Annotated in this window: 83 protein-coding genes and 1 pseudogene (1 of these 84 only partly in view); 44 read left to right on the top strand and 40 right to left on the bottom strand. The window is 68.6% G+C overall.

The annotated features are described in order from the left end of the window. From flaF to AX750_RS05030, 4 genes are all read right to left on the bottom strand, one after another. Positions 1 to 200 carry the 5' portion of a flagellar biosynthesis regulator FlaF gene (flaF, locus tag AX750_RS05015; RefSeq protein WP_066723994.1) on the bottom strand. Its footprint begins 148 nt before the window's first position, so the window shows 200 of its 348 coding nt (coding positions 1-200); it begins with the start codon at positions 198 to 200; its stop codon lies off the left edge, out of view. Between the two features lie 129 nt (positions 201 to 329). Next, the gene (locus tag AX750_RS05020) at positions 330 to 1,382 is read right to left on the bottom strand and encodes a flagellar hook-associated family protein (protein ID WP_066723992.1); all 1,053 of its coding nucleotides are present in this window, start codon (positions 1,380 to 1,382) and stop codon (positions 330 to 332) included. Between the two features lie 5 nt (positions 1,383 to 1,387). Beyond that, the gene (gene flgK, locus AX750_RS05025; protein WP_066723990.1) at positions 1,388 to 2,869 is read right to left on the bottom strand and encodes a flagellar hook-associated protein FlgK; all 1,482 of its coding nucleotides are present in this window, start codon (positions 2,867 to 2,869) and stop codon (positions 1,388 to 1,390) included. A 31-nt stretch (positions 2,870 to 2,900) separates the two neighbouring features. Further along, positions 2,901 to 4,157, bottom strand: coding sequence for a flagellar hook protein FlgE (locus AX750_RS05030; protein WP_066723987.1), 1,257 nt, complete (start codon positions 4,155 to 4,157; stop codon positions 2,901 to 2,903). Between the two features lie 421 nt (positions 4,158 to 4,578). On the opposite strand from AX750_RS05030, the gene AX750_RS05035 reads away from it, so the two are divergent. The 12 genes from AX750_RS05035 to AX750_RS05090 all read left to right on the top strand — a co-directional run bounded on the left by AX750_RS05035 (position 4,579) and on the right by AX750_RS05090 (position 12,239). Continuing rightward, positions 4,579 to 5,253: a response regulator transcription factor gene (locus AX750_RS05035; RefSeq protein ID WP_066723985.1), complete on the top strand. Its 675-nt coding sequence runs from the start codon at positions 4,579 to 4,581 to the stop codon at positions 5,251 to 5,253. 149 nt (positions 5,254 to 5,402) lie between these two features. Continuing rightward, positions 5,403 to 5,783, top strand: coding sequence for a flagellar basal body rod protein FlgB (gene flgB, locus AX750_RS05040; protein ID WP_066723983.1), 381 nt, complete (start codon positions 5,403 to 5,405; stop codon positions 5,781 to 5,783). Positions 5,784 to 5,838: 55 nt separating this feature from the next. Beyond that, positions 5,839 to 6,258, top strand: coding sequence for a flagellar basal body rod protein FlgC (gene flgC / locus AX750_RS05045; protein WP_066723981.1), 420 nt, complete (start codon positions 5,839 to 5,841; stop codon positions 6,256 to 6,258). After that, positions 6,258 to 6,596 (top strand): flagellar hook-basal body complex protein FliE, encoded by a 339-nt coding sequence (locus AX750_RS05050; RefSeq protein WP_066723978.1) that lies wholly within the window; start codon positions 6,258 to 6,260, stop codon positions 6,594 to 6,596. The genes flgC and AX750_RS05050 overlap by 1 nt, the downstream gene beginning before the upstream one ends. An 11-nt stretch (positions 6,597 to 6,607) precedes the next feature. Continuing rightward, on the top strand, positions 6,608 to 7,396 hold the full coding sequence (gene flgG, locus AX750_RS05055) for a flagellar basal-body rod protein FlgG (RefSeq protein ID WP_066723975.1): 789 nt from the start codon (positions 6,608 to 6,610) through the stop codon (positions 7,394 to 7,396). An 8-nt stretch (positions 7,397 to 7,404) separates the two neighbouring features. Then, positions 7,405 to 7,884 (top strand): flagellar basal body P-ring formation chaperone FlgA, encoded by a 480-nt coding sequence (flgA, locus tag AX750_RS05060; protein ID WP_066723973.1) that lies wholly within the window; start codon positions 7,405 to 7,407, stop codon positions 7,882 to 7,884. Then, positions 7,884 to 9,002: a flagellar basal body P-ring protein FlgI gene (gene flgI, locus AX750_RS05065; protein ID WP_066724112.1), complete on the top strand. Its 1,119-nt coding sequence runs from the start codon at positions 7,884 to 7,886 to the stop codon at positions 9,000 to 9,002. The genes flgA and flgI overlap by 1 nt, the downstream gene beginning before the upstream one ends. Positions 9,003 to 9,096: 94 nt before the next feature. Then, entirely contained in the window at positions 9,097 to 9,630 is a 534-nt protein-coding gene (locus AX750_RS05070; protein WP_066723970.1) for a MotE family protein, read from the top strand. After that, positions 9,627 to 10,331: a flagellar basal body L-ring protein FlgH gene (gene flgH, locus AX750_RS05075; RefSeq protein ID WP_066723967.1), complete on the top strand. Its 705-nt coding sequence runs from the start codon at positions 9,627 to 9,629 to the stop codon at positions 10,329 to 10,331. Before AX750_RS05070 ends, flgH begins: the two co-directional genes overlap by 4 nt. Further along, positions 10,331 to 10,843 (top strand): flagellar basal body-associated FliL family protein, encoded by a 513-nt coding sequence (locus AX750_RS05080; RefSeq protein WP_066723964.1) that lies wholly within the window; start codon positions 10,331 to 10,333, stop codon positions 10,841 to 10,843. The genes flgH and AX750_RS05080 overlap by 1 nt, the downstream gene beginning before the upstream one ends. 29 nt (positions 10,844 to 10,872) lie before the next feature. After that, complete coding sequence (fliP, locus tag AX750_RS05085; RefSeq protein WP_066724110.1) at positions 10,873 to 11,577, top strand: flagellar type III secretion system pore protein FliP; 705 nt, start codon at positions 10,873 to 10,875, stop codon at positions 11,575 to 11,577. A gap of 74 nt (positions 11,578 to 11,651) precedes the next feature. Further along, the gene (locus AX750_RS05090) at positions 11,652 to 12,239 is read left to right on the top strand and encodes a glycoside hydrolase family 19 protein (protein ID WP_066723961.1); all 588 of its coding nucleotides are present in this window, start codon (positions 11,652 to 11,654) and stop codon (positions 12,237 to 12,239) included. A gap of 103 nt (positions 12,240 to 12,342) precedes the next feature. Here AX750_RS05090 and AX750_RS05095 read toward each other — a convergent pair whose 3' ends face one another. Continuing rightward, the gene (locus tag AX750_RS05095; RefSeq protein WP_066723958.1) at positions 12,343 to 13,497 is read right to left on the bottom strand and encodes an aminotransferase class I/II-fold pyridoxal phosphate-dependent enzyme; all 1,155 of its coding nucleotides are present in this window, start codon (positions 13,495 to 13,497) and stop codon (positions 12,343 to 12,345) included. A 112-nt stretch (positions 13,498 to 13,609) separates the two neighbouring features. Here AX750_RS05095 and AX750_RS05100 point away from each other — a divergent pair, with 112 nt between their 5' ends. Then, complete coding sequence (locus AX750_RS05100; protein ID WP_066723956.1) at positions 13,610 to 14,119, top strand: TspO/MBR family protein; 510 nt, start codon at positions 13,610 to 13,612, stop codon at positions 14,117 to 14,119. A gap of 9 nt (positions 14,120 to 14,128) precedes the next feature. Here AX750_RS05100 and AX750_RS05105 read toward each other — a convergent pair whose 3' ends face one another. The 3 genes from AX750_RS05105 to AX750_RS05115 all read right to left on the bottom strand — a co-directional run bounded on the left by AX750_RS05105 (position 14,129) and on the right by AX750_RS05115 (position 15,998). Then, the gene (locus AX750_RS05105) at positions 14,129 to 14,503 is read right to left on the bottom strand and encodes a response regulator (protein WP_066723953.1); all 375 of its coding nucleotides are present in this window, start codon (positions 14,501 to 14,503) and stop codon (positions 14,129 to 14,131) included. A gap of 3 nt (positions 14,504 to 14,506) precedes the next feature. After that, positions 14,507 to 15,067, bottom strand: coding sequence for a hypoxanthine phosphoribosyltransferase (hpt, locus tag AX750_RS05110; protein WP_066723950.1), 561 nt, complete (start codon positions 15,065 to 15,067; stop codon positions 14,507 to 14,509). 136 nt (positions 15,068 to 15,203) lie between these two features. Continuing rightward, positions 15,204 to 15,998 (bottom strand): DUF3426 domain-containing protein, encoded by a 795-nt coding sequence (locus AX750_RS05115; RefSeq protein ID WP_066723947.1) that lies wholly within the window; start codon positions 15,996 to 15,998, stop codon positions 15,204 to 15,206. A 194-nt stretch (positions 15,999 to 16,192) separates the two neighbouring features. Here AX750_RS05115 and ftsE point away from each other — a divergent pair, with 194 nt between their 5' ends. The 5 genes from ftsE (at position 16,193) to AX750_RS05140 (ending at position 20,045) form a co-directional block, all read left to right on the top strand. Continuing rightward, entirely contained in the window at positions 16,193 to 16,852 is a 660-nt protein-coding gene (ftsE, locus tag AX750_RS05120) for a cell division ATP-binding protein FtsE (RefSeq protein ID WP_066723944.1), read from the top strand. Beyond that, positions 16,845 to 17,813 carry an FtsX-like permease family protein gene (locus AX750_RS05125; protein WP_066723941.1) on the top strand — a complete coding sequence of 323 codons (969 nt, stop codon included), beginning with the start codon at positions 16,845 to 16,847 and terminating at the stop codon, positions 17,811 to 17,813. Before ftsE ends, AX750_RS05125 begins: the two co-directional genes overlap by 8 nt. Before the next feature lie 91 nt (positions 17,814 to 17,904). Continuing rightward, the gene (locus AX750_RS05130) at positions 17,905 to 18,687 is read left to right on the top strand and encodes a YdcF family protein (protein ID WP_082733086.1); all 783 of its coding nucleotides are present in this window, start codon (positions 17,905 to 17,907) and stop codon (positions 18,685 to 18,687) included. Positions 18,688 to 18,737: 50 nt separating this feature from the next. Continuing rightward, positions 18,738 to 19,526 (top strand): lysophospholipid acyltransferase family protein, encoded by a 789-nt coding sequence (locus tag AX750_RS05135; protein ID WP_066723937.1) that lies wholly within the window; start codon positions 18,738 to 18,740, stop codon positions 19,524 to 19,526. A gap of 72 nt (positions 19,527 to 19,598) precedes the next feature. Continuing rightward, positions 19,599 to 20,045, top strand: coding sequence for a hypothetical protein (locus AX750_RS05140; protein WP_066723934.1), 447 nt, complete (start codon positions 19,599 to 19,601; stop codon positions 20,043 to 20,045). Between the two features lie 132 nt (positions 20,046 to 20,177). On the opposite strand, the gene AX750_RS05145 is transcribed toward AX750_RS05140, so the two are convergent. Then, entirely contained in the window at positions 20,178 to 20,765 is a 588-nt protein-coding gene (locus AX750_RS05145; RefSeq protein ID WP_245282310.1) for a gamma-glutamylcyclotransferase, read from the bottom strand. Positions 20,766 to 20,893: 128 nt separating this feature from the next. On the opposite strand from AX750_RS05145, the gene AX750_RS05150 reads away from it, so the two are divergent. After that, entirely contained in the window at positions 20,894 to 21,949 is a 1,056-nt protein-coding gene (locus AX750_RS05150) for a DUF2125 domain-containing protein (RefSeq protein WP_066723929.1), read from the top strand. A 65-nt stretch (positions 21,950 to 22,014) separates the two neighbouring features. On the opposite strand, the gene rpoH is transcribed toward AX750_RS05150, so the two are convergent. From rpoH to AX750_RS05170, 4 genes are all read right to left on the bottom strand, one after another. Beyond that, positions 22,015 to 22,911, bottom strand: a complete 897-nt coding sequence (gene rpoH / locus AX750_RS05155) for an RNA polymerase sigma factor RpoH (RefSeq protein ID WP_066723926.1) — start codon at positions 22,909 to 22,911, stop codon at positions 22,015 to 22,017. 214 nt (positions 22,912 to 23,125) lie between these two features. Next, complete coding sequence (locus tag AX750_RS05160; protein ID WP_066723923.1) at positions 23,126 to 24,166, bottom strand: RluA family pseudouridine synthase; 1,041 nt, start codon at positions 24,164 to 24,166, stop codon at positions 23,126 to 23,128. Between the two features lie 55 nt (positions 24,167 to 24,221). Further along, positions 24,222 to 25,955, bottom strand: coding sequence for a heme biosynthesis HemY N-terminal domain-containing protein (locus tag AX750_RS05165; protein WP_066723920.1), 1,734 nt, complete (start codon positions 25,953 to 25,955; stop codon positions 24,222 to 24,224). A gap of 17 nt (positions 25,956 to 25,972) precedes the next feature. Next, positions 25,973 to 28,060 (bottom strand): uroporphyrinogen-III synthase, encoded by a 2,088-nt coding sequence (locus AX750_RS05170; protein WP_066723918.1) that lies wholly within the window; start codon positions 28,058 to 28,060, stop codon positions 25,973 to 25,975. A gap of 261 nt (positions 28,061 to 28,321) precedes the next feature. Between AX750_RS05170 and tsaD the strand changes: the two genes are divergently transcribed. From tsaD to AX750_RS05190, 4 genes are all read left to right on the top strand, one after another. Beyond that, positions 28,322 to 29,392 carry a tRNA (adenosine(37)-N6)-threonylcarbamoyltransferase complex transferase subunit TsaD gene (gene tsaD, locus AX750_RS05175; protein ID WP_066723915.1) on the top strand — a complete coding sequence of 357 codons (1,071 nt, stop codon included), beginning with the start codon at positions 28,322 to 28,324 and terminating at the stop codon, positions 29,390 to 29,392. Next, the gene (locus AX750_RS05180) at positions 29,389 to 30,402 is read left to right on the top strand and encodes an NAD(P)H-dependent glycerol-3-phosphate dehydrogenase (protein ID WP_066723911.1); all 1,014 of its coding nucleotides are present in this window, start codon (positions 29,389 to 29,391) and stop codon (positions 30,400 to 30,402) included. The genes tsaD and AX750_RS05180 overlap by 4 nt, the downstream gene beginning before the upstream one ends. After that, positions 30,402 to 30,731: a hypothetical protein gene (locus AX750_RS05185; RefSeq protein ID WP_066723908.1), complete on the top strand. Its 330-nt coding sequence runs from the start codon at positions 30,402 to 30,404 to the stop codon at positions 30,729 to 30,731. Before AX750_RS05180 ends, AX750_RS05185 begins: the two co-directional genes overlap by 1 nt. A gap of 83 nt (positions 30,732 to 30,814) precedes the next feature. Next, positions 30,815 to 31,222: an EVE domain-containing protein gene (locus AX750_RS05190; protein ID WP_066723905.1), complete on the top strand. Its 408-nt coding sequence runs from the start codon at positions 30,815 to 30,817 to the stop codon at positions 31,220 to 31,222. A gap of 42 nt (positions 31,223 to 31,264) precedes the next feature. Here AX750_RS05190 and AX750_RS05195 read toward each other — a convergent pair whose 3' ends face one another. Next, positions 31,265 to 32,368 carry a DUF2235 domain-containing protein gene (locus AX750_RS05195; RefSeq protein ID WP_066723902.1) on the bottom strand — a complete coding sequence of 368 codons (1,104 nt, stop codon included), beginning with the start codon at positions 32,366 to 32,368 and terminating at the stop codon, positions 31,265 to 31,267. A gap of 240 nt (positions 32,369 to 32,608) precedes the next feature. Between AX750_RS05195 and acs the strand changes: the two genes are divergently transcribed. From acs to AX750_RS05220, 6 genes are all read left to right on the top strand, one after another. Then, complete coding sequence (gene acs / locus AX750_RS05200; RefSeq protein WP_066723900.1) at positions 32,609 to 34,561, top strand: acetate--CoA ligase; 1,953 nt, start codon at positions 32,609 to 32,611, stop codon at positions 34,559 to 34,561. A 130-nt stretch (positions 34,562 to 34,691) separates the two neighbouring features. Continuing rightward, positions 34,692 to 35,603, top strand: coding sequence for a hypothetical protein (locus tag AX750_RS05205; protein WP_066723897.1), 912 nt, complete (start codon positions 34,692 to 34,694; stop codon positions 35,601 to 35,603). A gap of 106 nt (positions 35,604 to 35,709) precedes the next feature. Next, positions 35,710 to 36,642 (top strand): hypothetical protein, encoded by a 933-nt coding sequence (locus tag AX750_RS05210; protein ID WP_066723894.1) that lies wholly within the window; start codon positions 35,710 to 35,712, stop codon positions 36,640 to 36,642. Beyond that, complete coding sequence (locus AX750_RS25855; protein ID WP_156446626.1) at positions 36,617 to 36,889, top strand: hypothetical protein; 273 nt, start codon at positions 36,617 to 36,619, stop codon at positions 36,887 to 36,889. Before AX750_RS05210 ends, AX750_RS25855 begins: the two co-directional genes overlap by 26 nt. A gap of 89 nt (positions 36,890 to 36,978) precedes the next feature. Next, the gene (locus AX750_RS05215) at positions 36,979 to 37,572 is read left to right on the top strand and encodes a hypothetical protein (protein WP_156450005.1); all 594 of its coding nucleotides are present in this window, start codon (positions 36,979 to 36,981) and stop codon (positions 37,570 to 37,572) included. Next, positions 37,553 to 38,284, top strand: coding sequence for a hypothetical protein (locus tag AX750_RS05220; RefSeq protein ID WP_156446625.1), 732 nt, complete (start codon positions 37,553 to 37,555; stop codon positions 38,282 to 38,284). Before AX750_RS05215 ends, AX750_RS05220 begins: the two co-directional genes overlap by 20 nt. Here the strand turns inward: AX750_RS05220 and AX750_RS05225 are convergent, their stop codons facing one another. The 3 genes from AX750_RS05225 to AX750_RS05235 are packed head-to-tail and all read right to left on the bottom strand — an operon-like array spanning position 38,285 to position 43,383. Next, entirely contained in the window at positions 38,285 to 41,509 is a 3,225-nt protein-coding gene (locus AX750_RS05225) for an efflux RND transporter permease subunit (protein WP_066723880.1), read from the bottom strand. A gap of 12 nt (positions 41,510 to 41,521) precedes the next feature. Continuing rightward, positions 41,522 to 42,691, bottom strand: coding sequence for an efflux RND transporter periplasmic adaptor subunit (locus tag AX750_RS05230; RefSeq protein WP_066723878.1), 1,170 nt, complete (start codon positions 42,689 to 42,691; stop codon positions 41,522 to 41,524). A gap of 53 nt (positions 42,692 to 42,744) precedes the next feature. Beyond that, positions 42,745 to 43,383: a TetR/AcrR family transcriptional regulator gene (locus AX750_RS05235; protein ID WP_066723876.1), complete on the bottom strand. Its 639-nt coding sequence runs from the start codon at positions 43,381 to 43,383 to the stop codon at positions 42,745 to 42,747. A gap of 248 nt (positions 43,384 to 43,631) precedes the next feature. Here AX750_RS05235 and AX750_RS05240 point away from each other — a divergent pair, with 248 nt between their 5' ends. Together AX750_RS05240 and AX750_RS05245 are read left to right on the top strand one after the other, a co-directional pair. Then, a complete protein-coding gene (locus tag AX750_RS05240) occupies positions 43,632 to 44,417 on the top strand; it encodes a glutamine amidotransferase (protein WP_066724106.1) in 786 nt (261 codons plus the stop codon). Continuing rightward, positions 44,414 to 45,655: an FAD-binding oxidoreductase gene (locus AX750_RS05245; RefSeq protein WP_245282311.1), complete on the top strand. Its 1,242-nt coding sequence runs from the start codon at positions 44,414 to 44,416 to the stop codon at positions 45,653 to 45,655. The genes AX750_RS05240 and AX750_RS05245 overlap by 4 nt, the downstream gene beginning before the upstream one ends. 183 nt (positions 45,656 to 45,838) lie before the next feature. Here AX750_RS05245 and AX750_RS05250 read toward each other — a convergent pair whose 3' ends face one another. The 6 genes from AX750_RS05250 to secA all read right to left on the bottom strand — a co-directional run bounded on the left by AX750_RS05250 (position 45,839) and on the right by secA (position 53,558). Next, on the bottom strand, positions 45,839 to 46,624 hold the full coding sequence (locus AX750_RS05250) for a succinate dehydrogenase iron-sulfur subunit (protein ID WP_066723873.1): 786 nt from the start codon (positions 46,622 to 46,624) through the stop codon (positions 45,839 to 45,841). A 14-nt stretch (positions 46,625 to 46,638) separates the two neighbouring features. Beyond that, positions 46,639 to 48,471 (bottom strand): succinate dehydrogenase flavoprotein subunit, encoded by a 1,833-nt coding sequence (gene sdhA, locus AX750_RS05255; protein WP_066723870.1) that lies wholly within the window; start codon positions 48,469 to 48,471, stop codon positions 46,639 to 46,641. Positions 48,472 to 48,475: 4 nt separating this feature from the next. After that, complete coding sequence (gene sdhD / locus AX750_RS05260; RefSeq protein WP_066723867.1) at positions 48,476 to 48,868, bottom strand: succinate dehydrogenase, hydrophobic membrane anchor protein; 393 nt, start codon at positions 48,866 to 48,868, stop codon at positions 48,476 to 48,478. Between the two features lie 11 nt (positions 48,869 to 48,879). After that, a complete protein-coding gene (gene sdhC, locus AX750_RS05265) occupies positions 48,880 to 49,275 on the bottom strand; it encodes a succinate dehydrogenase, cytochrome b556 subunit (RefSeq protein ID WP_066723864.1) in 396 nt (131 codons plus the stop codon). 154 nt (positions 49,276 to 49,429) lie between these two features. Beyond that, positions 49,430 to 50,503 carry a MaoC family dehydratase gene (locus AX750_RS05270; protein WP_066723861.1) on the bottom strand — a complete coding sequence of 358 codons (1,074 nt, stop codon included), beginning with the start codon at positions 50,501 to 50,503 and terminating at the stop codon, positions 49,430 to 49,432. A gap of 283 nt (positions 50,504 to 50,786) precedes the next feature. Next, the gene (gene secA / locus AX750_RS05275; protein ID WP_066723858.1) at positions 50,787 to 53,558 is read right to left on the bottom strand and encodes a preprotein translocase subunit SecA; all 2,772 of its coding nucleotides are present in this window, start codon (positions 53,556 to 53,558) and stop codon (positions 50,787 to 50,789) included. 358 nt (positions 53,559 to 53,916) lie between these two features. Here secA and AX750_RS05280 point away from each other — a divergent pair, with 358 nt between their 5' ends. Next, complete coding sequence (locus AX750_RS05280; protein WP_066723856.1) at positions 53,917 to 54,762, top strand: peptidylprolyl isomerase; 846 nt, start codon at positions 53,917 to 53,919, stop codon at positions 54,760 to 54,762. 77 nt (positions 54,763 to 54,839) lie between these two features. On the opposite strand, the gene AX750_RS05285 is transcribed toward AX750_RS05280, so the two are convergent. Next, a complete protein-coding gene (locus AX750_RS05285; RefSeq protein WP_066723853.1) occupies positions 54,840 to 55,217 on the bottom strand; it encodes a helix-turn-helix transcriptional regulator in 378 nt (125 codons plus the stop codon). Between the two features lie 12 nt (positions 55,218 to 55,229). Next, positions 55,230 to 55,481 (bottom strand): type II toxin-antitoxin system RelE/ParE family toxin, encoded by a 252-nt coding sequence (locus tag AX750_RS05290; protein ID WP_066723850.1) that lies wholly within the window; start codon positions 55,479 to 55,481, stop codon positions 55,230 to 55,232. A gap of 107 nt (positions 55,482 to 55,588) precedes the next feature. Here AX750_RS05290 and argJ point away from each other — a divergent pair, with 107 nt between their 5' ends. Genes argJ through mutT form a run of 4 tightly spaced genes read left to right on the top strand, consistent with a single transcriptional unit; the run spans position 55,589 to position 58,687 of the window. After that, on the top strand, positions 55,589 to 56,839 hold the full coding sequence (argJ, locus tag AX750_RS05295) for a bifunctional glutamate N-acetyltransferase/amino-acid acetyltransferase ArgJ (protein ID WP_066723847.1): 1,251 nt from the start codon (positions 55,589 to 55,591) through the stop codon (positions 56,837 to 56,839). Next, complete coding sequence (locus AX750_RS05300) at positions 56,840 to 57,754, top strand: DMT family transporter (RefSeq protein ID WP_066723837.1); 915 nt, start codon at positions 56,840 to 56,842, stop codon at positions 57,752 to 57,754. 13 nt (positions 57,755 to 57,767) lie between these two features. Continuing rightward, entirely contained in the window at positions 57,768 to 58,274 is a 507-nt protein-coding gene (locus AX750_RS05305) for a hypothetical protein (protein ID WP_066723834.1), read from the top strand. Beyond that, the gene (mutT, locus tag AX750_RS05310) at positions 58,271 to 58,687 is read left to right on the top strand and encodes an 8-oxo-dGTP diphosphatase MutT (RefSeq protein WP_066723831.1); all 417 of its coding nucleotides are present in this window, start codon (positions 58,271 to 58,273) and stop codon (positions 58,685 to 58,687) included. Before AX750_RS05305 ends, mutT begins: the two co-directional genes overlap by 4 nt. A gap of 7 nt (positions 58,688 to 58,694) precedes the next feature. Here the strand turns inward: mutT and AX750_RS26790 are convergent, their stop codons facing one another. The 3 genes from AX750_RS26790 to AX750_RS05325 form a co-directional block, all read right to left on the bottom strand. Continuing rightward, entirely contained in the window at positions 58,695 to 59,309 is a 615-nt protein-coding gene (locus tag AX750_RS26790; protein WP_245282312.1) for a DUF930 domain-containing protein, read from the bottom strand. A 270-nt stretch (positions 59,310 to 59,579) separates the two neighbouring features. Then, the gene (locus AX750_RS05320; protein ID WP_066723829.1) at positions 59,580 to 60,761 is read right to left on the bottom strand and encodes a crosslink repair DNA glycosylase YcaQ family protein; all 1,182 of its coding nucleotides are present in this window, start codon (positions 60,759 to 60,761) and stop codon (positions 59,580 to 59,582) included. 105 nt (positions 60,762 to 60,866) lie between these two features. Further along, positions 60,867 to 61,748 carry a type 1 glutamine amidotransferase gene (locus AX750_RS05325; RefSeq protein WP_066717989.1) on the bottom strand — a complete coding sequence of 294 codons (882 nt, stop codon included), beginning with the start codon at positions 61,746 to 61,748 and terminating at the stop codon, positions 60,867 to 60,869. 127 nt (positions 61,749 to 61,875) lie between these two features. Between AX750_RS05325 and AX750_RS05330 the strand changes: the two genes are divergently transcribed. Continuing rightward, positions 61,876 to 62,790: a DMT family transporter gene (locus AX750_RS05330; RefSeq protein WP_066717992.1), complete on the top strand. Its 915-nt coding sequence runs from the start codon at positions 61,876 to 61,878 to the stop codon at positions 62,788 to 62,790. Here AX750_RS05330 and bla read toward each other — a convergent pair. The 5 genes from bla to purL form a co-directional block, all read right to left on the bottom strand. Then, positions 62,787 to 63,800: a class A beta-lactamase gene (gene bla / locus AX750_RS05335; protein ID WP_066717995.1), complete on the bottom strand. Its 1,014-nt coding sequence runs from the start codon at positions 63,798 to 63,800 to the stop codon at positions 62,787 to 62,789. The two genes, AX750_RS05330 and bla, sit on opposite strands and share 4 nt — an antisense overlap. Before the next feature lie 72 nt (positions 63,801 to 63,872). Continuing rightward, positions 63,873 to 64,208: a Grx4 family monothiol glutaredoxin gene (grxD, locus tag AX750_RS05340; RefSeq protein WP_066717997.1), complete on the bottom strand. Its 336-nt coding sequence runs from the start codon at positions 64,206 to 64,208 to the stop codon at positions 63,873 to 63,875. 17 nt (positions 64,209 to 64,225) lie between these two features. Then, a complete protein-coding gene (locus tag AX750_RS05345; RefSeq protein ID WP_066717999.1) occupies positions 64,226 to 64,474 on the bottom strand; it encodes a hypothetical protein in 249 nt (82 codons plus the stop codon). A gap of 22 nt (positions 64,475 to 64,496) precedes the next feature. After that, positions 64,497 to 64,733 carry a BolA family transcriptional regulator gene (locus AX750_RS05350; RefSeq protein WP_066718001.1) on the bottom strand — a complete coding sequence of 79 codons (237 nt, stop codon included), beginning with the start codon at positions 64,731 to 64,733 and terminating at the stop codon, positions 64,497 to 64,499. Between the two features lie 11 nt (positions 64,734 to 64,744). Then, entirely contained in the window at positions 64,745 to 66,952 is a 2,208-nt protein-coding gene (purL, locus tag AX750_RS05355; RefSeq protein ID WP_066718033.1) for a phosphoribosylformylglycinamidine synthase subunit PurL, read from the bottom strand. Positions 66,953 to 67,128: 176 nt separating this feature from the next. Here purL and AX750_RS05360 point away from each other — a divergent pair, with 176 nt between their 5' ends. Then, positions 67,129 to 68,373 carry a TadE/TadG family type IV pilus assembly protein gene (locus tag AX750_RS05360; protein ID WP_066718003.1) on the top strand — a complete coding sequence of 415 codons (1,245 nt, stop codon included), beginning with the start codon at positions 67,129 to 67,131 and terminating at the stop codon, positions 68,371 to 68,373. Here the strand turns inward: AX750_RS05360 and AX750_RS05365 are convergent. The 3 genes from AX750_RS05365 to AX750_RS05375 are packed head-to-tail and all read right to left on the bottom strand — an operon-like array spanning position 68,348 to position 70,597. After that, positions 68,348 to 68,800, bottom strand: coding sequence for a thioesterase family protein (locus tag AX750_RS05365; RefSeq protein ID WP_197426542.1), 453 nt, complete (start codon positions 68,798 to 68,800; stop codon positions 68,348 to 68,350). The genes AX750_RS05360 and AX750_RS05365 overlap by 26 nt on opposite strands. Positions 68,801 to 68,816: 16 nt before the next feature. Further along, on the bottom strand, positions 68,817 to 69,698 hold the full coding sequence (locus AX750_RS05370; protein ID WP_066718007.1) for a methyltransferase domain-containing protein: 882 nt from the start codon (positions 69,696 to 69,698) through the stop codon (positions 68,817 to 68,819). Positions 69,699 to 69,712: 14 nt separating this feature from the next. After that, the gene (locus tag AX750_RS05375; protein WP_066718010.1) at positions 69,713 to 70,597 is read right to left on the bottom strand and encodes a UTP--glucose-1-phosphate uridylyltransferase; all 885 of its coding nucleotides are present in this window, start codon (positions 70,595 to 70,597) and stop codon (positions 69,713 to 69,715) included. Positions 70,598 to 70,771: 174 nt separating this feature from the next. Between AX750_RS05375 and galE the strand changes: the two genes are divergently transcribed. After that, positions 70,772 to 71,761, top strand: coding sequence for a UDP-glucose 4-epimerase GalE (galE, locus tag AX750_RS05380; RefSeq protein ID WP_066718013.1), 990 nt, complete (start codon positions 70,772 to 70,774; stop codon positions 71,759 to 71,761). An 11-nt stretch (positions 71,762 to 71,772) separates the two neighbouring features. On the opposite strand, the gene rnk is transcribed toward galE, so the two are convergent. Together rnk and AX750_RS25860 are read right to left on the bottom strand one after the other, a co-directional pair. Further along, positions 71,773 to 72,198, bottom strand: a complete 426-nt coding sequence (gene rnk, locus AX750_RS05385; RefSeq protein ID WP_066718016.1) for a nucleoside diphosphate kinase regulator — start codon at positions 72,196 to 72,198, stop codon at positions 71,773 to 71,775. A 148-nt stretch (positions 72,199 to 72,346) separates the two neighbouring features. Beyond that, the gene (locus AX750_RS25860) at positions 72,347 to 72,562 is read right to left on the bottom strand and encodes a hypothetical protein (RefSeq protein ID WP_156446444.1); all 216 of its coding nucleotides are present in this window, start codon (positions 72,560 to 72,562) and stop codon (positions 72,347 to 72,349) included. On the opposite strand from AX750_RS25860, the gene AX750_RS05390 reads away from it, so the two are divergent. Then, positions 72,561 to 73,805 (top strand): lytic murein transglycosylase, encoded by a 1,245-nt coding sequence (locus AX750_RS05390; protein ID WP_082735410.1) that lies wholly within the window; start codon positions 72,561 to 72,563, stop codon positions 73,803 to 73,805. The two genes, AX750_RS25860 and AX750_RS05390, sit on opposite strands and share 2 nt — an antisense overlap. Before the next feature lie 62 nt (positions 73,806 to 73,867). Beyond that, a complete protein-coding gene (locus AX750_RS05395) occupies positions 73,868 to 75,091 on the top strand; it encodes an SGNH family hydrolase (RefSeq protein ID WP_066718019.1) in 1,224 nt (407 codons plus the stop codon). A 43-nt stretch (positions 75,092 to 75,134) separates the two neighbouring features. Here the strand turns inward: AX750_RS05395 and AX750_RS05400 are convergent, their stop codons facing one another. Both AX750_RS05400 and gltB read right to left on the bottom strand, forming a co-directional pair. Further along, on the bottom strand, positions 75,135 to 76,559 hold the full coding sequence (locus AX750_RS05400) for a glutamate synthase subunit beta (RefSeq protein ID WP_066718022.1): 1,425 nt from the start codon (positions 76,557 to 76,559) through the stop codon (positions 75,135 to 75,137). A 112-nt stretch (positions 76,560 to 76,671) separates the two neighbouring features. Further along, positions 76,672 to 81,291 carry a glutamate synthase large subunit gene (gene gltB, locus AX750_RS05405; RefSeq protein WP_245282315.1) on the bottom strand — a complete coding sequence of 1,540 codons (4,620 nt, stop codon included), beginning with the start codon at positions 81,289 to 81,291 and terminating at the stop codon, positions 76,672 to 76,674. 702 nt (positions 81,292 to 81,993) lie between these two features. Here gltB and AX750_RS05410 point away from each other — a divergent pair. From AX750_RS05410 to AX750_RS05420, 3 genes and pseudogenes are all read left to right on the top strand, one after another. Further along, positions 81,994 to 82,386 carry an MAPEG family protein gene (locus AX750_RS05410; RefSeq protein ID WP_066718028.1) on the top strand — a complete coding sequence of 131 codons (393 nt, stop codon included), beginning with the start codon at positions 81,994 to 81,996 and terminating at the stop codon, positions 82,384 to 82,386. A gap of 49 nt (positions 82,387 to 82,435) precedes the next feature. Beyond that, positions 82,436 to 83,500, top strand: coding sequence for a low specificity L-threonine aldolase (locus tag AX750_RS05415; RefSeq protein WP_066718031.1), 1,065 nt, complete (start codon positions 82,436 to 82,438; stop codon positions 83,498 to 83,500). Between the two features lie 87 nt (positions 83,501 to 83,587). Next, positions 83,588 to 83,994 (top strand): annotated as a pseudogene (locus AX750_RS05420) (hypothetical protein); the annotation flags it as partial.

The following is an 83,994-nucleotide window of genomic DNA, read 5'->3' on the forward strand; positions in this document are numbered from 1 at the left end:
TCGGCGCTGCCGAGATCCTCGATCAGCAGGGTCCAGAGCCGGCGCAGGAAGCCGACCGCCTCGATCGTCTCTGGCGAGGCCGCCCCGGTGGGTCGCGCTTCCTCGAGCAGGGTCACGGCGTGGTCGAGCGCCCGCCATTCCTGGGCGCGGGCGAGGGCGTAGTCATCCGCGGCCATGGCCGCATAGGAGCTCTGGTACATGGGGCATCTCCGGACGGTGGACGGGAGGGCGTGGGCGCGCAGTCGCCCGGTCGCGCCGGCGGAGCCGGAGCGGGAGGCGAGCGCGGATGGCGGGGCGCCCGGCGGCGATGTCGGCGGCCGGGCGCGGGGTCAGCTCATGTATTTCAGGATGTTGAGCTGCTGGATCCTGACGGTCAGCGCATAGGCGGTGTCGAGCTGCGTCGTCAGGTCGGTGACGCGGACATTGGCCTCGTAGGGATCGACGTTCTCGAAGCCCTGGATCTGCTTGGCGACGATGTCGCGCTGGATCGTGAGCCGCTCGCTCGAAACCTTGACCCGCTCCTCGATGGCGCCGAGCTGCGCCTGCGTCGCGGTGAGGCCGAGGATCGCCTTGTTGACGCTCTCGATGCTGGCGTCGACGACGGCGCGGAAGGCGTTGGTGTTGAGCGTCTCGGTGCCGAGGTCGTAGGCCATGGTGTAGGCCATGGCGAGGTCGCGCATGGTCTGCGTGTTGGCGTTGGTCGAGACCTCAACGACTTCGCTCAGCGAGATCCGGCCGGTCATGTTCTGGTCGAGCGCCGAGGACCAGTTCGTGCCCCAGGCCGGGTTGGCGAACTCCGCCGGCAGCACGGTCTGCAGGAATGTCGTCATGTCGGCCTGCGTGATGTTGGCGACCGCGGGCGCATTCTGGGCGAAGCCGAAATAGCCGGCGAAGGCGGCGTCGATCGCAGCCTTGTTGCCCGAGACCGGGGTGGCGAAGTAGTCGGTCACCGGGCGCTGCTGCGTATTGATGCCGGCGAAGAGGAACTGGCCGCTGGACGAGGCGTTGAGCGACGCCGTCAGCGCCTGCAGATTGTTCTTCGCTTCCGACTTCAGGACCTCGGCGCCCTTGTCGCCGTCGCGCACGCTGATCAGCGTGGCGAGGAACTGCTCGGCGGTCTCGCGCATGCCGTCGAGCGCCTTCTGCGTCACCTCCAGACGCGAGGCGACGAGGCCGTTGGTGTCGACGATGCCGTTCAGCCGGTCGTACTGGTCGCGCAGGCCGACGGTCTTGCCGGTGCTGCCGCCGAGCGTCAGGCCGATATCGGCATGGCGCAGCGTGGTCGATTCCGTGGTGGCGTCGGCCAGGCTGTCGCGGGCCTTCGCAACCGCGTTGCGCAGCGTGCCGGAGAGCGAATAGTTCGAGATGAAGCTCGTCTTCATGGTCGTTACCTCACGGCCTGCAGCAGCGCCTCGAGCATCCGGTCGATGGTCGAGATCAGGGTCGACGAGGCGTTGAAGGAGCGCTCCAGCTCCATCATCAGCGTCATCTCCTCGTTGATGTCGACGCCGGTGACGTTGGAGAGCGCGGCCGTCGTGCGCTGGAGCAGCGCGGTCTCGTAGCCGAGCGTCTGCGTCGCGGTCTGGCGCTTGGCCTCCAGCCAGCCGACCGACGAGCCGGCGAAGCCGACGAGGGTGTCGGTCGGGTCGGCGTCGGTGGCGGGGTCGAAATTGCGGCTGGTGCCGAGCGCGGTCAGCAGGCCCTGAATGCGGTCGGGGAAGCCGGCGGCGCCGCTGGCATTGTAACTGTAGTTGGGGTCGAGCGGGTCGGAGATGCCGCCGTCGCGCAGCCGGTCGAGATCGCCGCCCTGGGAGGGGTCGGCATTGGCGTTGATGCGGATCGTGCCGGCCAATCCCGCCACCGTCACGGCGGTCGCCGGAATGGCGGCCGGGCCGGGCGGCGGGCCATAGGTGAAGAGGCCCGCCTGGTCGGGGCCGACGCCGGTCTGGTCGCTCTCGGCGAAGACCTCGATCAGCCCGCGGGCGATCTCGTCGAGCTGGCTCTGATAGGTGACGGTGATCTCGTCGCGGACGATCGCCGAGCCGTGGATCTGGCCGGATTTCAGCGGCATGATCGCGTTGGGACCGGTGACGGGCACGCCGTCGACATAGACCGCGTTGCCCGCCGTGCCGGCGCCGAGCGCGAAGCTCGGCGCCATCGTGACGCTGCGCGGCACCGTCTCGAACAGCGTCACGCCGCCATCGGTGTAGATCACCATGTCGTTGTTGGGCCGCGTCGCCACGCTGATGCCCATCTCCTCCGAGAGCTGGGAGAGGATGCGGTCGCGCGTGTCGAGCTGGTCGGTGATGTCGGCGCCCGACTGGCTGCCCTTGACGATGGCGCGGTTGGCGACCTCGAACTCCTTGAGCAGGCCGTTCACCCGCTCGACGCCGAGCGCCATGTCGGCATCGGCCTGCTGGCGGACGGTGCGCACCGCCTCGCTCGCGGCGTTGAGGCTGCGGACCATCTCGGTCGCCTTGGTCAGCACGTTCTGCGCCAGCAGCGGATCGTCCGGCGTCACGCCGTATTGCTGGAGGGCGTTGGTCAGCGCGCCGAGCTTGGCCGCGAGCGACTGGTCGAGTTCGGGATCGTCGACCGTGGCTTCCAGCTGGTCGAGCGCATCGACGATCGCCTGCTGTCCGGAGGTGGTCGCGGTGGAGCCGAGCTTGGCCGCGAACAGCACCGAATCCATCGCCCGGCTGATCGAGGCGATCTTCACCGCCCCGCCATAGGTGGTCACCAGCGTGCCGGCCTTGCGGTTGTAGTTGGGGTCGTCGGCGCCGGCGACGTTGCGCGAGAGCACGGAGGTCTGGGTCGAGGTCGCGGTCAGCGAGGACTGCGCCACGTTCAGGGCGGATGACAGGCTCATGGATGGGTCCCCGTCTCGCTTTCGGCTGGGCTCAGCGCTTCAGGTTGACGAGGACGTCGAGGATTTCCGAGCCGGTCTGGAAGACCTTGGAATTCGCCGTGTAGCTGCGCTGCGACTCGATCATCGCCGTCAGCTCGGTGGCGAGGTCGACATTGGACTGCTCGAGCGCCCCGGAGCGGATCGAGCCGAAGCTGCCGCTCTCGGGGAAGCCGACGATGACGTCGCCCGACATGTTGTTGACGGAGTAGACATTGCCTGATTGCGGCGTCAGCTGGTCGACGCTCGGCACGGTGGCGAGCGGGATGCGATAGGTCGCGCGCCGTGCGCCGTTCTCGAAGACGGCGTAGACGGTGCCGTCCTCGGCGATGTCCACGCTCTCGACCGCGCTCGGCGCGTTGCCATCGACCGCGAGTTCGAGCGCGGTCTCGCCGGTCGCGACCTGCGAGACCTGGCTGAAGTCGATCGTCGCGGTGGCGCCGCCGGGGATGGCGACGGTGAAATTGGCCGGCGCGGTGGTGAGCTGGCCGGTCGGTCCGAAGGCGAGCGCGACGTTGGCGAGCGGGCCGCCCGCATAGGGGAAGCCGCCGGCGGTGGCGCCCGCCTGGTCGAAGACGACCGCCTGCCAGGTGTCGGGGGCCGTGCCGGTCTTCGCCATATAGACGTCGAGGAACTTCTTGTTGCCGAGATTGTCGTAGGAGACGATCGAGGCCTTGCTCGAATAGGTGCTGCCGGCGACGTTGTCGGAGGGCAGGGTGCCCGCCGCGATCACCGTGGCGTTGGAGTCCAGAACGCCTTTCAGGGTACCGCTCTGGGTGGGGTTGGCCTCATAGGCGACATTGGCGAGGTTGATGCGCTCCAGCCCGTCCAGGCTGTTGGCGACGACGGTCGGGTCGCCGTTCTGGATCGGGTAGCCCATCAGGTAGAAGCCGGCCGAATTGACCAGTTCCTGGCTCCCGTTCTTCACGAAGGCGCCGGCGCGGGTCATGTAGGGCGTGCCGCCGGCGTCGGTGACGACGAAGAAGCCGTTGCCGCGGATGGCGAGGTCCGTCTTCGAGGTCGAGCCCATGATCAGGCCCTCGTCGGAGATCGCGTAGCGCGTTGTCGTCTCGACGCCGCCGGAATTGTACTCGCTGTGGTTCCCTTCGGAGATCAGCGAGGAAAACTCGGTCGAGGCGCGCTTGTAGCCGACGGTATTGACGTTCGCGATGTTGTCGCTGACGGCGCCGAGCTTGCTGCCCTGGGCGGCCATGCCGGACACGCCGGTGCGCATGATCCCGAAAATGCTCATCTGCCGATCTCCAAGCGAAGCTGTCGAGCTTCATCTGATCTGGAGTTGCTTGCCCGAAGCTTTCGCCTGATTATGTCGGGTATTTTGATTCAAATTTATCGAAAAGAGCCGCCGAATACGTCAAAATCGACTCCTTATACTATAGGCGCTCCCACGCGCCCGTTTCCGCGACTCGTCGCCCGGGCAGCAGAGGCCCCGCTGGATGCGGAGTCGAACCCGGTCGCGGTTAAATTTCGAGGGTTAATGAAAGGTATAGGCTTTCTTATAAATCCGTATAACGGTCTTTAACTCAGGTTTCCACAGTGTTTCATCTCAAGTCTCGTTATTCGTTTCTCTCGTTGACCATGATGAAGACGATGCCTAGCGTCACGCTGCTTCCAGCTCTTTTGAGGGGGAGTTATACCGATGCTGGGGGGTGTCCATGTATATCGTCATCGATGACCGGGTTCTTGTCACCGAAGGATATCAGTCTCTGTTTACGGGCGAGGGCGTTCCGGCCATCGGTTTCACCCCCTCGCGCTTCCAGGAATGGGTCGAGGATACCTCGGCCGATCATCTGAGCAGCGTCGAGGCTTTTCTGATCGGCGACTGTGCCGAGCGGTCGAGCTTTCCGACCATGATCCGCCGCCGTTCGCAGGCGCCGGTGATCGCGATGAACGAGGCCTCCTCGCTCGAAAAGACGCTCGAGCTCTTCGCCGCCGGCGTCGACGACGTGGTCCGCAAGCCGGTGCATGTCCGCGAGATCCTTGCCCGGGTGAACGCGATGCAGCGCCGGGCCGAGAAGCGCCGTGCGAGCGACGACGAGGTCACGATCGGCGAGATCAAGGTCCATTTCGACGGCAGCGACCCCGAGGTCGCCGGCGAGGCGATGGCCTTGCCGCGGCGCGAGCGGCGGATCCTTGAATTCCTGATGCGCAATCGCGGCCGCTGGGTCACCAAGACCCAGGTCTTCAACGCGGTCTATGGCCTGTTCGACGCGGAGGTCGACGAGGCCGTGGTCGAGAGCCATGTCAGCAAGCTGCGCAAGAAACTGCGTGAGCGGCTCGGCTATGACCCGATCGAGTCGAAGCGCTATCTCGGCTACACGATCTCCTGACGCGCGCCCCGGCCGCTGGGCCGGGGCCGGTCTTGCCGTAATTTTCGGACAGTCTTCGTTTCCCTTTCTTGTCTCCAGGCTTCGCCGAGGCCAGCTTCACGCAAGTCAATCCTCCTAGTGTCGTCTGGTCACTACAAGGGAGGCTTCCGGTGGAGCCCATCCATCTCTTCGATCTCGCCGCCCAGCAGTCGCGCTGGCTCGCCGTTCGACAGAACGCCGTCTCGCAGAACATCGCGAATGCCAACACGCCGCGCTACGCCGCGCGCGATGTCGAGCCCTTCGACGCGGTGGTGCGCAAGACCACGCTGTCGCTGGCGGCGACCGAGCCCAACCATATCTCCTCGACGCCGGCCGAGGCGCTGACCGCCCGGCCGCGCAAATCCGACAGCTGGTCCACCGTGCATTCCGGCAATTCGGTCAGCCTCGAGCAGGAAATGCTCAAGGCCGGCGAGATCAGCCGCAACCACGCCTTCACGACCAACATCGTGCGCAGCTTCCACCGGATGATGATGACCGCGATCAAGGGCTGACCAGCCCCGCGCAAGCATTCGCCGTTCGAATACTGTCCAGAGTGAGTACAAAGCCATGATCGACCCTCTCGACGCTTCGATGAAGATCGCCGTTGCCGGCCTCCAGGCCCAGTCGACGCGAGTGCGTGTCGTCTCGGAGAACCTGGCCAACGCCCAGGCCACCGGCACGACCCGCGGCGCGGATCCCTACCGCCGCAAGACCGTGACCTTCGAGAGCGCGATGAACCGGGCGCTGGGCGTCTCGCTCGTCAAGATCAAGGGCGTCGGCGTCGACAAGGCGCCCTTCCGCGTCGAGTTCGAGCCGAGCCATCCGGCCGCCGACGAGAAGGGCTACGTCAAGATGCCCAACGTCTCGCTGCTGCTCGAAATGGCCGACATGCGCGAGGCGAACCGCTCCTACGAGGCCAACCTGCAGATGATCAAGCAGGCGCGCTCGATGCAATCCATGACCATCGATCTTTTGAGGAACGGCTGATGCTCAACGCGATTTCCGCTCTCGCGCCGGTCGCGAGCCAGGTCACCCAGGGTCTGTCGGGCCTCGCCGGCGCCAGCCTGCGCCAGGGCGCGACCCCTGCCGCGGGCGCCGCCCAGCCCGGTGCCGATTTCGGCTCGGTCTTCGCCAATGTGGCGCAGAACTTCGTCGACAAGCTCGCCGAGGGCGAGGCCCAGGCGGTCGCCGGCATCCAGGGCAAGGCGGCCGTTCAGGACGTCGTCCAGGCGGTGATGTCGGCCGAGCAGTCGCTGCAGCTCGCCATGGCGATGCGCGACAAGGTCGTCGGCGCCTACCAAGAATTCATGCACATGGCGATCTGAGGACCGAACCGATGAAAGTCCTCGCCATCGCGGCCACCGGCATGAGCGCGCAGCAGCTCAATGTCGAGGTCATCGCCAACAACATCTCCAACATCAACACCACGTCGTTCAAGCGGGCGCGGCCGGAGTTCACCGACCTGCTCTACCAGACCGAGCGCTCGCGCGGCGTGCCCAATCGCGGCGGCGACGGCTCGATCCCCGAGGGCGCCTCGCTCGGGCTCGGCGTCCGCGCGGCGGCGATCCGCAACCTGCACATCCAGGGCGCGATGACGCAGACCGGCAACCGGCTCGACCTCGCCATCGACGGGCGCGGCTGGTTCAAGGTCACGGCGCCGGAGGGCGAGACGCTCTATGCCCGTGCCGGCACCTTCAACACCAATGCCGATGGCGACATCGTCACGGCCGACGGCTATCTGCTCGATCCGGCGATCCGGGTCCCGGCCGATGCGGTCGACGTCACGGTCAACGAATCCGGCCTCGTGCTCGCCAAGATCCCGGGCGAGGTGCAGCCGCGCCAGCTCGGCCAGATCACCCTGGCGAATTTCGCCAACGATGCCGGGCTCGAGCCGCTCGGCGGCAACCTCTACCGCGAGACCGTGGCCTCGGGGCAGCCGACCGACGGCAACCCGACGGCGATCGGCTTCGGCAAGCTGCGGCAGGGCTATCTCGAGGCGTCGAACGTCGATCCCGTGAAGGAGATCACGGCGCTGATCTCGGCGCAGCGCGCCTATGAGATGAACGCCAAGGTCATCACCGCCGCCGACCAGATGGCCGGCACCGTCTCCAACGGCATCCGGTGAGGCGCGTGATGGTCCGCCCGACGCTGCGCCGGAAGGGTTTCGCCGCGACCATGCTCGCCGCCGCTCTGGGCCTGTTTCCGGCCGGCCCGGTTCAGGCCAACCCGGCGGCGGTGACGCTGCCGGTCCCGGCGGTCACGCTCTATCCGGGCGACGTCATCGCCGATGTGCATCTGGTCGATCGCGCCTTCCGGGTGGCCGGGCGGGTGGCGGTGGACAACCGGCTCGCTCTGGTCGGCAAGGTGGTGCGGCGCACGCTGCTGCCGGGCCAGCCGATCCCGCTCAACGCGGTCGACGATCCCAAGGTGGTACGCCGCGGGGTGCCGACCCAGGTCGTGTTCCGCGAGAGCGACCTCGTCATCACCGGCATCGTCGAGCCGATGGCCTCGGCCTCGGTCAACGAGATGGTCAAGGCGCGCAATCCCGACACCGGGCTGATCGTGGTCGGCGTCGTCCAGGCGGACGGCACGATCCGCGTCGGGAGCGAATGATGACGCTCGCCTCGCGACTGATCGTCGGCCTCTGCGCGTTCGCCCTGGCGCTGACCGGCGCGATGCCGGCCCGCGCTTCGGTGCGGATCAAGGACATCGCCGGGCTGCAGGGGGTGCGCGACAACCAGCTCGTCGGCTACGGGCTCGTCATCGGCCTGCAGGGCACGGGTGACAGCGTGCGCAACTCGCCCTTCACCGGCCAGGCCCTGCAATCCATGCTCGACCGGCTCGGCGTGAACGTCCGCAATTCGGCGCTGCGCACGCGCAATGTCGCGGCGGTGATCGTGACGGCGGACCTGCCGGCCTTCGCCGGCCGCGGCAGCCGGATCGACGTCTCCGTCGCCTCGATGGGGGACGCGACCTCGCTGCTCGGCGGCACGCTCGTCGTCACCTCGCTCCTGGCGGCGGACGGGCAGACCTACGCGCTGGCGCAGGGCCGCCTGAATGTGTCGGGCTTCTCCGCCCAGGGCGAGGCCGAGCGGCTGACGCAAGGGGTGACCACGGCCGCGCGCATTCCCGGCGGCGCGCTGGTCGAGCGCCAGATCCCCGACCAGCTCGCGACGCTGCATGTGCTGTCGCTCGAACTGCGCAATCCCGATTTCGTCACGGCCGAGCGCGTCGCGGGCGCGATCAACGCCTTCACCCGCGACCGCTACAAGTCGACCGTCGCCTTCGCGCTCGACCACCGCACGATCAGCCTGACGCGGCCGCCCAACATGTCGACGGCGCGCTTCATCGCCGAAATCGAAAGGCTGGAGCTGGAGCCGGATTCACCCGCCCGCGTCGTCGTCGACGAGCGCACAGGCACGGTGGTGATCGGCCGCGACGTCAAGATCTCCACGGTCGCCGTCACCCATGGCAATCTGACGGTGCGCGTCACCGAGACGCCGATGGTCTCGCAGCCGGAGCCGCTGAGCAACGGCCAGACGGTGGTGGTGCCGCGCACGCAGATCGAGGCGCAGCAGGGCAATGGCCGGCTCGCCATCATTAACGGCGCCAACCTGCACACGTTGGTGCGCGGCCTCAACCAGATCGGGCTCAAACCCGCGGGGATCATCGCGATCCTGCAGGCGATCAAGACCGCGGGTGCGCTCCAGGCCGACCTCGTCGTGCAGTAGTGCGCCGGGGCGGCGCCGGCTCGCCGCCGCGCCAGCCCCGCGAAAGCGACGCCCGCTAGAACCCAATCATCGACCATCGAGCCGAGGGGGCGCCATGCCGTCGAAGCCTTTCCTTTTCCTATGCCTGCTGCCGGTCCTGCTGCTGGCTCCCGGTTCCGGCGCCGTCGCGGCGCCGACCCAGACGCCGCCCGCGGCCGCCCCGGCCGCCCTGACCTCGGATGCAGCGAGCTACTGCGCCGCGATCCGCGATCCCGCCGCGGAGGCTCGCTTCGCCTGGCAGGCGAACCAGCTCAAGAGCCTGGAGGCCAGGCTCGCCGAGACCCTGAAGAAGCTCGAGGAGCGCAAGGCCGAGCTGCAGCTGCTCACCGACCAGCGTGCCGCCGAGGTCAAGCAGGCCGAGGCCCGCATGACCGACATCTTCGCGCGGATGCGCCCCGATGCCGCGGCGCTCCAGCTCTCGGCGATGGATCAGGGCGTGGCGGTTGCCGTGCTCAGCAAATTGCCCGCCCGGGCCGCCAGCGCCGTCCTCAACGAGATGGAGGCCTCGCGCGCCGCCCAGCTCGCCGAGGTGATGGGCGGCCGGCGGGCCCTCCCGACCTCGTCCCCAACCGGAGTCCAGACCCGATGAAGGCCCTCATTCTCGCGGCATGCGCCGTCACCCTCGCCGGCTGCGGCACCGACATGGCCGAGCTCAACCGCGAGCCCGTAATGTCGCGCGTCGGCAGCGGTCTCGCCGTCCAGCGCGACGCGATCCCGCTCGGCACGCCGCCGGGCCGGGGCGTCGATGTCGCCTTCAACTCGATCTACACCCGCCAGAGCGAGGATCTCTTCCGCGACACCCGCGCGATGAAGACGGGCGACGTCGTGACGGTGAAGATCTCGATCAACGACAAGGCCAAGCTCGACAACAAGTCGGACCGCTCGCGCAATTCCGCCGCCAAATACGGCCTCGGCTTCCTCGCGAACTTCAACGGCGCCTCGGGCGATGCGTCTGCGAGCGCGAACGCCAGCTCCGACACCTCCTCGCGCGGCCGGGGCCTGACCGACCGCTCCGAAGAGGTCGAGATGTCGGTCGCCGCCGTGGTCACCGAGATCCTGCCCAACGGCAATCTCGTGATCAACGGCTCGCAGGAGGTGCGCGTGAACTACGACATGCGCGTGCTCAACGTCACCGGCATCGTGCGTCCGCGCGACATCACCGGCAACAACGTCGTCTCCTACGAGAAGATCGCCGAGGCAAGGATCTCCTATGGCGGGCGCGGCCGCGGCATGGAGGTGCAGCAGCCGGCCTGGGGCCAGCAGCTCGTCGACAAGGTCACCCCCTTCTGATGGCGCGCTCCCTGCCCAGGCTGGCCGGCCCGCGCGGGAGCCGGAGGGTCGCGCCTCGGGCGCTGCTCGCGGCGGCGCCGGTCATGATCCTGACCGCGTTGGCGGCGGCGGCCGGCACGCTCTGGGGCTTCCGCGTCGTCGGCACCGTCGAGAGCACGGTGATGAAGCGGATGGAGGCGGCGACGCCCGATCTCGCGGTCAACCCGCAGATGACCGGCACGCTGGTGATGAAGAAGCTGCCGCCGATCGTCACCAATCTCGCGGCTCCGGCCAACACCTGGGTGCGGCTCGAGGCGGCGCTCCTGCTCGAGCAGAAGGCCGCGCTCGGTGCCGACCCGCTGGTCGGCGCCATCACCGAGGACATTCTCGGCTTCCTACGCAGCGTCACCGCGCAGCAGATGGAAGGGGCGGCCGGCCTGCGCAACCTGCGCGAGGACCTGACGGAGCGCGTCGCGATCCGTTCCAAGGGCGTCGTGCGCGACATCGTCATCGAAACGCTGGTGGTGCAGTGACCCGGATTCTCGCGACATGTCTGATCCTGATGGCCGGCATCACCGGCGCGCAGGCACAGTCCTTCGGGCTCGACGGCCTTTTGCCGCAGGGCGGGGCCTCGGCCTCGGGCCGCATCGTCCAGATCGTGGCGATGCTGACGGTGCTGTCGGTCGCGCCGGGGCTCCTGATGATGGTCACGAGCTTCAGCCGCTTCGTGATCGCGCTGTCCTTCCTGCGCTCCGGGCTCGGCCTGCAGAGCACGCCGGCCAATCTGATCCTGGTCAGCCTGGCGCTGTTCATGACCTTCTTCGTGATGGCGCCGACCTTCGACAAGGCCTGGCAGGACGGCGTGCTGCCGCTGGTCGAGAACCGGATCAGCGAGGGCGAGGCCTATGCGAAGATCACCGCACCCTTCCGTGACTTCATGCTGGCGCAGACGCGGCCGCAGGACTTGCGCCTCTTCGCCGATCTCGCCCCGGCGAGCATCCGGCCGCAGGACCCGGCGCAGGCGGTCGATCTGCGGGTGCTGATCCCGTCCTTCATGATCTCCGAACTCCGGCGCGCCTTCGAGATCGGCTTCCTGATCGCGCTGCCCTTCCTGGTGATCGACATGATCGTGGCGACGATCGTGATGTCGATGGGCATGATGATGCTGCCGCCGACGGTGATCTCGCTGCCCTTCAAGGTGATCTTCTTCGTCCTGATCGACGGGTGGAACCTGCTGATCGGCGGGCTGGTGCGCTCCTACAGCTGAGCGGGGAGAAGTCGTCCCGCCAATCCCCGCGGCTGCTGACGGGTCGATGATGGCTTCCTTTCGGGAGGGCGGCCATGTCGATGCAGCGAAGCGGAGCGGATACGGGCGTTTCGCCGACGTCCGCGGCCCTGTCGGTCACGCGGGAGCGCCTGTTGCGGCTGGCGCCGCAGGGGCGCGCCGCGATCGTCGCGGGGCTCGCTGCCTCGTTCGACCGTTCGGCTGCGGCGGCCGGGATCACCACCCGGCTGCGGCTCTGCCATGTCCTGGCCCAGGCCGCCCATGAGAGCGACGGCTTCCGGACGCTGGAGGAATATGGCGGACCGGCCTATTTCGCCCGCTATGACGGGCGCCGCGATCTCGGCAACACGCAGGCCGGCGACGGCGCGCGCTATCATGGTCGCGGCCTCTTCCAGCTCACCGGCCGCGCCAATTACCGCCGCTATGGCTCACTGATCGGTATCGACCTCGAGGGCTCGCCGGAGCGGGCGAAGGAGCCAGCGGTCTCGCTGGCGATCGCCTTCGCCTATTGGCGCGACCGCGGCTGCAACGCGGCCGCCGATGCCGATGACGTCGTCGCGGTGACGAAGCTCGTCAATGGCGGGCGCAACGGGCTTGCGCAGCGCCGGCAGTTACTGGCGCTGGCGAAGACGATCTGGGTCTGAGATTTGCGTCATTCTCGGGCTTGACCCGAGAATCTCATAACCAGCTGTCTCTGGTTTCCGCGATGGTCGGGTCAAGCCCGACCATGACGTGCGGGCCCGGTTTTTATGCGTGCCCGGCCTTCAGCGCCTGGTCGAGATCGGCATAGAGATCCTCGAGATCCTCGATGCCGGTCGAAAGGCGCAGCAGATCCGGCGGGCAGGGGGAGCCGGCGCCTTCGATCGAGGCGCGATGCTCGATCAGGCTCTCGACGCCGCCGAGCGAGGTCGCGCGCTTGTAGAGTTCGACATGCGCGGCCGCCTTCACCGCCGCCGCCTCGCCGCCGACCACCTGGACCGAGAGCATGTAGCCGAAGCCGCCTTCCATCTGGCGCGCGGCGATGTCGTGGCCGGGATGCTGCGGCAGGCCGGGATAGAGCACGCGCGCCACCAGCGGATGGGCCGAGAGCTTCTGCGCCAGCGCCATCGCCGAGGCGCTCTGGCGCTCCTGCCGGACATGGAGCGTGCGCATGCCGCGCATCAGCAGATAGGCCTCGAAGGGCCCGAGGATGCCGCCCTGGCCCTTGCGCACGGTCTTGATGCGGTTCCAGAACTCGTCGTCCTCGCGGGCGCAGAGCGCGCCGGCGACCACGTCGGAATGGCCGTTCAGCACTTTGGTCGCGGCATGCATGACGATGTCGGCGCCGAGCTGAAGCGGGCGGGTGTGGACCGGCGAGGCGCAGGTCGAATCGACGGCCAGCTTGGCGCCGGCCTTGTGGGCGATCTCGGCGGCGGCGGCGATGTCGGTGATCGTCCAGAGCGGGTTCGAGGGCGTCTCGGCCCAGACCAGCTTGGTCTTGCCGGGCTTCACCGCGGCCTGCAGAGCGGCGAGGTCGTCGGTCTCGACGAAGTCGATGACGAGACCCCAGCGGGTCGCTTCCGTCAGCAGCCAGGAGCGCAGCGCCCAGTACATCACCTTGGAGGCGACGACATGGTCGCCCGGCGAGAGCGCCTGGAAGACGGCAGTCGCCGCTGCCATGCCCGAGCCGAAGAGCAGCGCGCCGGCCTTGGCCTGCTCGAGCATGGCGAGCACGCTTTCAGCTTCGCGCGTGGTCTCGTTGTCGGGCCGGCCATAGACAAAGCCGCCGGAATAGCCGTTGTCCTCGTCGCGGATATAGGTCGTCGAGACATGGATTGGCGGCACGACGCCCTTGGTCAGCGGGTCGATCTTGCCCATGGCCTGCGCGGCGAGGGAGCGGGGGTGGAAAGAGCGCTTCGGCATGACGATCCGCGAAAGTTCCAGGGGGGACTAAAGACGCATCTGGCGCAGGCGAGGGGCGCGGCGCAAGTGCCGCGACCTTGCCAGGAACGCAGGACGCCTCCATGTCACGATCATGAGCATTTCACCATCATCCTCGGCGTCCGGCCCGCGCCCGGTCTGGATCGTCGTACTGATCGCGATCCTGCCCGTCGTCGCCGTCTCGCTGCTCGGCAACGCCGTGACGATCCCGCAGGTGACGACCTGGTACCCGACGATCGCCAAGCCGCGCTTCAACCCGCCCAACTGGGTGTTCGGCCCGGTCTGGACGACGCTGTTCGCGCTGATGGCCTATGGCGTCTTCCGCATCCTGCGGCTGCCGGCCGGGACGCCCGGGCGGACGAAGGCGCTCGCGGTCTACCATCTCCAGCTCGCGCTGAACCTCGCCTGGTCCTGCGTCTTCTTCGGGCTCAACAGCCCGCTCGGCGGCATCCTGGTGATCCTGCCCTTCCTCGGTCTGATCTTGTGGATGATCGCGCTCTTCGCCCCGCTGGACCGGCTCGCGGCCCATCTGCAATGGCCCTATGTCGCCTGGGTCTCCTTCGCGACGCTGCTCAACGTCTCGATCTGGTGGCTGAACCGCTAACAGCGGGCTTCAGCCGATCGAGCGCTCGATCACGTCCAGCACCGTGCTGCGCAGTTCGGCGATGGTGAAGGGCTTGGTCATCACCTCGGAGACGATGGCGTCGAGGCTGCGGGCGCGCTCGCGCTGCTCGGCATAGCCCGTCATCAGCATGATCGGCAGGTCCGGAAAGGCCTGCTTGGCGGCCAGTGCCAGCGCGATCCCGTCCATCAGCGGCATGCGGATATCGGTCAGCAGCAAGTCGAAATGGCCGCCCTCGGCGATCAGCGTGTCGAGCGCCTCGGCGCCGTCGGCCGCCGTCAGGCAGGAATGGCCGTCCATGGCCAGGCCGCGCGCCACCAGCGTCCGCAGCGGCTCCTCGTCATCGACCACCAGAATGCGCGACATGGCTCAGATCCCCGGGAGGCCGGCCTGGTCGGCGGTTTCGACGACGCCGACATAGGGCAGCTGCCGGTAGGAATGGGCAACATCCATGCCATAGCCGACGACGAAATAATCGGGGCATTCGAAGCCGACATGCTCGGCCGTGATGTTGACCGCGCGCTTGCCCGGCTTCTCCAACAGGACTGCGCAGGACACCTTCGCGGCGCCGCGCGCGGCCAGCAGGTCCTTGGCGAAGGCCAGCGTGCGGCCCGATTCCAGGATGTCGTCGACCAGCAGCACCTCGCGACCGCGGACATCGCTCTGGACGTCGCGCAGGATCTCGACCTGGCCGGAGGAGACGGTGGCGGCGCGGTAGCTCGAGAGATGCACGAACTCGACCTGGGGCGACATGCCGACGCGATGCATCGCGCGGATCAGGTCGGCGACGAACATGAAGCTGCCCTTGAGCACCGCCACCACCAGCAGGTCGGCCGGGGCGGTCGCGGCGATCGCCGCTGCCATCTCCTCATTGCGGCGCGCGATCGTCGCCTCGTCGTACAGCACCCGGATGCGCCGTGGCTCCGACATGATGGGGTCGTCCTTTCACGGACCGCGCCGCGCGGGCGCGTCCTGCAGATGATGTCTGGATTTGAGGTTTAGAGCGCCTGATCGGAACTGAACAGGCCTGCGCGCGGCCGCATGGCCGCCGGAGCGATCCGCCGGGTCAGTGCTGCCCCGCCTTGTCGGGCCCTGAGGCGGCGAAGCGCACCAGCACGGTCTGGCCCGTCGCCGGCGGCGCGGCCAGCCGGGCGCGGAAGCGCATCAGCTCCGCCGGCTCGAGCTCCGGCCGCGGCGGATCGGTCTTCCAGCTGTAGAGCGTCTGCCCGGAGGCATCCTGAACCGCGACCTCGATCGGTGGCACGCGCGTCTGGCTCTTGGCGATGTTGGTGACGTTGCCCTCGACCACGAGGAAGCGCCCGGCTGCATCCTCGACTAGGCCGCTCTCGACCGACCCGAGTTTGAGGCCGCGGACATTGACGGGGAGGCCGAGCGTCTCGAAGACGTCGGCGAGCTGCGGGGCGGCCCGCGCCACCCTGTCGCGCTGGACCACGAGCAGGCCCAGCCCGGCGATGCCCAGCAGGGAGAGCGAGGCGGCGGCGACGACGGCGCGAGAGGGTTTCGCCTTGGCCTTGGAGCCCTTGCGGGCGGGGCGGCCGGAGCGCTTGCCGCGTGGGGCGGCCGGGGCAGCTTCGCCCGTTTGGCCCTCGGCACCGCTGTCGGGGAGCTCGTTCTCGGCGGCGACAGCGGAAACCTGGGCCTCGATCGCCGCGGCCTGCTCCAGTTCCTCGTTCAGCAGCGCCTGGGTTTCCTCGGGCGTCGGGACCGCGGGCAGTTCCGGCTCGGGATCGACATGCCACAGGGTCTGGCAGCTGGCGCAGCGCACCTTGCGTCCGTCGGGGCCGAGCTTGGCGCCGTCGAGTTCGTAGCGGCTGGCGCAGGAGGGGCAGACGATCAGCATGGCGGCGGCCGGCGGTTCCCGTGCGGTTCGAGCCTGCGCCCGCCCTCGGGGCGCGTCTCCCATTGGCGGGCGGGATGGTTAACGTCGCGTGAAGAACTTGCCGCCATGCTCCGTCGCGACGGCTCTCCGCGCACCGCCAACGGGTGTAGGATCGGCCGCGAAGATTCGCCGTCTGGCGCCGGGGACGCAGGGATTTGGTTCGGTTCGAGAATGTCGGCCTGCGATACGGCATGGGCCCGGAGGTGCTGAAGGACATCACCTTCAGCATCGAGCCGCGTTCGTTCCAGTATCTGACCGGCCCGTCGGGGGCCGGCAAGACGACGCTGATGCGCCTCGTGCTGATGGCGCTGCAGCCGACGCGCGGCCTGGTGCATCTCTTCGGGCAGGACGTGTCCCGGCTCGACGCCGCGACGCTGACGGCCTTCCGCCGCCGCATGGGCGTCGTCTTCCAGGATTTCCGGCTGCTCGACCATCTCACCCTCTACGAGAACGTCGCGCTGCCGCTGCGCGTGCTCGGCAAGGAGGAGGCGAGCTACCGTGCCGAGGTCGTCGAGCTGCTGCGCTGGGTCGGGCTCGGCGAGCGGATGCATGCGGTGCCGCCGGTGCTCTCGGGCGGCGAGAAGCAGCGTGCGGCGATCGCGCGCGCCCTGATCGGACGGCCCGAACTGGTGCTGGCGGACGAGCCGACGGGCAATGTCGACCCGGCGCTCGGGCGGCGGCTGCTGCGTCTCTTCATGGAGCTGCAGTCGCTCGGCACGGCGGTGGTGATCGCGACCCATGACCTCGGCCTGATGGAGCTCTACGACGCGCCGCGCCTCGTGCTCGCCGACGGACATCTGCACGTCGATGCCTGACGCCGGACATCACGAAGTGGAGCGCGAGGAGCGGGCGCTGCCGAGCAATCTGCGGCGCGACCAGCCGCTGGTGCCGATCGACACGGTCGCCGGCCGGGCGCTGATGGCGGTGATCGCGATCCTGACTTTCCTGGCAGCGCTGAGCGCGGGGGCCGCCGTGCTCGCGGCACGCGCCTCCGAGCAGTGGCGCGGTGCCGTCTCGAACGAGATGACGATCCAGATCCGGCCCGATTCGCGCCGGGATATCGAGGCCGACATCGCGCGGGCCGTCGCCATGGCCCGCGAGGTCGAGGGCGTCGCCGCCGTGCAGGCGATCCCGCGCGCCGAATCCGACAAGCTGCTGGAGCCCTGGCTCGGCACAGGGCTGGACCTTGTCGAACTGCCGGTGCCGCGGCTGATCGTGCTGAAGCTACGGCCGGGTGCCGGTTCGGATCTCGCCGCCTTCGGCACGGCGCTGCGCCGCGAGGTGCCGACCGCGATCCTGGATGATCACCGGCTCTGGCTGCGCCGGCTTTCGACCATGGCAAGCACGATCATCCTCTCGGGCGCGGCGGTGGTGCTGCTGGTGATGGCGGCCGCGGCGCTGGCGGTAGCCTTCGCGACCCGCGGCGCGATGGCCGGCAGCCGCGACAGCGTCGAGGTGCTGCATCTGGTCGGCGCCGACGACGATTTCATCGCGCGCGAATTCCAGAGCCGTTTCGTGCGGCTCGGCCTGCGCGGGGGCGCGATCGGCGGCGGAGCGGCGATTCTCGTCATCGCCCTGCTCGGCATCCTCGCCTCGCGCTGGAGCAGCGCGCCGGAGGCCGAGCAGCTGCGGGCGATGTTCGGCGCCTTTGAGATCGGTTGGGGCGGCTATGTCGCGGTGGTGCTGGTCGCTGTCGTCGTTGCGGCGATCTCGGGCCTCGTTTCGCGGGTTACCGTGCGGCACCATCTGCGCGCCCTCGCGCAGGGGTCGGCGTGATGATGCGTCCGCCGCCCCGCGCCCCCGAGGGCCCTGCCGCGCTTATGCCCGATTGGCGAAATAGCGTGGTCGGGCGATGGCGATGATCGGCATGAGGCAGGAGAGATCGGCTCCTCTCGCGCGCCCCCTCGGGGCCGCTGGCGCCGGAAGGAGCGCGGGTCTCAGGCGCGCGGCTCTTCTGCTCGCGCTGGCGCTGCCGCTTGCGGTGCTGGCGGCGGTGCTGCTGGGCTATGTCCGCTTCGCCTCCGCCATCGTCTCGCGCGAGCCGGCCGCGGTGCCGCGCACCGATGCGATCGTGGTGGTCACGGGCGGTTCCCAGCGCGTCGGCGACGCCATCGGCCTGCTCGGGGCCGAGCGCGGCTCGCGGCTCCTGATCAGCGGCGTCAACGAGAAGACCGGCCGCGAGGAACTCGCCAAGCTGAATCCCTCGGCGCGCGAGCTGCTCGCCTGCTGCGTCGACCTCGACTACCGCGCCCGCAACACCATCGGCAACGCGATCGAGGCCCGCCGCTGGGTGCGCAATCACGGCTTCCGCTCGCTTCTGGTGGTGACCTCGAACTACCACATGCCCCGCACCATTGCGGAATTCGCCCATGCGATGCCGGGCGTGCGCCTCGTGCCCCATCCCGTCGTGACCGACCAGATCGACACCGGCGGCTGGTGGCACCGCTGGAGCGCGATGCGGGTGCTGGTGCCGGAATATGCGAAGTATCTGGCGGCGCGGCTGCGCAGCCTGGTGGAGACCGATCCGGAGACCTCGCGGCTCTCCGTCATCATCGGCGGGCGCAAGCCGGTCTCGTCCAAGCCGGCCGAGCTGATGGGGCCCGAGCACGAGCGCCGCAGCCAGGTGAAAAGCGGGCCTCACGACGGCTGATCGGCGTCGCCCCGCTTGACGTGCGCCGGGGGGCGGGGTCTTTGCGCGCCATGCTCGTCCTGCGCTCGCTCCTCTTCAACGTCCTGTTCTACGCGAACCTGTCGATCTGGCTGGTCTTCATCGCGCTGCCGTCGCTCCTGTTGCCGAAGCGGGCGCTGCTCGCCATCGCCGTCGCCTGGGCGCACAGTTCGCTGTGGCTGATGAAGGTCGTGGCCGGCACGGATTACGAGGTCACCGGCCGGGAGAACATTCCCGCGACCGGCGGCATGATCGTCGCCGCCAAGCACCAGTCCTTCTGGGAGACCTTCGTCCTCGTCACGATCTTCCGCGACCCGGTCTTCATCCTGAAGCGCGAGCTGACCTGGATTCCCCTGTTCGGCTGGTGCCTGATGAAGCTCAGGATGATTCCGGTCGACCGAGGCGGAAAGGCCCGCGCGCTCGCCCAGGTCACGCGGCGCGCCAAGACCGAGCTGCGCGACAAGGGGCGACAGCTCCTGATTTTCCCTGAGGGGACCCGCCGGCCGCCCGGTGCGCCGCCGGCCTACAAGTTCGGTGTCGCCCATATCTACGGCGAACTCGGGCTGCCCTGCGTGCCCGTCGGGCTCAATTCCGGGCTGTACTGGCCGCGTCGGAAGTTCCTGCGGCGGCCGGGCACCATCCGCCTCGAGATCCTGCCGCCCATCGCGTCGGGGCTCGACAAGGCAGCCTTCCATGCCGAACTGCAGGAGCGGATCGAAACGAGCAGCGACCGGCTTCTCGCTGTCGGTCGGGCCGAACTCGCCGCCCGCGGGCTCGATCCGATGGCGAACACTGCTGACAGGCTGCGGCAGCAGGGCTGATCCCCGCGCGAGCCAGCGCTTGACTTGTCCCCGTTCCGTTCTCACCTTGTCATGGAACAAAGGAGGAACGACATGGCTGCTCTCGCCCATCGCCAGCCGGCTCCGCGTCCCGGCCGCGCCGTCTTCGACCGGCCCCAACGCGACCTCTTCGCCCGCGACCTCCCGGCGGAGGCACCGGCCAGCCGCGCCTGCGAGATGCCGATGCGCAGTGCGGCCGCTCTCGGCGAGCGCCGCTTCACGGCCTGGCGCGGCCGCTCGGGCCGGCGCTATGTCGCCTCCGTCTTCGCCATCGGCGACGATCACGCGCTCGGCTTCACCGACGCGGTGCTGCTGGCAGTCTCCGCCGACCGGCGCATCCTCGCCGCGCGCGAGAGCAGCCCCTTCGGCGTCGAGGCGGCGCTGCGGCGCTGGCAGCGCTCGGTCGCGGTCGCCGGCGCGGCCGAAATCCATGTCCATCTGCTCGCCGAGGACGGCATCAGCCGCCGCGCGGCTCTGCTCGACCTGATGCCGGAGGTTTGAGGCGCCGAACAGGCTGGCCGGTCAGGCCCATCGTCATTGCGAGTGTAGCGAAGCAATCCAGATCCTCGGCGCTAGGCATCTTCTGGATTGCTTCGCTGCGCTCGCAATGACGGGTGAGCAGGCCGGAGCGCGTTATAGCTTCGGTCGCGGCGCGGCGCCCGGCGCCAGCGCCTGGGCCAGCCCGGCGAGGACGGGATCGCAGATGCCCATCTTGCGCAGATGCTCGTCGGTCAGGAGCACATAGTCCGGGTTCTCGCCCGAACTGCCGCGCCCGTGCCGGACGAGTTCGAGCTGCTGCTCGCGCGGCAGGCGCCCGGCATATTGCAGGTGCTTGCGGTCGGCGACATAAACCAGCGCCGTGACATGGCGGCCATCCTGCAGCCGCACGGGCATCAGCCGCTCGACATAGACCGCCGTCGCCTGCTCGCGGGCACGGAGATAGGCGACCGTCTCCTGCGCCCGATCGGCCGCGACGCGAAAGGCGAGCCCCCGGCAGATGCCGCCGCGGTCGAGCCCCAGCACCAGCCCGGGCCGCTCCGGCGTGCCGCGGTGGACATGCGAGAAGATGCAGAGCGAGCGGTGATAGCCGTGGAGCCGGGCCGGCACGCTCTCCTCGAAGGCGAAGCCCGGCCGCCAGATCAGCGAGCCATAGCCGAAGACCCAGAGGTCGCTTTCGCCGAATCCGCGCGGCTGCCCCTTTCCGTCCGTTTCGCGCGCCACCGTCTCTCGTCCCATAATTCGGCCGTGTGGCCCTGCTTGAAAGCGGCACCGGCCGCAGGGGCCGGCTGGTCTCCGCCTCCAGGCGGAGCTAACAATCCCGCCGCATCCGCGCAATGGACCGATCCCGCATGACCGATTCCCTCTCCGGCCGCCGTCGCAGCAGCAGGGCCTGGCTCTACGCCCCCTTCGTGCTGCTCCTTCTCGTCGCGCTGGGCTGGACGGCGTTCTGGTTCGTGGTGCGCGGGCGCGTCATCGAGGCGGTGGATGCCGCGCTCGCCCGCGAGGAAGGGCTCGGCCGCAGCTGGAGCTGCGCGGATCGGTCCGTCACCGGCTTCCCCTTCCGCGTCGAACTGCGCTGCAGCACGCTTGCGCTCGCTTCTGCGCGCTGGGGCGAGGCGGTCAGGGTCCAGACCGGGCCGGCAGTGGCGGTCGGTCAGATCTACACGCCCAATCTCGTCATCGCGCAGATCACCGGCCCGCTGCAGGCGAATCTTCCCGAGGGCCGCAAGCTCGATCTCGGCTGGACGCGGCTCGAAGCCAGCCTGAGCCATGGCACCGCAGGCCCCGAGCGGGTCTCGCTCGTCGTGACGGCGCCCGACGCCAGGCTGAGCGCGCCAGGCCTCGCGCCCGAGACCTGGAAGGCGGCGAGCGTTGAGGCGCATCTGCGCCGCAATCCCTCGCGGCCGGCGACGGATCAGGCCGTCGACCTCGCCATCGCGGCGAAGGGCTCGGTGCTGCCCGCGCTGGATGCGCTGCTGGGCACGACGGAAGCCGGCGATGTCGACATCCAGGCGACGCTGACGCAGTCGGAGGCGTTCCGGATCGGCCTCAACCCGGATGCGCTGGAAGCCTGGCGGACGGCCGGCGGCCAGATCGAGGTGACGAAGCTGGTTTCGGCCAAGGGACCGGCCCGGATCGAGGCGACGGCGCAGTTCCTGATCGATCAGACGCATCGTCCGGCCGGGCAGATCCAGGCCTCGCTGGCGGGCATCCGCCAGATCGCCGGCATTCCCGTCGGCGGGCTCGCGGCGGGCATCGGCGGCCTCCTCGGCGGGCGCCTCAGCGCGCAGCTGCCGGGGGCTGCGCCAGGCCTCAACGCCCTGCCGCCGATCGTGCTGCGCGAGGGCCGCGTCTATCTCGGCCCGATCCGCCTGCCGGTCCAGCCGCTGCCGGCGCTGTACTGAGGCGCCAGCCACGAAAAAGGGGCGCGGAAACCGCGCCCCTCAAAATCCAACAACGAACGATCTCGTCAGGCCGCCGGCAGGGCCGCGCGCGGGGCCTCGATCCGGACCAGCGCCTTCTTGACCGCGTCCTGCACCTTCTCGAAGGCGCGCACCTCGATCTGGCGGACGCGTTCGCGCGAGACGCCGAACTCTTCCGAGAGCTGCTCCAGCGTGATCGGGTCGTCGGCGAGGCGGCGGGCCTCGAAGATGCGCCGTTCGCGCGGGTTCAGCACCTCGAGCGCCTCGCGCAGCGCCGTGTGGCGGTTGTCGGCCTCTTCCGAATCGGCGAGGCGACGCTCCTGGCTCTCGCTGTCGTCGACCAGCCAGTCTTGCCACTCGCCCTCGCCATCCTCGCGCAGCGGCGTGTTCAGCGAGGCGTCGCCGCCGAGACGGCGGTTCATGTCGATGACGTCCTGCTCGTTGACGCCGAGCTTGGTGGCGATGCTCTTGACCTGCTCGGGACGCAGATCGCCCTCGCCCAGCGCCGAGATCTTGCTCTTGGCCTTGCGCAGGTTGAAGAACAGCTTCTTCTGGTTGGCCGTTGTGCCCATCTTCACGAGCGACCAGGAGCGCAGGATGTACTCTTGAATCGACGCCTTGATCCACCACATCGCATAGGTGGCGAGGCGGAAGCCCTTGTCGGGCTCGAAGCGCTTGACGGCCTGCATCAGGCCGACATTGCCTTCGGACACGACTTCGCCGATCGGCAGGCCGTAGCCGCGATAGCCCATGGCAATCTTGGCGACGAGCCGCAGATGCGAGGTGACGAGCTTGTGGGCCGCGTCCCGGTCGCCATGCTCGCGCCAGCGTTTGGCGAGCATGAACTCCTCGTTCGGCTCCAGCATCGGGAATTTGCGGATTTCGTCGAGATAGCGTGAGAGTCCGCCCTCGGCGGACAGGACGGGCAGCGAGGCACTCGCCATGCGCGTTCTCCTTCTCGGGCCCCCGCTTCGCGGCAGGCCCACCGCGCGATCAACCTTCGCGCAGGTTCGGATGTCGTGAACAGACCCAACGTCTCAACCATACGCAGGTTCGGTCGGGTCGGTTCATCTGCGGCGCCCCCTTGGCCATCCGCATCCGATCGCCAGTATATGCCAAGACAGCTTGGCGGAAACTAGGCAAGGAAGCCAGTTTGGCTCACAGAGCCGCGAGCGCTGCTTGCAATTGCGCAAACTCGGGCGGCGGCTCGGACTCGAAAAGCAGTTCCTCTCCGCTGGCCGGGTGCTCGAAACCGAGCACGGCCGCATGCAGCGCCTGGCGGCCGAGCCTGGTCAGCGCGTCCCGCGCCAGTTCGGGCAGGCGGGCCGCCTTGGTGGAGAAACCGGAGCCGTAGAGCTGGTCCCCCAGCAGCGGATGGCCGAGATGGGCCATGTGGACGCGGATCTGATGGGTGCGCCCCGTCTCCAGCCGGCACTCGACCAAGCTGGCCAGCGCCTCCGTCTCCTCGCCGGCCTTGAGCAGCGGCGGGTAACGCTCGATCACGGTGTAGTGCGTGATCGCCTCGCGCCCGCGATCCTCGCCGACGACCATCATCTTCTCGCGGTTCTTGTTGGAGCGCTCGATCTGGGTCTGGACCGTGCCGTGCAGCCGCCGCGGCACGCCCCAGACGATGGCGAGATAGGCCCGCCGCAGCGGGCCAGTACGGCCGTGATCGGCGAACTGCTTGGCGAGTTTCTGATGGGCGCGGTCGTTCTTGGCGACGACGAGAAGGCCGCTGGTGTCCTTGTCGAGGCGGTGGACGATGCCGGGCCGGCGCACGCCGCCGATGCCGGAAAGGCTCTCGCCGCAATGGGCGATCAGCGCATTGACCAGCGTGCCATCCTCATGGCCCCCGGCAGGATGAACGACGAGGCCGGCCGGCTTGTCGATGACGACGAGATGCTCGTCCTCGAAGATGATGTCGAGCGGGATGTCCTGGCCGACCGGATCGGGCGGGCGGGCGGCGGGCATGACGAGCGCGATCGTGTCGCCCTCGACGACCTTGCGCTTGCCGTCAGTCGCAATCACGCCGTTGAGCGCGACACCGCCCTCCTTGATGACCTGCTGCAGCCGCGCCCGCGAAATCTCGCCGGCCAGAAGCGCCAGCGCCTTGTCGAGGCGTTCGCCGGCCTGTTCGGGCCCGACATGGAGGGTGGTCCCTGCGCCGGCGGCGGCGCCCGTCGTCTCTGTTGGGGTCATGACCGACGCTATAGGCCGGGCGGGCGCAAGCCGCACGCCTTTTCGCGTGGGTGGCTCAGCCGAACAAGCGGAACTTGCCCTTCTTGTCCTCGACGGGCTGGACCTCCTCCGGCCCCGGATCGTCCGGCGCGTGGGCGACGGGGAAGATCACCGGCTTGGGGCGGCCCTCGCCGACTCCCATCACCGGTTCGGCCACGAGGGCGGGCTCCGGCTTCGTCTCTTGCTTCGTTTCGGTCGTGGGGTCCGCCTTCGCTTCGGTCTTGGGCTCGCCGACGATGGCCGGTTTCGCCTCGCTGGCCGGCGCCATGGCCGGGACGGATTCCGGCTTGGGAGCGGGCTCGGAGGGGCTGTCGGCCTTGGCGGGCGCAGGGGCGGGAGCCGGCGCCGCCGGCGGCGCGACCGCAGCGGGAGCGGGCTCTACCGTCTCGGCCCGCGCCTCGATCAGGGGGCGGGAGTCGTCGTCGAGATCGGCGAGCACATCGTCGAGATCGGTGCCCTGGCTGGAGAGCGTCGCGGGCGGCACCGTCCAGACAAAGGCGTCGAGCCGGCCGGAAATCGGCGAGACCGGCATCCACTGGTCGGAAACCAGGCCGTCCGCCACCCAGGCGGCGTCCCGCGGGGCGCGCGTCGCCCGCGCCAGCCATTCGCGGACGCGGCCGGCGGCGCCGTGCTCGGCTTCCTCCAGCTCGGCCATCAGCAGGCAGGCCCGCACCGAGGCGCCGCCCGCCAGCAGCGGCTTCAGCGTGCTGCGGGCCTTGGCGAAATCGCGGGCATGGATGGCGGCACCCGCCAGAGCCAGCACGCCCTCGGGATCGGCCGGGCGCAGCTTCGCCAGGGTGGTGGCGCGGGCGAGCCGGTCCTGCGCGCTGTCGCCGGGGCGGACATCGAGATAGGCGGCGGCGATGTCGGGATGGGAGACCTCCTTCCAGGCGGCCTCGAGCAGCTTCACCGCCTTGCGGACATCGCCCCGCTCGCCGAGCATCCGGCCGGCCAGGGCCGCAGCGGGCGTCAGGCCCGGGGCGAGCTTGACCGCTTCGAGGGCGGCGGCGAGCGCCTTTTCGGGCGCGCTGCCGCGGGCCTCCAGCGCCTCGGCGGCGAGCAGAACGGCGCGCTGGCGCTTGGCGTCGGCCTTGTCGGCGAGGCGCAGGGCGGCGCGGCGCTCGACGGCGGTGCGCGCCGCCTGCCAGTCGCCGGCCTGAGTGTGGAAATCGAGCAGCGCGTCATTGGCCCAGGCCAGCGAAGGCGAGCGGCGCACGGCGTCGTCGGCGAAGGCGCGGGCGGCGGCCATGTCGCCGCGGCGCTTGGCCTCGACGAAGAGCCCGCGCAGGCCGAGCACCCGCGTCTCCGGCTTGTCGAGCATCGCCTTGAAGGCGGCTTCGGCCCGGCCGCGATCGCCCGAGAGCTGGGCGGCCTGGGCTTCGAGCAGCAGCGTCAGCGGCTCGTTGCCGGCATAGCGGCGGGCATCGACGGCGTGGCGGCCGGCGGCGACGGGGTCGCCCGCCCCAATGGCGACCATGCCGCGCGAGACCGCCTCGAAGCCACGCGCCCTGCGCCGTGCACGGGAGGCGAAGCTGAAGGCGCCGGGCAGGCCGAAGACGAAGCGGAGCAGGCCGAAGGCCAGCATCGTCAGCAGAGAGAGCACGACGACCGCGATCGCCGCCAGCGCGACGCTCGTGTCGACCCGCCAGCCCTGCCAGACCAACGAGACCTCGCCCGGCCTGTCGGCGAGCCAGACGGCCCCGACGGCGAGGGCGGCGAAGACGGCGAGATAGACGAGTACGCGAACCATGGAACCCCTATCCTCCGTCAGCCGGCCGTGCCGAGCGCGGCGACCGCATCCTGCGTGATTTTGGCGATCGCCGCATCCGCGGCGGCGCGCTTTCTCAGCGCTTCGCCGAAAGCGGCGCTCTCGCGGCGCGCCGGCTCGGGCAGCTGCTCCCAGGCGGCTGCGGCCGCAACGATGTCCCCGCGCGCAATGGCGGCCTCGAGCCGCGCCGGCAGCGTCGCCGGATCATTGGCGCCGGTGTCCCCGACGGGGCGGATGCTGATGACGCGGCTGACGAGTGCGAGCGCCCGTTCCTGCCAGCCGGCCGAGGCCGGCGTCAGCTCACGGATGAACATCGCGCGGTGGCCGCGCAGCTGCGTCAGGAGCGCGTCCTTCGTCGCTGCGCCGGTCGTCGCGACGGCATTCAGCGCCGCGAGCTGGTCGGGCGAGCCGCCGCCCTTGGCGAGGGCCGCGACATCGGCGGCGAAAGGCTGGCCCGAGGCCAGTGCCGCCTGGACCCGCTCGGCCAGGACGATCCGCGCGGCGGCGAGGCCTTGCGGGCTCGGCGCGGCGGCCGTCTTGGCCAGTGCCTCGACGGAGCCGATGCGGGCTGCGTTGCGCTCGAGCTGCTGGCCGACCGCCGTCGCCGTCGCCTCGGCCCGCTGGGCCCTGGCCTGAAGCTCGGAGAGGGCCGCCGCATCCGGCGCCGCCGATCCGGCGATTTCGTTGGCACGGGCGGTCGCGCTCTGGGCCGCGGCGCCGGCCTTGGCAGCCGCGTCGGCGGCGGCCGCCGCCTTGCGGTCGAGCTCGGTCGTGGCGGTCTGCAGACGGTCGAGGCGGCCCTGAAGCTGGGCGACCTGCTCGGGCGTGATCGCGGGCGTCTGCCGGTTCAGCGCGAAAAAGACCATGCCGGCGCCGACCGCGCCGCCGACCAGGCCGGCCAGCGCCATCGCGGGCAGGCTCGATCGCGAAGACGCGGGCGCGGCTGTGGGAGGGGGAGCAGGCGGTGCGTCCGCGGCGGCCGGCTCGTCACGGGGCGGTGGCGCGTTGGTGGGCTCGGGAAACTCCCGGGGCAGGGCCTCGGTCGGCAGAACCGCTTCGGGCGGGGGCTCGGCGCCGGGCGTCGCTGGGGTAGCGGTTTCGGGCGCGGGCTCGATGGCAGGCGTTTCGGCGCTGACGGGCGACGCCTCGGCGGCCGGCCCGGGCGGCGTCAGATCGGTCGCGGTCGCCTCGATCGTCGGTGGGATGCGGCCCGAGCGCGCGGCACCCTTGCCCTTGGCCCTGGCAGTCTTTCCGTCGCTCTTCGTGCCGTCGCCAGCGGAACCGGCCGGCCTGTCGGAATCGTTCATCTCGTCCTTGTCCGTCTCGACGCCCGACGGCGCAACCGGCCCCTGTGTAGCACCCCCGCTGCCGCGATTGCGAGCGGACACTTGGTCCAGCGCCGCCAGCAGCGCCGCCTCCTCCGGGTGCTCTGCGACGAGGACCGTGCTGGCGCCGGCAGCGATCAGCGGAGCTGCGACATCGGCCGAGAGGGTGACATGGGTGAGATCGAGGAGGGGCTCCAGCACGTTCGCCGCGCGGGCGAGATCAAGGCAGGTGCGCACGCCGCGGGCGGAATAATGCAGCGCGCCCTCGACGGCGCCATGCGCCAGCGCATCGCGCGCCTCTGCCGGAAACTCCGTCACGGCCTCTGCGGCATAGGCCGTCCAGATCGCCACCGCAAAGCCGGCCTGCGCCAGCCGGTCGCCGACATCGTCATGCCGGTCGCGGCCGACGATCAGGAGCAGCAGCGCGCCCGCCGGCAACGTCTCCCCGATCAGCCGGATCAGATCGTCGCGGTTGCCGTCGGCGCTGCGCGAATCCGCGTGGCCGGCTTCGCGGACCTTGCCGGCGGTGCGGGCGCCGACACTGAAGGTGGGCATATCGCGGGCCGTCGCCGGCAGCTCGGCGAGCGCCGGCACCGCATTGCCGCTGGTCAGGACAAGGGCGTCGAAGGGGCCCTCCGGCGCCGGATCGGCCGTTCGCGACACCGTAAAGAGGGGTGCGAGCACGGGGTCGTGATGGTGATCGCGCAGGGCTGTGGCGGTGCGCGCCGCCTCGGCCGGCGGGCGAAACACGAAAATGCGCATGCGATGTCCCTCGTCCCCCGACGATGCCGTCTCGCGGGGCGTCCCCACGGATGGCATCGGCCTTCATCCATTCCGCGCGGCCCCGTCCCGCGCAAGTCGTCATTCATCCAAGTGCCGGGAGGCGCTGCGGGTTCCCGAAGCTTGAACCTGCCCGCCCCTTGGCCTTCGCGGCGCCGGCGGACTATAGGAGGGGAAACCGGCGCGGTTCCGCCCGCCTTCGCTCCCCGATTGATCCTCCTGCCGGGACCTCATCGACCGATCATGCGCGTTCTGGGCATAGAGACGACTTGTGACGAGACCGCGGCCGCCATCGTGTCGGTGGAGCGCTCTGGCGAGATCAAGATTCTCTCCAACGAGGTGCTGAGCCAGATCGCAGCCCATGCCGCCTATGGCGGGGTCGTTCCCGAGATCGCGGCGCGCGCCCATGTCGATGCGATCGACCGTATCGTCGCCCGCGCCTATGAGAGCGCGGGGCTGGCGCCGGGCGAGATCGACGCGGTGGCGGCGGCCGCCGGTCCCGGCCTCGTCGGTGGCGTCATGGTTGGCCTGACGACCGCCAAGGCGATTTCGCTCGTCACGGGCAAGCCCTTCATCGCCGTCAACCATCTGGAAGCCCATGCGCTGACGGCGCGGCTGACCGACAATCTCGCCTTTCCCTATCTGCTGCTGCTCGTCTCGGGCGGGCATACGCAACTGCTCGCCGTGCGTGGGGTCGGCGACTACCTCAAGCTCGGCGGCACCATCGACGACGCGGTCGGCGAGGCCTTCGACAAAATCGCCAAGATGCTCGGCCTGCCCTATCCGGGTGGCCCCTCGGTCGAGCGCGAGGCGGCCAAAGGCGATCCCGAGCGCTTCGACTTCCCGCGGCCGATGCAGGGAAGGCCCAACCCGGATTTCTCGCTCTCGGGGCTGAAGACGGCGGTGCGGCTGGTGGCGGAGCGCATCGCGCCGCTCTCGGACCGCGACGTCGCCGATCTCTGCGCCTCCTTCCAGGCCGCGATCGTCGATGTGCTGGTCGACCGGACGCGGGCCGGCCTGCGCGGCTGCGCGGCGGCCGGAATCACGCCGAGCGCGCTCGTCGTCGCGGGCGGCGTCGCCGCCAATCAGCCGATCCGGCGCGGCCTGACCCGGCTCGCCACCGAGGCCGGCCTGTCGATGGTCGCCCCGCCGCTGCATCTGTGCGGCGACAATGGCGCGATGATCGCCTGGGCCGGGCTGGAGCGGCTGCGGCTCGGCCTCGTCGACGACATGGGGGCGCTCGCCCGGCCGCGCTGGCCGCTCGACGAATTGAAGCCCCGCGCCCAGACGGCCCCCGCCGGCGCCGCCGGATGAGCGGCGAAGGCCCCTTCGACACGATCGGCACCGTCGGTGCCGGCGCCTATGGCGCGGCGCTGGCCCTGGCCGCGGCCCGGGCGGGGCGTCGCGTCCTGCTCTGGGCCCGCGAAGCGGCGGCCGTCGACGCCATCGCCCGCACCCGTCAGGCGCCGCGGCTGCCCGGCATCACGCTGCCGGATGCGGTGCGGGGGACCGTGCAACTGGCGGATCTCGCCGGTTGCGATGCGCTCCTGATCACCGTGCCGACGCAGAGCCTGCGGGCGGTCTGCCGGGCGCTGGCGCCGCTGCTGCCGGCGAGCATCCCGGTGATCTCCGCCGCCAAGGGCATCGAGCGCGGGACCGGGCTCTTCACCACGCAGATCATCGCGCAGGAACTCCCCGCCGCCCGGCCCGCCATCCTGTCGGGCCCGAGCTTCGCGGCCGATATCGGCAAGGGCCTGCCGACCGCGGTGACGCTGGCCGCGGCCGACGCGTCGCTGGCGCAGGCGCTCGCCGAGGCGCTGAGTTCGCCGGCCTTCCGCATCTATCACAGCGCCGACCCCCGCGGCGTCGAGATCGGCGGCGCCGCCAAGAACGTGCTCGCCATTGCGGCGGGCATCGCGATCGGCCTCGGCTATGGCGAGAGCGCGCGCGCTGCGCTGGTCGCGCGCGGCTTCGCGGAACTGCGCCGCTTCGGCCAGGCTCATGGCGCGCAAGGCGAGACGCTGATGGGGCTGTCGGGGCTCGGCGATGTCGTGCTGAGCTGCGCCTCGCCGCAATCGCGCAACTTCGCCTTCGGACTCGCCCTCGGCCAGGGCCGCAGCGTGACGGATGCCGCCGGCGGGGCTCTGGCGGAAGGCGCCTTCACCGCCCAGATACTGGCGCAGATGGCGCAGGCCGGCGGCGTCGACATGCCGATCGCCGACGCGGTCGCCGGCATCATCGACGGCCGGATCGGCGTGCGCGAGGCTGTGACCGGGCTGCTGGCCCGACCGCTGCGGGCCGAAGGCGAAGGGGAGACCATGTAATGGCGGGCGACTGGTCGGATCTGACGAAGCGGGTGGCGCGTGGCATCGCCGAGGTGCGCAAGACGACCGGCTCGGAGCTCGTGGCCGAGAGCGAGCCCGTGCCGCTGGCCGGACGCATCGCGCAGCCGGTGATCCAGCATCGCCGCCGCCGCGCGGAGGGGACGCATCGCTTCGTGCTGATCCTGCCCTTCGGCGAGGCCGAGGTCCGCGTCGAGCTCGATCCCAAGGACTACGCCGCCCTGACCCGCGAGATGGTGCGCTTCTGGAACGTGCAGGGGCCGGAGGCCTCGAAGCCGCCGGTGCCGCAGGAAGAGGCGACCGGCGAGTAGCGAGTGGCGATAGAACGCATCTTGCTTTTCCATTCGCCATTCGCCACTCGCTATCTGCCCTCTCCCTCCGATCGAGCACTGATATGGCCCATTGGCTCGTCAAATCCGAACCCTCGAAATGGTCCTGGGACCAGCAGGTCGCGGCCGGCGCGGCCGGCACCCATTGGGACGGCGTCAAGAACCACACCGCCAAGCTGAACCTGATGGGCATGAAGCTGGGCGAGCAGGTCTTCTTCTATCATTCCAACGAGGGGCTCGAGGTCGTCGGCATCGTCGAGGTCATCAAGGAAGCCTATATCTGGATCCCCGGCGAGCCTTGGGTGCTGGTCGATTTCAAAGCGGTGAAGACGCTGCCGAAGCCGGTCAGCCTCGCCCAGGTCAAGGCCGAGCCGAAGCTCGCGAATATGTCGCTGGTGAAATCCTTCCGCCTCTCGGTCCAGCCGGTCACCGACGCGGAGTGGGACATCGTCTGCAAGATGGGTGGGCTGTAGGCCGGCCGCTCCCTAACGGGCGCGCGCCTTGGGGGCCGCCGGCTAAGGATAGTAGTGGCGCGTCCGGGGATGGTCCTGTAGCGGCTTCGGCCGGTAAGACAGTGCCGGGTCCTGAAAGCGGTCCTCGATCCTGTCACAGAGACGATCGCTGTCGGCCGAGAGCTTGAGGATGAAGTTGCTCCGGTCGCCGGGTGTCCAGAAGCGGCCCCAGCCGGTGCGTTCGTCATGGTGCTCGCCATTGACTGAGGCCTTGAAGCGATAGGATGCCGGCTCGAAACGCAGGCCGACCTCGGGCGCGGAGCATCTCTCCATCATCCAGGACAAGGCGAAATCCGACAGCGCGCGATTCTCGTATCCGCCGCCGATGTCGGAATGGACACCCGGGAACCAGACCTGCTCGATGGTCTGCTCAGGGTGCTTTTCGGTTTCGTCCCATGGCACGGGTGCGAACACCTTCCGGTTTTCATCGATCGCGAGCGCCTGAAAGCCGAAACGGACACGTCCGCTCAGCTTGGCATCGTGGAAACGGTGGCGCAGGGGGTTGGCCAGATTGGCGATGCCCGGCAGCCCGAGCGCAGCAACGGTGTCGAACACCGCCACCAGATGTACGGGCGCATCGTGGCAGCGGTAGCGCTCGCGATAATGCCGCGCCTTGGCCTTGCGCTCTTCCGCGCCCCGCGGCCCGTAATGGCTCTGATAGATGCCGATCGCCTCGGAGAGGAGCCTGCTTCGGAGCGCCTTCGCGGGGGGCTCGTCGCCCGTGATGTCGAGCCCGTCTTGCAGGCGGTCGGGGACGCCGCAGAGCATGACCGCGGAGGCGAGGCTGCGCACCGTATAGGCGCCCCGGCTGAAGCCGAACACCGCGACGCGGGAATCCTCGCGCCAGCTCCTGACCAGGAAGTCATAACAGTCGTGGATGTTGCGGGTGATGCCGAGACCCGTGCTCTTATCGACCAGGTTGCGCGCCCATGTCGTCCAGTCGAGCCCCTTGCCCGGCTCGCTGCCGACTCCGGGATCGTAAAAGCAGACCTGATCCGGGACATCCCGCGCCCATTCGTAGAGCTTGAAGATGTTGGTCGCGCCGTCATCGACGCGAACCCCGCGCTGCCCCGTGCCATCCGAGAAGATGCAGATGTTTCGCGTCATGATCGCCCCCCAGCCAACAGACGGAACGCTATCGCATTCTCACCAAAACGCAATCATAGGTTGCAATCGATCGGGCGGGGACAAGTCGCTCTCCCCCGAAAGTGCGAGGCCGCGCGGCTTGCTGCAGCGCGCCATGGACCCCTATGATGCCGGCAGCGAACAAGAGGCCCGGCCGCGACCGTCCGCAGCGTCGCAAGGCCAAAGTCGATCGCAAGGCCCAAGTCTGGGGAGGCGCCTGCCATGACCGAGATCATCTATGACGTGCCGGCCGCATGGTCGAAGAAGGCCTGGGCGAGCGACGCCAAGTACAAGAAGCTCTATGCCGCCTCGATCAAGGACCCGGACGCCTTCTGGGGCGAGCAGGGCAAGCGGATCGACTGGTTCAAGCCCTACAGCAAGGTGCGCAACGCCAGCTACAAGCCGGGCAAGGTCTCGATCAAGTGGTACGAGGACGGCACCACCAACGTCGCCTATAATTGCATCGACCGGCACCTGGCGACGCGCGCCAAGCAGACCGCGATCATCTGGGAGGGGGACGACCCGTCCGAGTCCAAGAAGATCTCCTACGGGCAGCTCTACACCGAGGTCTGCAAGTTCGCGAACGTGTTGAAGGCGCAGGGCGTCAAGAAGGGCGACCGCGTCACCATCTACCTGCCGATGATCCCGGAAGCGGCTTACGCGATGCTGGCCTGCGCCCGCATCGGCGCGATCCATTCGGTTGTGTTCGGCGGCTTCTCGCCGGATTCATTGGCCAGCCGCATCGAGGATTCGGATTCGAAGATCGTCATCACCGCCGATGAGGGGCTGCGCGGCGGCCGCTCCGTGCCGCTGAAGAAGAATGTCGACGCCGCCAACGACAAGGTGAAGGGCGGCATCGGCACGGTGCTGGTGGTGAAGCGCACCGGCGGCCAGGTCTCGATGCAGGAAGGCCGCGATCTCTGGTATCACGAGGAGGCCGCCAAGGCCTCGGGCCACTGTCCCCCGGCCGAGATGAAGGCGGAGGACCCGCTCTTCCTGCTCTACACCTCGGGCTCGACCGGCAAGCCCAAGGGCGTGCTGCACACGACCGCCGGCTATCTGGTCTACACCTCGATCACCCATCAGTACGTCTTCGACTACCATGACGGCGACATCTACTGGTGCACGGCCGATGTCGGCTGGGTGACCGGCCACAGCTACATCCTCTACGGGCCGCTCGCCAATGGCGCGACGACCCTGATGTTCGAGGGCATCCCGACCTATCCGACGATCTCGCGCTTCTGGGAGGTCATCGACAAGCACAAGGTCAACACCTTCTACACCGCGCCGACTGCGATCCGCTCGCTGATGGGCGCCGGCGAGGAGCCGGTGAAGAAGACCAAGCGCAAGTCGCTGCGGCTGCTCGGCTCGGTCGGCGAGCCGATCAATCCGGAAGCCTGGGAGTGGTATCACCGCGTCGTCGGCGACCGGCGCTGCCCGATCGTCGACACTTGGTGGCAGACCGAGACCGGCGGCATCCTGATCACGCCGCTGCCGGGCGCGACCAAGCTCAAGCCGGGCTCGGCGACGCGCCCCTTCTTCGGCGTGAAGCCGGAGATCGTCGATGCCGAGGGCAAGGTGCTGGAGGGCGCCTGCGAGGGCAATCTCGTCATCGCCGAGAGCTGGCCGGGCCAGATGCGCACGGTCTATGGCGACCACAAGCGCTTCGAAGAAACCTATTTCGCGACCTATCCGAACAAGTACTTCACCGGCGACGGCTGCCGGCGCGATGCCGACGGCTATTACTGGATCACCGGCCGCGTCGACGACGTCATCAACGTGTCGGGCCACCGCATGGGCACGGCCGAGGTCGAATCCGCGCTGGTCGCGCATCCGTCGGTGTCGGAGGCCGCGGTCGTCGGCTATCCGCACGACATCAAGGGGCAGGGCATCTACGCCTATGTCACGCTGATGGCCGGGGAGAAGCCGAGCGAGGCGCTGCGCAAGGACCTCGTCGCCTATGTCCGCAAGGAGATCGGCCCGATCGCCTCGCCCGACCTGATCCAGTTCGCGCCCGGCCTGCCCAAGACCCGCTCCGGCAAGATCATGCGCCGCATCCTGCGCAAGATCGCCGAGGACGAGTTCGGCGCGCTCGGCGACACCTCGACGCTCGCCGACCCGACGGTGGTCGACGATCTGATCGAGAACCGCCAGAACAAGCGCAAGGCGGGCTGAGCGAAGGGGCAGGCCGGCTACCGATCCGGGCCGGGCCGAAAGGTCGGAGCCCGGAACCCCGGCCCGTCTTCCGCATTGCCTCGCAGGGCGCCGGACGTCATCCTGAGCGCCGGGAATGGCGAGGTGACGCATGGTGCGCGGCTTGGTTTTGGCGGCGGTTCTGGTTCTGGCGCCGCCAGCGGAAGCGGCAGGGCCCTTTGGCAAGATCGTCGTCGGCAACTGGACGGGTGGCGCCTATACCAACGACGCGACGGGCGCCTTTTCGCATTGCGCCGTCAACGCGCCCTATCGCAACGGCACGCGGATGTTCACCTCGATCACCGCCGACTTGAAGTGGCTGATCGGGTTCGCCCACCCCGCCTGGAAGCTGAAGCCCGGCAGCCGGCTCAATCTGCAGCTCGTCTTCGACCGGACCTCCCGGATCGACGTGACCGCCGAAGCCAAGACGCCGACCTTGCTGGCGATTGCGATGCCCGCCGAGTCGCAGTTGATCGGCGCCTTCCGACAGGGGCGCATTCTCGAAATGGTCGCCAATGACCAGCGCCTGACCTTTGCCCTCACCTCGACCAGCGAGATGCTGCCGGCGCTGGTCGAATGCGCCAAGCAGAGCGCGAGCCTGCGCGGGCCGGTCAATCCTGCCACACCCTCCGCTCCCGCCGCGCCCACCGAGGCGGAGCGGCAAGCCAGGGCCGAAAAGCGGGTCGTGCTGGAAAAGACGCGGGATCTCATCCGCGCCCGCATGCTGGCCTGCATCGGCCGCGAGGGCGGCCCCATGCTCGCCACCGACGAGAAGGCGGAGGTGGTGGCCAAGGCGGCGATGATCTTCTGCAAGGCCGATGTCGACGCGCTCGCTCAGGCGATCATCGAGATCCAGGAGCATGACGGCGCCCGCCCGGTCGATCGCGAAGCGGTGCGTCGCGCCGCGACCCAGAGCGTGCAGGACGTCGTCGTCGCCCAGATCGTCAAGTCGCGCGGCGAGATGCTCAACCGCCGCAACCAGCCGCCGGCGACGTCTTCACCGAGCAGCGAGAAGGCGATCTAGAGCGGGCGGGCGCTGGGGCGCCGGCGGCGCTGGCGCCTGCTGCGGCCGCTTATCCCCGCATCGCCGAACCCGTTGACAATGGCGCGTTTCCGCCGAGGAGGTCGCCATGTCGATCCACCCATCCGCGTCGTTCCGGCCGGCTGAAGCGGCCGGGATCACGCGCCTGCGCCGCAGCCTGATCCGCCTGCAGGACGAAACGCGGCTGCTGCGCCGCGATCTCCTGCGTCGCAGATACGACCCCTCCCAGCCGCGCGTCCCGGCCGGCAGCAGCGGTGGCGGGCAGTGGACCAGTGACGCGGGCGGCGGCGGTGGCAGCCACAGTCCCATGCCCGGCTTCGGCCCGGAGGGCGGGCTGGCGGAAGCCGGCCCCGGAGACGGGTTCGTCGTCGACGAGACCGGCGAGGAAACCTGGGCCTTCTACGAGGAAAGTCGCGACGAGGCGGGCGATGTCGCGGAACGAGCGATCGTAAACCGCGACGGCAGCACGATCCATTCCGAATATGCCGCCTCCCGCCAGGCTGGCTTCGACGAGCGCCACACGGTCACGACGTCCGAGGGCGACAAGGTCACCTTCGAGACGATCGAGCGCACCCAGACGATGCGGATTGGAGGGCCCGACGGCGAGATCGTCGGCCGGACGGTCTGGACTCCTGGCGGGCCGGAGCCGGACGCCACGATCCAGCCGGCTTTTGCGCCGCTTGCCGTCGCTCCCGCGCTCATTATCGGCGGCGCGATCCTGTTCAACTGGCAGTCGTCCCAGAACGGCGATGGCCAGCAGGCCGTCACGGCGTTCGAGGCCAATGAGTATCGCCCGAGTTCGCCAAATCTGCTCGATCTACGTTTTGCCGGCCGTGTGAGCCAGGAAGAAGCTGAGGCCGCCTGCAAGTGCCTGCCCGACCTGCAGGTGCGGCTCGACGATGTGGTGGCAAGGGCGGGGTCCGTCAAAGACTACCCCTTCGGCTGCAGTCTACGGGACCTATGTTCACCAGCGTCTCAGAGAGCAGATCGACGCGATGGGCCGCGTGGACTTGCGTGCTGAAGTGTCCGCTTACAAAATCGCCGCTGAAACCAGCGGCGATACGACGCCGCGTTACGGATATCCCAGAACCATACGCATTGATGCGGTCGAGTATCGGGAGGATGGCACTGTGTGCGTCTACGACTTCAAGACGGGTCGGGCTGGGATGACGCAGCAGCGATTTCTGGAATTGGGAGGCGCCGGCTATGTGCGGCGCCGCCAGTCGACAAGAGCCATCGTCATTCAGGTGCGGCCGACGAGACGATGACGACGAAGCGGCAAATCCTGTCCCTCTACCGCCCTCTGCTCGAGCGGCATTCCGATCTCGCCCTGATCCAGGCGAAGTTTGGGCCCCTCGTGGTTCTGAAGCCGATCCATCATCTGATCCGTGGATTCCGTGTCCAGCGGACGGCCTATTCGGATTATCCCGAGTATCACTGGGATGTCGGCTTCACGTTCTGGCACAAGGCATCAGTCTATGGTGTCGCCGGAACCAATTTCGTCACGCCGGACATCAAGACGATGTACTGGTCCCATCCCCATCACGAAGCTGCTTTCATCGACAGCATCGAGACAGAGATCCTGCCCATCCTGCGCTCGGTCGGGACAATTCAGGCCCTTCTCTCGTTCAGCCATCCGATGGAGCCCCGCTGGCGATGGCGTCTCGAACTCCCGGTCAACCAGATGTGCCTGCAGGCCGCCCTGGGCGACTTCGCGGCCGTTGCAAGGGCCTCAGCCGAAATGCGGGCGAAAGGCCCCCTGCAATTGCCCTGGTGGGGTGAGGAAACCTATGGCGACATGATGGAGGGACTCTTGCCGTTTTGCGAGGCGGGGGATCGGGCGGGCGTCGCGGCGCTTCTGCATCACTGGGAAGACAACTTCATCGCGACACATGGCCTGCAGGCTCTGCACGAGAAGACGCCATTTCCGGTTGAACATCGGAGTGAGTGATGCCCGTCGCGCCCTGTTTCATCGACGTCAGGCCGAGGCAATGACAACGAAGAAGCAGGTCAAATCGCTATGGTCTGAACTGCTCGCACGGCAGGACGACCTCTTCCTCGCGGATCGGTTCGTGATTCTGAAGCCGCAACGGCATGTCACGCGATCGATTTCGATCGACCGCAGTTGGGATGCGGACTACCCGCGCTTCTGCTGGCATATCGGGCCTGCCTTCGATCCCGTTGGAGGCCTGGGCGGGCTGGGTCAGCAACCGATCTTCCTGGAGCGTGGCAAGCCGAACCGCTGGTCGCAGCAAGGGTTCGTCGACACGGTGTTCGATGCGCTCGAACGCCGCATTCTGCCCATGCTGCGGGGTGTTCACGACATCGATGACATGATGCAGCTCGAGGGCGACGACTTCGAGTACATGCGGTGGCTCAACCACGATCAGCCCTGTCGGATCGCGGTCCTCGCTGCGCAGGGACGCTTCGAAGACGTTCTCCCCATCTATGGGACCATCAAGGACTGGCACCTGACGATGACGGATGCCTGGCAGCCCCGTTTCGAGCGGGCCAGCCGGCTGGGCGCGCTGGTGGCGGCCGGGGATCGGGCGGGCGTCGCCGGCCTCCTCCATCAATGGGAAGAGGCGTTTGTCGCCCGCAACAGACTCGAGCCCATCTATGAGAAGACGCCTTTCCCCTGTGAAGCCGGCCTTATCGTCTGATCACTCCGCCGCCAGCCGGGGCGGCGGCAGCGGCAGCTTCATCTGGGCGGCGGCCTCGGGTCGGGCGTGGCCTTCCTCCGGAATCGCCTCCCAGAGGCTCTCATCCTCCGCCTTGCTGAAGAAGCGGCCGAAGATGCGGCCCGTCAGCTTCGAGAGGTCGTCCATCACCGCGTAGAAGGACGGCACGAAGACGAGGGAAAGGACGGTCGAGACGAGCAAGCCGCCGATCACCGCGATCGCCATCGGCGCGCGGAACTCGCCGCCATCGCCGACGCCATAGGCGGAGGGCAGCATGCCGGCGGCCATGGCGATCGTCGTCATCACGATCGGGCGGGCGCGCTTGCGGCCGGCCTCGAGCAGGGCGGTGCGGCGGTCCTTGCCGCGGCCTTCCTCCTCCACCGCGAAATCGACCAGCATGATCGCGTTCTTGGTGACGATGCCCATCAGCATGAGCAGGCCGATATAGACCGGCATCGAGACCGGCTTGGCGGTCGCCAGCAGGGCGATGACCACGCCGCCGAAGGAGAGCGGCAGCGAGAGCAGGATCGTGATCGGCTGGAAGACCGAGCCGAAGAGCAGGATCAGCACCGCCAGCACCAGCATCAGCCCGGTCGTCATCGCCTGGATGAAGCCGGCGACGACCTCGCCCTGGATTTCGGCATCGCCGGTCGCGGCGATCCAGACGCCGTCAGGCAGGCCGACCTCCTTGACGATCTGGTGGAAGGTCTCCTGCGCCGTGCCCAGTTCGAAGCCGCGCTTGAGATCGGCGCCGATGGCGGCGCGGCGGACGCGGTCATAGCGGTCGATCGATGACGGACCCTCGCCGAAGCCGATCTCGGCGACCGCGGTCAGCGGCACCGAGACGCCGCTCGTGTTGGTGACGCGCAGCGCCGCGATGTTGCGGATGTCGGCGCGGGCGGCCTCGTCCAGTTGCACGCGGATCGGCACCAGCCGGTCGCCGGCGTTGAACTTGGCGAGATTGGCGCCGACATCGCCGATGGTGGCGACGCGCACGGCCTCCGAGATCGCTTCGGGCGTGACGCCGAGGCTTGCGGCCGCTTCGAGCTTGGGCCGCACCGTCAGCTCCGGGCGCGAGAGCGAGCCCGAGGTCGCGACGTTGAGATAGCCGTCGATCTTGCGCATCCGGCTCTCGATGCGGGCCACCGCCTCGTCGAGGGCTGCCCCATCCTTGGAGAGGATCGAGAAGGCCATTTCGCGCTCGCCGCGCTCGTTGACATACCAGGCACGGACATCCGGCACGCTGGCGAGCTTTTCGGCGATGACGACCTTGAGGTCTTTCTGGCGCGCCGTGCGCTCGGATTTCGGCTTCAGCTTGATGGTCACGGCGGCACGGCGCACCTCGCGCTGGCCGGTCGGCGAGGCACCGCCGAGCACGAAGACCTGCGTCACCTCGGGAATGGTGCGCAGCGCATCGACGATCTGGTCGGTGGTGACGCGGGTATCCTCCAGCGTCGAGCCCGGCGGCAATTCCACCGAGGCGACGACGCGCGAGGTGTCCTCGTCCGGGATGAAGCCGGTCGGCAGCAGCGCGGTGGCGTGGATCGAGCCCCAGAGGAAAGCGAAGCCCACTACCAGCGTGAGATAGGACATATTGAAGGGCATGGAGCGCCAGCGCCCCGTCCCGTCGAAGCGCGGCACGAGCGGGATGCGGCGCGAGGCGGTCGTCGCCCTCAGCAGACCGACATAGCCGCGCATGACGACCCCGTCCTTGGGGTCCTCATGCTTGACCGGTTTCATCAGATAGGCCGCCATCATCGGCGTGATCAGCCGCGCCACCAGCAGCGAGAACAGCACCGCCACCGCGACCGTGAGCCCGAACTGGCGGAAATACTGCCCCGCCACGCCGCCCATGAAGGAGACGGGTGCAAAGATCGCGACGATGGTGAGCGTGATCGCGATGACGGCCAGGCCGATCTCGTCGGCGGCCTCCATCGCGGCGCGATAGGGCGATTTCCCCATCCGCATGTGCCGGACGATGTTCTCGATCTCGACGATGGCGTCGTCGACCAGGATGCCGGTGACGAGGGTGATGCCGAGCAGGCTGACGAGGTTGAGCGAAAAGCCCATCAGCTCCATCGCCCAGAAGGTCGGGATCGCCGAGAGCGGCAGCGCGATTGCGGTGATCAGCGTCGCGCGCCAGTTCTTCAGGAAGAGGAAGACGACGAGCACGGCGAGCGCCGCGCCTTCCAGCAGCGTCATCATCGCCGCCTTGTAGTTGCCGTAGGTGTAGGCGACGGCGTCGTCGATCGGCTTCAGCGTGATGTCGGGATAGCGCTTGTTCAGTTCGGCGATGCGCGCGGCGACGACCTCCTTGACCGAGAGCTCGCTGGAGCCCTTCGAGCGGAAGACCGCGAAGGAGACGACCGGGCTCTTGTCGAGCCGGCCGAAGGAGCGCGGCTCGGAATTGCTGTCCTCGACGCGGCCGAGTTCCTTGAGGCGTACCTCGCGCCCGCCCGAGAGCGTGATCTTGGTCTCGGCCAGCTCGGCGACGGTGCGCGCGCCGGCGAGCGTGCGGATCGCCTGTTCCTGCCCGCCGACCTCGCCGCGCCCGCCGGCGAGATCGACATTGGTCGCGCGAATCTGGCGGTTGACCTCGCCGGCCGTGGTGCCGAGCGCCAGCAGCCGGTCGGGATCGAGCGAGATGCGGATTTCCCGGTCGACGCCGCCATAGCGGTCGACGCGGCCGACGCCCTTCAGCCCCTGCAATTCGCGCGCGACGACGTCATCGACATGCCAGGAGAGCTGTTCCAGCGTCATCCCGGCCGAGAAGGCGCCATAGCTCAGGATCGACTGCCCCTCGACATCGATGCGCTGGATGATCGGCTCGTCGATCGTCCGCGGCAGGTCGGCGCGGATCTTGGCGATGGCGTCCTTGACGTCGTTGACGGCGCGGTCGGTGTTCACCTCCAGCCGGAACTCGATCACCGTCTGGGACTGGCCGTCGGTCAGCGTCGACATGACGTGCTTGACGCCGGTGATGTTGGCCACCGCGTCCTCGACGCGCTTGGAAACCTGGCTCTCCAGCTCGGAGGGCGCGGCGCCGGACTGGGTCACCGTCACCGAGACCAGCGGCACGTCGATGTTCGGAAAGCGCGTGACCGGCAGCTTCGAGAAGGAGAGCAGCCCGAGCACGCAGAGCACGACGAAGAGCAGGATCGAGGGGACCGGCTTGCGGATCGACCAGGCGGAGAAGTTGATGTTCACCGGGTGCTCCCGTCAATTCGTCGGGACGGGGGTGATGACGTCGCCGTCGCGCACGAAGGTGCCGGCGCGCGCCACCACCGTCTCGCCCTCGGCGATGCCGGAGACGATTTCGGCGCGCCCGCCGCCGATGAGCCCGAGCTTGACCGGCTTGGTCGTGACCTTGCCGTCCGTGACGCTCTGCACCGTCGCGCCCGAGCGGGCATAGGTGATCGCCGAGAGCGGCAGTGTGACGGCAGTCTTGCGCCCGGTCTCGATGACGCCGCGGGCGAAGGAGCCGATCGCGACCGGCGGGTTGCCGGTGAGCTCGACGCGGACCCGGCCGAGCCGCGAGGCCTTGTCGACCTCGGGGGCGATCAGCCGGATGGTGCCGGCGAGCGCCTGCGACGCTCCGGCCGGGGTCACCGCCACCGGCTGGCCGACCTTCAACCCCGGCAGCTCGACCTCGGCGACTTCGGCCTCCAGTTCGACCGCGCCGTCGGCGATGATCCGGAACAGCGGCTCCGACGCCGCCATGGCGGCGGTGCCGCCGAGCTTGGCGTTGCGGCGGCTGACGATGCCGCCCCGCGGCGCCTTGATCTCGGTGCGGCCGAGCTTGACCTCGATGTCGCGGCCCTGCGCCTTCGCCAAGGCGAGATCGGCCGTGGCGATGGCCAGCGCCTGATTGGCGGAGTTGACCCGGGCCCGTGCGGCACGTGCCGCGGCGGCGCGCTGGTCGAAGGTCTCGTTCGAGACGTTGCCGCTGCTGCGCAGTGTCTGGGTCCGCTCGAAATTGTTCTCGGCGGCGACGAGATTGGCCTGCGCCTCGCCGATCTGGGCATTGGCCTGGGCAATCGCCGCCTCCGCGCGGGCGATTTGCGCGTCGTTCTGGGTCTTCTGGACCTCGAGCGTGGTGCGCGAGAGCCGGGCGAGCACCTGGCCGGCGGACACTCGGTCACCCTCCTCGGCCAGCAGCGCGACAATGGCGAGCCCGTCGACCTCCGGCTGCACCAGCACCTCGTCGCGGGCGATCATCGAGCCTGAGACGACGACGCTCTGCACAATCTCGGAGAGACCGGCCTTGGTGACGGTGACGGAAGGCCCGGCCGACGGAGCTGCGGCGGGGGCCGGCGTCTGGGCCTGGGCGGGTGCGAGACCGGCGACCAGCAGCGACAGGGCGGCGATGCGCGCGAGCCTGGCGGACATGCGGGAGAGTTCCTGTTGAACGGGGGCGGTGGGTCGATGGGAGGCGGCAGCGCTCATGATACGTCGCCCGCATCGGAACGGAGCAGCACGCGGGCGAGGCCGCGCATCGCGACGAACAAGGTGTCGGCCGCCCCGGCGGCATCGAAGCCGGGATCGGTGGCGCGCCGGCAGAAGAAGCCGTCCGCCATCATGAAGATGGCCTGCAGGAAGCGGGCCTCGTCCAGATCGGCCGGCAGTTCCCCGTTGGCCTTGGCGCCGGCGATGGCTTCGGCCAGGCCGCCGACCACCGTCCCGTCGATGGCGGCGCACATGCGGGCCATCTCGGGATTGCGCGCGGCCTCGGCCCAGATCTGGATGCAGAGGATGGCCCGCTCGCGCGGCTCCTCGACGAGATGGCGGCGGCCGAGCGCCTCGAGCTGATCGAGCAGCGGGCCTTTCGCCGGGTCGAGGGCGGCGAAATCGGCTGCGATCTGCTGGCGGTCGCGCTCCGCCATGGCCGCAATGATGGCGTCCTTGGAGGCGAAGTAGCGGTAGAGATTGCCCGGGCTCATGCCGGCCTCGGCCGCGACATCCTGCATGGTGGCGGCGTGGAAACCGGCGCGCGCGAAGACGCTCTCCGCCGCATCGAGAATGCGGGTCCGGCGCTCGTTGGGTGCGCGCTCGGCGGGCAGGGCACTGACAGTGGGGGGCACAGGCGATCCCGGAAATGAGAATGAACGTTCATTCTCATGCCATTCACGGCTTCGTGAGTCAAGATTGGACGGGATCGGAAGGGAACGGCACTGTCACGCCAGGTGCGACATGCGGCCGGGGCAGCCGGGCCATGCCGCCGCCGGCTCACAAATTGCTTGCGCCGGAAGTCGGTCCCTCACAGTCTCCGTCGGCCCGACATCTCCGACCTGTCCGCTTTCTCCCGCCCATGGCCGCTGCCGAATCCGCGATGACTGCTGACGCCCCGACCGCGCGACCGCCCCGCCGCTCCGTGCCGCGACGACGCCCTCCGAGACCCGCTCCCAGGCCTGTCCTGATCGTCCTGCATCAAGAGCATTCGACGCCCGGGCGTGTCGGCCGCCTGCTGCAGGCGCGCGGCCATGCGCTCGATATCCGCAAGCCGCGCTATGGCGACCCGCTGCCGGAGACGATGCGCGATCATGCCGGCGCCGTGATCTTCGGCGGGCCGATGTCAGCCAATGACCCGGATGATTTCGTCAAGGCCGAGATCGACTGGATCAATATCTGCCTGAAGGAGGAGGCGCCCTATCTCGGGATCTGCCTGGGCGCGCAGATGCTGGCGCGGACGCTGGGTGGCCGGGTCTACACTCATCCGGAGGGGCGGGCCGAAGTCGGCTATTACGGGCTCGACCTCACCGATCATGGCCGCGCGCATGCGGTGGAGGCCGGCTTCGACTGGCCCGCCACCGTCTATCAATGGCATCGCGAGGGCTTCGATTGCCCGCCCGGTGCGGAGTGTCTCGCGACAGGCGGGGATTTTCCGATCCAGGCGATCCGCTCGGGGCCACGCGCCTATGGCGTGCAGTTTCACCCCGAGGTGACGCCGGCGATGATGTGCCGCTGGTCGGTGCGCGGGCATGAGCGGACCCTGATGCCGGGCGCGCAGCTGCGCCATCTGCATCTCGAGGGCTGGTATCAGCACGATCCGGCGATCCGCCGCTGGCTCGACGGCTTCCTCGACCATTGGCTCGCCGCAGAAACGGACCCCGCGTGACCCGTACAGCCTTCGTTCTCGGCGCCGGCATGGTCGGCGTCTCCTGCGCGCTCTCGCTCCAGAAGCGCGGCTTCGCGGTCACCCTGATCGACCGGCGCGAGCCCGGCCAGGAGACGTCCTATGGCAATGCCGGCGTGCTGGCGCGCTCCTCGATCGTGCCGCTCAACAATCCAGGCCTCTACGGCAAGATCACCAGCTATCTCGGCAACCGCCATCCGGCGCTGAACCTCGACTGGTCGCGCGCGCTCACCCGCCCCGGCTGGCTGCTGCGCTTCCTCTGGGAGGCGCGGGCCTCGAAGGCGGCCGCCCGCATCGCCGCGCTGGAATCGCTCACCGGCAGCACGGTGGAGCGGCACCGCGCGCTGATGGCGGAGGCGGGGGTGTCGCACCGCCTGCGCGAGACCGGCACGCTCAAGCTCTGGCGCACGGAAGCCGGCCATGCGGCGGCGCAGGCCGAGCATGACTTCCTGAAGGCCCATGGCATCGCCGCGCAGGTGCTCGACCGGCAGGGCATTTCGGGCGTCGAACCGGCGCTGAAGCCGATCTTCCATGCCGGGCTGCTCTGCCTGGAGAATGCCTCGGTGGATTCGCCGGGCGCCGTGACGCAGGCCTATGCCGAGCTCTTCCGGCAGCGCAGCGGCCGCATCGAGAAGGCGGACGCGCAGCGGCTGGAGCGCGGCGCTTCCGGCTGGCGGGTGGCGACGGCGCAGGGCGGCTTCGAGGCCGACATCGCCGTCGTCGCGCTCGGGCCCTGGAGCATGGATCTGCTGGCGCCGCTCGGGATCGACCCGAAGCTCGATGTCGAGCGCGGCTATCACCGGCATTTCAAGGCTGAGCCGGGAGCCCGGCTGTCGCGGCCGGTGTACGATGTCGACGCCGCCTATTTCATGGCGCCGATGGAGGAGGGCTATCGCGTCACCAGCGGCGTCGATCTCAGCCGCCGCGATGCGCCCGATAACCACCGCCAGATCGACCAGGTCACGGTGAGCGCGCAGGAAGCGTTTCCGCTGGAGGACGGCTTCGCGACCACCTGGCGCGGCGCGCGGCCGACCCTGCCGGATTCACTGCCGATGATCGGCGAGGCGCCGCGCCATCCCGGTCTCTGGCTCGCCTTCGGCAACCAGCATCTGGGGTTCTCGACCGGGCCGATCACCGGCGAGATCGTCGCCGCGCTGGTCTGCGGCGAGACGCCGCCGGTGGATCCGACGCCGTTCGCGCCGGGGCGGTATATCGGCTGAGTGTACAGGTCGGGCCGCGCCGTCATGCTCGCCCTTGTGGCGAGCATCCACGTCTTTCTCACAGGGCTCGACTGTCGAAGACGTGGATGGTCGGGACAAGCCCGACCATGACGGAAAGGGCGTGCCTTTTATTGAGACGACGTCCGTCGCGTCAGACGGCCGCGCTCGCGGATTTTTGGCGGCTCAGACCTGACGCGCGACCATCATCTTCTTGACCTCCGCGATCGCCTTGGCCGGGTTCAGACCCTTCGGGCAGGCGTTGGCGCAGTTCATGATGGTGTGGCAGCGATAGAGCCGGAAGGGGTCCTCGAGATTGTCGAGGCGCTCGCCGGTCTGCTCGTCGCGTGAGTCGATCAGCCAGCGATAGGCCTGCAGCAGGGCTGCCGGGCCGAGGTAGCGGTCGCCGTTCCACCAGTAGCTCGGGCAGGACGTCGTGCAGCAGGCGCAGAGGATGCACTCGTAGAGGCCGTCGAGCTTCTCGCGGTCCTCGCGGCCCTGCTTCCACTCTTTTTCGGGCGCCGGCGTCGTGGTCTGCAGCCAGGGCTCGATCGAGGCGTGCTGGGCATAGAACTGGGTCAGGTCCGGCACCAGGTCCTTGATCACCGGCATATGCGGCAGCGGGTAGATCGCGACACGGCCCTTGGAGCCGCATTCGTCGATGCCGGTGGTGCAGGCGAGCCCGTTCTTGCCGTCCATGTTCATGGCGCAGGAGCCGCAGATGCCCTCGCGGCAGGAGCGGCGGAAGGTCAGCGTCGGGTCGATCTTGGACTTGATCCAGATCAGCGCGTCGAGAACCATCGGCCCGCAATCCTCGCGGTCGACGAAATAGGTGTCGGTGCGCGGATTCTCGGTGTCGTCGGGGCTCCAGCGATAGACCTTGAACTCGGTCAGCTTGGCGGCCCCGGCCGGCTTCGGCCAGGTCTTACCCTCGACGAGGCGGGAGTTCTGCGGGAGTTTGAATTCGGCCATCTGTCAAATCGTCCTCAGTACACCCGCGCCTTGGGCTTGATGTACTCGATGTCGTTCGAGAGCGTGTAGGTGTGGACCGGGCGGTCGTCGAGCGTGACGGTGCGCTTCTCGTCGTCGATCCAGGACAGGGTGTGCTTCATCCAGTCCTTGTCGTCGCGGTTCGGATAGTCCTCGCGGGCATGGGCGCCGCGGCTCTCGGGGCGGTTCAGCGCCGAGTCCATGGTGACGACGGCCTGGGTGATCAGGTTGTCGAACTCCAGCGTCTCGATCAGGTCCGAGTTCCAGATCAGCGAGCGGTCCTTAGTGCCGATGTCGGTGATGCCGGCCCAGACCTCGTGGATGAGCTTGTGGCCCTCTTCCAGCGTCTCGCCGGTGCGGTAGACGGCGCAGTTGTCCTGCATCGTGCGCTGCATCCGGCCGCGCAGGTCGGCGGTCGGCGTGCCGCCTGCGGCGTTGCGGTACTTGTCGAGGCGCGACAGCGCGAGATCGGCCGAGTTCTTCGGCAGTTCGGGCTGCTTCTCGCCCGCCGTCACCGTGTCGGCGCAGCGCAGGCCGGCGGCGCGGCCGAACACCACGAGGTCGATCAGCGAGTTCGAGCCGAGGCGGTTGGCGCCGTGGACCGAGACGCAGGCCGCCTCGCCGATCGCCATCAGGCCGGGCACCACGGTGTCGGGATTGCCGTCGACCTTGGTCAGCACCTCGCCGTGGAAGTTCGTCGGGATGCCGCCCATGTTGTAATGGACCGTCGGCAGCACCGGGATCGGCTCGCGGGTGACGTCGACGCCGGCGAAGATCTTGGCGCTCTCGGAGATGCCGGGCAGGCGCTCGTGCAGGATCTTCGGGTCGAGATGGTCGAGATGCAGGTAGATGTGGTCCTTGTTCTTGCCGACGCCGCGGCCGCCGCGGATCTCCATCGTCATCGAGCGGGAGACGACGTCGCGCGAGGCGAGGTCCTTAGCCGAGGGGGCATAGCGCTCCATGAAGCGCTCGCCTTCCGAATTGGTGAGATAGCCGCCCTCGCCGCGGGCGCCCTCCGTGATCAGGCAGCCGGCGCCGTAGATGCCGGTCGGGTGGAACTGCACGAACTCCATGTCCTGCAGCGGCAGGCCGGCGCGCAGCACCATGCCGCCGCCGTCGCCGGTGCAGGTATGGGCCGAGGTCGCGGAGAAATAGGCGCGGCCATAGCCGCCGGTCGCCAGGATCGTCTGCTGCGAGCGGAAGCGGTGGATCGTGCCGTCGTCCATCTTCAGCGCGACCACGCCGCGGCAATGCCCGTCCTCATCCATGATGAGGTCGATGGCGAAATACTCGATGAAGAACTCGGTGTTGTAGCGCAGCGCCTGGCCATAGAGCGTGTGCAGCATGGCGTGGCCGGTGCGGTCGGCGGCGGCGCAGGTGCGCTGGGCCGGCGGACCCTCGCCGAATTCGGTGGTCATGCCGCCGAAGGGGCGCTGGTAGATCTTGCCGTCCTCGGTGCGCGAGAAGGGCACGCCCCAATGCTCGAGCTCATAGACGGCGGCCGGCGCGTTGCGGACGAGATACTCGATCGCGTCCTGGTCGCCGAGCCAGTCCGACCCCTTGACGGTGTCGTACATGTGCCACTGCCAGGTGTCCTTGCCCATATTGCCGAGCGAGGCGGCGACGCCGCCCTGGGCCGCGACGGTGTGCGAGCGGGTCGGGAACACCTTGGAGATGCAGGCCGTGCGCAGGCCGGCTTGCGAGCAGCCGACGGTGGCGCGCAGCCCGGCGCCGCCGGCGCCCACCACGACAACGTCGAAGGTGTGGTCGGTGATCGGATAGGCCTGGCCGGTATAGGCCGGGGCCTGTCGGGACTTGGTGATCGCCATCGGATCAGCCTCCAAAGGACAGCTTCAGCACCGCATAGGCGCAAGCCGCGCCGATCGCGATCGCGAAGAAGGTATTGGCCATTACGGCCGCGATCTTGGCGCCCTCACCATGGACATAGTCCTCGATGATGACCTGCATGCCGATGCGCATGTGCACGCAACCGGATACGACGAAAAGCAGCATCAGGATCGCCACCAGCGGGTGCGACAGAATGGCGAGCGCCGCCGGATAGGGCTTGCCGGCGAGCGAAATCACGATGCCGAGGAAGATCAGCGTCAGGACGAGGTTCGACACCGCCGTCATGCGCTGCAGCCAGAAATGGCCGGTGCCGGACTTGGCCGAGCCGAGGCCGCGGACGCGCGAAAGCGGGGTGCGGAGCGAGGAGTGGGACTGCATCGGCTCTCTCCTCAGCGCACGGCCAAAGCGACGATCCAGACGAGCAGGGTCAGCCCGCCCGAGAAGACCACGCTGTATTTCGCCAGGTTCATCCGGGTCTGCGGGTCGTAGCCCTTGCCCATGTCCCAGATGAAATGGCGCACGCCGCCGGCCATGTGGTGCAGCAGCACGAAGGAATAGCCGAACAGGACGAGGCGGCCGAACCAGGAGCCCGCGATCGCCTGCGCGGTGTCGAAGGCGGCCGGGCCCGAGGCGGCGGCGACGAGCCAGGCCGCGATGAGCACCGTGCCGGCATAGAGCGCGACGCCGGTGGCGCGATGGGCGATGGACATCGCCATCGTCCAGGACCAGCGATAGATCTGCAGATGCGGCGAGAGCGGACGCGCCGCCTGTTTGATCTCGGCCAAGATCGTTCTCCGTGGGAAACGCCCGGGGACGGGCCTATCCATTTGGGATCATTCTAGAGTGTCTGGCTGTCTATCGAAACCACTCCGCCGCTGCAATGCGGCATGACGACAGCGTGGTGACAGAATACAGAATCTGTCAGCGGTTACAGAATCGCTAACGCGGCAGCAGGGCCCAGTAGTCGAGATCGAGGATGACGTCGGGATCGTAGCCCTCGCCCGTCTTCAACGGGTGGTCGGCGCAGGGGCGGTTCTTGGTCGCGACCAGCCGCAGCCGCAGCGCGCCGACATCCTCGCGGCCGGGCAGCTCAGCCACTTCCAGCACCTCGCTCCAGGCGAAGACGGTGTCGCCGGCGAAGAGCGGCGCGACATGGCGCCCGCCGTTCAGCGCCGCGATGTGGAAGGCGTTGCCGAGCCCATTGAAGGAGAGCGCGCGGGCCAGGCTGATGACATGGCCGCCATAGATCAGGCGCTTGCCGAAGCGGGTGGAGCGGGCGCCGTGGCCATCGAAATGGACCTTGGCGGTGTTCTGGTAGAGCCGGGTCGCGATCTGGTGCTCGGCTTCTTCCACCGTCATGCCGTCGACATGGTCGATGCGTTCGCCCGGCGCGTAATCGCCCCAGCGGAAGCGGCTGCCGGCGAGCGCGTCGTCATAGGCCGAGAGATCGAGCGGCGGGCAGCCCTCGCCGAGTTCCTCCGGCAGCACCGCCTTGGGTAGCTCCGGCACCTGCTCGGCATGGGCCGGCGTGCCGGGCGTGCGTTTGCGCACCAGCACCCAGCGCGCATAGCTCAGCACGATCTCGCCATGCTGGTTGCGGCCGATCGAGCGAACATAGACGATGCCGGCATCGCCGGCCGAGGTCTGCTTCAGCCCGATCACCTCCGAGGTGGTCGAGAGCGTGTCGCCCGGAAAGACCGGCTTCAGGAAGCGTCCGTCGGCATAGCCGAGATTGGCGACCGCATTCACCGAGACGTCCGGAACCGTCTTGCCGAAGACGATGTGGAAAACGAGGAGGTCGTCGACCGGGGCCGTGGGATAGCCGATCGCCTGGGCGAAGGCATTCGAGGACTGCACCGCGAAACGCGGCCCGTAGAGCGCGGTGTAGAGCGAGACGTCGCCGGCCGTGACCGTGCGCGGCGTCGCATGGACGATCACGTCACCGAGGTGGAAATCCTCGAAGAAGCGCCCGGCGCTGGTCTTCGGGACGGGGTTCTGGGTCGATCCGGGCATGGGCTCGCTCGCTGGCTGCGCGCGATTGTGCGCTGCGATGGGCGGCGCCGTCCAGCCCGCGCGGATGCGACGAAGGGCGGGGCACGGTCGTTCAAGCCCTTGGCCCTTATCCTGAGGAGCCGCGTCAGCGGCGTCTCGAAGGATGCGTCAGCAGGCTCCGGAACGATCTGGAGCATCCTTCGAGACGCGCTCTGCGAGCGCTCCTCAGGATGAGGGCTGAGCGAAACGCTGGCTCGGGCCTGCAGCGCGCCCCGGAAAGGACGGCAGAGGCGCACCGGGCGCCTCAGATATACTGCCCGTGGCAGTGCTTGTACTTCTTGCCCGAGCCGCAGGGGCAGGGCTCGTTGCGGCCGACCTTGCCCCAGCTCGCGGGGTCGGCCGGGTTGCGCTCGAGCACGGCCGTATCGGCCTCCAGCGCGGCGAACTGCATCCCGCCCGGGCCGTAGCCGCCGAAGGGCGGCGGCAGCGTGTCCTGCGCCGGCGGGGCGGTGTCCTCGGGCTGCTCGAAGCGGACTTCGATGCGCATCAGATTGCCGGTCACCTGCTCGCGCAGGCGGCCGATCAGCCCGTCGAACAGCTCGAAGGCCTCCTGCTTGTACTCGTTCAGCGGGTCGCGCTGGGCATAGCCGCGCCAGCCGATGACCTGGCGCAGATGGTCGAGCGTGACCAGATGCTCGCGCCAGAGCGTGTCGAGCGTCTGCAGCAGCACCTGCTTCTCGACATAGGTCATGACCTCGTCGGTGTTGCGGGCAATGCGGGCGGCATAATCCTCGTCGGCGATCTTGCGGATGCGCTCGCGCAGCTCGGCGTCGGCGATGCCTTCCTCCTTGGCCCATTCCTCGATCGGCAGGTCGAGATTGAGGAACTGCAGCACGCCCTCCTTGAGCGCGGCGGTGTCCCACTGCTCGGGATAGGCCTCTTCGGGGATGTGCCTCGTCACCAGATCGTCGGCGACGCCCTGGCGCATGTCGTCGATGGTCTCGCGCACGCTGGCCTGGCGCATGAAGTCGCGGCGCTGTTCGAAGACGACCTTGCGCTGGTCGTTCATGACGTCGTCGTATTTCAGGATGTTCTTGCGGATGTCGAAGTTGCGCGCCTCGACCTTTCCTTGCGCCTTCTCGACCGCCTTGTTGATCCAGGGATGGACGATCGCCTCGTCCTCCTTGAGGCCGAGCTTGGTCAGCATGCCGTCCATACGGTCCGAGCCGAAGATCCGCATCAGGTCGTCCTGCAGCGACAGGAAGAACTTGGAGCGGCCGGGGTCGCCCTGGCGGCCGGCGCGGCCGCGCAGCTGGTTGTCGATGCGGCGGCTCTCATGCCGCTCGGTGCCGACGATGTAGAGCCCGCCGGCCTTGAGGACCCGCTGCTTGAAATCGGCCACTTCGGCGCGGATGCGGGCGGCCTGCGCTTCGCGCTCGGGCCCTTCCTCCATGCCGGCGAGATCATGGGCGATCCGCATCTCGGCATTGCCGCCGAGCTGGATGTCGGTGCCGCGGCCGGCCATGTTGGTGGCGATGGTGATGGCGCCCGGCACGCCGGCCTGGGCGACGATATAGGCCTCCTGCTCGTGGAAGCGGGCGTTCAGCACGGCGAAGGCGCGCGAGGGCTTGCCCTGGCGGGCCGCCTCGTAGATCGGCTCCAGCGCCTTGGGATCGGTGAAATCGATCAGCTTGAAGCCGTCCTTCTCCAGCATCTCGGCGATCAGCTCGGAGCGCTCGATCGAGGTCGTGCCGACGAGCAGCGGCTGGCCGGCCTCCTGCGCCGCCTTGATCTCGCGGATCACGCCGCGGACCTTCTCCTCGAAGGTGCGGTAGACCTCGTCATCCTCGTCCTTGCGCGCGACCGGGACGTTGGTCGGGATCTCGACGACCTCGAGCTTGTAGATCTGGAAGAACTCGTCGGCCTCGGTCGCGGCCGTGCCGGTCATGCCGGCGAGCTTGGAATAGAGCCGGAAATAGTTCTGGAAGGTGATCGAGGCCAGCGTCGCGTTCTCGGGCTGGACGGTGACCCGCTCCTTGGCCTCGAGCGCCTGGTGGAGGCCTTCCGAATAGCGCCGCCCCGGCATCATGCGGCCGGTGAACTCGTCGATGATGACAACCTCGTCGCCGCGGACGATGTAGTCCTTGTCGCGCGTGAACAGGGTGTGGGCGCGCAGCGCCTGGTTGACGTGATGGACGAGGGTGACGTTCTGAGCGTCGTAGAGATCGCCCTCCTTGAGCAGCCCGGCCTCGCGCAGGAGCTCCTCGATATGCTCGTTGCCGGCCTCCGTCAGCGAGACCGCGCGCTGCTTCTCGTCGACCTCGTAATCGCCCTTCACCAAACCGGGCAGGACCTTGTCGATCGAGACATAGAGGTCCGACTTGTCGTCGAGCGGGCCGGAGATGATCAGCGGCGTGCGCGCCTCGTCGACCAGGATCGAGTCGACCTCGTCGACAATGGCGAAGTGGTGGCCGCGCTGGCTCATCTGCGCGACGTCATACTTCATGTTGTCGCGGAGATAATCGAAGCCGAATTCGTTGTTGGTGCCGTAGGTGATGTCGCAGGCATAGGCGCGCTGGCGCTCCTCGTCGTCGATGCCGTGGACGATGATGCCGACGCTGAGGCCGAGGAAGTTGTAGAGCTTCGCCATCCATTCCGCGTCGCGGCGGGCCAGGTAGTCGTTGACGGTGACGACGTGGACGCCCTTGCCTTCCAGCGCGTTGAGATAGGTCGGCAGGGTGGCAACCAAGGTCTTGCCCTCGCCGGTCTTCATCTCGGCGATGGCGCCCTCGTGCAGCACCATGCCGCCGATGAGCTGGACGTCGTAGGGCCGCTGGCCGAGCACGCGTTTGGCCGCCTCGCGCACGGTCGCGAAGGCCGGAACCAGCAGATCGTCGAGCTTGGCGCCCTTGGCGAGCTGCTCGCGGAAGGCGGCGGTCCGGGCCTGGAGCGCCTCGTCGCTCAGCGCCGAGACCTCCTTCTCCAGCGCGTTGATCGCGGCCACGCGGGAGCCGTAGCCCTTGACGCGCCGATCGTTCGACGAGCCGAAGAGTTTCTTTGCGAGCGCGCCAAGCATGGTCGGCCTTTCGGTGGTGTGGCTCCGGCGCCGCGCCGGCCTTGCGCCGCGTCCAGCCGGAACCTGAATTCTCAATGCGACGGCGTGTTTAGACGCGCGCGAAGGCGGGGTCCAGCATTGCCTTGCGGCGCCGCACGCCGTTGGCGCGCAGCGCGGTACGAACCCGCGCGGACCGCCCGGATGTAGGGTTGGCTGCGGGATCTTCCAAGTCCAGGCTCCGGCAGCCGGGGGAGTGCCGCAGCAAAGCTTCGTGAAGCGACGATGATGGCGCCTTTCGTGCCTTGCCTTTGCCGCGTTCAACTGGCAGTGCACCGGCGAACGCAAGGTTCGCTCTCATCCCCGCAAGAAGGCAGTTCCCATGAAGGTGTCTCGTCTCGGCATGGTTTCGCTCGGCCTCGTGCTGCTCGCGACGCCGGTCTTCGCGCAGGCGGACAAGGTCGTCGCCAAGGTCGACGGTATCGCCATCACCGAGCGCGAGATCGGACTCGCCACCGAGGATCTGGGCGAGCGCCTCGCGCAGCTCCCCGAGGAGCGCAAGCGCGACGAGGTCATCAACTATCTCGTCGATCTGAAGCTCGGCGCCCGCGCCGCGATCGCGGCCAAGACGGCCGAAGGGCCGGATTTCGCCGCCCGCCTCGCCTATTTCCGCGAGAAGGTGCTGCTCGACCAGTACCTGACCGCCGAGGGCAAGAAGGCCGCGACGCCGGAGGCGGCCAAGAAGCTCTATGACGAGACCACCAAGGCGATGGCTCCCGAAGAGGAGATCAATGCCCGCCATATCCTCGTCGAGGACGAGGCCCAGGCGAAGGCGGTGGCCGAGCGGCTGAAGAAGGGCGAGGATTTCGCCAAGGTCGCCGCCGAGCTCTCCAAGGATCCGGGCTCCGGCAAGGAGGGCGGTTCCCTCGGTTGGTTCACCAAGGACCGGATGGTGCCGGAATTCGCCGAGGCCGCCTTCAAGCTGAACAAGGGTCAGGTCTCGGAGCCGGTGAAGAGCCAGTTCGGCTGGCACGTCATCAAGCTCGAGGACAAGCGGACCAAGCCGCTGCCCGATTTCGCGATGGTGAAGCCGCAGATCGACCAGTATCTCGAGCGCAAGGCGCAGCAGGACATCATCCTGGCGCTGCGCGAGAAGGCCAAGGTCGAGCGTCTCGACCAGCCGGCCGCCCCCGCGACCCCGACGCCGGCCGAGCCGAAGAAGCCCTGAGGCCGGCTTCGGCCTTCTGATCGAGACCAATCAGGCCCGCGCCGCCGCGCGGGCCTTTTTCATGGCCTGGGGCACGCTCAGACCAGATCGTCGAGCTTCACGCGCAGCGCCCCGGCGATCTTCTTCATCGTCTGCAGCGTGCCCTCGCGCTTCCCGGTCTCGATCTGCGAGAGATAGGGCTGGGCGATGCCCGCCATCTCCGCCAGCGCGCTGACGGTCAGCCCGCGATGCTCTCGCCAGACCCGCACGAGGTTCTCGCCCGCGAGAATGCGATCGACCATGGCGGAGGGGACGAACTCCTCCTCGCCCGCGGCGAGACGGCGTTTGGCCTCGTCATAGGCCAGCACATCCTCGGCCATTTCGGCAGCGTCGCGCAGCCGCTCGAACGTCGCTTCCGGAACCACGATCATCCGCTCTCCGCCGGGTCGGACGATGACCTCGAATCCCTCATCCATATGCTGTCCTCCTCAGTCGTAGATGCGGCTTCGATGGCCGATATCGAGGATGTCGAGGACGGCGCCGTCCTCATCGAAGATGACGCGATAATCGCCGATCCGCAGGCGATAGCCGTCACGCCCCTGAAGCTTTCGGACATTCGTAGCCAGACTCGCGGGAGCCTCCGCATATTGTTCGATCTTGCCTCGGATGCGCGCCGCCGTCCCGATCGGTAGGGCGCGCAAGGCCCTCAATGCCTTCGTCTGGTAGACGATCCGCCGCATGTCGGAAACTATAGCATATCGCTATGGACAAGGAAACAGGTTGTGGGCCGACCTTGCCTTCGCGGCGCCCCTGCGGCACACGGGCCTCCCGCACAGGAGACGCCACCATGGCCGGCAAGGATGTTCCCGTTTCCCCGCTCGCGCCGAAGCGCCAGCCCAAGGTTCCGCCGGTCCCGGGCGTGCGCTTCGCCACCGCTGAAGCCGGCATCAAGTACAAGGGCCGCACCGATGTCTGGCTCGCCCTGCTCGACGAGGGCACGCAGGTCGCCGGCGTCTTCACCCGCTCGAAATGCCCCTCCGCGCCGGTCGACTGGTGCCGCGAGAACCTGAAGCAGGGCTCGGCGCGGGCGATTGTCGTCAACTCCGGCAATGCCAACGCCTTTACCGGCCTCAAAGGCCGCGATTCCGTGGCGCTGACGGCGAAGATCGCGGCCAAGGCCGCGGGCTGCAAGCCGCAAGAGGTCTTCATCGCCTCGACCGGCGTGATCGGCGAGCCCCTCGACGCCAGCAAGTTCGAGGGCGTGCTGGAAGCTTGCGCCAAGCGCGTCGCGGACGGCCCCTGGATCGACGCGGCCAAGGCGATCATGACGACCGACACCTTCCCCAAGGCGCTCTCGCGCAAGGCGAAGATCGACGGCCATGAGGTCGTTCTCGCCGGCATCGCCAAGGGCGCCGGCATGATCGCGCCCGACATGGCGACGATGCTCTCCTTCGTCTTCACGGATGCGCCGATCGCCGCGCCCGTGCTGCAGGCGCTGCTCTCCAAGGGGGTGAAGGGCTCCTTCAACGCCGTCACCGTCGACAGCGACACCTCGACCTCGGACACGCTGATGCTGTTCGCCACGGGCAAGGCGGCGGCGCGCGGCGTTCCCGCGATCACCGAGATCGGCGATGCCCGGTTGTCCGGCTTCAAGCGCGCGCTGAATTCGCTGCTGCTCGAACTCGCCCATCTCGTCTGCAAGGACGGCGAGGGCGCGCGCAAATTCGTCGAGGTGCGCGTCGCGGGCGCGGCCTCCTCGCGCTCGGCCAAGCGGGTCGCGCTCTCGATCGCCAATTCGCCGCTGGTCAAGACCGCGATCGCTGGCGAGGACGCCAATTGGGGCCGCGTCGTCATGGCCGTCGGCAAGGCTGGCGAACCGGCCGACCGCGACCGGCTCGACATCTCCTTCGGCGAGATCAAGGTCGCGCAGCAGGGGGCCCGCGCGCCGTCCTATGACGAGGCCGCCGTCTCCGCCTATATGAAGGGCGAGCACATCGTCATTACCGCCGATCTTGGCCTCGGTCGCGGCAAGGCCACGGTCTGGACCTGCGACCTGACCAAGGCCTATGTCGAGATCAACGGCGACTACCGGTCCTGAATGATCGAGCAGGCCCGCCCCAGCCCCAGCCGTGCCTTCGTCCTCGGGCATCTGCTGGTCTGCTCCTGCTTCTGGGGCTCGAGCTTCCTGTTCATCAAGCTGACGGGCGGCGCGATCTCGCCGCTCGCGCTCGCCGCGGGGCGCGGGCTGATCGGGGCGGCGGCGCTCGCCGCCTATGTCGCCTGGCTCGGCCAGAGCCCGATCCCGCGGCGCGACGAAATCCGGCACTGGCTGGTGCTCGGCACGACCAATGGCTGGGTGCCGAACGTCCTCGTCGCCTATGCGCTAGTGCAACTCGCCAGCGGCCCGGCCGCGATGATCCAGGCCGGCGGGCCGCTGGTGACGGCGATCTTCGCGCATTTCCTCTTCGCCGAGGAGCGGATGGGCCTGCGACGGCTGGCCGGCATCGGGCTCGGCATGGCCGGGGTCGCGCTGCTGATCGGCCCGCGCCTGATCGAGGGCGGCGGCACGGCGCTCGGCGTGCTCGCCATGGTCGGCGTCATGCTGGGCTACAGCATCGGCAATCTCTATGCCCGCGCCATCCCCGCCTCGGCCGGCGATCCGGCGCGGCTGGCGCTCGGGCAGCAGGTCGTCTCCGGACTCGTCGCGCTCGTGCTGACGCTGGTCTTCGCCGGTCCTGCCACCTTCGCCCCGATGGCCGATCATGTCCCGGCCATGCTGGCGCTCGGCCTGCTCGCCACGGCTGTGCCGATGGCGGTGTTCATGCGGCTGATCCGCGCCGCCGGGCCGACGCGGGCGGCGATGACGGGCTATCTCGTGCCGACGGTGGCGACGATCCTCGGCATCGTCGTGCTCGGGGAAACGCTGGAGTTGCGGCAGATCCTCGGCGGTTGCATCATCCTCGCCGGCGTCTTCCTGGTGACGACGTCGCAGCGTGCGGCCAAGTCTGCCTGAGGGGGCGAGCGGCATGAGGATCGGGCTGGGGATCGTTCTCGCCTTGGCGTTGTCGGGGTGCGTCGAGCGCAAGCCCGCGACCGTCGCCTTCTCCGTCGAGGAGGCGGCCTTCATCAGGAAGACCGGCACGACCGTCATCACCGGCCATGCCTTCCGCACCAAGCCGAGCGGCGTCGTCGTCAATGCGGCCGGGCAGCTGGTCCGCCTCGTCCCGGCCACGGCCTATGCCCGCGAGCGCTTCGCCAATTTCTACGGCACGCGCAAATTCGTGCCCCATCGCGACTATCCCCGCGACGACAACCCCGACCCCGCCTATGGCGACTACACCCGCACCACCAAGGCCGAGGCGAACGGGCGCTTCGTCTTCGAGAAGGTCGCGCCGGGCGACTATTTCGTGACGACGCAGGTGATCTGGGGCGACGAGGATGCGCTCTCGCGCGAGGGCGGCTCGGTCTATGACAGTGTCACCGTGACGGGTAAGGAGACGCAACCCCTGCACCTCATCCTCTCCGGCTACTGAGTCCCTCCGTGAAGCTTCTCCTCGTCGTCGCCTGCGCCCTGATCGATTCCGACAACCGCGTGCTGGTGGCCCAGCGGCCCGAGGGCAAGGCGCTGGCCGGGATGTGGGAGTTTCCGGGCGGCAAGCTGGAGCCGGGCGAGCGGCCCGAGCCGGCTCTGATCCGCGAGTTGTCCGAGGAGCTCGGCATCACGATCAAGGAGGAGTGCCTGGCGCCGCTGACCTTCGCCAGCTTCGCCTATCCCGAGTTCCACCTGCTGATGCCGCTCTATATCTGCCGTCGCTGGGAGGGGCAGGTCGCCTCGCGCGAGGCGCAGGCGCTGAAATGGGTCCGTCCGGCCAAGCTGCGGGAGCTGGCCATGCCGCCCGCCGACGAGCCGCTGATCCCGCATCTGATCGATCTGCTGGGGGCGTGAGCGGGCCTCAATAGCGTTCAGGCAGGCCGAGTTTCGCCCATTGGCTGCGGGGCACGGGATCGCCGACGCGAAACGCGAAGGCGACGACCGCCGCCTGATCGGGGCTGAGTTCGCAGCGGAAGTTCAGATCGTACCAGCGGCGCTTGCTGCGGAAGGCCGCGCCATCGGCGATGAGGGCGCGGCCAACCAGCTTCGTCGCTCCCTTTGCATAGGCCGTCACCCGGTCCGGCTCGAAATCGCTCTTCCAGGCATGGATCTGGCTCATCGCCTCCAGACCGCAGAGCTGCTCGGCGCGCTCGTCGGCCGCCAGAAGCGGCAGCGTTTCCCGCGCCTGACGGCTCAGGGGATGGGCGAGCGCCTCCGCCGCCATCATCCGGCTCGCCTTGACCATGCCGCCCGGCTCGGTGGGTGGCGCCGCTTCGATGGCCTCAGGCTGGGAGGGCGGCCCGCTTCGCGGCGCCGCGGCGGGGCCTTGCCGCGTCGTCGCAGCAAACTCGCTCGGCGTCAGCAATTCGACATCGACGCGGGTCTCGGCCTGAGGCGCCACCTCGAGCAACGGCCGGATCGACAGCGACCCGAGCGCCGCCAGGAGCAGGAGATGGAACAGGGTCGCGCCGGCCAAGGCGGGACGGTATGTCCCGATGCGCGCGCCCAACGCTCGCATTCACCACACCGGCAGGGTGAGGGCGGCCACCTTCGCGAGATCATGCGTGGACACCGGACGGCTCCGTCTTGCTTGCCGTTCGGCCAGCCGAAAGGCGCTGCAGAAATGGACGAATTTGCGGCGGGCGTGTCGGAACGGGGGCTTCTCCGTCGTTGCGAGCGCAGCGAAGCAATCCAGACGGGTTCGCTCGACGGCCCCTGTATTGCTTCGCTGCGCTCGCAATGACGGTCAGGCATCGTCGGGCGCTGGGACGGCCACGTCTCTCGCCAGCTGAAACCGCTCGAAGCGGTCCAGCTCGGTCTCGATCAGCGCCTTGCGCTCAGGGCTTTCCTGCCCTTCCAGCCAGGTCCATTGCTGGATCAGCAGCCGCCCCGCCTGGCGGTCGGTCTTGAGGTCGAGCACCGCCACGACCCTGTCGCCGATCAGCACGGGCAAGCCGAAATAGCCGAAGACGCGCTTCTCCTTCGGCAGATAGGCCTCGAAAGCATGGGCATAGCCGAAGAACAGCTTCAGCCGTTTGCGCTGGATGATCAGCGGGTCGAAGGGCGAGAGGATGTGGACGAGGTCGGGCTGCGGCGCCGCCGGTTCCTCCCCCTCGCGCGCCATCCAGTGCGGCACGGTCGAGTCTTCGATTTCGACCGGCATCAGCTCGCGGCGCTTCACGCGGGCCTCGATCAGCTCCGCCACCGCTGCCTTGGCGGGCGCATCGAGATGGCAGATCGAATCGAGGCTGACGACGCCTTGCGCGCGCAGCGCCCGGTCGAGCCTGTAGGCGGTGACCTGCCGTTCCGAGGCCAGCGTCGGGCGCCTGTCCCAGCCAAAATGCCGGTCTGTTAGCTCATAGGTCTTGAGCATGCCGGCGCGGGCCGAAATCACCAGGTCGCCATCGTAGAAGGCGCGCTCCAACAGCCCCTTGGAGGGCTTCTTGCTGGCCCAGAGATGCGCCTTCTCGACCAGCACATCGTTGTCGATGTCGCGGATGGTGAGCGGCCCGTCCTTTCGGATGCGGGCGAGCAGCCGGCGCGCTTCGACGCGCCCGCCGATGGCCGACCAGCGCCGCGGCTCGGCGCGATGCGCCTTCATCGCCCCGAGAAAGAAGCGGATGTCGCGCACCGGCACATAGGAGAGCGCGTGGGTCCAGTATTCGAAGACGCTTCTGTCGAGCGACTGGGCCTGCGCCAGATGCCCCCGCTCATAGGCGGGGATGCGGCTGAACAGGATGTGGTGGTGGCAGCGCTCGATGACGTTGATCGTGTCGATCTGGACATAGCCCAGATGCTCGACCGCCGCCTTCGTGGCCTGCGCCCCCGCACCGAAGGGCTGGCGGCTGTCGAGCCGCTGCGCCCGCAGCCAGAGGCGTCGCGCCTCTTCGCGCGAGAGGGTGATCGTCCTGGGCGGGCGGGGCGGCATGGCGTCAGAAGGCGTCAATTATGGTTAGCGCAGCGTAAACGCATGGTGCCGGGCGGCGCCCCGAAACGGAGCGAAACAGAGCCTAGACCGAGTCCTCCGGCCCTCTCAGCCCCGGCCGCGCGCGCTCGCCTGCGGCTTGACGCGGAGGTTGAGGAAATTGCGCAGCTCCGTCACGCGGCGGGTGTCATCCAGCACCTCGGCGTCGAGCCCATGGGCCCAGGCGAGGTCCTGGCGGCTCCTGTCGGCGTCGAGCGCACGCAGCTCCGACAGCCAGGTTTCGGCGGCGGCCTCGTCGCGCCGGAAGCCCTCCTCGACCAGGATCGGCACCATCCGCCCGAGGATCGAGGCGACTTGGCGCAACGGGAACTCGGGGTGGTACTGCACGCCCCAGAACACGCCGCCCTCATGGCGGATCTCGGCCGCCTGCACGTCGCTATAGGCGTTCGAGGCCAGGACGGTGGTGTCGCCGGGCGGCAGCACCACCGTGTCGAGATGGATCGCCGGCGCGTCGAAGGCGGCCGGGCGCCCGGCCAGCAGCGGATGGCTGCGGCCGGCCTCGTTGACCGTGATCCGCCGGGCGAAGCCGACCTCGCGCCCGCGCGGGTTGCGCGTCACGGTGCCGCCGGCCGCGACGGCGCCCATCTGGATCCCCCAGCACGAGCCGAAGCAGGGCGTGCTGCTGGCATAGATCGCGCGCATCAGTTCGATCTGGCGCGTCACCGCCGGTTCGAGCTCGTAGATGTGCAGGGCCGAGCCGGTGAGGACGATGCCGTCATAGGATTGCAGGCCCGCGCCATCCGGCAGATTGGCGCCCTCGTCGGCCGGCAGGCAGATGTCGGTCACCACGCCGGGCTCGATCGCGGCGATCTCGGCGGCATAGGCCTCGGCCGGCTGGGCACCGTAGCCAGCGGCATGGCTCTCGCGCTGGGCGCGGGTGTTGCCGTCCACGAAGAGCAGGCGGAGCGGGCGACGGACGACATCGAGCATGGGAGGAGCCGCGGGTGACTGTGGGTGAGGGATGCGCCGGGCGCCGGGCGCCACTGCGCCTCATCCCACATGACGCGAACCGCGCGCAAGGCTATTGCAGGAGCCCGTTTCCCGATCGGTTGACCGCTTGCCCGCGAACCAGACCCTCAAGCAGCGCCTCTGGGGCAATGCCTATCTGCTGCTCACCCTGACGACCCTGATGTGGGGCGGCAATGCCGTCGCGGGCCGCCTCGCGGTCGACGCCATCTCGCCGATGGCGCTGACCTCGCTGCGCTGGGTCGTGGTCTGCGCGGTGATGCCGGTGCTGCTGCGCCACCAGATCAGGGCGCATTGGCCGGTGCTGCGGGCGCATTGGAAGTTCGTCGTCGCGATGGGCACGGTCGGCTTCACCGCCTTCAACGCGCTGATGTATCTCGCGGCCTATTCGACGACGGCGATCAATATCGGCATTCTCCAGGGCTCCATTCCCGTCTTCGTGCTGATCGGCGCCTTCATTGCCTATCGTACGCCGATCGGCCCCGTTCAGGCGCTCGGCGTCCTCGTCACGCTGCTCGGGGTCGCCGTCGTCGCCAGCCGCGGCGACATCGCGGTGCTCCGGCAGTTCGCCTTCGCCCCGGGCGATCTCTTCATGATCATCGCCTGCACCTTCTATGCGGGCTACACGGTGGCGATCCGCTCGCGGCCCCAGGTGCCGGGACTGGTCTTCTTCTCCGCGCTGGCAATGGTCGCCTGCCTCGTCTCGCTGCCGCTGCTGGTGATCGAGATCGCGCAGGGCGCCTTCACGGTGAAGACGCCGCAGGGCTGGCTGATCCTGCTCTATGTCGCGATCGGCCCCTCGATCCTGTCGCAGCTCTTCTTCATGCGTGCGGTCGAGCTGATCGGCCCGGGCCGCGCCGGCGTCTTCGTCAATCTCGTGCCGGTCTTCGCGCCGATCCTCGCCGTGCTGATCCTCGGCGAGCAGCTCGCGCTCTATCACGGCGTCGCCCTGCTGCTCGTGCTCGGCGGCATCTTCATCGCCGAGCGGCTGGCCAAGCGCGTCTAGCGCAGCGCCGAGACCGCCAGCCGCGCCACCGCGGCATGGGCCGCCTCGCGCGCCTTCGCATCCGCTGTCGAGCCCGCGAGATAGACCGCAATGGCGAAGACGCGACCGTTCGGCAGGGTCACGAGCCCGATGTCGTTGGTCGCGTGGTTGATGCCGTCCATCGTCAGCCCGGCGCCGGTCTTGTGGGCGAAGCGCGCGCCTTGCGGCAGGCCGGCGCGGATGCGATCGGGGCCGCTCTTCGTTTCAAGGGTGATCCTGTCGATGAGGGCGCTGTGCGCCGGCTCGCGCAGCCAGTTGCCCTTGGCCTGCGCCTCGACGAAGGCGACGCTGGCCTCGGGCGTCGCGCTGTCACGGGGGTCCTTCAGGGCCGCCTGCAGGGCCGCCTTGCGCCTGGCCGGATCGAGCGCGGAGAGCCTGGCGCGATAGGCGGGTTCGTCGATGACATCCGACCAGCCGAATCCGGCCAAGCCGAAGACCTCCGGCTGGAACTGCCGCTCATAGCGATCGACCGAGATGCCGGTGATGCCGCCGGCCTTCAGCATGGCGGTGACCGCCCGCGGACCGCCGATCTCGCGCATCAGGATGTCGGCGGCGGTGTTGTCGCTCTCGCCGGCGGCGAGCGCGATCAGCTCCCGCACCGGATAGGCGTTGGCCTCGCCCTTGAACGCCTTGGCGAGCGGGCTGTGATAGAGCGAAAACTCGCTGCGCTTGATCGTGACCGGCTGGTCGAGCCTGAGCTTGCCGGCCTCGACCGCCTGCAGCGCCGCAATCGCCAGCGGCCATTTGAACACGCTCTGCATCGGAAAGCGCTCGCTGCCGCGATGCGACCAGAGCGAGCGATCCTTCAGATCGAGCAGGGCGACGCCGAGCCGGCCATTGGCGTCGCGCTCGATCGCGACGATCTCGCGCGAAAGCCTCGCCTTGTCCCAATCAGCGGCGGCCGGTGCCGGCGCGAGCCAAGGCGCGGCAGCGGCGCAGGCGAGGATGGCGGTGGTGATGAAGCGAGGCATCGGCGTCTCCCGTGAGCGGCGCGCACGGAAGACGGCGAATGGGGCGCCGGTTTGTCGAACCGGCGGCGGGTCTCAGCTCGCCTGCTTGACCGCGATGCCCTTGTCCGCGAGCAGCGCCTGCAGTTCGCCGGCCTGGAACATCTCGCGGGTGATGTCGCAGCCACCGATGAACTCGCCCTTGACGTAGAGCTGCGGGATCGTCGGCCAGTTGGAATAGGCTTTGATGCCCTCGCGGATCTCCTGATCCTCGAGCACGTTCACGCCTTTGAACGGCACGCCGACATAGGACAGGATCTGCACGACCTGCCCCGAGAAGCCGCACATCGGGAATTGCGGCGTGCCCTTCATGAAGAGCACCACATCGGCGGACTTCACCTCGGCATCGATGCGGGCATTGACGTCGGACATGAACGTATCTCCGGAGTTCAGTTCTGGCTCGCCAGAGCGTCCTGCTCGTTGAGGCGATGCACGATGCGAAGAATCTCGTTGGTCTGGGTCAGCATCCGGTTTTCGAGCAGGACGAGATCGCTCTTCACCTCACCGATATCGCGCTCCAGCCGTCCGAGGCGAACGTCGTGTCGCCCGAGCGTCTCGATGACGTGATCGAGCTTGCGGTCCATGCTGCGCAGAAGAACAAGCGTGTGGCTAGCGACAGTCGGATCGGGCTCGGCCATGGCGGCTGCTCCAGGGTTCGCCTCAAATATCAGGCGTCACCGTCGTCAGCGCAAGGGCGTGGAGGACGCCGCCCATGTTCCCCTGCAGGGCGGCATAGACCATCTGGTGCTGCTGCACCCGCGTCTTGCCCTTGAAGGCGGCCGAGATCACGGTCGCGGCGTAATGGTCGCCGTCGCCGGCGAGATCCTTGATCTCGACGATCGCATCCGGCAGCGCCGCCTTGATCATCGCCTCGATGTCGCGCGCATCCATCGCCATGGCGGTTCTCCTCAGGCGGCCTTGCCGGCCATATAGGCCGGCAGCCAGGTCTCGTGGGCGCTCTTCAGCTCGGAGACGGCCACAGGGGTCTCGCCGGCCAGCGCCAGCACGCCACCGCCCGTGCGTCCGAGCACCGTCACCGGCACGCCCGCCCCCGCAATCTCGGCCCGGACCCTCTCGGCCGAACCGGCCGGCACGGTGACGAGATAGCGCGCCTGATCCTCGCCGAAGAGCGCGGCATGGGCCGGCCCCGCCGGCAGCGCCTCGATGGTCGCGCCGATGCCGCCGGCCATCGCCATCTCGGCCAGCGCGACGGCGAGCCCGCCGTCGGACAGGTCGTGGCAGGCGCTGACGCTCCCGGCCGTGATCAGGCCGCGCACGACATCGCCGTTGCGGCGCTCGACGGCGAGATCGACCGGCGGCGGCGCGCCCTCCTCGCGGCCGCAGACCGTCGCGAGATAGGCGCTCTGGCCGAGCCAGCCGGTGGTCTCGCCGATCAGCAGGATCGCCTCGCCCTCCGCCTTGAAGGCGATGGTCGCGTGCTTGGTCACATCGGCGAGAACGCCGACGCCGCCGATGGTCGGGGTGGGCAGGATCGAGACGCCGTTGGTCTCGTTATAGAGCGAGACATTGCCGGAGACGACGGGGAAGTCGAGCGCGCGGCAGGCCTCGCCGATGCCGCGGATGCAGCCGACGAGCTGGCCCATCACCTCGGGCCGCTCGGGATTGCCGAAATTGAGGTTGTCGGTGATGGCGAGCGGCGTCGCTCCCGTCGCGGTGAGATTGCGCCAGGCTTCCGCCACCGCCTGCTTGCCGCCCTCGAAGGGATCCGCCTCGCAATAGCGCGGGGTGACGTCGGCGGTCATCGCCAGGCCCTTCGGCCCGTCCTCGATCCGGATCAGCCCGGCATCGCCGCCCGGCGTCACCACCGAATTGCCGAGGATCAGCGTGTCATACTGTTCCCAGACCCAGCGCTTCGAGCACAGATCGGGCGAGCCGATCAGCTTCAGCAGCGCCTCGGCATTGCTGATCGGCGCCTCGACGCTCTCCGGCGCAATGCGCTGCTGCGGCGGCGTCTCGATCCAGGGCCGGTCATATTCGGGCGCCTCGTCGCCGAGCTCCTTGATCGGGAGATCGGCCATGGTCTCGCCCTGGTGCTTCACGACGAAACGCAGATTGTCGGTGGTGTGGCCGACGATGGCGAAATCCAGTCCCCATTTCCGGAAGATCGCCTCGGCCGGCTCCTCATGGCCGGGCTTGATCACCATGAGCATGCGCTCCTGGCTCTCCGAGAGCATCATCTCATAGGCGCTCATGCCGTCCTCGCGGCAGGGCACGGCGTCGAGATTGAGCTCGACGCCGAGATCGCCCTTGGCGCCCATCTCGACGGCCGAGCAGGTCAGGCCCGCCGCGCCCATGTCCTGGATCGCGTCGACATGGCCGGCCGCCATGATCTCGAGGCAGGCCTCGAGCAAAAGCTTCTCGGCGAAGGGGTCGCCGACCTGCACGGTCGGGCGCTTCTCCTCGGCGCCCTCGTCGAAGGCGGCCGAGGCCATGGTCGCGCCATGGATGCCGTCGCGGCCCGTCTTGGAGCCGAGATAAACGATCGCCTTCCCCACGCCCGAGGCCTTGGCGTAGAAGATCTCGTCAGCCTTCGCGATGCCGACCGCCATGGCGTTGACGAGGATGTTGCCGTCATAGCGCCTGTGGAAACCGGTCAGGCCGCCGACATTGGGAACGCCGAAGGAATTGCCGTAGCCGCCGACGCCGGCGACCACGCCCGAGACGAGATGGCGCGTGCGCGGATGGTCCGGCGAGCCGAAGCGCAGCGCGTCGAGCACCGCGATCGGCCGCGCGCCCATGGTGAAGACGTCGCGCAGGATGCCGCCCACGCCGGTCGTCGCGCCCTGATAGGGCTCGATGAAGGAGGGGTGGTTGTGGCTCTCCATCTTGAAGACGATGGCGAGGCCGTCGCCGATGTCGATGACGCCGGCATTCTCGCCCGGCCCCTGGATCACCCAGGGCGCCTTGGTCGGCAGCGTCTTGAGGTGGATTTTCGAGGACTTGTAGGAGCAGTGCTCGTTCCACATCGCCGAGACGATGCCGAGCTCGGTGATCGTCGGCTCGCGGCCGATCAGATGCAGGAAGCGCTGATACTCGTCGGGCTTCAGGCCGTGTTCGGCGACGAGCTGCGGCGTGATCTTGATGTCGTTGGGAATCACGGGGCGAGGGTTCCTGCCGTTCCGGCCGCGCGGCCAGTTTCGATGCGCGCGGCATAACCCGACTGACCGGCAGTGACAACGCATTCCCGCCGCAACCGCCCTGCGCGACCCGCTTGGCACGCCCCCTGCGCTGTGTCCGTCGGCACGGAGCGGACCGTACCGCGGAGGAACAGATGATGTCGCTTTTGTCCCGTTTCAGGACCGACCGTTCCGGCAATGTCGCGATGATGTTCGGCTTCGCGGCGGTCCCGCTGATCGGGCTGGCCGGCATCGTCGTCGATTACGGCCGGGCCACCTCGGTGCGCACCACGTTGAACGCCGCCGTGGACTCGGCCGCGCTGATGGTGGCGCGCGAGGCCAGCAGGCTGACCGATTCCCAGCTGAAGACCCGCGCCGAGGCGCTGATCCGCGCCAATCTCGCCGGCGGCAGCACGGCGACGCTCGACGGCTATACCGTTACCATCGATCGCGCGGCCCGCACCGTGAACGTCTCCGCCAACAGCACCGTCGAGACGAGCGTCGCGCGCGTGATCGGTTTCGACAGCATTCCCGTCGCCTCCACGGCCCAGGCCGCCTGGGGCACGAACACGATCGAACTGGCGCTGGTGCTGGACAACACCGGCTCGATGGCCTCCTCGAACAAGATGACCGAGCTGAAGAAGGCTTCGCTCGATCTCCTGAAGATCATGAAGGACGCCTCGACCGCCACGGACCAGATCCGCATCTCGATCGTGCCCTTCGCCACCCAGGTCCGCCTGCCGACGAGCTACAAGGACGCGCCCTGGCTGCGCTACGACCAGACCCGCACAACGGGCAGCGGCGGGAATCGGAAGACCGAGACGATCAGCAAGGCGACCTGGCAGGGCTGCATCAGCGACCGCGACAAGCCCAACGACGTGAGCGATGCGAGCGCCGTCGCCGGCGCCACGGCCACGCTTTATCCCGCCGATTTCTGCGCCCAGTCGACCCTGACGCCGATCCGCCCACTGACCAGCGACTGGACGGCGCTGGAAAGCACCGTCAACGCCATGACCCCGGTCGGCAACACCAATGTCACCATCGGCGCGGCCTGGGGCATGGCGAGCCTGAGCCAGGGCGCGCCCCTTCCCGAAGCGGCCGCAGCGACGACGCCGCGCCTGACGAAATACATGATCCTGCTGACCGACGGCGACAACACGCAGAACCGCTTCGGCGACGGCCAGACGACGATGGACCAGCGCACGGCTGCGGCCTGCGCCAGCGCCAAAACGGCGGGTATCAAGATCTATTCGATCCGCGTGATCAACGGGAACAGCAGCCTGCTGCGCGGCTGCGCCAGCGAGACGTCGATGTTCTACGAGGTTTCGAATGCCAGCCAGCTCGGGCCGATCTTCCAGCAGATCGCCCGCGAGATCAGCCAGATCCGCCTGACGATGTGAGGCCTTCGAGCGCCGCGCGCAGATCGGCCGGGATCGGCACCGGGCGCTGCGTGGCGCGGTCGACATAGACATGGGTGAAGCGGCCCTGCGCCGCCGCCCGCTCGCCGCCCTGGCGGAAGACGCCGATCCGGTAGGTGACGGAGCTGGTGCCGAGCCGCTCGACGCCCAGTCCGAGTTCGAGCGTCTCCGGAAAGGCCACGCTCTCGAAATAGGTGCAGCTCGTTTCCACGACGAGCCCGACGGTGCGGCTACCGGCGATCTCGAGGAAACCGCGCTCGATGAGCCAGGCGTTCACGGCGGTATCGAACCAGGAGTAATAGACGACATTGTTGACGTGGCCGTAGACGTCATTGTCGTGCCAGCGCGTCGGGATCGCGCGGAAGACGCCGAAGGCGGCGCGCGCGAGCCGTTCTGGTCTGCCGCTCATGGCTATCCTCCCGCTCTCAACCGCCCACCTTGTCGCCCGTCCCGATTTCGGTCACGCCGAGCGCATCCGCCAGCCGCGCCTTGGCCGAACCGGGTCTAAGCGGCTTCTGCTGGCTCTCATGCGGTGCCCAGCCCGACAGCCAGACCATCTCGAAGGTGGCACGCAACCGACCATCCGCATCGGCGAAGCGCTCGGCATAGAGCGCCGCCGCCCGCATCAGCGTGTCGCGGCGCAAGCCCGTCCGGCGCCTCGCCGTCAGCGCATTGCCCCAGCCCAGCGCCCGCAGATCGCGCAGCAGCCCGAAGAGATCGCGGTAGCGTACCGTCACGACCTCGCTGTCGACGACCGGCAGGGCGAAGCCCGCCCGCTGCAGCAGGCTGCCGAGATCGCGCAGATCGGCGAAGGGCGCGACACGGGGACTGGCGCCGCCCGATGTCTCCGCCTCGGCCTCGAGAAGGATCTGGCGCAGTTCGGTCAGCGTCCGCCCGCCGAGCAGACAGCCGATGAAGAGCCCATCCGGCCGCAGCGCACGGCGGATCTGGATCAGCGCGCCGGGCAGGTCGTTGACGCCCTGCAAGGCGAGAAGGGAGGCGCAGAGATCGAGGCTCGAGGCGGCGAAGGGGAGCCGTTCCAGATCACCCACCAGATCGGGCCGGCCACCCGGGGCCTCCGCCATGTGGAACACGCGGTCGGCCTTGGCTTGCAGGGCCGGGGCGGCCATCGGCAGGGCCGAGCCGAGATCGGCCGCGTCGCCGAAGCGGCGCAGCACCGCAACCAGCCGCTCCTCGAGATCCTCCGCGGCACGCCGCAGCAGGAAATCCGGATAGCCGGCCGCGAGCGCCCGCGTCAGCCGCCGCCGGCCCAGCGCCCGGTCGAAGACGCTGACCGCGTCACTCACCGGTCACGTCCGTCTCACAGACGATCCAGCAGCCGCTCGAGTTCCTGGCGCAGCTGCGGCCCGAGATCGTGACGGTCCAGCGCATAGGCCACGTTGGCGGCGAGGAAGCCCATCTTCGAGCCGGTGTCGTAGATGTCGCCGTCGAAGCGCACGGCATGGAACGGCTCCAGCCGCGACAGCGCGATCATCGAATCGGTCAGCTGGATCTCGCCGCCGGCACCCGGCTCCTGATTGGCCAGCAGGTTGAAGATCGTCGGCTGCAGGATGTAGCGGCCGGTGATGTGCAGATTGGACGGAGCGGTGCCCTTCGGCGGCTTCTCGACCATCTTGGTCACCTTCGAGACCTTGGCCTCGCGCTTCTCGACGCCGACGATGCCGTATTGATGCGTCTGGTCGTCCGGCACCGGCGCCACGGCGATGTGGTTGCCGCCATGCTTGTTGTAGGCGTCGATCAGCTCGGCGAGGCATCCCTTGCCATGGGTGTGATGCAGCATGTCCGGCAGCAGCAGCGCGAAGGGCTCGTCGTCGCCGATGATGTCGCGCGCGCACCAGACCGCATGGCCCAGCCCGAGCGGCTGCTGCTGGCGGGTGAAGCTCGTCGCGCCCGCCAGCGGCAGATCCGCAGCGAGCGCTTCGAGCTCGGCCGTCTTGTTGCGCTTGCGCAGCGTGTCTTCCAGCTCGTAGGCGAAGTCGAAATGATCCTCGATCACCGCCTTGTTGCGGCCGGTGATGAAGACGAAGTGCTCGATGCCGGCGGCGCGGGCCTCGTCCACCACATGCTGGAGCGCCGGCCGGTCGACGACCGTCAGCATCTCCTTCGGAATGGCCTTGGTCGCAGGGAGAAACCGGGTGCCGAGACCGGCGACGGGGAAGACGGCCTTGCGGATGCGTTTCGACATTGAAGGTCCAATTGTCGCCTCGGCCTCGGGTGCCTGTGGCGGTGCGGGTGGAAGAGCGGCCGGCGCGCGGCTTGGTACAGCCGGTCAGATCGTATTAGAAGCACGACGAGCTTGCGAGACCGTGAACGCCTTTTGCGTCGGGCGGTTCCTGGCGACGGAAGGTGTCGGAAAACGATGACGGTCCTTGTTTCGGGCGGAGCCGGTTATATCGGCAGTCACATGGTTCTGGAACTGCTGGACCGTGGCGAGAGCGTGGTCGTTCTGGACAATCTCTCGACCGGCTTCTGGTGGGCGGTCCCCAAGGAAGTCCCGCTGATCCAGGGCGACGTCGCCGATCAGGATCTCGTCGCCCGCATCATCGCCGAACACGGCATCACCGAGATCGCCCATTTCGCCGCGAAGATCGTCGTGCCGGAATCAGTGGCCGACCCGCTGGGCTACTATCTCAACAACACGGTGAAGACGCGGGCGCTGCTGGAGAGCGCGGTCCGCGGCGGCGTCCGACGCGTCATCTTCTCCTCGACCGCGGCGGTCTATGGCGAACCGCCGGTAAGCCCGGTGCCGGAGGAGATCGAGCTCAACCCGATCAACCCCTATGGCCGCTCCAAGCTGATGAGCGAGTGGATGCTCGCCGATGCGGCGAAGGCGCATGGGCTGGGCTACGTCGTGCTGCGCTATTTCAACGTGGCGGGGGCCGATCCCCGCGGCCGTTCCGGCCAGTCCTCGCCCAACGCGACGCATCTGATCAAGGTCGCCGGCCAGGCGGCGCTGGGCCAGCGTGACGGCCTCGAGGTCTTCGGCACCGATTACCCGACGCCGGACGGGACCTGCGTCCGCGACTACATCCACGTCACCGACCTCGCCCGCGCCCATCTCGCGGCGCTCGACCATCTGCGCGGCGGCGGCGCGAGCCTGACCCTCAATTGCGGCTATGGCCGAGGCTATTCGGTGAAGCAGGTCGTCGAGGTGGTGAAGAAGGTCTCCGGGGTCGATTTCCCGGTGAAGTTCTCGGGCCGCCGTGCCGGCGACCCGGCCGCCCTCGTCGCGAAGGCCGACCGGATCCGCAACGAGCTCGGCTGGAAGCCGGAGCATGAGGATCTCGAGGAGATCGTTCGCCAGGCGCTGGCCTGGGAGGACAGCCTGAAGACCCGCAACGCGGTCTGAGCGATCCGGGCTCAGCCCGTCGCGGCCAGTTCGGCGGGATCGCGCACCGCCGTCACCGTCAGGCGACGTCGCTCGGCTGTCCGCGTCACCCAGTCGATCGACTTGCCGGCAGCCATGCCGATCAGGGCCGCGCCGATCGGCGTCATGACCGAGATCCGCCCGGCGTCGATGTCGGCCTCTTCAGGGCGCACGAGCGTGATGGTGCTTTCCTTGCCGGACCCCTCGTCCCGGAAGGTGACGCCGCTGCCAATCCGGACATGATCGCCTGAATGCCGCCCGGGCGGGAGAATGCGCGCGCGGTCGAGCTCGCGGGCCAGCGCCTCCGCCAGATCGGCCAGCCGCTCGCCGGCGCCGTCGACGGCACGGCTCAGCAGGAGATGGTCCTCGGCGGTGAGCACGATGGCGGGACGCGCGGAGCGCTTGGTGGCGGAATTCATGCTGTTTCCTGATGGTCTGTCGCAGGCTGGCGACGCGTTTCGATCGCGCCGGCGACAGCCGTGGGACGATGGGTGATAGGCTGAAAATGCTGCCGATCGGCGCTTTGGCGACCCCGAACCCGGAGCGCACAGCGCAGCGGGCGCGGGGCTAGGAGCCCGCGATGAAGGAACCGGAACGGCGAAAGCCGCAGCAGATGATCGACAGCCGGATCATGCGCAGAGGCTCGGCCATGCCGCCGGCTTTGTCAAATCGGCGCGATCCTCCGACGCCGAGCCCAAGGATTGCCGCCGGGCTTAACCTTTGGTTAATCTTGTTCGGGCGCTCTGGAGCGGCCCTTTTTCTCCAGCCGTCCGGGTTTGTCATGCGCCTGTCCGTCATCGCCGCAACGGCCCTGATCAGCCTGGCGCCTGCCCTCGCCCAGACGACCGGTTCGATCAGCAATTCAGCCGCCCGCACGCGCGAGGCTCCGCCGACGCCGGCGCCGCGCCCTGCGGAGAGCGATTTCGGCGGCTTCCTCCAGCGCCTCTGGCCGCAAGCCCAGGCCCGCGGCATCTCGCGCGCGACCTTCGACCTCGCCTTCCGCGGCGTGACGCCGGACCCCGCCATTGCCGCTCTGACGAAGAAGCAGTCGGAATTCAGCGCGCCGATCTGGGGCTATCTCAACAGCGCGGTCGGCGGCACGCGCATTCCCCGCGGCCGCGATGCGGCCGCCGACAACGCCTCGGTGCTGGCGCAGGTCGAGGCGCGCTACGGCGTGCCGAAGGAGATCGTGCTCGGCGTCTGGGGCATGGAAACCAATTACGGCTCGTTCAAGGGCGACAAGGACACGATCCGCTCGCTGGCGACGCTCGCCCATCTGCGCTATCGCGGCGACTTCTTCCGCGACGAACTGCTGACCGCGCTAGAACTGATCGAGGAAGGCCATGTCGAGCGCCGCGAGCTGCGCGGCTCCTGGGCCGGCGCGATGGGCCACACCCAGTTCATGCCGTCGAGCTACCGCAAATACGCGGTCGATTTCACCGGCGACGGCCATGCCGACATCTGGAGCTCGACCGCCGACGCGCTCGCCTCCACCGCCAACTACCTCAAGGGCCATGGCTGGGTGCCGGGCCTGCCCTGGGGTCTCGAGGTCTCGCTGCCGCAGGGCTTCGACCACAGGCTGAACCGGGCGAGCTTTGCACAGTTCGCCTCCGCCGGCGTGCGCAAGGCCGATGGCGGGCGCCTGCCCTCCTCCGGCGAGGGGCGGTTGTTCTACCCCGCCGGCCATCGCGGCCCGGTGATGCTGCTGACGGCGAATTTCGACGTCATCAAGAAGTACAACTCGTCGGATGCCTATGCCCTCGCCGTCGGCCATCTCGGCGACCGCATCCTGGGGCGCCCGGAGATCCAGGCCGACTGGCCGGTGCAGGCGCCGCGCCTCGACAAGGCCGGCATCCAGGACCTGCAGCGCCGGCTCAAGACGCTCGGCCTCTACGACCACGACGCCGACGGGCGCATCGGCACCGGCACGCGCGAGGCGGTGCGCCAGTACCAGCTCCGCCAGGGCGAGATCCCCGATGGCTGGCCGACGCCGGCCCTGCTCGTAAGGCTGCGCGGCGCGCGCTGACGGGCGCCGCGTCTTCGGCTATGCTGGCGCCGCCCCGCCGAGAGGCACGGATCGAGAGCCCGATGCGGTTGCGCGCCCTTCTCACGATGCTTGCTGTGGCCGGCCTGCTGCTCCTGACCGGCGGGCCGACGTCGTTCGCGCAGCAGGCACGGCAGGCCCAGCCGCAACAGCCGCAGCAGCGCAGCTTCTTCCAGCTCTTCTGGCAGCAGCCGGCGCAGCCCCAGGTCGTCCAGCCGCAGCGACAGCGCGTTGCGCCGGTGGTGCGCCGCCGCCCGGCCGCGCCTGTCGTCGTCCGCGACGATCCCGTCATCCCCAAGGTCGACGTCGCCCACCACATTCTGGTCATCGGCGACTCCCTCGCCAACCTTCTGGCCGATGGGCTGGAGGACGCGCTGGAAGACCGGCCCGATCTCGGCGTGATCGCGAAAGCCAAGCCGGATTCCGGCCTCGTCCGCAGCGATTTCCACGACTGGCCGAAGGTCGCCGCCGACCTCGTCGCGGCCGACACCAAGGTCGGCCTCGCCGTCATGCTGATCGGCCTGAATGACCGCCAGGCCCTGCGCGAAGGCGAGACGGTGCACGAGCCGCTGAGCCCGCGCTGGCTCGAACTCTATCGCGAGCGCATCCAGGCGGTGGCGCAGGTCTTCGCGTCGCGGCGGATTCCGCTGATCTGGGTCGGCGCGCCGCCCGTCCAGAACGCGCGGCTTTCCACCGACCTCGTCACCTTCAACGATCTCTACCGCCAGCAGGTCGAACGCGCCGGCGGGCAATATGTCGACCTCTGGGGCGCCTTCGTCGACAGCGAGAACCGCTATGCCGCCATGGGCCCGGACGTCTCGGGCCAGACCACGCGTCTGCGGCTCGGCGACGGCATCCATTTCACCAGCGCCGGGGCCCGCAAGGCGGCCCATTTCGTCGATGTGCTGGTGCGGCGGCTGTTCGCCCCCGGCCTCCAGAGCGGCATCATCGCCCTGCCCGTCTCGCCGGAGACGGGAGCGCCGATCAATCCCGAACTCCAGGCGGGCGGCATCGAACGGCTGATCGACCAGATGGTCGCGGGCGTGCCGGTGATCAGCCTGCCCGCCGCGCTCCAGGCCAAGCCGGCGGCGGGGCCGATCCTGCCGCTGACCGGCACGGCGGGGCCGGGCGAGCAGGCCCTGCTGGTCTCGATCCCCGAGGCCCGCGGCCGCGGCGAGCTCGCCGGCCAGCTCGACCGCATCTTCGGGGAAGGCATCCTGCCCGAACCCAAGCCGGGACGCCTGGACGATCACCGCTGGCCGCGGTGATTAACGTCATGGTCGGGTCACGCCCGACCATCCCGGAAACCCATCACACCGGCAGGATCGTCTCGCCCATCAGGTGCTTGTCGATCGCATGCGCCGCCTGGCGGCCCTCGCGGATCGCCCAGACGACGAGCGACTGGCCGCGCCGCATGTCGCCGGCGACGAAGACCTTGTCGACGCTGGTGCGGTAGTCGCTGTCATTGGCGACGACATTGGCGCGCTTGTCCACGGCCGCGCCCGACTGCGCGATCATGCCCTCGATCACCGAGCCGGCGAAGCCGATGGCGAGGAAGCAGAGATCGGCCTGCAGCGTGAACTCCGTGCCCGGGATCGGCTTGCGCTTCTCGTCGACACGGACGCATTTCACGCCGGTCAGCTTGCCGTTGCGGCCTTCGAGCCCGAGCGTCGCCGCCTGGAACTCGCGCTCGGCGCCCTCGGCCTGCGAGGAGGAGGTGCGGAACTTCGTCGGCCAATAGGGCCAGACGGTGAGCTTGTCCTCGATCTGCGGCGCCATCGGCCTGATGTCGAGCTGCGTCACCGAGAGCGCGCCCTGGCGGAAGGCGGTGCCGACGCAGTCCGACGCCGTGTCGCCGCCACCGACCACGACGACATGCTTGCCGCCGGCCAGGATCGGCGTGATGCCCGAGACGTCCTCGCCGCCGACCCGCTTGTTCTGCTGGGTCAGGTAGGGCATCGCGTAGTGCACGCCGTCGAGATTGGTGTCCGGCAGGCCGGGATCGCGGGGCACCTCGGCGCCGCCGCTCATCAGCACGGCGTCGTAGCCATCGACCAGCTCGCGGAAGGGCAGCGTCACGCCGATGTTGACGTTGTAGTGGAAGGTGACGCCCTCGGCCTCCATCTGCTTCACGCGACGGTCGATGTGCTTCTTTTCCATCTTGAAGTCGGGGATGCCGTAGCGCAGCAGGCCGCCGGCGCGGGCCTCGCGCTCATAGACATGGACCTCGTGGCCGACGCGGGCGAGCTGCTGCGCCGCGGCGAGGCCCGCGGGGCCAGAGCCGACGACGGCGATCTTCTTGCCGGTGCGGATCGCGGCCGGCTCGGGCACGATCCAGCCCTCCTGCCAGCCCTTGTCGGCGATCGCCTGCTCGATCGTCTTGATCGTGACCGGCATGTTCTCGAGGTTCAGCGTGCAGGCTTCCTCGCAGGGCGCGGGGCAGATGCGGCCGGTGAACTCCGGGAAGTTGTTGGTGGAGTGGAGGTTGCGCAGCGCATCCTCCCAGCCGCCGGAATAGACCAGCTCGTTCCAGTCCGGGATCTGGTTGTGGACCGGGCAGCCGGTCGGCCCATGGCAGAACGGGATGCCGCAATCCATGCAGCGCGCCGCCTGCTTCTTGACGTCGCGCTCCTCCAGCGGGAGCGTGAACTCCCGGAAATGACGGATGCGGTCGCCGGCGAGCTGATACTTCTGCTCCTGCCGGTCATATTCGAGAAAGCCGGTGACCTTGCCCATGCCTGTGTCTCTCGCCGTCCCGCCCGGCTCAGCCGGGCATCCCCGCGGGGCGGGGCGCCTGTCCCGATGAAGCCCCGGGGCGGCAGAAGCCCGCCCGGGACCGACCCTCGTGTTATTCCGCCGCCTGCAGCGAGCGCGCCTGTTCCATCTCGCGCAGCGCCCGGCGGTACTCGACCGGCATCACCTTGACGAACTTGGTCCGGTAATCGGCCCAGTTCTCCAGGATGCGCCTGGCCGTCTCCGAACCGGTGTAGTCGACATGGTTCGTCAGCATCTGCATCAGGCGCTCCTCGTCATGGCCCGACATGTTGGCCATGTCGATGCGGCCCTTGTGCTCGAGATCGCCGCCATGATGGTGCAGCCGCTCCATCAGGTCCTCTTCCTCCTCGACCGGTTCGAGATCGACCATGGAGAGGTTGCAGCGCTGCGGGAAGGTCCCGTCCTCGTCGAGCACATAGGCGATGCCACCCGACATGCCGGCCGCGAAGTTGCGCCCCGTCGGGCCGATCACCGCGACGACGCCGCCCGTCATGTACTCGCAGCCATGGTCGCCCGTGCCCTCGACCACGGCGACCGCACCCGAATTGCGGACGGCGAAGCGCTCGCCGGCGATGCCGCGGAAATAGGCCTCGCCCGAGATCGCGCCGTAGAGCACCGTGTTGCCGACGATGATCGAGCGCTCCGGCACCGCCTTCGAGGCCGGGTCCGGCTTCACGATCAGCTTGCCGCCCGACAGGCCCTTGCCGACATAGTCGTTGGCCTGGCCCGTCAGCTCGACGGTCACGCCTGCTGCGAGGAAGGCGGCGAAGCTCTGGCCCGAGGTGCCCGAGAGCTTCACCGTGATGGTGTCCTCCGGCAGGCCGGCATGGCCGTACTTCTTGGCGACGGCGCCCGACAGCATCGCGCCGACGCTGCGGTCGACATTGCAAACCGGGTGCTCGAGCACCACCGGCGTGCCGGTCTCCAGCGCGTCCTGCGCGCCCTCGATCAGCTTGCGGTCGAGCACATCGTCGATCGGATGCTTCTGCAGCTCGACATGGCGGATCGCCACGTCCGGCAGATCGACCTTGTGGAACAGCCGCGAGAAATCGAGCCCCTTGGCCTTCCAGTGGTCGATCGCCTCGCGCTTGTCGAGCAGGTCCGAGCGGCCGACGATCTCGTCGAGGCGGGTGAAGCCCATCTCGGCCAGGATCTTCCGCACGTCCTCGGCGACGAAGAAGAAGTAGTTGATGACGTGCTCGGGCAGGCCCTTGAAGCGCTTGCGCAGCACCGGATCCTGCGTCGCGACGCCGACCGGGCAGGTGTTGAGATGGCACTTGCGCATCATGATGCAGCCTGCCGCGATGAGCGGGGCGGTCGAGAAGCCGAACTCGTCGGCCCCGAGCAGCGCGCCGATGACGACGTCGCGGCCCGTGCGCAGGCCGCCATCGACCTGCAGCGCGACGCGGCCGCGCAGCTGGTTGAGGACGAGCGTCTGCTGCGTCTCGGCGAGCCCGATCTCCCAGGGCGAGCCGGCATGCTTCAGCGAGGTCAGCGGGCTCGCGCCCGTGCCGCCCTCGAAGCCCGAGATGGTGATGTGGTCGGCGCGCGACTTGGCGACGCCGGCCGCGACCGTGCCCACCCCGATCTCGGAGACGAGCTTCACCGAGACATCCGCCGTTGGGTTGACGTTCTTCAGGTCGAAGATCAGCTGCGCCAGATCCTCGATCGAATAGATGTCGTGATGCGGTGGCGGCGAGATCAGTCCGACGCCCGGGGTCGAATGCCGGACCTTGGCGATCTTCGCATCGACCTTGTGGCCGGGCAGCTGGCCGCCCTCGCCGGGCTTGGCACCCTGCGCGACCTTGATCTGCATGACGTCAGCATTGACGAGATATTCGGTCGTCACGCCGAAGCGGCCGGACGCGATCTGCTTGATCGCGGAGCGCTTCGAGCGCCCGTCGGCCATCGGCTTGAAGCGGATCGGCTCCTCGCCGCCCTCGCCGGTGTTCGACTTGCCGCCGATCTGGTTCATCGCGATCGCGATGGTCTCGTGCGCTTCGCGCGAGATCGACCCGAAGGACATCGCGCCCGTGGCGAAGCGCTTGACGATCTCGGAGGCCGGCTCGACGCTCTCCAGCGGCACCGGCGCGCGGCCGTTGTCGCGCGCCTGCTTCAGCTTGAACAGGCCGCGGATCGTGGTCAGCCGCTGCGCCTCGTCATTCACCTGCTGCGCGAAGGCCTCGTAGCGGTCCTGGGCGTTGAGGCGCACCGCATGCTGCAGCGAGGCGACGACGTCCGGCGTCCAGACATGCTCCTCGCCGCGGATGCGGTAGACATATTCGCCGCCGATATCGAGACTGTTGCGATAGACCGGCGCGTCGCCGAAGGCGTCCTTGTGGCGGCTGACGCTCTCCAGCGCGACCTCCTCCAGGCCGACGCCCTCGATCGCGGTCGCCGTGCCGAAGAAGTAGCGCTCGACGAAGTCGCTGCGCAGGCCGACCGCGTCGAAGATCTGCGCGCCGCAATAGGACTGGTAGGTCGAGATGCCCATCTTGGACATGACCTTCAGCACGCCCTTGCCGACGGACTTGATGTAGCGCTTCACCACCTCATAGGCGTCGACCTCGGTCGGGAAGGCGCCCTGCTCGTGCAGGTCAAGCAGCGTGTCGAAGGCGAGATAGGGGTTGATCGCCTCCGCCCCATAGCCGGCGAGGCAGCAGAAATGGTGGATCTCGCGCGGCTCGCCCGATTCCACGACGAGGCCGACCGAGGTGCGCAGACCCTTGCGGATCAGGTGATGATGCACGGCCGCCGTCGCCAGCAGCGCCGGGATCGGGATCCGGTCCGGCCCGACCAGGCGGTCGGACAGGATGATGATGTTGTAGCCGCCATGGACCGCCGCCTCGGCGCGCTCGCAGAGGCGTTCCAGCGCCGCCGCCATGCCGCCCGCACCGTCGCGCGCCGGATAGGTGAAGTCGATCGTCTTGGTGTCGAAGCGATCCTCATAATGGCCGATGCAGCGGATCTTCTCGAGATCGTCATTGGTCAGGATCGGCTGGCGCACCTCGAGGCGCTTGCGCCGCGAGGTTCCCTCCAGGTCGAGGATGTTCGGCCGCGGCCCGATGAAGGAGAGCAGGCTCATCACCAGTTCCTCGCGGATCGGATCGATCGGCGGGTTGGTGACCTGGGCGAAGTTCTGCTTGAAATAGGTGTAGAGCAGCTTCGACTTCGACGAGAGCGCCGAGATCGGCGTGTCGGTGCCCATCGAGCCGACCGCTTCCTGCCCCGTCACCGCCATCGGCGCCATCAGCAGGCGGGTGTCCTCCTGCGTGTAACCGAAGGCCTGCTGGCGATCGAGCAGGGCGACGTCGGTGCGCTGCGCCCGCGCCTCGACCGGCGGCAGGTCCTCCAGCACGATCTGGGTGCGCTTCAGCCACTCCTTGTAGGGGTTGGCCTGGCACAGGCTCGCCTTGATCTCGTCGTCGCCGATGATCCGGCCCTCTTCGAGGTCGATCAGCAGCATCTTGCCGGGCTGCAGGCGCCACTTCTCGACGATCTTCTCCTCCGGGATCGGCAGCACGCCGAATTCGGAGGCGAGCACCACGAGCCCGTCATCGGTGACGAGATAGCGCGCCGGCCGCAGGCCGTTGCGGTCCAGCGTCGCGCCGATCTGCTTGCCGTCGGTGAAGGCGATCGCGGCCGGCCCGTCCCAGGGCTCCATCAGCGCGGCGTGGTATTCGTAGAAGGCGCGCCGCTCCTCATCCATCAGCGGGTTGCCGTTCCAGGCCTCGGGAACGAGCATCATCATCGCGTGCGCGAGCGAGTAGCCGCCCTGCACCAGGAATTCGAGCGCGTTGTCGAAGCAGGCGGTGTCGGACTGGCCCTCATAGGAGATCGGCCAGAGCTTCGAGATGTCAGGCCCGAACAGCTCGGAATCGACCGAAGCCTGCCGCGCCGCCATCCAGTTGACGTTGCCGCGCAGCGTGTTGATCTCGCCGTTATGGGCGACCATCCGGTAGGGATGCGCCAGCCGCCAGGACGGGAAGGTGTTGGTGGCGAAGCGCTGATGCACCAGCGCGATCGCGCTCTCGAAGCGCTCGTCCTGCAGATCCTTGAAATAGCTGCCGAGCTGGGTGACCAGCACCATGCCCTTGTAGACGATCGTGCGCGCCGACATCGAGACCGGGTAATAGGTCGCGGTGGCGCGGTCCTTCAGCTTGTAGACCTTGTTGGAGACGGACTTGCGCAGAACGTAGACCTTGCGCTCGAACTCCTCCTCCGTCGCGATTTCGGCCGGGCGGCCGACGAAGAGCTGGCGATGGACCGGCTCGGTCTCCTTCACCGCCTTGCCGAGATCGGAACCGTCGACGGGCACGTCGCGCCAGCCGAGGAAGATCAGCCCCTCTTCGGTCACCGTCTGCTCGACGATGTCCTCGCAGGTCTTCCGGTCGCCATTGTCGCGCGGCATGAAGAACTGGCCGATCGCGTAATGGCCGACATCCGGCAGGGTGATGCCGAGCGTCGCGCATTCCTCGCGGAAGAAGCGGTCCGGGATCTGGGTGAGGATGCCGCAGCCGTCGCCGAGCTTGGGATCGGCGCCGACCGCGCCGCGATGGTCGATGTTGAGCAGGATTTGCAGGCCCTGCGCGACGACGGCGTGGCTCTTGCGGTTCTTCATGTCGGCGATGAAGCCGACGCCGCAGGAATCCTTCTCCATCGACGGATCGTAGAGACCCTGGCGCACCGGCATCGCCGGATCGCGAACCTCGGGGAAGCGCTCGAAGGCCGGCGTGGCCGGCGTGGCGCCGCCCGAGGTCTCCGCGCGCTCGAAGGCGCCGCTCGACTGGCTGGTTTCGCTCATCGTCAAACCCCGCTTGCCACGGCCCGCCCAGCTTCCGCCGGAGGGCCACCTTGAGTCCATATCACCTGTCTGCCGCACCGGACCCGTCTTGACCCCGGCTCGCGAAGCCGCAGCAAGGACGGGGCCAACCGGGCCGCTCGCTTTGTCGTCGGAGGTGGCTTGCGCTGGTCTCGGGGCGCCCGCGTCCTCCGCAGGCGCTGAGGGCTTTCGCCCTGCCGCGCCTGTCAGGCTGCCGCTTTGCGGGCGGCGCGCGTACGATTGGCTTTGGCGTGTTTGGCCGCGCCTTTCGTCATCGATCCGCTCCGTTGCGTTTGGCACGACCGTTCTCCCAGAGGGGCCCGATCGGCACGGCGAAAAATGGGACAGCAACACTGTCCTATCTCGTGAATTTGCCAGAATTCCAATCTTCGCACAAGCGGTGAATCGACACCCTTCGGAAATTTTATGTTGAGTGAGCCCCGCATCCCGACATTTCTGGCATGACTGGCCGCGGAGAGCGCTCACTTCCTGTCGGGCGTGCCCCGCGGGGCTCTGGCGCCCCGAGGACCGGGCGCCTAGGCTGGCGGCTTCCGTATTCCATGGTCAGGCCCGATGTCGCTGGTGATCGTCCCCGTCTATGCCGCGCTGCTGGCGCTGCTTTTTGTCATGCTCTCCCTGTCGGTCGTCCGGCAGCGGCGTAGCGGCCGTGTCGCCATCGGCACGGCCGGAGACCGGGAACTAGAACGGCGCGTCCGCGTCCATGGCAATTTCGCCGAATACACGCCGCTCGCCTTGCTGCTGCTCGCCATGGCCGAGTTCCGTGGCGCGCCGGCCCTGCTGCTGCACGGGCTGTGCCTGTGCCTGCTCCTGGGACGCGCCAGCCATGCCTGGGGCGTCTCGCATCTCGATGAGGATCTGCGCTTCCGCGTCGCCGGCATGGTCGCGACCTTCCTCGCGCTGATCGCGGCCTCGCTGACCCTGCTCGTGCAGGCGCTGGTCGGCTAGGCGCCCGGCGCCCTTGGCGACGGCGCCGCCGATCTCTATCGCTGGCGGCATGAACTTCATCAGCGACAACATCGCGGGCGCCAGCCCGAAGGTCATGGCCGCGATCGCCGCCGCCAATGACGGACCGGCCTCGGCCTATGGCACGGATGGCTGGACGCAAGCCACTGAGCGACGCATCGCCGAGATCTTCGAGCATGAAGTCGCGGTCTTCCTCGTCACCAGCGGTACGGCGGCCAATGCCCTGGCGCTGGCGAGCCTGACCCGCCCTTGGGGTGCCGTCATCACCCATGAAGAGAGCCATGTCGCGGACGACGAATGCGGCGCGCCGGAATTCTTCAGCGACGGCGCCAAGCTGATCGGCCTGCCCGGCGCCGGCAACAAGCTCTCGCCCGCAGATGTCACCCAGACGCTGGCCCGCTTCCGCGAGGGCGCCCTGCATCAGGTCCAGCCGCAGGTGCTGTCGATCACCCAGGCCACCGAATGCGGCACGATCTACACGCCCTACGAAATCCGCGCGCTGAAGGCGGCCGCCGCGCCGCGCAGCCTTGCTCTGCACATGGACGGCGCCCGCTTCGCCAATGCGCTGGTGACGTTGGGCTGCAGCCCGGCCGAGACGACCTGGAAGGCGGGCATCGACGTGCTCTCCTTCGGCGGCACCAAGAACGGCGCCTGGGCGGCCGAGGCGGTCGTCTTCTTCGATCCCGCCCGCGCGGCCGAGATGAAATGGCGCCGCAAGCGCGCCGGCCAGACTCTCTCCAAGGGCCGGCTCATCGGCGCCCAGTTCGAGGGGCTGCTCGCCGACGGGCACTGGCTCGACCTGGCCCGCTATGCCAATGCGCTGGCGCAGCGCCTCGCCCAGGCGATCGGGCGCAGCACCCAGGCCCGCCTCGCCTGGCCCTGCCAGGCCAATGAAGTGTTTCTGATTTTGTCTCCGGCCCTGCAGGCACGGCTGAAAGCGGCAGGGGTCGGCTATATCGACTGGTCCGCGCGCGCGCTCCCGGTGGGCGAAGCGCTCGCCGAGGGCGAGGTGGTCGGCCGCTTCGTGATGTCCTTCGCCACGCCCGAAGCCGATGTGACCCGGCTGATCGCCCTGATCGAGGCCGCGGAGGGCTGAAACCCTCCCGCTTTCAGCCCCACGCCCGCCGCAATCCCTAAGGAAGACTGAACGCTTGTCAGTCCATCCTGGAAGGGTCTGCCCCTCATGGTTCTTCGTTCGACCGCGCCGACGCGCACCGCGCTGATGGGTCTGGCCGTCGCCGGCGCCCTCGCCGGCAGTGCCGGCTCCGCCTCGGCCCAGTACTATCTCGATGACGACGCGCCCTATCTCGAGCAGCGCTTCGGCTATGGCTACGGCTACCGCTATGTCGCGCCGCGCCCGCCGGCACCAATCCCGCAGCGCGCGATCTCACGCATCGCCGCCCGCGATCTGGGCCTGGTGCAGGTCGACCGCACCATCGCCACCGGCTCCGCCTATGTCGTCGACGGGCGCACCCGCAGCGGCGCCCGCATCCGCCTCATCCTCGATCCCTATAGCGGCCAGGAACTCGACCGGATCGTCCTGCAGCCGGCGCCCCGGCAGGCCCCGCGCGTCGCCCGCATCGAGCCGCG

Origin of the sequence: Methylobacterium sp. CCH7-A2 (assembly GCF_001557075.1) — a bacterium.
Lineage (GTDB): Bacteria > Pseudomonadota > Alphaproteobacteria > Rhizobiales > Beijerinckiaceae > Allobosea > Allobosea massiliensis.

Coding starts and splice junctions, on each gene's coding strand:
- AX750_RS05205 (WP_066723897.1), top strand. CDS start 34,692: ATGGTGCGCGGCTTGGTTTTGGCGGCGGTTCTGGTTCTGGCGCCGCCA.
- rpoH (WP_066723926.1), bottom strand. CDS start 22,911: ATGGCGAGTGCCTCGCTGCCCGTCCTGTCCGCCGAGGGCGGACTCTCA.
- AX750_RS05115 (WP_066723947.1), bottom strand. CDS start 15,998: ATGCTGATCGTCTGCCCCTCCTGCGCCAGCCGCTACGAACTCGACGGC.
- tsaD (WP_066723915.1), top strand. CDS start 28,322: ATGCGCGTTCTGGGCATAGAGACGACTTGTGACGAGACCGCGGCCGCC.
- AX750_RS05160 (WP_066723923.1), bottom strand. CDS start 24,166: ATGACCCCAACAGAGACGACGGGCGCCGCCGCCGGCGCAGGGACCACC.
- AX750_RS05125 (WP_066723941.1), top strand. CDS start 16,845: ATGCCTGACGCCGGACATCACGAAGTGGAGCGCGAGGAGCGGGCGCTG.
- AX750_RS05305 (WP_066723834.1), top strand. CDS start 57,768: ATGAGGATCGGGCTGGGGATCGTTCTCGCCTTGGCGTTGTCGGGGTGC.
- AX750_RS05130 (WP_082733086.1), top strand. CDS start 17,905: ATGAGGCAGGAGAGATCGGCTCCTCTCGCGCGCCCCCTCGGGGCCGCT.
- grxD (WP_066717997.1), bottom strand. CDS start 64,208: ATGTCCGACGTCAATGCCCGCATCGATGCCGAGGTGAAGTCCGCCGAT.
- AX750_RS25860 (WP_156446444.1), bottom strand. CDS start 72,562: ATGACAAACCCGGACGGCTGGAGAAAAAGGGCCGCTCCAGAGCGCCCG.
- rnk (WP_066718016.1), bottom strand. CDS start 72,198: ATGAATTCCGCCACCAAGCGCTCCGCGCGTCCCGCCATCGTGCTCACC.
- AX750_RS05375 (WP_066718010.1), bottom strand. CDS start 70,597: ATGTCGAAACGCATCCGCAAGGCCGTCTTCCCCGTCGCCGGTCTCGGC.
- argJ (WP_066723847.1), top strand. CDS start 55,589: ATGGCCGGCAAGGATGTTCCCGTTTCCCCGCTCGCGCCGAAGCGCCAG.
- AX750_RS05415 (WP_066718031.1), top strand. CDS start 82,436: ATGAACTTCATCAGCGACAACATCGCGGGCGCCAGCCCGAAGGTCATG.
- AX750_RS05300 (WP_066723837.1), top strand. CDS start 56,840: ATGATCGAGCAGGCCCGCCCCAGCCCCAGCCGTGCCTTCGTCCTCGGG.
- flgI (WP_066724112.1), top strand. CDS start 7,884: ATGACGCTCGCCTCGCGACTGATCGTCGGCCTCTGCGCGTTCGCCCTG.
- AX750_RS05095 (WP_066723958.1), bottom strand. CDS start 13,497: ATGCCGAAGCGCTCTTTCCACCCCCGCTCCCTCGCCGCGCAGGCCATG.
- AX750_RS05090 (WP_066723961.1), top strand. CDS start 11,652: ATGTCGATGCAGCGAAGCGGAGCGGATACGGGCGTTTCGCCGACGTCC.
- AX750_RS05035 (WP_066723985.1), top strand. CDS start 4,579: ATGTATATCGTCATCGATGACCGGGTTCTTGTCACCGAAGGATATCAG.
- AX750_RS05165 (WP_066723920.1), bottom strand. CDS start 25,955: ATGGTTCGCGTACTCGTCTATCTCGCCGTCTTCGCCGCCCTCGCCGTC.
- flgH (WP_066723967.1), top strand. CDS start 9,627: ATGAAGGCCCTCATTCTCGCGGCATGCGCCGTCACCCTCGCCGGCTGC.
- fliP (WP_066724110.1), top strand. CDS start 10,873: ATGGCCGGCATCACCGGCGCGCAGGCACAGTCCTTCGGGCTCGACGGC.
- AX750_RS05350 (WP_066718001.1), bottom strand. CDS start 64,733: ATGGCGATGGATGCGCGCGACATCGAGGCGATGATCAAGGCGGCGCTG.
- AX750_RS05290 (WP_066723850.1), bottom strand. CDS start 55,481: ATGCGGCGGATCGTCTACCAGACGAAGGCATTGAGGGCCTTGCGCGCC.
- flgK (WP_066723990.1), bottom strand. CDS start 2,869: ATGAGCCTGTCATCCGCCCTGAACGTGGCGCAGTCCTCGCTGACCGCG.
- AX750_RS05190 (WP_066723905.1), top strand. CDS start 30,815: ATGGCCCATTGGCTCGTCAAATCCGAACCCTCGAAATGGTCCTGGGAC.
- AX750_RS05390 (WP_082735410.1), top strand. CDS start 72,561: ATGCGCCTGTCCGTCATCGCCGCAACGGCCCTGATCAGCCTGGCGCCT.
- AX750_RS05230 (WP_066723878.1), bottom strand. CDS start 42,691: ATGTCCGCCAGGCTCGCGCGCATCGCCGCCCTGTCGCTGCTGGTCGCC.
- sdhA (WP_066723870.1), bottom strand. CDS start 48,471: ATGGCGATCACCAAGTCCCGACAGGCCCCGGCCTATACCGGCCAGGCC.
- AX750_RS05320 (WP_066723829.1), bottom strand. CDS start 60,761: ATGCCGCCCCGCCCGCCCAGGACGATCACCCTCTCGCGCGAAGAGGCG.
- flgA (WP_066723973.1), top strand. CDS start 7,405: ATGGTCCGCCCGACGCTGCGCCGGAAGGGTTTCGCCGCGACCATGCTC.
- AX750_RS05170 (WP_066723918.1), bottom strand. CDS start 28,060: ATGCGCATTTTCGTGTTTCGCCCGCCGGCCGAGGCGGCGCGCACCGCC.
- bla (WP_066717995.1), bottom strand. CDS start 63,800: ATGCCTCGCTTCATCACCACCGCCATCCTCGCCTGCGCCGCTGCCGCG.
- AX750_RS05140 (WP_066723934.1), top strand. CDS start 19,599: ATGGCTGCTCTCGCCCATCGCCAGCCGGCTCCGCGTCCCGGCCGCGCC.
- AX750_RS05285 (WP_066723853.1), bottom strand. CDS start 55,217: ATGGATGAGGGATTCGAGGTCATCGTCCGACCCGGCGGAGAGCGGATG.
- hpt (WP_066723950.1), bottom strand. CDS start 15,067: ATGTCGGAGCCACGGCGCATCCGGGTGCTGTACGACGAGGCGACGATC.
- AX750_RS05030 (WP_066723987.1), bottom strand. CDS start 4,157: ATGAGCATTTTCGGGATCATGCGCACCGGCGTGTCCGGCATGGCCGCC.
- AX750_RS05400 (WP_066718022.1), bottom strand. CDS start 76,559: ATGGGCAAGGTCACCGGCTTTCTCGAATATGACCGGCAGGAGCAGAAG.
- AX750_RS05180 (WP_066723911.1), top strand. CDS start 29,389: ATGAGCGGCGAAGGCCCCTTCGACACGATCGGCACCGTCGGTGCCGGC.
- AX750_RS25855 (WP_156446626.1), top strand. CDS start 36,617: ATGGGCCGCGTGGACTTGCGTGCTGAAGTGTCCGCTTACAAAATCGCC.
- AX750_RS05365 (WP_197426542.1), bottom strand. CDS start 68,800: ATGAGCGGCAGACCAGAACGGCTCGCGCGCGCCGCCTTCGGCGTCTTC.
- AX750_RS05250 (WP_066723873.1), bottom strand. CDS start 46,624: ATGGCCGAATTCAAACTCCCGCAGAACTCCCGCCTCGTCGAGGGTAAG.
- AX750_RS05185 (WP_066723908.1), top strand. CDS start 30,402: ATGGCGGGCGACTGGTCGGATCTGACGAAGCGGGTGGCGCGTGGCATC.
- AX750_RS05150 (WP_066723929.1), top strand. CDS start 20,894: ATGACCGATTCCCTCTCCGGCCGCCGTCGCAGCAGCAGGGCCTGGCTC.
- AX750_RS05325 (WP_066717989.1), bottom strand. CDS start 61,748: ATGCTCGATGTCGTCCGTCGCCCGCTCCGCCTGCTCTTCGTGGACGGC.
- AX750_RS05410 (WP_066718028.1), top strand. CDS start 81,994: ATGTCGCTGGTGATCGTCCCCGTCTATGCCGCGCTGCTGGCGCTGCTT.
- secA (WP_066723858.1), bottom strand. CDS start 53,558: ATGCTTGGCGCGCTCGCAAAGAAACTCTTCGGCTCGTCGAACGATCGG.
- AX750_RS05100 (WP_066723956.1), top strand. CDS start 13,610: ATGAGCATTTCACCATCATCCTCGGCGTCCGGCCCGCGCCCGGTCTGG.
- galE (WP_066718013.1), top strand. CDS start 70,772: ATGACGGTCCTTGTTTCGGGCGGAGCCGGTTATATCGGCAGTCACATG.
- sdhD (WP_066723867.1), bottom strand. CDS start 48,868: ATGCAGTCCCACTCCTCGCTCCGCACCCCGCTTTCGCGCGTCCGCGGC.
- AX750_RS05105 (WP_066723953.1), bottom strand. CDS start 14,503: ATGTCGCGCATTCTGGTGGTCGATGACGAGGAGCCGCTGCGGACGCTG.
- AX750_RS05280 (WP_066723856.1), top strand. CDS start 53,917: ATGAAGGTGTCTCGTCTCGGCATGGTTTCGCTCGGCCTCGTGCTGCTC.
- AX750_RS05360 (WP_066718003.1), top strand. CDS start 67,129: ATGATGTCGCTTTTGTCCCGTTTCAGGACCGACCGTTCCGGCAATGTC.
- AX750_RS05020 (WP_066723992.1), bottom strand. CDS start 1,382: ATGAAGACGAGCTTCATCTCGAACTATTCGCTCTCCGGCACGCTGCGC.
- flgC (WP_066723981.1), top strand. CDS start 5,839: ATGATCGACCCTCTCGACGCTTCGATGAAGATCGCCGTTGCCGGCCTC.
- AX750_RS05080 (WP_066723964.1), top strand. CDS start 10,331: ATGGCGCGCTCCCTGCCCAGGCTGGCCGGCCCGCGCGGGAGCCGGAGG.
- AX750_RS05240 (WP_066724106.1), top strand. CDS start 43,632: ATGACTGCTGACGCCCCGACCGCGCGACCGCCCCGCCGCTCCGTGCCG.
- AX750_RS05135 (WP_066723937.1), top strand. CDS start 18,738: ATGCTCGTCCTGCGCTCGCTCCTCTTCAACGTCCTGTTCTACGCGAAC.
- flgG (WP_066723975.1), top strand. CDS start 6,608: ATGAAAGTCCTCGCCATCGCGGCCACCGGCATGAGCGCGCAGCAGCTC.
- AX750_RS05270 (WP_066723861.1), bottom strand. CDS start 50,503: ATGCCCGGATCGACCCAGAACCCCGTCCCGAAGACCAGCGCCGGGCGC.
- AX750_RS05345 (WP_066717999.1), bottom strand. CDS start 64,474: ATGGCCGAGCCCGATCCGACTGTCGCTAGCCACACGCTTGTTCTTCTG.
- AX750_RS05195 (WP_066723902.1), bottom strand. CDS start 32,368: ATGACGCGAAACATCTGCATCTTCTCGGATGGCACGGGGCAGCGCGGG.
- AX750_RS05210 (WP_066723894.1), top strand. CDS start 35,710: ATGTCGATCCACCCATCCGCGTCGTTCCGGCCGGCTGAAGCGGCCGGG.
- gltB (WP_245282315.1), bottom strand. CDS start 81,291: ATGCCGGTGCGCCAGGGTCTCTACGATCCGTCGATGGAGAAGGATTCC.
- AX750_RS05050 (WP_066723978.1), top strand. CDS start 6,258: ATGCTCAACGCGATTTCCGCTCTCGCGCCGGTCGCGAGCCAGGTCACC.
- AX750_RS05395 (WP_066718019.1), top strand. CDS start 73,868: ATGCGGTTGCGCGCCCTTCTCACGATGCTTGCTGTGGCCGGCCTGCTG.
- acs (WP_066723900.1), top strand. CDS start 32,609: ATGACCGAGATCATCTATGACGTGCCGGCCGCATGGTCGAAGAAGGCC.
- AX750_RS05070 (WP_066723970.1), top strand. CDS start 9,097: ATGCCGTCGAAGCCTTTCCTTTTCCTATGCCTGCTGCCGGTCCTGCTG.